Below are 111,694 nucleotides of genomic sequence, written 5' to 3'. Positions count from 1 at the left end.
CCGCATCCAGATCCTCGCCGGCCGGGCGGCGGCGGTAATCGACGCAGCGGTTCACCACCACCCGGTAGAGCCAGGTGGTGAAGCGGGCCCCCTCGTCGGTCCAATGGGCGCGCCGCTGCCAGACCTGCAACAGGGCGTCCTGCACGATGTCCTCGGCCTCGCTGTCGCTGCCGGACATGCGGCGCGCCAGCACGTAGGTGCGCCTGAGGTGGCGTTGCACGAGAACGCGGTAGGCCGCCCGGTCGCCGGCGCGGATGCGCGCCATCAGGACCTCGTCGGTCTCTTCCCCGGCAACGCCGCTGCTGCGGGAGTCCGGCGCCGTCGCATCGACGCACCCGGTCTCAGCCAAACATCCCTCCGCGCGCATGATCCATGGATCTCCCGATCCCGGATGCGTGCGGCCCTTTGGCCGGAGCCCCGGTGCTGGCGTTGGACCCGCCGCGTTCTGCGGCGATGGTCTGCCATGCCTTCGCCATGACGGCGAGCTGGCCGATGATGGCCTCGGTCGCGGCCACCGGATCCCGTCGGGCGGCGGCGATGCCGGCCTGCCGGATCAGGGATCGGTAGAAGTCCCGCAACGTCCGTGCAACGTCTCCACCTTTGACCGGATCCAGGATGGAATCAAGCCCCGCCAGAATGATGACGGCGCGATCGACGGCGTTGTGGTGGGCGTCGAAGCGGCCCTCGCGCGCGGCGTCGCGCGCCAGGTGGAAATGGGTCAATGCCCGTTCGTAGAGGCGCACGACGGCAACCAGCGGCGGGATGGCCGTGCTGTTGGCGGTGGCGTAGGCGGCGAGCGCCCGGGTCAGGGTCGCAGTGGGGTGCGTCATGGCGCTGGTCCTTCAATAACGGCATGACCCTGTCGGCCGATGCCACGGCATTGATCTGTCGGGTTTCACGGCCGCAAACCAATGGAACGGATCATGTCCCGGCCGTATCAGTCGTCGTTGCCGGTCTTGTAGGTGAGCTGTCTGAGCAACAGCGCCGCCTGTTCGGCCGCCGCTTCCAGACGGGCGTAGTAGGAGGTCAGATGGGCGCGGTAGGTCTCGGCGCTGCTGCGGATGGTGTCGGAGCGGGTCTGCATCGACGCGTTGTCGGTCTGCATCTGGCCGATCACCGTGGCGATGGTTCCGGTGCGCTCGTCGGCGTACCCGGCCAGCGCCGTGTAGAGGCGATCGGCGAGCCCCTGTGAGAACGAGAGGTCGACGCTGCCCCCGGTGCCGCTGTAGACCAGCACCAGGCCGGCGACGGCGGTGCCGTCGTTGCCGATGATGCGGTTGCCGCTGACGCGGAACAGGGAGTCGTCACCGTCGACCGTGGCCGAGGCGATCGTGCCGTCCTCGTTCATGGTGATGTCCAGGGTGAAGGCCGACCGGCCGAGGGCCTTGTCGTAGCGCAGCAGCCGGATGTCGGCGGAGGAGCCGGTCATCTCCAGCCCCAGCAGTTGGCGCACCCCGTCGATGTTGCCGGTCAGGGCGGCGTTGAGCGCGGTCTCGTCGATGGTCAGCGTGTTGTCGTTCCTGAACCGGATGCCGAGGCCGGCGAGCGAGAGCGCGCCGTCCGCGGTCGTCACGGAGGTGTTGAGGACGTCGTACACGGCGCTGTTGATCTGGCGCAGCAGGCTGTCGGAAAACAGGACGGCTTCGTCGCTGCGGGTGCCACGGGAGGTGGTTGCCTGCTGGGCGACGACGAAAGCGCGATAGTCGTTGTAGGCGTCGACGAAGCCGGTGATGGCGGCCTTGATCGACGCCAGGTCCTCCGACACCTCCACCGTGATCGTCTCGCCCGGCGTGGCGGCGTAGAGATCGATGGTGATCCCTTCCAGGGCATCGGTGATGGTGTTGGTGCTGCGCGTGACCTCCACCCCGTCGATGCGGATGACGGCATTCTGTGCCGCCGTCAGTTCGTCGGTGAACGTGCCGTCGTCGCCGATGAGGCCGAGGCCGGTGAGCACACCGCCGCCGCCATCGCTCGCCGCGATCGGCTTGCCGGAGTCGTTGGCGGTCAGGATCAGCCGGAATTCGTTCCCGGTGACGTTGACGATGCTGGCGGTGACGCCGGCGGTCCCCTTCTGCGCGTTGATGGCATCGCGCAGGTCGGTCAGCGACATGCCCGCATCGACCGTGATGGTCACCGCGGTGCCGCCCTCCACGCCCAGCGTGAACGGACCCGTCAGGCCCAGCGCATCGGTCCGGCTCGGCATCGCGGTGGCGGCGACCTTGTGGCGGGTAGCGAGCTGCACCACCTCCACCGCGTGGACCCCGGTCTCGGTGCCGGGCGCCACGGTCACCGCCATGGCCGACGTGTTCGACAGGTAGGCCGCGCGCAGGTCGAACAGATTGTTTGTGGCGCCGGAGGAGGCGGTGCGGTTGCGCAGCCCGTCGATCGCCCCGTTCATCGCCTGAAGTTTGGCCATCAGGTCGCTGTAGGCGGAGATCTTCGTCTCATTCGCCGTGATCCGGCTGTCGATGCGGTCGGCCGGCATCAGCCGCTTCGCCACCGCGGCTTCAATCAGCGCGGAATAGTCGATGCCGGTGCCCGAGTTCGACGCCGTCAGCGCCGACGTCCCGGTGGAAGCGGTGTAGTTGGTCGAGATCTCCGTCATGGTGCGACGCCCCCGGTCGGTGGGTGGCTCCCCCGGACATGGCCGGGGGAGGAAGCCGGCAGCGGATTACCGCAGCAGCGACAAAAGGTTCTGCGGCATCTCGTTGGCCTGGGAGAGGACGGCGATGGCCGCCTGGGTCAGCACCTTGGTGGACGCCAGCTTCGCCTGCTCCGCGGCGACGTCCACGTCCATGATCGCCGACTGCGCCGCCTCGGTGTTCTCGATGGTGGTGGCGAGCATGGCGCCGCGGAATTCGAAGCGCGAGATCAGGGCGCCCACCTGGGCCCGGGAGTTCGACAGGGTCTCCACCGCCGTGTCCAGGGCGGTCAGGGCGGCGCCGGCCGTGGCGGCGGTGGTGACGTCCAGCGCATTGATGGCGAGGCCGGTGGCGCTGACGTCGGCGATGGAGACGGTGATGACGTCGGTCGCCTCCGTTCCCACCCGGAAGTCGATGCCGGTCGCCCAGTTGCCGGTGCCGTCGAGCAGCGGGTCGTCGTTGAAGCGGGTGCCGCTGGCGATGCCGCTGATTTCTTCGATGAGCTGCTGGAACTCGGCGTTCAGATAGCCGCGCTCGGTGTCGGTCACCGCCCCCGACATGGCCTGGGTGGCGAGCGAACGCATGCGCTGCACGATGTCGGAGATCCGCGACATGCCGCCGTCGGCGGTCTGAAGGATCGAGGACCCGTGGGACGCGTTGGTTGCCGCCTGTTTCAGCACCGTCACGTCGGAGATCAGCGAGGTGCCGACCGCCAGGCCGGCCGCATCGTCCGACGCCTTGGTGATGCGCGAACCGCTGGCGATCTTCGACACCGAATTCGCCTGGTTCTCGGAATTGATGTTGAGATAGCGCAGGGCCGAATTGGCCGCCGTGTTGGTCGAGATGACGGGCATGATTTCAGTCTCCTGGATGGGCGGGCCGGCCGCGGGGCCGGCCCGGCGGCGGAAGGGTCGACGAAGCCGGCCCTTGCTGTTTCCACGGACGGACGGGGGAAAGCTGGCGCGGTTTTTTCCGGCCGTATCAGAGGTACTTCAGCAGATTCGTCGTCTCCAGGGTGCGGATCAGGCTCAGGGTTGCCTCAAGCGAGGTCCGGAGCTGCGACGCGCGGGTCGCCGCCTCGGCCAGGTCGATGGCGCGCACGTCGTCCACCCGGGTTTCCAGGACGAGCTGTTCCTCCAGATGACGGTCGATGGTGCGTTCCAGCGTCGCCGACGTGGCACCCAGGCGCGTCTGCACCACCGTCAGCGCGTCGGACGCCGCGTCCGCCAGCTCCGCCGCCTCGTTCACCCGGTCGGTGTCGATCGGGTCCGTCGGCATGGTGGCGAGCAGGTTGATGGCGCGCAGCGCCTTCTCGATGGCCGGGTTGTCGGCCGTTACCCCGTATTCGAGGATCAGGTCGTCGGAGGCGCGGAACAGGGCGATGGTGCCGTCGCCGGAGTAATAGCCGGTGTCGGGGCTCGACGGGCTGGGGGGCGGGGGATAGACGGTGCCGTTCACGCTGACCGGCGCGCGGTCGGTGACGGCACCGGCGAACAGGTAGCGGCCTTCCAGTTGGGTGTTGAGCAGGGCGGCGAACTCCTCCAGCAGGGCGGCCGCCTCACTGCGGATGCCCTCGGCCCCCTTGCCCGCGGCTCCTTGCAGGCTGGTGACCAGGGCCTCGACCCGGTTGGTGAGGTCGATCATGCCGCCGACCGCACTGTGCATGGCCTGGATGCGGCCGTTGACCACCTCGCCCTCGTCCACGTACCGTTCGGAACGGCGGTAATAGCTCTCCAGGTTGATCAGGCGGCCGCTGTCGTCGGCGATCCCCTTGTAATCGGTGGATTTCAGGCCCGTTGCCGCCTGCACCTGAGCGGTGGCGGTGTTGGCCTCCGCCTTCAGCATGTACCGGACGAGCTGGGACTGGTGATGGGCGGTGGCAACCCGTTCCATGGTGTCCTCCTATCGCACCGTGCCGAGCGCGGTGTCGAACATGTCCCGCACCGCCTGCATGACCGCCGCAGCGGCCTGGTAGGCCGTTTGCAGGGATTGGATGGCGGCAAGCTCCTCGTTGAGGTTGACGCCGCTTTGCGAGGCGAGCCGGCCGGCCAGCCCGTCGGTGTAGGCGCTCTGCGCCTCCAGGCTCGACGCGGCGCCGGCGGCGGCGGTGGCGATGCCCTGGACGATGGCGCCGGCGTAGCCGGCGAACCCGGTGGTGCGCGCCGGCAGGCCGCCGGCGGCGGGAAAATCGACGGTCCCGGAGAACGCCGCACTCAGCGCCTGCGCGATGGTGGCGTCACCCCTGGCGAGCGCGGTGCTCCCCGCCGTCAGGCCGGCGTCCGTGGACAGGGTACCCGCCGCCAGCCGGCTGCTGTCGGCGGCGATGGCGGCGGACACGTTCAGATCGCCGGCGCCGCTGCCGGCCAGCAGATCGTTCATCCCGAACCAGGCGGAGAATCCCTTGCCGCCGGGGCCGACCGCATCGTCGATCCCGGCGAGCGCCACCCCGTTCGCGGCGTCGTCGGCGGTGAGCACCAGCTTGCCGTCGGCCGACAGGGAGGCGGACAGGCCGGGCACCGCGTCGAGGGCGTCGATGGCGTCCTGCACGGTGGCGAAGCCGGACAGATCGAAGTCCTGCACGGACACGGCGGTGCCGTTGGCTCCGGTCACCGCGACGCGCAACGTGCCGGAGGCCGACAGGGCGTCGCCGGCGGTGACCGTGCGGGTGCCCGTCAGGGTCTGCGGCGCCGGCACCGCGGTTCCCCGGTTGTGGATGTCGTTGAGCGTGTCCTTCAGCGCCAGCGCCAGGGTGTCGAGGCTCGCCTGCTGTGCCGGCAGGGTCTCGTCCCGCAGGGTGATCAGCGCCCCCAGCGTGCCGGACCGGATCGCCGCGGTGGCGTCCTTGCCGTCGACGGTGATGGGGCTGAAGGTGGTTCCGGGGCCGACCGACGCCGCCGGCGTGTAGGACAGCCGGTGGACGGAGGAGTCCAGCAGCGCCGTTCCCGACGCGGTGGCGATGCGCACCTGTCCGTTGGCATCGGTCTGATAACGGATGTCCAGGTGGCCGGCGAGATCCTGCAGCGCCAGATTGCGCCTGTCTTCCAGGTCGGCGGTGTCCTTGCCCAGGGCTTTGGCTTTGACGATCCGGTCGTTGAGGTCGGCAATGGTGTCCAGGTTCCGGTTCACCGCCTCCACGGTGGTGGCGATCTCGTTGTCGACCTGATCGCGCATCGATTGGACCGTGGCCGAGGCGGAGCGCAGGGATGCCGCCACATTCGCCAGATCCTGAACGACCACCGCTTTGGCGCTGCCGCTTTCCGGCGAGGTGGCGAAGGTGGCGAGCGCGTTCGCCAGGGTGTCGATCATCGCCGCCGTCCCGGTGCCGGAATCGACGGTGCCGAGGGACGATTGCAGCCGGTCCAGCCACTCGCCGGTGGTCTGCGCGGCGCCGAGGCCGGTCCTGGCGGCCACCAGCGTCTTCATGAGCTGCAGGTCGATCGTGCTGCCGATGCCGGTGACGTCCACCGACGACACCCCGTTGCCCGTGCCGCGGGCGGCCACGGTGGCCGTCTTGCGGGTGTACCCCTCGGTGTCGACGTTGGCGACGTTCGCCGAGGCGACCGACAGGCCCACCTCGTTGGCCCGCAGCGCCGCGTTGGCGATGCTGCCGGCAATGCGCAGGGACATGGCGGTAATCCTTCCTTCAGACGGCCGGAAAAAGATCCGTTCCATTGGTTTCCGGCCGTGAGACCCGACAGATCAATGCTTTGCATTGATCGATAGGGTGATACCGACGGCATCATTCTGATGCCGTCGGTATCAGACGGTGATCCGCAGGGCGGACCGGGCCGGCGCCCGGGCACGCAACGCCTCGCCGATGGCGTCACGGTGCGCCTGCGCCACCCGCGCCGCGGCGGCGAGCGTGCACACCGACCGCGCGGTGCCGGCCAGCGGACCGGATGCGGCGGCCAGCGTGGCGGCCTGTACGGCGGCGCGCACGTCGGGCGGGACGCGGGCGCTGCGGCCGGCGCTCAGCGCCTCGCGCAGCGCGTCGCCCCGGGCGCGCAGCAGCATCTGCATGGAGCCCGCCGCCAGCAGGGCGTCGCGCGCCCGCCCCTCGGCCGCGGCGCGGGCGGCGCGCCCGGCGTCGTCGGCAAGGCGGGCGACGAAATCGGCGATCTCCGCGACGGGATCCGGGCGCAGGGTGTCGGGAATCCGGGGACGCAGCGTCGGTGCCATGGCGTGTCCTTTCCGTGGTTGGGGTATCAGCGCCGCAGGCTGCCGGTGCGGCCGTAGACGACGGCCGCGGCTCCGGCCGCGGCGGTGCGGCGCAGCCGCGCCCCCACCGCGCCGTGCTCGGCCAGCAGCCGGCCGCGCAGATCCAGCAGATCGTCGATCAGGGCCAGGCGCTCGGCCGGGGGCGCGGCGGTGCCGCGGAGGTGGCGGGCGACCCGGTCCTCCAGGCGCCGCAGCTCGCCCATCAGGCGCCGTTCGGCATCGGCAGGGTCGGCAGAGGGGGTGTCCATCGCCCGGACCTCACCGCTTCGTGGCGAGCAGGGTGTCGATCATCTCCTGGGAGGTCGTCACCACCTTGGAGGCGGCGGTGTAGGCCTGCTGGGCGACGATCATCCGGCTGAACTCGTCGGTCAGTTCGACCGTGGAGCTTTCCAGGGCGCTGGCGGTGATGGAGCCGGCCTTGCCGTCGCCGGCGGTGCGGAGCTGGTAGGCGCCGGCCTCGGCGGTGGCCTTGAAGAGGTTGCCGGTTTCGCTGTCCAGGCCGTTTGGATTGGGAAAGGTGGCGATGGGAATCTGATAGATCGCCCGGCTCTCGCCGTTGTCGAACACCGCCCGGACGATTCCGTTCTCGTCGATCCGGGTGCCGGAGAAGGTGCCGGGCTTGTAGCCGTTCTGCCGGTTCTCCAGGTCCAGCGCCGGCTTGGAGGCGCCCGACGCGTACTGGGTCAATCCATCGGCGCGTCCGGCGGTGCCGAGGTCGAGGGTGACGGTGCTGTCGCCGGCGCCGGTCGTCCATCCCGTCACCGTGATCGTCGGCGGGTCGGGATCCATGGTGGCGAGCGAACCGTCGGCGTTGAACGTGATGTCCACGGGGAAGCCGCCGATGGTGCCGGTGGTGACCGTGGAATCGGTGGGTTTGGTCGGGTCGTTGGCGCTCAGCGACCAGGAATTCTCCCCGGTCTTCGTCCAGGTCAGGGTGACCGCGTGGCTGTTGCCCAGCGAGTCGAACATCTCCACGTCGTAGGTGAAGCTGTCGCCGGCGTCGGCGTCGGACGGCAGATTGCCGTCGATCGCCATCTCGGTGGTCGCTTTGGGCGTTCCCGTGATGCCCGTGACCTTGACCGCCGTCAGGCTGTCGACCGACCCCTTGTTGCCGGCAATGACCTTGCCGTTTTCGTCCAGCGCCCAGCCGTAGAGATAGACGCCGTCGCTGTTGGTCAGATAGCCGTTGGCGTCGGGGGTGAAGGAGCCGTTGCGGGTGTACATCACCCCGCCGTTGGCGGAGGAGTTCGACACCACGAAGAATCCGTCGCCACTGATCGCCAGGTTCGAGGTGGTCGAACTCGACTGGATGTCGCCCTGACGGCCTATGTTGCGGTAGTTGGAGGCCAGGACGCCGCCGGTCTGGGTGTCGACCGACGTCGTCTTGTTGAGATAGGAGGTGAAGTTGGTGCCGGTGCCCTTGAAACCGACCGTCGAGGAGTTGGCGATGTTGCCGGAGATCGAGCTGAGCGCCTTGCCCTGGGCCATCAGGCCGGAGGTGGCGGTGTAGAGAGCGCTGGAAATGCTCATGGTCGCACCCGTTGCAGGCCGGAGGGATCAGGACAGCGAAACGACGTCGTCGATGCGGACATCGACGCCGCCGACGCTGAGCGTGGTGGCGGAGCCGGAAGTGTCGACCGAGGTCACGGTCCCCTTGATGCGGGTCTCGGTGCCGATCGTCGCTCCGGAGGCGTCGCGCGCCGTCACGGTCAGCGTGTAGGCTCCGGAGGAGTGTTTGGTGCCGTCGCTGCCGGTGCCGTCCCAGGTCAGCGTGTGGCTGCCCTGCGCGGTCTCCCCGTCGGCGCGGTAGACCACCGTCCCGTTCGCGTCGGTGACCGTCAGCGACACCGACGCGGCGGCGGAATCCAGCTCATAGACCCAGGTGGCGGAGCCGTTCTGCAGGGCGGTGGTGTCGCCTTTCGCTTCGATGGTGCGGCCGAGATAGCCGATGGCGGCGATGCCGGACCCGATCCGGGAGACCGCGGAGTTGAGGCTGTCGAGCTTCTTGCCGTTGGCGACGTCCTGTTCCAGGGATGCGAGCTGGACGAGTTGGCTGGTGTACTGGGAGGCGTCGACCGGGTTGGTGGGATCCTGGACCTCGAGCTGCTTGAGAAGCAGGGTCAGGAACGACTGATAGTTCTCGGCCAGGGACGCCGATGAGCTTTTCGTCGAGGACGCCGTCTGCGTCGTGGCGGTGTTGTTGTCGACCTGCATGGATGGTCTCCGGGGTGCAGCGTCCCGTTCGCGCAGGGCAGGGCCTGCGCGTCGCCGGGACGGTGTGTCGGCTGGCGGGGGGCTGCGGCTGCGCCTTTGCCCCATGTTCCGAAGCGTTTCACGCACCGGGCCGGAAAAGCTGGCGCACTTTTTTAACGGGGTGCGCGGGACATTTTCCGCGCCAGCTTTCGGGGTGCCGTCCGTGACACGGTGAGACACGCAACCGAAGGAACCGGATGATGGTGACCGACGACCACGAGGCGATGACCGGCAACATGCTGCTGCACGTCAACCTGCTGGCCCTGCGGGCGCTGCTGGTCAAGTTGATGGAAGAGCGGTTCCTCGCCACGGGCGACCCGGCCGGCAAGGCGGACGAGTGGCTGAGCCTGTTCGGAGCGGCGGCCGACCGCATGACCTTTCCGGACGCGACGCCGGAGTGGAGCGACCTGGCGGCGCAGGAGTTTCGCGACATCCTGGTGCAGATGATCGACCAGGCGCGCGCCCTGGCGATGCGCCGCCCCGCCACCGACCCCGCCGCCGCCGGCGTCCGCCGTCCCCGCGCCGCCTGAGGCGCGGGGGGCGTCCCGTCAGATGGACAGGCGCCTGGCGATGCGCGCGGGGACGGCGCGGATGATCGTCACGCGTCGGGGGCGGATTTCGGTGATGTCTCCCCCATGGTCTCAGGCAACGGGACCTCCGGGAATCCCGTGCGGTGGGCCTATCCGGAATTTCGTGCTCGGCGGGGCGGATTTCATTTTCAGGCGGTCATCGCCTTTGCGAACCGCTCGCCGAAGATGACGGCCATCTGTGCCTTGGCGGCCGTCCATTCCCGCGGCGGCATCTTCCAGTCTTTCTCGGCGCGGTTCAAGACGAGAAACAGGAGCTTCAGGGCGGCCTCGTCGTTGGGGAAATGCCCCCTGGCCCGCACCGCCCGACGCAGCTTGGAGTTCAAGGCCTCGATGGCGTTGGTGGTGTAGAGGATACGTCGAACCTCGCGGGGGAAGGCGAAGAAGGGGATGACCTCCTGCCACGCCCGGCGCCACGCCTTGCCGATGGCCGCGTATTTTTCGCCCCAGGGACCGTCTTCGAAGGCGCTCAGGGCCACCTCGGCGGCCTTGTCATCGACGGCGTCGTAGACCGTCTTCAGCGCGGCGGCGATGGCCTTGCGGTCCTTCCAGGACGCGAACTCCATGCTGTGGCGCAGCAGGTGGACGATGCAGGTTTGGACGATCGTCTCGGGATAGGCGGCGGCGATCGCTTCGGGAAAGCCCTTCAGCCCGTCGACCACGGCCAGCAGGATGTCCTCCACGCCCCGGTTCTTCAGCTCATTGAGAACGCGCAGCCAGAACTTGGCGCCTTCGTTCTGTTCGATCCACAGGCCCAGCACCTCCTTGGTGCCGTCGGCCCGCACGCCGATCGCCACATGGATGGCCTTGTTGCGCACCAGGCCCTCGTCCCGGATCTTGACCCGGATGGCATCCAGGAACACCAGCGGGTAGATCGCCTCCAGGGGCCGGTTCTGCCACGTCGTCACCTCCTCGATCACCGCGTCCGTCACCGTGGAGATCAGGTCGGCCGAGACCTCGATGCCATAGAGCTCCCGCAGGTGCCCCGTGATCTCCCGCGTCGACATACCCCGCGCGTACATCGAGATGATCTTCTCGTCGAAGCCGGGGAAGCGGCGCTGGTACTTGGCGATCAGCGCCGGATCGAACGTTCCCGTCCGGTCGCGTGGGATGGACAGGTCCATCGACCCGCCCTCGGTCAGCACCGTCTTGCGGCCGTAGCCGTTGCGACGGTTGCCGCTCTCGTCACCGGCCAGGTGATGATCCAGTTCCGCCTTCAGCGCCCGCTCCGTCAGCGCCTCCTTCAACTGGTCGAGCAAGCCGTTCTGCTCGAACGCCGTCTTGGCATCCGCCCCCGCCAGCAGTTGGTCGAGGATCGCGTCGGGGATAACCGGCTCTTTGCGTCGCGCCATTCTGGGTCTCCTTCTGCTTCAGGATAACCCCGCCGAGCACGAAATTCCGGATAGGCCCGGTGCGTTCACCGGAAGGCTGACGACGAAGCGGGCACCGCCATTGCGTGCATCCTCAGCCGTCAGGGAGCCGCCATTCGACTCGACCACCATTTTCGAGATCGCGAGACCGAGCCCCGAACCTCCGGTGTCGCGGCTGCGCGACGTTTCAAGCCGCACGAATGGTTCAAAGACACGCTCCCGCTCTTGGACAGGGATGCCCGGCCCGTTGTCCTCGATAATGATGAGTGCGCGGTCTTCGCTGCGTAGGAGCGTGATCCACGCCTGTCCCCCATAGCGTATCGCATTCTCAGCGATGTTGCGCACAGCCCTTTTCAGGCTGGCTTGCCGAGCTTCAACGATGACGTCATCCGTAATGGACGCGCTCGCATCGCCACCCGCCTCCCGCAATTCATCGACCAGGTGTCCGAGCATCCGACCGAGGTCCACACGAACCATCGGCTCTGCGGTCCCCGCCCCGCGTGCGAGAGCGAGAGCCGATTCAACGAGGGTCTGCATCTCATCCAGGCAGTTGCCCATGCGCTCCCGCGTTTCCTCCTCGTCGACCATTTCGAGTCTCAGGCGCATGGCGGTGATCGGAGAGCGAAGGTCATGGCCGAGTGCCGCCAGCATGGTTGCTCGCTCCGCAAGCAGCCTGGTCAGCCGGTCCGACATATCGTCGAAAGCCGTCGCGAGGCGCCGCACTTCGTCGGGTCCCGAGCCCCCCATCGGTTGAACCGCGCCGCCTCGCCCGAGGCGTTCAGCATTCTCAGCAAGCTGTTGCAGCGGGCGCGAAATGCGCCCGACGAGCACCCACACGACGGCGATCACTGCCGCGCCCGTCAGGAGCATCGAGGCAAGGGCCGGCCACGCCCATTGCAAAGGCGGTCCTCCGGTATCGATGCGCGCATTCAGCCATCGCCCGTCTCGCAGGGAGGCGGAAACAGCGAGCTGATAGGGGTCGTCATCCTCGTCGTGGCTCAAGCCGGTCGGCAGGGCCGCCATCGCTTCACCTTCAATCAGAGCCAGACGGACCGACCGCTGAGGCGAAGCCGCGAGGACGCTCCGGATGTGCGCCGACGGGAACGAGAGCGGGTCGGCGCCGGGGGCATCCGAAAGCGCACTGCGGTCGATGCTCAGCCGGAAATCGAGCGACTCCGCGGCTTGCATGATGGCGGAGTGCCTATCGCCCGGCGCTGCCTCGAGCGCATTGGCGACCGTCAGGACACGGCTGGTGCCGTCCTTGGCCAACGTTGCGAGAATCGAGTCGCTTCGTTCCTTGATGAACAGCCAGACGCTGAGACACTGCACGAGGGCCAATGCCAGGAGCAGAAGTGCGACAAGCTGGCCACGGATGGATCGCGGCCTTTCGAAACGGATTTTCACGTGTTCTCCGTGACGTCGACCATGAAACAGTACCCGCCGCCTCTGACCGTTGCGATCAGTTCGGGGCTTGTCACGTCCCGTTCGATTTTTCGCCGCAGGCGGCTCACCTGATTGTCGATTGCCCGATCGAATAGGGTCGCCTCGCGCCCGCTGGTCAGGTCAAGCAGCCGATCGCGTGATAAAACCATGCGGGGACGTTCGAGGAAGGCTACAAGAAGCTGATAGTCGCCCATTGTCAGGGCCACTTCCTTGTTATCCTCATCGATCAGGATACGGCGATCGACATCGAGCGTCCACCGGTCGAAGCGCAAGCGCTTGCCGCCATATGGCCCGCCGAGCGCCACCTGCGGGCGTTCCGTTCGGCGCAGGATCGCCTTGATGCGCGCAAGGACCTCTCTGGGATTGAAAGGTTTGGCGAGATAGTCGTCGGCGCCGAGTTCGAGGCCGATGATCCTGTCGGTGTCCTCACCGAGCGCGGTCAGCATCAACACGCCGACGTCACGTTCAACACGGAGACGGCGGCAGGCAGAGAGGCCATCTTCGCCAGGCATCATGATATCAAGCACGACGAGATCGAAACGGCTTTCGGCCATCGCTTTGTCCATTGCCTTCGTGCTCTCGACGGCGGTGGCGCGAAAACCGTTCCGCTCGAGATAGCGCTTCAGCGCGTCCCGGATCTCGCGATGGTCGTCCACGATCAGGATGTTCGGTGTCGTTGTCATGACGCAGAGATTACCTGAAACCACGCTCAAGACTTAGCCAACTTTTTGTAATCTGCTGTCGCAAATCGGAATTTTGCGACACTCGATTACATTTCCGCCGCCCGTCCGGCACACGGCCGCGACGCTGCCACACTACACTCAAGCCGTCACGACACGCCTTATGTTGTCGAAGCGCAATGAACAGGCTTGGAGAACAGACGAGTGGCAGACAGAGCTTCCGATCATCTTCCATCGTGCCTCCAGAAGTGCGCGCTGCGCTCGTCTGCATCCGGCATTGAGCAGGGCGAGGACCGCGCCGTCGGAGAGCCGGCGAACGGTGTCGCGGCGGACCTCGCGATCAGCCGCCGGACAACCCTGAAGGGGCCGGTTGCCGTGGCGGCGTTCGGAATACTTGTTGACGATCACGCCGTTGCGCAAGGCGACGGAGCAGCGCACGAACCGGTCGTACCCGAACCAAACAGGGCTATCCTCAGGACAAAGGTCAACGGACAGCCCGTCCATCTGACGATCGACGCGCGCGCATCACTTCTGGATGTCTTGCGGGATACCCTGGGGCTGACGGGAACGAAAAAAGGTTGCGGCCAGGGTCAATGCGGCGCCTGTACCGTGCATGTTGATGGTCAGAGAATCCTGTCCTGCCTGACCTTCGCTGCCTGGGCCGACGGTCGCGAGATCACCACCATCGAGGGGATTGGCAGCGGTGGCGAGTTGCATGTGATGCAGCAAGCCTTCATCGACCATGACGCTCTTCAATGCGGGTACTGCACACCCGGCCAGATCATGGCTGCCATAGCCTGCGTGAACGAGGGGCACGCGAATTCACCTGAAGAAATACGCGAATTCATGAGCGGGAACCTCTGCCGATGCGGGGCCTATCCGGGCATCGTCGCTGCGATCGCGGACGCGGCCGCAAAAATGAGGAGGGGCTGATGGAACCGATAGCCTACAGCGTCCCAACCAGTGCCGAGCAGGCAGTAAGCGAGCTTATGTCCGAAGCCGGTGCATGCTACGTTGCCGGCGGAACGTCACTTTTTGATCTCATGAAGCTCAGGGTGGAACGTCCCAGCCGGCTGATCGATATAACGCGCATTGGGTATGATGCGATCTCGACGTCGGGCTCCGAATTGCGCATCGGCGCGAATGCGACGATGAGCAATGTCGCGGAAAATCCGACCATTGCGCGCGACTACCCGATCCTGACGGAAGCCCTGCTGAAGGGTGCTTCGCAACAATTGCGCAACATGGCGACCGTAGGAGCGAACCTGCTCCAGCGGACGCGGTGCTCGTATTTCCGGCACGGAGCCGGCGCAATCGCCTCGGCAGGCAGCATCTATCCCTGCAACAAGCGCGAGCCGGGAAGCGGCTGCGCGGCCATCGGCGGTCTCGATCGTACCCAGGCGGTTCTCGGCGTCAGCGGCGCCTGTACGGCTGTTTCTCCGGGCGATTGGCCGGTCGCGCTGACCGCGCTTGATGCGCGCATCAATATCTTTGGGCCGAACGGTCGGCGCGACCTTCCCGTCTCGGGTCTCTACCGCCTGCCGGGAAACACTCCACACCTCGAGTTCGACCTCAAACGCGGCGAGTTGATCACCGAGATCATCATTCCCAAGACCGCTTCCGGCTTGCATTCAACGTACCACAAGGTCCGTGATCGGGAATCCTATGCCTTCGCCCTTGCATCCGCGGCAGTGGCGTTGGAGCTGAACGGGTGGAAGATCGAGCACGCGCATGTGGCGCTCGGCGGGGTTGCGACCCGGCCCTGGCGAGCCCCCGAGACGGAGCAATTCCTGATTGGCAAGACCATCCGTCGCGAAACAGCCCTGGAAGCAGCGCGGCTTGCTTTCGTCAACGCACAGCCCGGCCGCCACAATGGCTTCAAGGTCGAACTCGGCATCCGCACACTCGCGGATGCATTGATGATTGCTTCCGAAAGAACGAGGACAGTTTGATGTCCATCGAAAAACTGCCCGATCGCGAGCGGATTGATGCCTTCGACAAGGTGCGTGGCGCGACCAGGTACGCGGCGGATTTCCAAAGTCCGGGCATGCTCCATGCTGTGCTCGTCCCCTCTCCCATCGCCAAGGGAACGGTCGTCCGGATCAACGAGACCGATGCGCTGGCCGTCCCCGGCGTGCTGCGACTGCTTACGTCGAAGGATTTTCCGGAGCCGGATCCAGATTTCGAAGCCCCAACCGGCGAGGATGACGAAGACGAGGAGGAGGGCTTTTCTGCTCCTTCCACCGTCGTCGACGTGATTGCTTATCGTGGTCAACCGATCGCAGTGGTCATCGCGGAGACGCTCGAGGCCGCGATCGAGGGCGCGGAGAAAGTCACGGGTGAATACGAGGAAGAACCTTTCTCGGTTGTGATGGAGAGCCCGGGCGCTCGTCGTGAACCCATCGATGAAGAGATCACCTCGGGGAATGCGGCGGAAGCCTTCGGCCGCGCCTCTGTGGTCGTGGACGAAACCTATGTTTCACCAACCCAGCATCACAATCCGCTCGAGCTGCTGGGCGCGATGGCGGTGTTCGAGGACGGACGGCTGACCATCTACGACACGACGCAGCATACGATGGGCGTCAAGAACGCCATTGCCGCCTCGCTATGGATCGACCCGGCCAGAATCGACGTGAAGAGCACCTCGATCGGCGGCGGCTTCGGCCAAAAAGCCCACGCTTACGGCTACTCGGTGATCGCAGCGCATGCTGCCATCCTGACCGGCAGGCCGGTCAGGATTGTCATCCCGCGCGGCCATATCTTCCATATCGCGTCCTACCGGCCGAAAAGCGTGCATCATGTTCGCCTCGGCGCCGATTCCAGCGGCAGGATGATCGCGGTCCGGTATGTCGCCGAGCATGAGAATTCGCTCGCAGGCGGATTGTCTCCCGCCGAGTACCATGAGGGAACGCCCAGACTCTATGACATTGCGAACTACCATGGCGGCGGCATACAGGTTCGTCTGGACCGGCCGGATGCCGGGTTCATGCGATGCCCGTTCCCGCATCAGGCATGTTTCGCCTTCGAGAGCGCGGTCGATGAGCTCGCTCACAAGCTCGGGATGGATCCCGTCGCGCTTCGCCTGCAGAATGACGGACAAATTGATCCGATGTCCGGCAAGCCGTATTCCTCCCGGTTCGTCACCGAATGCATCACGGAGGGTGCGCGCCGTTTCGGCTGGTCACAGCGATCGCGCGCCCCCGGTTCGATGACCGCTCCCGACGGGACGCAAATCGGCTGGGGCATGGCGCTCGGCAACTATCCGTCTTCGATGTCGCCCGCAATCGCGACCTTGCGCATAACCGCGAATGGCAAGACACGCATTGCGATTTCCGGCCATGAAATGGGACAGGGCATCAAGACGACGATCGCCAACGTCCTGCTCGATGGGTTGGACATCGATCCGATGGGGCTGGAGGTCGTTGTCGGCGACACGAGCGCAGCACCGCAGCACCAGACGGCCGGCTCGTGGGGCACGGCCGGATGCGTGCCGGCGACCTTCAAGGCGGTCACGCACATGCAGGCAGCCCTGCGAGAGCTCCTGGATGGCAGGTCCGTGCCGGGCAGCATCCACCGGCAACTGGCCACCATCCGGCGCCCCTACCTGCAGGTTGAGGTTTCCGAAGTCGCACCGGGCCAGGCTCCGGAGGCGCTGGAGTATCTTCGGGTGAGTGGCGATGCGACGGCCGGACCGGAGTATCCCGATTTCACGTCGATGAGCTGGATTGCCCATTTCGTCGAAGTCCGCGTCGAACCGACCACCCGCCGCATCCGGATGCCGCGTTGCGTCAGCATCGTCGATTGCGGTCGCGTCATCAGCCCGCGCACGGCGCGAAGCCAGGTCCATGGCGGCGTGGTCTGGGCCTTCAGCGCAGCCTTGCGGGAAGCAACCGAGATCGATCCCCGCTACGGAGGCTATCTCAACAGCGATCTTGCCGAATACCTCGTCGCCGTAAACGCTGACATTGGCGAAATCGAGGTCGGTTTCGTCGACAAGCCGGACCCGTTGGCCAATTCCACCGGGCTCAAGAACCTTGGTGAGGTCGTGATGGCCGGAGCATCGGCAGCGATCGCGAACGCCATCTTCCATGCGACCGGCACGCGCCTGCGCTCGATGCCGTTTCGGATTGAGGATCTGCTATAGCAATCGCCGCAGAATCGCCGATAGGCCGTGTGCGGTCCGGTCCGAGCGTTCGATGGTCACGGTGGAAGAACCGTGCGGGCCGCGCATCGGTCACCGCCACGCCGGTGCGAAAGCAGCCGCAACCGCTGCGAATAGCCCGGATCGTGGATCTGGCATACACATAATGCGACGATTTCACCGCATGTCAGGCTTGAGCCGTTGATCACCTGGCCGCTCAGCACGGACCTTCACTGCCATCGGTCGAGACAAGAACATGAAACGACAGGCCGGACACCTCATCACCACGCTCCTTCTTGTGGCTGCCGCATTGGGATCGGCGATGATAGGAGGGTGCACCGTGCGAGGGGCCGCTGCGGAACTCATGGACAATTCCTCAGGTTTCCGGACCCATATCGAGACTGCCCGGGAACGGGTTCGGGCGCATCGCAATTTCCAGACGCAGAATCCGGACGGTGAAGTCGAGTGGAACATCCCATTCGAGCTTCGTCCGGCCACGCCAACCACCAAGGCTATCCTGCTGGTGCATGGATTGGGCGATTCGCCGTGGTCCTTCATCGATGTGGCGCACGATCTGGCCAATCGGGGCTATGTGGTGCGCACGCTGTTGCTGCCGGGACATGGCACCAAGCCTGCCGACCTGATCGGCATCCGGCTGGAGGACTGGCAACGGCTGGTCGGTGAACAAATCCGCCTGCTCCAGATGGAGTTCGCCGACGTCTGGCTCGGAGGCTTTTCGACCGGCGCCAACTTGGTGCTCGACCATGCGTTGGGCGACCCCCATATTCGTGGACTGGTGCTGTTCTCCCCGGCATTCCGCTCGAACGAGATCTTCGACTGGGCCACGCCGTGGCTCGTTCATGTGAAGCCCTGGCTGCTCTCTCCCGAGAGACATCCGCTGCAATCACCGCTGCGCTATCACATCGTGCCCACCAATGGCCTGGCCCAGTTCTACCGCAGCAGCGTGGCGGTCCGGAAGCACCTGAGGCATCGAACCTTCGATCGTCCCGCGATCCTCGTGCTCGCAGAGCACGATTCCGTCGTCGACGTCCACCATGTGCGGCACCTGTTCAAGTGCCGCTTCACCCATGCGGCCAGCCGGTTGATCTGGTATGGAAACATCCCGCCCGAGGCTACCCCTTCGTCGCGGATCCTGGTGCGCACCGATGCGCTTCCACAGCAGCGCATCAGCCAGTTCTCGCACATGGGCATCCTGTTCTCGCCGGACAACGCACTGTATGGGCGCCATGGCAGCGAACGCATCTGCTTCAACGGACAGACGGATGAGGCCACGGCGCGCTGCCAGTCGGGTGAACCCGTCTGGTACTCCGACTGGGACTATCGGGAGCCGGGCAAGGTTCATGCGCGCCTCACCTTTAATCCTTACTTCGATTGGCAGTCGCAGGTCATTCAGGATGTACTGAATTCGACTGAAGACGTTGCCGCAAGAATTCCGGCCGCTTTCGCGCCGGCGTGCCGGTGACAGCGGGGCTGTCGCAGACGGTCTCCTCCCGCGAGTCCGTACGCGAGCGGGAGGCCAAGCTCGCTCCTTCGTTCACGGACGCCCGGCGCCGTGCCGCCGCCTGAGGCGCGCGGGGGGGCGTCCCGTCAGATCGACAGGCGCTTGAAGATGCGCTCGGGGATGGCGCGGATGATCGTCATGATGCCCAGCCAGAACCAGGGGAAGTACAGGACCTCCCGCCCCCTTGCGGCGGCGTCCAGGCAGGCGCGGGCGCAGGCGTCCGGCGGGGCGGCGAGCGGCACCGGCAGGCCCCAGGTCATGGCGGTGTCGAGGAAGCCGGGCTTCACCGTGGTGACCGTCACTCCCTTGCGGTGCAGGCGCGCCCGCAGCCCCTGCGCATAAGCGTGCAGCCCGGCCTTAGCCGAGCCGTAGATGTGGTTGGGCAGACGGCCGCGGTCGCCGGCGACGGAGCCCAGCACGACCACGCGGCCCCGCCCCTGCGCCTCCAGCACCGGCGCCAGATGGGCCAGCACCGACACCGCGCCGAGGTAGGTCGTGCGGATGCACGCCAGCGCGAGCGCCACGTCCGTCTCCATGGCCGTCTGGTCGGGCATCAGGGCGAAGGCGAGGAAGACGTTGAGGGTGCCGGGCGTCGCCTGCCGGGCCGCGGCGACGAAGGCGGCATGGGAGTCCGTGTCGGCGGCGTCGAAGGGCAGCACGCCCGCCGGCGTGCCGAAGCGGGTGCGCAGGTCGGCGGCGGTGCGCGCCATGTCGTCGCCGTCGCGGCCGGCCAGCAGCACGGCGTCGCCGCGCTCCGCCGCGGCGCGGGCGAAGGCGCGGGCGACGGCGGAGGAGGCGCCGAGGATCAGCCAGGTCTCACCGGTCATGCCGCGTCCTCCCGGATGCGCAGGCGCCGCGCCATGTCGGAGGACAGGCGGCCGTCGGGGTCGAGACGGGACAGCACGGCGCGGAAGTCCCCGAGGCGCGGGTGCATGGCGGCGAATCCGTCGGCCGACAGGGCGGAGTCCTTGGCAAGGTAGATGCGCCCGCCATGGTCGAGGGTGATGCGCTCCAGCCGCGCCAGCAGATCGGGGATGCCGGAGCCGTGGGGCAGGTCGAGCGCCAGGGTGTAGCCGCGCATGGGGAACGACAGCATGCCGCGCCCCTCGCCCCCCAGCGTCTTCAGCACGGCCAGGAACGAGGCGGCGCGGGCGGCGGAGATGGCCTCCAGCAGGCGGCCCACGCCGGCGCGGGCGTCGGCGTCGGGGATCACGCACTGGAACTGGTGGAAGCCGCGGCGGCCGTAGATGCGGTTCCAGTCGAGCAGGGAATCGAGGGGGTAGAAGAACCGCTCCATGGGCACCGCGCGCTCGCGCCCGCCCTCCGGCACGCGGCGCCGGTAGACGGCGTTGAACAGGCCCACCGACAGGGGGGTCAGGGCGAAGCCGGGAAACTCCACCGGAACCCGCCGCGGCCGGGGCGGGACCGGCGGGGCGGGGTCGTGGTCGGCGATCTCCCCCGTCTCCAGGATGCCGCGGCCCATGGCGCCGCCCTGCGCCAGCGCGTCGATCCAGCCGACGGAATGGGTGGCGGTGTCGCGCGCCGCGACGAAGGCGGCGAAGAAGTCGTCGAGGTCGCGAATACGCCGTTCGGCCACGCGCATGGTGCGCGACGGCGTGCGCACCAGCCGCACCGCGACCTCCAGGATCACGCCGGTCAGGCCGCAGCCGCCGATGGTGGCGGCGAAGACGTCCGGGTTCTCGTCCGGTGCGGCGCGCAGCGTCTCGCCGGACGGGAGCAGCAGCCGCAGCCACGCGGTGTGGTCGCCGAAGCTGCCGACGCGGTCGTGGTTCTTGCCGTGCACGTCGTTGGCGACGGCGCCGCCCAGCGTGGCGAAGGCGGTGCCCGGCGTCACCGGGACCAGCCAGCCCTTCGGCAGGAACACGCGCATCAGGTCGGCGAAGGTCACCCCGGCCTCGCACACCGCAATGCCGGTACCCTCGTCGAAGGACAGGATGCGGTCGAGCCGCTCCATCAGGATCAGCCGCCCCGTGCCGTTGACCGCCTGGTCGCCATAGCTGCGCCCGCGCCCGCGGGCCAGCACGCCACCGGCCGCAGCGACGCCGTCGGCCACGGCGGCCCGCACCTCCGCCACCCGCTCCGGCCGGGCGGCGGTCTGAGGCGCGCGGTCGCGCCGGCCCCAGCCGGGCAGGGCGATGGTCTTCCAGCGGCTCATGCCGTGATGCTCCTCTCTCCCGGACGCCCGGCGGCCGGGCGCCCGGCGACGCGCAGGGCGGCCGGCAGCGCCAGGAAGCCCAGCAGCACGGCGAACCACAGGGTCGTCAGGCGGATGACGGCGGTGGCCGCCAGCGCCACGTCGGCGTCGACCCCCACGGCCAGCAGCAGCCCCATCATGGTCGCCTCGGTGCCGCCCAGGCCGCCCGGCAGCATGGACGCCGCCCCGACCAGCATGGCGAAGGCGAAGATGAACACGCTCTGCGCCGGCGCCACATCGGCGCCCAGCGTCGCGAGCAGCCAGTGGAACGCCAGGCTCTCCGCCGCCCAGCCGGCCATGCTGAGCACCAGGGCGGCGGCGAACAGGCGCGGCGCGTAGAGCAGCGCGTTGCGGCGCAGGGCGGTCCGCAGACCCGCGAACAGCCGCGCCCCCCGCCCGGCCAGTTGGAAGCCGAGGCCGATCGCCCGGTCGAACAGCGCCGGCTTCAGCAGCATGGCGTTGGCCACCACGAGCGCCGCCAGGAAGACGAGGCTGAGCCACGCGTAGGCGGCGAAGCCGACGAGGCTGAGCAGGCACAGGGCCATGACCGCGTTGGCGTCGCCGATGCGGTCGCCGATCAGCAGCGGGGCCGAGCGGGCGTAGGGGATGGCGTGGCGGCGCTCCAGCAGCCACAGGCGCAGCGCCTCGCCGACCTTGCCGGGGGTGGTGGTGAGCGCGAAGCCGGCGGTGAAGAACAGCGCACTGTGCCCCGGCGGCACGCGGATGCCCAGCCGCCCCTCGAACAGGCGCCAGCGCAGCGCGCGCGCGGCGTAGTTGGCCAGCGACAGGGCCAGCAGGCCGGCCACCACCGCCGCGTCCAGCCGCGCCAGGTGCGCCGTCACCTCGCGCCAGCCGGTGGCGACGCCGGCGGCGGCGAAGGCACCCAGCGTCAGCGCCACCGCAAGCACCGTCAGGTGTTCGGCGCGGCGCAGGGAGGAGCGGGAGAAGGCCGGCACGGCGGGGATGGTCCTCTCAGAGGTAGAGGAGGATGGCGAAGGTGGCGATCCAACCGGCAACGGCGCCGATCATGAAGCCGTCGGTCAGCACGATCCGTGTGGGCGAACCGGACCGTTCCTCGACGAAGATGATCTGCAGATAGCGCAGGATGCCGGCAGCGACGAAGGGGATGGTGAGGTACAGTCGCTCGCTGCCCAGGCGCGCCATCACGTCCGTGTCAGTGGTGTAGATGGCGTAGGAGACGAGCAGGGCCCCGGCCGTTGCGGTGAACGCGGAATCCAGGAAGGGCTTGGAATACCCGTTCAGCGCTTGGCGGTGGGTGGCGTCGAGCTGCTTGACCAGGTCGTCCCGCCGCTTGGCCAGGGCCAGGAACAGGGCCAGCAGGAAGGTGCAGACGATGATCCACACGCTGGGCACCACGCCGGCCAGGAGCGCCCCGGCCTCCACCCGCAGGACGAAGCCGATGGCGATGATCAGCACGTCGATGATCGCCCTGTGCTTCAGCCCCAGCGAATAGCCGACGTTGAGCAGCAGATAGCCCGCGGCGACCGCCATGAAGGCGGGCGACAGCAGGGCCGCCCCGGCCAGCCCGCCGGCTGCCAGCACCGCCATCATCACCATGGCCGCCCCCGGCGTGACCGTGCCCGCCGCCAGGGGGCGCCGGCACTTGGTCGGGTGACGGCGGTCGACCTCCCGGTCGAGCCGGTCGTTCAGGATGTAGACCGCGCTCGCCACCAGGCAGAAGCACAGGGTGCCCAGCAGCACCGTCGCCACGGTTGCGGCGCTGACCGCCGCGGGCGTGAAGAACAGCGGCGCCGGGATGAAGCCGTTCTTGATCCACTGGTGCGGCCGCATCAGCCGCACCATACCGTTCAACCGCTCTCCCGCCGACACCCGGCGGGGCGGTGTGTAGGGGGGCGGCTCCGTGTCGGGCCGGTGGGAACGGATGGCAGGATCGGCCATGGATGGGCGTCGTCCACTCTCGCCACGGATGGAGACCCGGCATACCGCAGAAGGGCGGCGGAGGTAAAGGCGCCAGGATGGGAGGACGTGTCGCACCTCCAACGTCGAACGGCGGCGATCGCGGCGTCAGCCCGTGGCGCCCCTACTCGGCGGCGGCCGGGGGGCGACCGGGGCGGCGGGGGCGCAGGAAGGCGGTGAGCAGCAGCGGGTCGCGGTCAATGGCGCGGGCCGCGATGGTCACGGCGCGAGGCACCGGGTTGGTGGCGCTGCGATAATTGGTCCAGGTGTTGACGTGCACTCCGAACAGGTCGGCGGCTTCACGGTTGGACAGGCTGTGACGGCTCTGCCAGGCGGCCAGAGCGGCCGCGTCGAAAGCGGCTTGCTGTTCAGCCAGCAACTCAAGGTGCACGCTGTCGATGGACAGGTTTTCATCCCCGGCCCACTGGACGGTGTCGCCATCCTCGCCGATCTCCGGCCTCAGGAAGATGCCGGGAACGCGCAGGGCGGCGACGTCGTGCAGGCTGATCCAGCCGGCCAGATCGACGCAGACGCCGCCGCCGCTTTGCCAGCGCACGGTCAGCATGGTACCCGGCCCGGCCTCGACCGCGGCGATCAGCGGCACGGGGCGGGGATCGATACCGGTAATGACGTCATCGCTCATGGCGCCTGCCTCTCAGCGGATGGGGCTTCGGGATTGCAGCGGGTCCACTCGGCGACCAGGGTGGCGCGATTGGCGACGGCCCAAGCGGCGATCTCGGCCCACAGGCCGGAGGGCACGGAGCCGCGAAGGACGGCGACGGGGTCGATGCGCACCAGGGCGTTGACGCCCGGTCCCTTGACGTGGAAGTGAGGCGGGTTGTGGTCGCGGCCCTGGACGATGATTCGCACCGTCCCGATCGTCGCCAGCTTGCCCATGGTGTTCCACGCCCTTGATCTCGCAAACGTATCACAATTGATGTGTCTACTGCAACACATCAATTGTGGGTCCGCTGGACGTGCTGAGCGTGGCGGAGGTTGGACAGGACCGGCTGGTCACGTTGTCCCTTTGCGGCCGTATCCGTCCACGGACGCAGCATGCGGAACCCATATCGAACAAATTTCGGAAATTTTTCGAACGCGGCAAGCCTGCATTAATGAAAACAATCCCTTAAAGTCAATGCACGGTGCACACCATGCAGGGGTCGAACGAGCGCACCACGTGCTGCACCGCCAGCGGGGTGGTTTCGCCGGGGTGGACGGGGGCGCCGACCAGGGCGGCCTCCAGCGGGCCGGGAACGCCGTTCAGGTCGCGGGGCGAGAAGTTCCAGGTGGTGGGGGCGATGATCTGATAGCCGGCGATGCGGCCGCGCTCGATCCGCAGCCAGTGGCCGAGCGCGCCGCGCGCCGCCTCGGTCAGGCCGACGGCGCGGGCGGTGTCGGGGAGGGCGCCTTCGCTGCACCAGGGGCCGGCGGGGTCGAGGGTGCGGGCCCAGCCCTCCATCGCCACGGTGGTGCGGGCCAGCTCCAGCAGGCGGGCGACGACGCGGGCGGTCACGCCGGCACCGTCGCGGGCCACCAGCGCGCGCACCAGCGGGTGGCCGTCCGTCATCTGGCGGGCGACGGCGCCGGTCTCGTAGGGGCGGCCGTCCAGGCGCGGCGCCTTGCACCAGGTGTAGCCGTCGTCGTCGGGGTCGCCGATCGGCTCGGTCGAGCCGGCGAAGGGCGGGTGCGGCCGGTCCTGCCCGGCCATGCGGCTGTAGCGGTGGTGCTCGGCCACCGCCGCGGGGTCGAAGGGGGCGGAGCGGCCGTCGGCCACGGTGCCGCGGGCGTAGAGATGGCCGCCGCCGGGCAGCGGGTAGGCGCCATGGCTGAGGAAGCGGTCGTAGGCACGCCCCAGCCGCTCCAGCCCCAGGTCGGCGGCGATCTCCATGAACAGGCGGAAGTCGCCGGGCGGGCCGGCGGTCCGCCAGCGCTCCAGATCGTCGGTCCCGGCCAGCTCAGCCACCGCTTCCAGGCGGGCGCCGAACAGGGAGGTTTCCAGGAAGCGGCGGAAGGCCGCGAGGATGGCCATCAGGCGCACGCGGTCCCGGCCGTCCAGCGCCCGCGCCACGCCGCCCGGCCGCAGCGTCAGGGTGTGCGGCCACTTGCCGCCCATCAGCCCCAGCACGTGGAACAGCTCCGCCCGGGCCGCGATGGCGGCGCGCACGGCGCTGCCGGTGGCCGCCTTGAAGCGCGCCTCGGCGGCGGCGAACCAGGGCCGGCCGGCGTAGGGTGCGCGCGCGAAGTCGGGCATGAAGAACAGGTGGAAGTGGGTGAGGTGGTCGGCCACGTTCTCGGTGGCGGTCATCAGGTTGGTGGCGAGCAGCCCGTTGACGGGCATTCCCGCCCCCGGCCCCTGCGCCGCCGCCAGCGCCAGGGCCGCTGCGTGGCTCTGGGAGACCGAGCAGATGCCGCAGATGCGCGGTGCCACCACCAGCGCGTCCCCGGGCGCGCGGCCCTCCAGGATGCGCTCGAAGCCGCGGAACAGGGGGGCGTTGACGTAGGCCGCGGCGACGGCGCCGTCGGCCACCTCCAGCCGCACCTCCAGGTCGCCCTCGACCCGGTTGAAGGGGCCGACGATCAGGCGCGTCGGGGCCCCGTCCTTCGCTTCCGCGTTCTTCGGTTCCACGCCTCAGCCCTTGTTGGTGCTGCGGATCGACGGCGGCACGACGATGCGGTCCGCGGCGGCGTTGCGGCGCACCCGTTCCGGCGTCGCCGCCTTGGCGAGCGAGGCCAGCGCCACGAACCACGCCTTGGGCATGTCGGTGGGCAGGCCGACGGGGATGCCGGCGAAGGTGGGGGTGCGCTCGAAGGGATGCCCCGGCTCCTCGAAGCCGGGGGCGGTGCAGTTGATGCAGGCGTAGCCGCCGCGGGTGCACGACCCCTCGCCGTTCCACGGGCGGGTGTTGCAGTCCGCGTGGGCCCGGGTGCCGAGACAGCCCATGTGTTCCATCATGCAGCCGAGGTCGGAGTGCTTCTCGGCGCTGGCCTTGTACTCGTAGTACTCGTTGCGGGTGCAGCCGTGGTGGACCAGGTGGTCGGCGTAGAAGCGCGGCCGCTGGAAGGCGTCCAGCCCGTCCGCCCCCAGGGCGTCCCCGGCCAGCAGCATCAGCGTCTCGGTCACCCAGTTGGGGTGGGTGGGGCAGCCCGCCACGTTGATCACCGGCAGCCCGGAGCGCGACCGGAAGTCCGCCGCCAGGGCGCCGCCGCGCCGCGTTCCCTCGTACTGCAGGCCGCAGGCGTCGGCCACGTTGAGCCCGCCGGCGGTGATGCCGCCGAAGGCGGCGCAGGTGCCCACCGCCACCACGTGCCGCGCCTGCCCGGCCAGCTCGCGCACCCAGTCGATGGTGGGGCGCCCGGTGCCGGCCAGCACGTGGAAGCGCCCGGTGCCGTTGGGGCCGCGCAGCAGCGAGCCCTCGACGCACAGCACGTCCAGGGGCTCCCGCCCCGTGCGCACGGCGTCCAGCAGGGCCAGCGCCTCCGCCCCCGTCTCCTCCGACAGGCTGGGGTGCCAGAGCAGGCGGATGCCGGCGATCTCCAGCAGGGTCGGCAGATCGGGCGACTGGGCGCACAGCATGGACATGGTGCAGCCGCCGCAGCCCCCCGACTGGAGCCACAGCACCGACAGCGGACGATGGGTCATGACCGGTCCTCCCGGTGTCCGGCGGCGGGCAGCGTCAGGGTGAACAGGGCGCCGCCGCCGGGGTGGTTGCCGGCGGCAAGCGTGCCGCCGTGCTCGCGCACGAGCTGGTAGCTGATCGACAGGCCGAGCCCGGTGCCCTTGCCCACCGGCTTGGTCGTGAAGAAGGGATCGAAGACGCGCGCCAGCACGTCGGCGGCGATGCCCGGCCCGGTGTCGCGGATGGTCACCGCCACCCGGTCGCCGTGGAGCCCGCCCGCCAGCTCCAGCCGCCGGGCGGGCACCTCCTGCATGGCGTCGATGGCGTTCTGCACCAGGTTCATGGCGACCTGGTGGAGATGGCCGGGGTGGCCGGTGACCTCCAGCCGCTCCGGCAGATCGAAGGTGACGGCGATGTCGGCCATCTGCGCCTTGGCCACCCAGTTGACGGCCGAGCGCAGCAGGGCGGTGAGGTCGACGCGCTCGGCCGCGTGCTTCTGTTCCGACGAGAAGCGCCGCAGCTCGGCGACGATGTCGCGCACCCGCTCGGTGCCCTCCAGCATGCCGTCCAGGGTGGCCGGCAGGTCGGCGCGCGCACGGTCGATGCGCAGCTCCGCCCGCCGGGCCGCCAGCGCCGCCGGGCCGTCCCCCGCCTCCACCCGGTCGAGATAGGCGGTCAGCCGGTCGACGTAGCGGCACAGGGCGTGGGCGTTGCCGTAGACGAAGGAAATGGGGTTGTTCAGTTCGTGCGCCACGCCGGCGACAAGGCGGCCGAGCGAGGCCATCTTCTCGGAATGGACGAGCTGCTGCTGGGTCTGCTTCAGCCCCTCGTGGGCGGCGGCGAGGTCGCGGTAGGCGCGCCGCAATTCACCCACCGGGCGGCCCACCAGCACCGCCCCGATGGCGCGGCCGCGCTGGTCGTAGCGCACGGTGGAGTTGACCGCCACCGGGAACGGCCCGGTGGGGGAACGCAGGCTCAGCTCCGCATCCGTGGCCTCCTCCCGCCGCAGGGCGGCGGCGCACAGGGCGGTGTAGGCGGCGCGGGAGGCGGGGTCGATGAAGTCCCGCAGGTTGCGCCCCGCCAGCTCCCGCCCGGGATAGCCCAGGGCGCGCTCCGCCGCCGCGTTGGTCTGCTCGATCCGCCCCTCGCGGTCGCAGGCGATCAGCACGTCGGTCATGGCACCCAGCACGCTGGCGATGAAGGCCTGTGCCTCCTCCAGTTCGGCGTTCTTGCGCTCCAGCTCCACTTGTTGCGAGACGAGGTTTGCGTAGGTCTCGTCCATCTTGCGGATGACGTCGATCCACGCGCTCTCCGCCTCGGCGTCGGAAAGCATGCCGGGGATCGGGTAGGACTGGGACAGCGCGGGCGCGTCGGTGTCGGGCGATGCCCCGCGGTCGCTCCGGTGGTTTCTGCCCATGGGCACGCGTTCCGCTGCAAGCCGTCGGGCGGGCAGCCTAGCACGCCCCGGCGCCGCGGGTCGACCGTGCCGCCGCAGGACGGATGTAGCGGCCGGAACGTGCAGCAGCTTACACTGTTCCCGTCACGCAACCGAACGGGTGAGGACAGCATGGGCCGATCCGCGCACCGCCGCAGCCACAGCCACAGCCGCCGCACGGCGGGGCGGGCGGCGTGAGCACCGGGCTGATCGCGCTGGTCGACGACGTCGTCGGCCTGGCGAAGGTCGCCGCCGCGTCCCTGGACGACGTGGCGGCGCAAGCGACCCGGGCGGGCGTCAAGGCGGCGGGGGTGGTGGTGGACGACGCGGCCGTCACGCCCCGCTACGTGGTCGGGTTCTCCGCCGACCGCGAGTTGCCGATCATCGCCCGCATCGCCATGGGCTCCCTGCGGAACAAGTTGCTGTTCCTGCTGCCGGCGGCCCTGCTGCTCAGCCTCGTCGCACCGTGGGCGATCACGCCCCTGCTGATGCTGGGCGGCGCCTATCTCTGCTACGAAGGGGCGGAGAAGGCGTACGAGGCGCTGTGGCCCCACGCGGAGCACCACGGCCCCGGCGGCGTCCTGCCGGCGACCGCCGTTGACGCCCGCCAACTGGAGGAGGAGAAGGTCCGCGGCGCCATCCGCACCGACCTGATCCTGTCGGCCGAGATCATGGCGATCACGCTGGCGGCCGTCGCCGCCGAGACCTCGTCGTTCTGGAACCGGGCGCTGATCCTGGCGGTGGTGGGCGTCGGCATCACATTGCTGGTATACGCCGCGGTGGCGGTGATCGTGAAGGCGGACGACGCGGGCGTGGTGCTGGCCGGCAACCGCCGGCCCGCCGTCCGGGCGCTGGGCCGCGGGCTGGTGCTGGGCATGCCCCCTTTCCTCAGGGTGCTCAGCGTCGTCGGCACCGCCGCCATGCTGTGGGTCGGCGGCGGCATCATCGTGCACGGGCTGGAGGAGTACGGGGTGACCGGCATCGGCCACGCCATCCACGACGCCGCGGCGGCCGTCGGCCATGCGGTCGCCGGCGCGGTGTCTCCCGGCCCGGCGGCGGCGGCGGAATGGCTGGTCGGCGCCGTGGGATCGGGCCTGTTCGGCCTGATCCCGGGGGTGCTGCTGATCCTCCTGGTCCACCGCGCCATCCTGCCGCTGGCCGCGGCGCGCAAGCGCTGAGGCGGCGGCGGCCGCGTCGCCCTCTGACCGGACTTATGGCACGGTCGCGATGACGACGCCCGTATCGACGCCCCGGACGGCATGATACCGTTCGCCATGGCAAGCCTGCTTTTCCGACGAAGCGGTCATTCGTGCCGGTTGTCGAACGGTATCATGCCGATGCGAATTCTAGGTCACAATTTCCTCGGGAATCCTTAAGTGGGACAAGATTTGCGCAAACGAGGAACGACAAGTTTCCGGTAAGGAAATTTATGATATCATACGAATTGTTGACTTTATGGATCGGATATGTGCCCTGAGCATTCAGAAAAGATAGAATTTATTCAGATTAGTAGGGCGTTTTCTGCTTTTTCTGTTATGGTATATCACATATTCTTTTTCTCCGTGTCGTACTACAGTAATATTTACCCTTATTGGTTTGAATCTGTATCGTCTGTGGGGTATATCGGTGTAGATTTTTTCTTCGTGATTTCTGGATTTGTTATTCTGAACGCGCACTATGATGATAAGTCTGGGGTTTCAAGCCTTGTTTCGTTTTCTTTTAAAAGAATAATTCGCATATACCCTCCATATCTGCCGATAGCAGCGACCGCTTTCTTTATTTATTACGTAAATCCTAACATAGGAAATTACCCAAAGGACAATATTGGAGCTCTGTCTACTTTTCTTCTGATCCCATCGCTATATCCGACATCATTGATTGTTGCGTGGACGCTGATCCACGAGATGGTGTTTTACTTGATATTTTTGACATATTTCATATCGAGGAGATTTTTCATAGCCGTCATTGGTGCTTGGGTGGTTGTCATAGCGGCAAACGCGGTTTTTTCCCCGGGTCTGACCGGGAACCTGATTTTCTACAGATTTCTCGCCACCATCAATTTGGAGTTCGCCTTTGGACTGATCTGCGCGTGTGTATGGCGGAGGTTAAACGTCGGCCCCGCTGTTGCGGCCTCCCTGCTTCTGGGGGGCGTGATCAGCCTTGCAATGATCCTATCGTACGATGTGGGCAAACACCGCTGGCTCTTCGCGATCCCCTTCTCTCTGATACTGTTGGGCGGCTGCTATCTGGAAAAAACGGGCGCTCTCAACGTACCGCGTCTGCTCCTGCTGCTCGGCGATGCAAGCTATGCCATCTACCTCATTCACCTGCCGCTGATTTCGGTGATGTTCCGGGCGGTTCCGGCCATCAACCGGCACACGGCCGGTTTCAACCCCACGACAGAATGGGCCATGACGGCTTCCGCTGTCATCATCACCGGCATCCTCGCAAGTGTGATGTACCACAAACTCTACGAGCGCCCCATCATCCACTTTCTGCATCGCAAGACTTCTTCATTCTCAGGATCATACCGACGGCATCGGAATGATGCCGTCGATCCGTCCCTCTCGATCAATGCAAAGCATTGATCTGTCGAGTCTTGCGGCCGGAAACCAATGGAACGGAACGTTTTCCGGCTGTATTGGAACCCAATCGGAAATTGAATTTGTCATAACAGAAGCTGGACCTGGCCACCGGGCGTCTGCCCCCGGGCGTGCCGGAGATCCGCCGTCGGTACCACCGGTTCGTCGCCCCGCGCTCTCGCGTGGTCGCATCGGCGAAGACGCCGTCAGCAGCGGGCGCGCCGCTCACATCGGAAACGACGCGCCCAAGCCGATAGAGACCGTCTGTCGTGTCGGCGCAACGCGCAGGCGGCACGACCCTGCGCCTATGGGAGGCGTTGCCCGGCGGCAAGGTCAGGCTCCCGCCCGCGGCAATCCCACGGACCCGGGAAACGGTCCCGGCCCGGTTCAGACCCACTGATCGACGGTCATCGACGGCACCCGCTTGTCACCGCACCGGCATGGCGGAAGGGCCGTCCACCACGTCACCTCACCCCGGCGCTCCGGCTCAGAATCCGATCACCCCGGTCATCCAGAGAAGAATGACGATAATGCCGGGGACGCCCAGCAGCCAGAGAAGAAGCGGCATGTCAACCTCCATTGTTCGATCAGGGAATCGTCGCCACATCCGTGTCATACGGTTTCCGCCTGAAGGCTTCACCCGTATGCCCCTTTCAATGAAGGCCTGCGGCCTTCATCTGTCGGGTTCGACGGCTTCCGGCAGATCCTACGGATCTGCCGGAAGCCGTATCACGCGCTGCGATGTGGCGTTCATTTCCTCAACCGCATGAAACGCGAATTGTCGCGCCCGAACGCGAGCACGCTGAATCCGGCGCAGAGGTGACGGAACGCTTGCGGGAGTCTATGCGGGGAGCAGTCGAGCGGCAGACCGCGGTGTCGAAGCGTGACGGAGGCGGACCGCGCCGCCTCCGCCGCGCCGGGCGATCAGGGCTTGGGGTAGGGCAGCGAGGAATGGTGGACGTTGATGCGCAGCGCCCCGTTGGCGTCGCGGATGTAGCCGAAGGTGTACTCAACCTTGGTTTCCGTGCCGGCCGTGTCGGTGAAGTAGTAGTTCCCCATGGCGACGGCGCCGTCACCGACCGTGGCGATCCCGTGGTTCTCGAAGCGCACCGCGGTCCACGGGGTGATGGCGAAGCCGGTGTCCTCGGTGCCGGCGGCGCCGATGAAGTAGTCGAGCGCCTGCTGCTTGGTCTCGCGGAACTGGTCAACCGCCGCCTTGGTCGGCTTGAACAGGACAGGGCCGGAATCGTAGGCGTAGAGGGTGTCGATGTGACGGATCGCGGCCGACTTGTAGTCCTGGCCGCCGGTGTGCGCCGCGCCGATGGCGACGATTCCCTCGGCCCAGATCTTCTGCGCCGCCGCGACCTCGTCCGCGGTGATGCCGGCGGCCGCGAGCGGGCCGGAGAGCGAAAGCGCCGCGGCGAACGCAGCGGCGAACAACGTCTTCTGCATCCTGTGTCTCCTCCTCCGGGTCATCGGGGATGGTTCTGTAGCCGCCGATACGACCGGTGCCCGCCCGTCCGGCGGCGGCAGGATACCCATTTCGATGATACCCGATAAGGCGACTCCCACCCGTCCGGCACCCGCAGGATTGATTGTCACAGTCTTCCGGCATCCAATCTTTCCGTGTGACCGATCCATGAACCGCCGGCGGATCGTCGCGGGGATGGTGCCGTGGCGCTTGATGCGCGTCACGCGATGCCGATTTCCCTGTTGGAAGCCATCGCATGCGGACCCGGCGGCCGGCGCCGGCCCGACGGAGACCGCCATGACCATGCCCGCCCCGACCCGCCCCGACCTCGACTGCCTGGAGGACCTGGAGCGCAAGGTGCTCTGGCTCGCCGCCTGGACCATCCATCATGCCAACCACGTCCGGCCCAACGCCGACGGGCTGAAGGTGGGCGGACACCAGGCGTCGTCGGCGTCGCTGGCGACGATCATGACGGCGCTCTATTTCGCCGTCCTGCGGCCGGAGGACCGGGTGGCGGTCAAGCCCCATGCCGCCCCCGTGTTCCACGCCATCCAGTATCTGCTGGGCAACCAGTCCCGGGACAAGCTGGAGGCGTTCCGCGGTTACAAAGGGGCCCAGTCCTACCCGTCGCGCACCAAGGACGGCGACGACGTGGATTTCTCCACCGGTTCGGTCGGGTTGGGTGTCGCGCAAACGCTGTTCGCCTCGCTCGTGCAGGACTACCTGAAGGCCAGAGGGTGGTCCGCCGGCCTGCCCGAGGGCCGCATGGTGGCGCTGGTCGGCGACGCCGAGATGGACGAAGGCAACATCTTCGAGGCGCTCCAGGAAGGGTGGAAGCACGGAGTGCGCAACACCTGGTGGATCGTCGACTACAACCGCCAGAGCCTGGACGCCGTCATCCGCGAAGGATTGTGGGAGCGGCTGGAGAACATCTTCCGTGCCTTCGGCTGGGATGTGGTGATCCTGAAGTACGGCACGCTCATGCAGGAGGCCTTCGCCGAACCGGGCGGCGAGGTGCTGAAGGCGTGGATCGACTCCTGTCCCAACCAGCTCTATTCGGCGCTGACCTACCGTGGCGGGGCGGCGTGGCGGCGCCGGCTGCTGGACGACCTCGGCGATCAGGGGCCGGTCTCCCGCCTGATCGAGCGGCGCAGCGACGCCGAACTGGCGGCGGTTATGGGCAACCTGGGCGGCCACGATCTGCCGTCCCTGCTCGACGCGTTCGAACGGGCGCGTGCTCACGACCGGCCCGTCTGCTTCATCGCCTACACGGTCAAGGGCGCCGGCCTGCCGCTGGCCGGCCACAAGGACAACCACGCGGGCCTGCTGACGCCCGAGCAAATGGAGAGTCTGCGGGCCGCGCACGGGGTGCGGCCCGGCCGCGAGTGGGAGCCGTTCGAGGGCTGCCGACTGCCGGCGGCGCGGCTGCGCGGGTTCCTGGAGCGCGTACCCTTCGCGCGCAAGGGGCGGCGGCGCTACACCGCCCCCGCCGTTCCGGTGCCGGCGGCGCTGCCGGCGCCGGGGCAGCGCATCCTGTCGACCCAGGCGGCGTTCGGCCTGATCCTGAACGATCTGGGCCGCGAGGACACTGAACTGGCTCGGCGCATCGTGACGACGGCGCCGGATGTGACCGTCTCCACCAACCTCGGCGCCTGGGTGAACCGCCGCGGCCTGTTTGCGAAGAGCGAGATGGCCGATCTCTTCCGGAAGGAGCGCATCCCTTCCACCTTCTCCTGGGAGTTCTCGCCCCGCGGCCAGCATCTGGAACTGGGAATCGCCGAATCGAACCTGTTCATCCTGCTCTCCGCCCTCGGCCTGTCCCACTCCCTGTTCGGGGAACGGCTGCTGCCGGTGGGCACCGTCTACGACCCGTTCATCCTGCGCGGTGCCGATCAGCTCAACTATGCCTGCTATCAGGACGCCCGCTTCATCCTGGTGGCGACGCCGTCGGGGGTGACCCTGGCTCCGGAGGGCGGCGCGCACCAGTCCATCGCCACACCCCTGGTGGGCATGGCCCAGGACGGGTTGGCCGCCTTCGAGCCGGCTTTCGCCGACGAGTTGGCGGTCATCCTGCGCTGGGCCTTCGACTACATGCAGCGGGACGGGGAGGATGTCCCCGACGAGCGGACCTGGCTGCGCGACGAGACGGGCGGTGCCGTCTATCTGCGCCTGTCCACCCGCGCGCTGGAGCAGCCGGTGCGCACCATGGATGAGACCCTGGCGCGCGACGTGGTGGACGGCGCCCATTGGCTGCGCCGGCCGGGGCCGAATGCGGAGGTGGTGGTCGCCTGCACCGGCGCCGTAACGCCCGAGGCCGTCGCCGCGGTGGGCATGCTGGGCGAGGACCGCCGCGACGTCGGCCTGCTGGCCGTCACCTCCGCCGACCGCCTGCACGCGGGCTGGAGCGCCGCACAGCGGGCGCGCGAGCGCGGCGCGGCGCACGCCCGGTCCCACGTGGAACGGCTGCTGGAGGGGGTGCCGCCCCACTGCGGGCTGGTCACCGTGGTCGACGGCCACCCCGCGGCGCTGGGCTGGCTCGGCTCAGTCGCCGGACACCGCACCCGCGCGCTGGGGGTGGAGCATTTCGGCCAGACCGGAACCATCGCCGACCTGTACCGCCATTACGGGATCGACGCCGGCGGCATCATCCGCGCCGCCGCGGCATTGGCGCCGGGCCGGCCGGTGCGGCACCTGCGGGCGGTGTGATCCCCGGAGCATCCGGAGGATGCTCCGGGGATGATCGGCGGCTACGCCGCCAGCCCCAGCAGTTTCGCGGCGTTGTCCTTGAGGATCAGAGGCCGCACCTCGTCCTTGATGGGCAGCTTTTCGAAGTCGGCGATCCAGCGGTCGGGCGTGATCAGCGGGAAGTCGGAGCCGAACAGCATCTTGTGCTTCAGCAGCGTGTTGGCGTACTGCACCAGGATCGGCGGGAAATACTTGGGCGACCAGCCCGACAGGTCGATGTAGACCTGCGGCTTGTGGGTGGCGACGGCCAGCGCCTCCTCCTGCCAGGGGAAGGAGGGGTGGGCCAGGATGATGGGCATGTCCGGGAAATCGGCGGCCACGTCGTCCAGGTGCATGGGGTTGGAGTATTTCAGGCGCAGGCCGGCGCCGCCGGGCATGCCGGCGCCGATGCCGGTCTGGCCGGTGTGGAACAGGGCCGGCAGCTTGTACTCCGCGATCACCTCATAGAGGGGATAGGCCATGCGGTCGTTGGGGAAGAAGCCCTGCATGGTCGGATGGAACTTGAAGCCGCGCACCCCGTACTGCTCGATCAGGCGGCGCGCCTCGCGCACGCCCACCTTGCCGCGCGCCGGGTCGATGCTGGCGAAGGGGATCATCACGTCGCGGTTCTGCGCCACCAGCTCCGCCACCTCGTCGTTGGGCACGCGGGGCAGGCCGGTGCAGCACTCCGCGTCCACGGGGAAGATGACGCAGGCCATCTTGCGCCGGCGGTAGTACTCGGCGATCTCCGGGATGCCGGGCTGGCCCAGGTCGTTGCGGAAGTACTGCGCCTTGGCCTTCTCCCACTCCAGCGCCTCTTCGACCAGCGGGGCGCGGCAGGACTTCTCGGCGTGGGTGTGGATGTCGATGGCGACGAGTTCGTCGAGGTTCATCGGGGGTCCCCGTTCTTCCAAGGGTGCGTTCGGATCAGGTGAGGAGGGCGGGGTCGACCCGCACGCTCGCGGCACCGTCGGTCACCGTGCGGGCCAGGCCCGGCGCGGCCATGGCCAGGTTCTCCGCGAAGAAGCGCGCCACCGCGATGCGGCCGTGCAGGGCCGGGTCGCCGGCCCCGGCGTCGAGCATGGCGCGCGCGGCCAGCGCGCCGCGGGCCAGCAGGGCACCGCCCGCCGCCAGCCCGAACAGGCGCAGGTAGGGCGACGCCCCGGCCAGGGCGTCGGCGGGGTCGCGCCCCTCGACCAGCAGCCAGGCGGTCGCCCGCTCCAGGGCGTCCAGCGCCTCGCCGACGCAGGGGGCCAGCGCGCCGAAGTCGGCGGCGTCGCGCCGGGCCGCCGCCGCCACGGTGGCGCGCCAGCCGGCGATCAGGGCGTCCAGCGCCTCGCCGCCGCCGCGCGGCAGCTTGCGGGTGACCAGGTCGATGGCCTGGATGCCGTTGGTGCCCTCGTAGATCGAGGTGATGCGCACGTCGCGCAGCAGTTGGGCGACGCCCGTCTCCTCCACATAGCCCATGCCGCCGTGGACCTGGATGGCGAGCTGCGCCGCCTCGATCCCCGCGTCGGTGCAGAACGCCTTGGTCACGGGGGTCAGCAGGTCGGCGCGGGCCTGCGCGGCGTCGTCGTCGCCGTGCTCGGCGCGGTCGATGGCCTCGGCCGTGGCGTAGGCGATGGCGCGGCCGGCGGCGGTGAGCGCGCGCATGGTCAGCAGCATGCGCCGGACGTCCGGATGCTCCACGATCGGGCCGGGGCCCGGACCGGAACCGCCGGGGGCGCGGCCCTGGCGGCGCTCGCGGGCGAAGGCGACGGACTGCTGGCAGGCGCGCTCCCCGATCGCAACCCCCTGCAGGCCGGTGGCGAGGCGGGCCCGGTTCATCATGGTGAACATGCAGGCGAGGCCGCGGTTCTCCTCCCCCACCAGCCAGCCGACGGCGCCGCCGCCGTGGTCGCCGGCTTCGCCGAACACCATGGTGCAGGTGGGGCTGGCGTGCAGGCCCAGCTTGTGCTCCACGCCGGCGCAGCGGACGTCGTTGGCAGGGCCGGGCAGGCCGTCGTCGCCGACCAGGCGCCTGGGCACCAGGAACAGGCTGATCCCCCGCGTCCCCGGCGGCGCGTCGGGCAGGCGCGCCAGCACCAGATGGATGATGTTGTCGGTCAGGTCGTGCTCGCCGCAGGTGATGAAGATCTTCTGGCCGGTGATGCGGTAGCTGCCGTCGCCCGCCGGCACGGCGCGGGTGCGCAGCAGCCCGAGGTCGGAGCCCGCCTGCGGCTCCGTCAGGTTCATGGTCGCCGTCCATTCCCCCGACACCAGCCGGGGCAGGTAGCGCGCCTGAAGCTCCGGTGCGGCGTGGGCCAGCAGGGTGTCGACGGCGCCCTGGGTCAGCACCGGACCCAGCCCGAAGGCCATGCAGGCGGAGGTGTGCATCTCCATGACCGCGGTGTTCAGCATCACCGGCAGGCCGGCCCCGCCGCGGGACTCCGGTGCCGCCACGCCGTTCCAGCCCGCCTCGGCCCAGCGCCGGTAGGCGTCGCGGAAGCCGGCCGGGGTGGTCACCGCGCCATCGACCCAGCGCACCCCTTCGCGGTCGCCGGGGCCGTTGAGCGGCGCCAGCACACCCTCGCCGAAGGCCCCGGCCTGGTCGAGCAGGGCCGCCGCCAGATCCCCGTCCACGGCGGGGAACAGGCCGTCGCGCAGCATCGCCTCCAGCCCCGCCACGTGGTTCAGGGTGAACAGGATCTCATCGACCGGCGCCCTGTAGCTCATGCCCGACACCCTCCCTTGCAGCACAGACAATTTGGTATCACGGATTATTGTAATGTTCCATAACAATAATGCGGCGTTCCGCACCGCGCCCCGCTCTGCTAGACTCCGGCCCCTGGACCCCGCCGGAAACCGACAGCCCCCGATGAGCGAAGCCCCCACCCCGCGGCGCCGGCGCGCGCCGGCCCCCGCCGTTACCCCCGCCGCCGCTGCCCCCGCTCCCGCTGCGGCTCCGGAACCGGCAGCCCCCGAGACCGCGGCCGGTGACGACGCGGTGGATCTCGGCATTCTGGCGGAATCGACGGGGTTCCTGCTGAAGCGGGCGCAGATGGCGGTCTTCCACGACTTCATCCGCACCTGCGCGGTGGAGGACGTGCGGCCGGCGCAGTTCTCCGTGCTGATCATCATCGACCGCAACCCCGGCCTGAAGCAGTCCCAGGTCAGCCGGGCGCTGTCCATCAAGCGCACCAACTTCGTGCCCCTGCTGGACGGGCTGGAGGAGCGCGGCCTGGTGCGGCGCAAGCCGGCGCCCAACGACCGGCGCTCCTACGCCCTGCACCTGACCGCCAAGGGGCGCGCCCTGACGGATCGCCTGAAGGCGCTGTGGACGGAGCACGAGACCCGCATGCGCGAGCGCATCGGCGAACCCGGCTGCACCGCCCTGTTCGCCATGCTGAACGGCCTGGTCGGTCCGGGCGATCCGGCCGCGGGCGACGACGCCGACGCGGCCGAGGAGTTCACCGCGGCGGCAGCCGCAAAGCCCCGTCGAGGCGGATCACCTCGCCGTTGAGCGACCGGTTGGTCACGCAGGTCAGCACCAGGTCGGCGAACTCGTCCGGGTCGCCGAGGCGCCGCGGGAAGGGGATGGAGGCGGCCAGACCGGCCTGCACCTCCTCGGGCAGGGTGCGCATCATGGGCGTCAGGAACAGGCCCGGCGCGATGGCCATGACGCGGATGCCGAACTGCGCCAGCTCGCGCGCCGCCGGCAGGGTCATCGACGCGATGCCGCCCTTGGACGCGGCGTAGGCCGCCTGACCCACCTGCCCCTCGAACGCCGCGACGGAGGCGGTGGAGACGACCACGCCGCGCTCCCCGTCGGCCAGCGGTTCCAGACCCGCCATGGCCGCCGCCGCGAGGCGCAGCATGTTGAAGCTGCCCAGCAGGTTGACGCGCAGGACACGGTCGAAGGCGTCGAGCGGCATCGGCCCGTCGCGGCCGAGGATGCGGCGCGCCACACCGATGCCGGCGCAGTTGACCAGCACCCGCGCCGCGCCGTGGGCGTCGGCGGCGCGGGCCAGCGCCGCGGCCGCGGACTCCGCGTCGGCGACGTCGCAGGCGACGCCGATCCCCTCCACCTCCCGCGCCACCGCCTGCGCGGCGTCGGCGTTGAGGTCCAGCACGGCGACGCGCGCCCCGGCGGCGGCCAGCCGCCGCGCCGTCGCCGCCCCCAGCCCCGACCCGCCGCCGGTCACGACGGCGGCACAGCCCCTGATGTCCATGTGGTTCACTCCCCCTCGGTTTCGCCCGGCCGCCAACGTCACGATCTCCTCCCCCGCCGGGGGCGGGGGAGAGCCTGCGGGTGCCTACGCCATCACCCGTTCGGCCACCAGCACGTGGGGCGGCGGCGGGTCGGCGTAGAGGTCCTCCACCAGGGCCGCGCGGCGGGCGAGCATGGCGCGCTGGTTGAGCGAGCCCTTGTCGGTGATCTCCCCGGCGTCGAGCAGGGGGCGCTCCTCCAGCACGATGGCGCGCTCGATGCGGTTGGAACTGCCGGTGGCGGTGCGCGCCAGGGCGTCCAGCATCTCCTGGAAGCGCCGGCGCACCTCCGGCCGGTGCAGCACCGCCGCGTCGGCCTCGCCGCGGGCGAAGTCGGCGCACAGGTCGCGGCAGGACGGCAGGTCGGGCACGATCAGCACCGCCACGAAGTCGCGGTCGTGGCCGGCGACGACCACGTCGCTGACCAGCGGCGCGAAGTGGCGCAGCATGGCGCCGCGCAGGGTGCTGACGCTGACCCAGGTGCCGGTGGCCAGCTTGAAGTCCTCGGAGATGCGGCCGTCGAAGATGAACCCCAGCTCCGGCCGGTCGGGATCGACGAAGCGCACCGCGTCGCCCATGCGGTAGAATCCCTCCTCGTCGAAGGCGGCGGCGGTGGTGTCGTCCTGGCGCCAGTAGCCGGGGGTGATGGTCGGGCCGCTGAGGCGCAGCTCCAGCTTTTCCGCCGCCGGCACCAGCTTCATGGCGATGCCCGGGGCCGGCACCCCGATGATGCCGGGCTGGTCGACCGGCCGGTTGCAGATCAGCGCCGCCGGCGCGGTCTCGGTGGAGCCCAGGCTGGAGACGAAGACCACCCGTTCGCCGCAGGCGTCCTCGGCCAGTTCCTCCAGGCTCTCCCAGATGTGGGGGGACAGGCCGGCGCCGGCGTAGAACAGGGCGTTCAGCCGGCTGAAGAACCGCCGGCGCAGGGCCGGGTCGGCGCGCAGGTGCGGCACCAGCGCCTCGTAGCCCTTGGGCACGTTGAAGTACATGGTCGGCGCGATCTCGCGCAGGTTGGCCACCGTCGGCAGCACGCCGTCGGCCATCGGCCGCCCCTCGTCGATGTAGTAGGAGCCGCCGTTGTACAGCGCCATGTTGAAGTTGTGGTTGCCGCCGAAGGTATGGTTCCACGGCAGCCAGTCCACCAGCACCGGCGGCTCGTCCTCCAGGAAGGCGAAGACCTGGCGCAGCATCTGCTGGTTGGCGCACTGCATGCGCTGGGTGTTGATGACGCCCTTGGGCACGCCGGTGGAGCCCGACGTGAACAGCAGCTTGGCCACCGTGTCGGGGCCCACCGCGGCGTGGGCGGCGTCGACGACGTCGGTGGGGTCCGCGACCAGATCGGCGAAGGCGGTGACGGCGCGGCCGTCCGGCGGCGCGTCGGTCACCACCACCTCCACCCCCTCGGGCACGGCGGCGGCGAGGGCGCGGCCGTAACGGTGGCCGTCGGCGGCGAACACCAGGCCCGGCGTGGCCAGCCCCAGCACGTGGCGCAGCTTGCCGAAATCGGTGCTGACCAGGGAATAGGCGGTGGACACCGGCGCGTAGGGGATGCCGGCGTACTGGGCGGCCAGGCCGAGCAGCGCGTGCTCCAGGTCGTTGCCCGACAGGATGGCGACGCCGCGGTCCGGCGACAGGCCGCGCGCCAGCAGGGCGGCGGCGATGCGGCGCACCCGGTCCAGGGTGGCGGCGTAGGACAGGGTGCGCCAGGCGCCGTGACGGTCGCGCTGCGCCAGGAAGATCCGGTCGGGCGCGGTGCGCGCGTGGTGCTCCAGGCACAGGGTCAGCTTGTCCGGATGGGGCCCGAGCGGCGTCCCGGCCCGCACCACGAGGGAGCCGTCGGGGCGGCGTTCGACGCCCACCTCGACCGAGCCCAGACGCACCTGTCGCATGGCTTTGCTCATGTGTTCCTCCCAAGGGGGGGCGGCGCCGGCGTTGGCCCCGGCGCGATTCTTGGTCCGCCCGTGATCCGCGTTATGGCCGGTCCGGCGGCATCAGAATTCCGTCACCTTTTTGGCGCGCTTCTCCAGGAAGGCGCGCAGGCGGTCCTTGGCCTCGTCGCTGCCCTGGGCGACGGCGGACATCAGCGCCTCCATCATGAAGCCCTGGCGGGGGTCCGCCTCGGCGATGCGGGGCAGGGCGTGGATGACCGCGAAGTTGGTGACGGGGGCGTTGGCGGCGACGCGCGCGGCCAGACCCATCGCGGTGTCGGGGCCGGCGCCGGGCTCCACCAGGTATTGGGACAGGCCCATGGCCTGGCCCGCCTCGGCGTCGTGGACGCGGCCGGTCAGCATCATGTCGGCCATGCGCGCCGTGCCGATCAGCCGCGGCACCCGCACCGAGGCGCCGCCGCCCACGAAGATGCCGCGCTGCCCCTCGGGCAGGGCGTAGTAGGCGCTGCGCTCCGCCACCCGGATGTGGGCGGCGCAGGCCAGCTCCAGCCCGCCGCCGACCACGGCGCCCTTGAGCACGGCGATCACCGGGACGCGCCCGAACTCGATCCGCTCGAAGGCGCGGTGCCACATCATGGAATGGGCGATGCCCTCCACCGTGTTGCGCTCGGTGATCTCCGACAGGTCGAGGCCGGCGGAGAAGTTCTCGCCGGCGGCGGTGATCACCACCGCCTTCGCCTCCGCCGGCAGGGCGGAAAAGAACGCCTCGATGCCGAGCACGGTTTCGTCGTTGAGGGCGTTGCGCTTCTCCGGCCGGTTCAGGGTCAGCACGGCGATGTCGCCGGCCAGTTCCGCGCGCAGGGACGAGGGCAGGGTCCGTTCCAGAATTCGTTCACCGGTGGGCATCGTCGTACCTTTCCGTCGCCGGGCGCGACTGGGATTTCATATGATTGTTATGAAGTATAACAGTCTGGCGCGGCCCGTCAATGGGACATCAGGACCGGCAGCGTCATGTGCGCCAGGATGTGGCGGGTGCCGTCGCCCCGGTAGAGGAAGGGGAAGCCGATGTGGCCGTGCGCCCCCAGGACCAGCAGGTCGGCGTCCAGGTCGGCGGCGCGGTTCAGCATCATGTCCATGACGCCGACGCCTTCGGGCACCAGCACCTCCACGTCGGCGGCGATGCCGTGGGCCTCCAGGTGGCGGCGGCAGTCGCGGGCGGCGGCGCGCTCCTCGTCGGGGCGGACGGCGACGCTCAGCACCACGGCGCGGGTGCAGCCGGCGATCAGGGGCAGGGCGTCGTTCAGGGCGCGCGCCGATTCCCGGCTGTGGTTCCAGGCGATCAGCGGGCGCCGGCCGATGGTCTCCACCGTCCCGGCGCAGGGCAGCACCAGCCCCGGCCGGCCGGCGTGCAGCAGCACCTGCTCGACCAGGTCCGGCGGCACCGTGCCGTCGCCGCCGTCCTGGCCCAGGATGACCAGGTCGACGTGGTGCGCCGCCTCGATCAGGGCATGGGTCACCTCGCGGGTGCCGCCGCGGTAGGCGTCGCGCCATTGGGCGTCCGGCAGGCCGCGGGTGGCGGCGGCGAAGGCGTCGCGGTCCGCCGCGGCGGCGGCGGCGTAGGCGGGGCTCGGCCACTGGGTGACGATGCCGACGGTGCGCGGCGCGGCGCAGCGGGCGAACAGGCCGGTCAGCCGGGCGCCGTGCCGGCGCGCCAGATCGACCGCCACCGCCAGCCGCTCCGCCGAGCGCGGCCCGCCGTCGCGATGGACCAGAAGGTTCTTCAGCGTCATGGGGGTCCTCCTAGGCCGCGCTTTCGGCGGCGCCCAGATAGCTTTCGATGACCCGCGGGTCGTTGGCCAGGGCGGCGGCGGGCCCCTGCAGGGTCACCGTGCCGGTCTCCATGACGTAGCCGTAGTCGGCGATGCGCAGGGCGGCGCGGGCGTTCTGCTCCACCAGCAGGATGGCGACGCCGGTGGCGCGCAGCTCCGCCACCAGGTGCAGGATCTCGCGGACGATGCGCGGGGCCAGGCCCAGGCTGGGCTCGTCCAGCATCAGCACCGCGGGCTTCGCCATCAGCGCCCGGCCCATGGCCAGCATCTGCCGCTCGCCCCCCGACAGGGTGCCGGCGGCCTGGCCGCGGCGCTCCTTCAGGCGGGGGAACAGGGTGTAGACCTGATCCAGCGTGTCGCCCGGCCGCTCGCCGCGCGGCCGGGTGTAGGCGCCGAGCCGCAGGTTGTCCTCCACGCTCATGGTGCCGAACAGCTCGCGCTTCTCGGCCACCAGCGACAGGCCGGCGGTGACGCGCGCCTCGATGGGGTCGTCGGCGATGGAGCGGCCGCGGAACAGCATGGAGCCCGACGCCGGCAGAACCCCCATGGCGGCGTTCAGCAGCGTCGTCTTGCCCGCACCGTTGGCGCCGACGACGGTGACGATGCGCCCGGCGTCCACCTCCAGCGAGACGCCCCGCACCGCCTCGATCTTGCCGTAGGACACGCAGACGTCCCGCAGGGCCAGGGTCGGTCCGCTCATTCGATCCCTCCGAGATAGGCTTCCAGCACGGCCGGGTCGCGGCGCACGCCGGCCGGCAGCCCGTCGGCGATCTTCGCGCCGAACTCCATGACCACCAGGCGGTCGACCAGCCCCATGACGAAGTCCATGTCGTGCTCCACCAGCAGGATGGTGGTGCCCTCGTCGCGCAGCCGGTCCAGCAGGCCGGCGAGGTCCCGCTTCTCGGCGTGGCGCAGGCCGGCGGCCGGCTCGTCCAGCAGCAGCAGCAGCGGGTCGAGGCAGAGCGCCCGGGCGATCTCGACAATGCGGCTCTGTCCCAGCGCCAGGGTGCCGGCCGGCCGGTGCAGGCTGTCGCCCAGCCCGCAGCGCTCCAACTGGCGCACGGCTTCGGCGCGCAGCCGGTCCTCCTCGGCGCGGTCCAGGCGCAGCACCGCGTCCAGGACGCCGGCGCGGCCGCGCAGGTGGGCGCCGAGCATGACGTTGTCCAGCACGCTCATCCCCGGCAGCAGCTTGACGTGCTGGAAGGTGCGGGCGACGCCGCGCCGGGCCACGGCGCGCGACGGCTGGCCGTCGATGCGCTCCCCCAGCAGCCGCACGGTGCCGGCGGACGGGCGCTGGACGCCGGTGATCAGGTTGAAGGTGGTGCTCTTGCCGGCACCGTTGGGGCCGATCAGCCCGACGATGGCGCCGGCCGGCACGGTGAAGGCGATGTCGCGCACCGCCACCAGCCCGCCGAAGGTCTTCTGCAGGCCCTCCACGTCGAGCATCGGCCCGCCGCGCCGGGGCGGCGGCCGGCGCGGCAGCGCCGGGGCGTCGGGGCGGATGGCGGGCGGTGCCGGCGGCGGCAGCAGGCGGGCGACCGCCGGCCACAGCCCGTCGCGGGCGTAGTGCAGCAGCAGCACCAGCATGGCGCCGAAGACGATGGCCTCGTAGTTGCCGGCGCCGCCGAACAGGCGCGGCAGCACCGCCTGGAGCTGGTCCTTCAGCACCGTCACCAGCCCCGCCCCCAGCACCGCCCCCCAGACGTGGCCGGCGCCGCCGACCACCGCCATGAACAGGTACTCGATGCCGGCGTTCAGCCCGAACGGGGTGGGGTTGACGGCGCGCTGCACGTGGGCGAACAGCCAGCCGGACACGGCCGCCAGCAGGGCGGCGTAGACGAAGGCGATCAGCTTGGCCCGGCCGGTGTCGACGCCGAACGCCTCTGCCGCGGTGACGCCGCCGCGCAGGGCGCGGATGGCCCGGCCGATGCGGCTGTCCAGGAGGCGGGTGGTGGCGAGCGCCGCCAGCAGGACGAAGCCCCAGATGACGTAGAACACGGCGCGCCCGCCGTAGAGGTCGACGCCGGCGACGTTGAGCGGCGGAATGCCGGAGATGCCGTCGTGGCGCCCCAGCGCCTCCATGTTGCCGAACAGGTAATAGAGGCTGATCCCCCACGCCAGCGTGCCCAGCGGCAGGTAATGGCCGGACAGGCGCACCGTCAGCAGCCCCAGCACCAGCGCCGCCGCACCGGTCAGCACCAGGGCGGCCGGCAGGGTCAGCCAGGGCGACACGCCGTAGGCGGTGGTCAGCACCGCCGTGGTGTAGGCGCCGAAGCCGCAGAACGCCGCCTGCCCGAAGGAGGTCATGCCGCCGACACCGGTCAGCACCACCAGCCCCATGACCACCAGGGCGGCCAGGCCGATGTAGTTCAGCAGCGTGATCCAGAACTCCGGCGTCGCCGGGACCAGCGGCAGGGCGGCAAAGGCCGCCAGCAGCGCCGGCGCGAGATAGCGGGTGTGGCGGGTCATTCCTCGTCCTCCGCGTGGGGGGAGCGCAGGGAGCGCCACAGCAGCACGGGGATGATGATCGTGAACACGATCACCTCCTTGAAGGTGCTGGCGAAGAAAGACGCGAACGCCTCCACCAGCCCGACCAGGATGGCGGCGGCGGCGCCCAGGGGGTAGCTGATCAGGCCGCCGATGATGGCGGCGACGAAGCCCTTGAGGCCGGTCACGAAGCCGGTGTCGTAGAACACCGTGGTCACCGGCGCGATCAGCACCCCCGACAGGGCGCCCAGCAGCGCCGCCAGCCCCAGCGCCATGGCGCCCGCCGCCGACGTGGGGATGCCGACCAGGCGCGCGCCCAGGCGGTTGACCGCCGTGGCGCGCAGCGCCTTGCCCGTCAGCGTGTGGCCGAAGAAGCCCCAGAGCGCCAGGATCAGGCCGCCGGTCACGCCCATCACCACGACGCTCTGCCCCGTCACCAGCGCCGGCCCCACCGTCCAGTTGGCGTCGAGCAGGGGGGCGGTGCGGTGCCCCTCGGCCCCGAAGAACAGCAGCCCCAGCCCCACCAGGGCCAGGTGCACGCCGACCGCGGCGATCAGCAGCACCAGCACCGGCGATTCCGCCAGCGGCCGGAACACCAGCCGGTAGATGTAGGGGCCGAGCACGGCGACGATGGCCAGGGTCAGCGGCACCTCCACCAGCGGCCCGAGGTGCCGCGGTGCGGCGTGCCATGCCGCCGCCAGCAGGGCCAGCGGCAGCAGCACGTCCAGCGCCAGCCCGCGCAGCGCGCGCCGCGGCGTGCGGGCGGCACGGTCGCGGGCGAGGTCGACGGTGAAGGCCGCCGTCCCGAGGATCAGCGCCAGCCAGGCCGTTCCGGGGAAGGTGCCCGTCTCGAACGCGGCCAGGGTCAGGGCGCCGTAGGCGACGAACTCCCCTTGCGGGATGAAGATCACGCGGGTGATCGTGAACACCAGCACCAGCGACAGGGCGAGCAGCGCGTAGATCGCGCCGTTCGTCACGCCGTCCTGCGCCAGGAACAGGGCGATGGTCGGGTCCAAGGTTTCCTCCGGTGGGCGACGGGCGGACGCCGGGCGACGGTTACTTCACCAGCTTCCAGGCGCCCTTCTCGACGGTCAGCAGCACGTAGCCGCGGTGGTCGAGGCCGAAATGGTCGTTCGCGGAGAAGGCGTAGACGCCCTGGGACGCGGGGATCTCGCCGGCGGTCTCCAGCGCGTCGCGCAGCGCCTTGCGGAACTCCGGCGTGCCGGGGCGGGCGGTCTTCAGCGCGATGGGCACCGCCTGTTCCAGCACCGTGGCGGCGTCCACGGTGTGGGCGGCGAACTGGTTGCGGGTGTTGGCGCCGTACTTGCCCTCGTAGGCGGTCACGAACTCCAGCGCCTTTGCCCGCACCGGGCTGTCGTCCGGCAACTGTTCGGCCACGATGACCGGGCCGGAGGCGAGGATGGCACCCTCCACGGCGGCCCCGCCGATGCGGATGAAGTCGTGGGTGACGGCGCCGTGGGTCTGGTAGATCGGGCCCTTGTAGCCGCGTTCGCGCAGGGTGATGTGGGGCAGCGCCGCGGCGGTGCCCGACGCGCCGACGATCACCGCGTCGGGGCGGGCGGCCAGCAGCTTCAGCACCTGGCCGGTGACCGAGGTGTCGGCGCGGGCGTAGCGCTCCTCCGCCACCAGCCGGTAGCCGGCGTCGCCGGCCAGCGCCTTGACGTCGCGCGCCCAGAAATCGCCCCAGGCGTCGGAGAAGCCGATGAAGCCCACCGTCTTCACGCCGTTGGCCTTCATGTGGTCGACGACGGCCCTTGCCATCAGCGTCACGTTCTGCGGCATGCGGAAGGTCCAGGTGTCCTGGCCGGCCGGCAGGTCGATGGGCGCCAGGGCGATGTGCGGGACGGCGCTTTCGCGCGTCACGCCGGCCACCGCGATGGCCGCACCGGTCATCACCGACCCGATGATGACGTCCGCCTTCTCCTCGGTGATGAGGCGGCGCGCCTGGGTGGTGGCCATGGTGGGGTCGGAGGCGTCGTCGGCGACGATCAGCCGCACCCGCTCACCGCCCAGGGTCTCGGGGAACAGGGCGGCGGCGTTGCGGGCGGGGATGCCCAGCGCCGCGGTGGAGCCGGTGGCCGGCACGATCAGGCCGACGGTGATGTCGGCCAGCGCCGCGCCGGGCAGCAGCATGGCGGCCGCGGCGGCGGCGAGCAGGGCGCCGCGCAGGCCGCGGCGGGCGGGGGAACGGGGATCGGGCATGTTTCCTCCGGGGTCGGTCTCGTTGGACACGGGTGGGCCTTCGCGCCACGGATCACCGTGACGGCGGGCGCCGCCGGTTGGGTTGGTGCAACAACTATTATTCTTTATAACAGTTCTGTTTGGTGCGAACAAGCCCGCCGGAGCGTCGCGGACGGCCCCCGGCGCAGGGGCACGGCCCGGCTCGGTCATGGTTTCCGTCATCTGTGAATCCGGTTCACAGGCGGTTTGCTTACTCTCCCAATAGTCCGCAAAGCGACGTTTCGCCACAGTTCGGGGACGCCGGACACGCGCGGTCTTTCCCGATCGCCGCCGGCCGAACGGCGAGGGTGCCGGCCGCGCGACGGCGACGTCCCGGCCCAACACCCCCGCCACACGTCGACGGGAGGAGAGAACCATGACGACGAAGAACCGCGTCCGCCGATGCATCCTGTGGACCGCCGCCGCAGTTGCACTGTCCGCCGCCCTGCCGGCCGCGGCGTCGGACACCCACATGCCGGAGTGCTACACGCCGGCGGCCGGCAGCGAACGGGTGATCCGCGTCGAACCGCGCCGGGGGCCATACCGCATCGCCGTCGCCAACGGCCATACGGGCATTCCCTGGCGCATGCAGATGATCCGCTCGGTCAAGGCGTGGGCGGCCAAGCCGGAGAACGCCGCCGACATCGCGGAGCTGAAGATCGTCAGCACGGGTGCCGACGTCGCCGCGCAGATCGCCGCCATCGACAACTTCATCCAGGCGGGCTACGACGCCGTGGCCTTCATTGCCGTCAACCCCAAAGCCTTCGACGCCGTCATCCGGCGCGCCCGCACGGCCGGCACGGTCCTGGTGTCCTTCGACAACCCGGTCGACAACCCGGACGTCGTGCGCATCACGCCGGAGTGGATGGAGTTCGAAGGGGCCATCAAGACCCGGGCCGTCCTGGACCAGATGCCGCGCAAGGCCGGCACCGTTCTGGAGGTGCGGGGCATCCCCGGCAACTCCACCGACCGCGACCGCCACGCCGGATTCCGGCAGGTGATCGACGAGCATCCGGAGATCCGCGTCGTCGAGGTGGTCGGCAACTGGGACACCGGCACGGTCCAGAAGGTGGTGTCGGACGCGCTGGCGGTGCACGGCCGATTCGACGCGGTGGTGTGCCAGCACGGCTGCCGCGGCGTGACCAACGCCCTGCTGGCGGCCGGCCACCCGAAGGTTCCGGTGGGCGGCGACGCGGAGAACGGCTTCGTGCGCGCGCTGGCGGAGAACGGCATCCCCGGCATCTCGGTGTCGACCTCGCCCGGCCAGGGGCCGGTGGCCGTGCGCGCCGCCATCGCGCTGCTGAAGGGCGAGAGCCTGCCCGCCCTGGTCAATCTGCCGACGCCGCACGTCCGCACCGCCGACATGAAGCCGGGCGTCAACTACTTCCCGGACATGCCCGACACCTACGAGACCGTTTCCGGCTATGCGGCGTGCGGCCCGGACATGGTCTTCACCCCGGACGAGCTGATGCGCCAGTCCGCCGACGGCAACTGACCGCCCTCCGGACCAGGGGAGAACACCATGCCGAACGATCCCGCGTTCCTGGCCCTCGCCGGCGTCGCCAAACGCTACGGCGGCGCCGTCGCCCTCCGGGACGTCTCCTTTTCCGCCGGCCGCGGCTCCATCCACGCCATCCTCGGCGAGAACGGGGCGGGCAAGAGCACCCTGATGAAGATCCTCGCCGGCGCGGTCGCCGCCGACTGCGGGTCGGTGACCCTGGACGGCCGGCCGCTCCGCCTCGACGGGCCCGCGGCGGCGCTGCGCGAGGGAATCGTCTGCATCTTCCAGGAGCTGTCGATCATCCCCGACCTGACGGTGGCGGAGAACATCTGCCTCGCCGACCCGCCGCGCCGGCGGATCGGCACCATCGACCGGGGGGCGCAGCGCCGCCGCGCCCGCGCCGTCCTCGACGCGCTGGGCTGCGGCAGCGGACTCGACGTGCGCGCCCGTTGCGCCGACCTGCCGCTGGCCAAGCGGCAGATCGTCGAGATCGCCAAGGCGCTGGCCCGCCGGCCGCGCGTCCTGATCCTCGACGAGGCGACGTCGGCGCTGAGCGCCGAGGACGCGGAGCGGGTGATGCGGCACCTGCGCCGCCTGCGCGAGGAGGGCGTCTGCGTCCTCTTCATCTCCCACCGCATGCACGAGGTGGACGCGCTGGCCGACACCTGCTCCGTCTTCCGCAACGGTGAGCACGTTGCGACCTTCCCGGCCGGCAGCCGCACCCACGACGAGATCGTGCGGCTGATGATCGGCCGGTCCATTGCCCACGTCTACCCGCCCAAACCCGAGCGGCCGCCTCCGGCCGAACCCTATCTGCGGGTTCGCGGGCTGGCCCGGGACGGGGTGCTGAAGGGCATCGACCTGGACGTCCGGCCGGGCGAGATCGTCGGGCTCGGCGGCCTCGACGGGCAGGGCCAGCGGGAGCTGCTGCTGGCGCTGGCCGGCGTGCTGCGCGGCACGACGGGGGACGTGCGCATCGGCACGGCCGCGGGCCTGCCCTCCGGTCCGCGCGCCGCCGGCGGGCCCGGCCGCCGCATCGCCCTGATCCCGGAGGACCGCAAGACCGAGGGCCTGTTCCTCGGCCTGTCCGTGGCCGCCAACCTGAGCTTCGCGGCGCTGGACCGCCTGTCCCGCTGCGGGATCGTCGACACGGACGCCGAGCGGGCGCTGGTCGCCGGCCTGGCCGGGCGGCTGGCGGTGAAGGCCCCCGACCGCGACGCCCCGGTGGCGACGCTCTCGGGCGGCAACCAGCAGAAGGTGGTGCTCGGCAAATGGCTGGCGACCGAGCCGAAGCTGCTGCTGCTGATGGACCCGACGCGCGGCATCGACGTCGGCACCAAGCAGGAGATCTACCGGCTGATGCGCGACCTCGCCGCCGCCGGGGTGGCGATCCTCTTCCACTCCACCGACTACGACGAACTGATCGGGCTGTGCGACCGCGTCCTCGTTCTCTACGACGGGCGGGTGGCGGCGCGGCTCAGCGGGGCGGAGATCACCGAAGAGGCGATCGTCGCGTCGGCCCTCAACCTGCGCCCCGCGGCGTCGGCCGCCGGTTCCCGGCGCCCGCACCGGGAGGCTCTGGCATGATCCCCGCGCTGCGACTTCTGGTCCGCCACAACGACCGGGCATTGGCCGCCTGGGCGCTGCTGCTGGCGCTGCTGCTGCTCTTCCTGTCGATCCACCCCCGCGGGGCCTCCGGCGGCGTGCTGGCGGCCTGGGCCAACCAGGGGGTGGCGCTGGCCTTCGTCGCGGTCGGCCAGACCATCGTGGTGCTGACCCGCGGCATCGACCTGTCGGCCGGCGCCATCCTGGCGCTGTGCAACTGCGCCGCCTCGGCCCTGGTCCGGGGCGATCCGGCGGAGGTGGCGCTCGGCATCGCCGCGGTGTGCCTGATCGGCGCCGCGTGCGGCGCGCTGAACGGACTCATCGTGGTCAGGGGACGCATCCAGCCGATCGTCGCCACGCTGGCGACCGGCGCGATCCTCTCCGGCGTCGCGCTGCTGGTGCGGCCGACGCCGGGTGGCAGCGTCGACGACCGCCTTGCCGACGCGCTGACCGGCACGGTCGGCGGCGTCGTTCCGGTGTCGCTGCTGCTGCTGGCGGTGCTGGTCGCCGCCATCTGGGGCCCGGTGCGCGCCAGCCTCACGGGACGCACCATCCTGGCGGTCGGCTCGGCCGAACCGGCGGCCTACATGTCGGGCCTGCCGGTCGACCGGGCCAAGGTGGCGGCCTATGCCCTGGCCGGGCTGTTCGCCGCCTTCGGCGGGCTGTTCCTCGGCTTCCAGACGCTGAGCGGCGACCCGTCGGTCGGCGCCTCCTACACCCTGAACTCGGTCGCCGCCGTGGTGCTGGGCGGCACGGCGCTGGCCGGCGGGGCCGGCAGCGTCGCCGGCTCCATCGCCGGGGCGCTGGTGCTGCGCACGGTGGGCAGCCTGATCTTCTTCACCGGCCTCGACCCGATGGCGCAGCCGCTGTTCGAAGGCGCGGTTCTCCTCGTCGCGGTGGCGCTCGGCGCCGGCCGCCTGCTCAGGATACGCAACCGGCTGGAGGTGTTCCGATGATCCCCCTCGTCCGGGCCCTTCCGCGCCCCGTCGCCGCACCCGGCCCGGCCGGGGTGATCGCTCTGGCCCTCGTGGTCCTGCTGCTGGCCGGGGGTCTGGCCGATCCCCGGTTCTTCTCCCCCGCCTATCTTCTCCAGCAGCTCCACACCGGCGCCTTCCTGGGGGTGATCGCCATCGGCGCCATGGTGGTGATCCTGACCGGCCACATCGACCTGTCGGTCCCCTGGACGCTGTCGGCCGCCGCCACCTTCTCCACCGCCTTCGTCGGCGCGGCCGGCGAGGGGGCCCAGGGGGAGCTGGGCCTCCTCGTCGGACTGGCGGTCGGTGCCGGCATCGGGCTGGTCAACGGCATCGGCGTCGCCTACCTGCGCCTCCCGTCGATGATCTGGACGCTGGCCGTCAACATGGTGGTGCTGGGCGTCTGCGTCCTCCACGCCGGCCTGTACGCCTCCGGCAGCCGGCCGTCCGCGGTGATGGCCACGCTCGGCGGCGGGTGGATCGGGTCCCTGGTGCCCAACGCGGTCGTCGTCTGGATGGTGCTGTCGGCCGCCGCGGTGTTCCTGCTGCGCCGCACGGTGGCGGGGCGCTGTCTCTACGCCGTCGGCACCCGCGAGAGCGCCGCCTGGCTGTCGGGCATCGACACGCGCCGGGTGCTGCTGGGCGCCTTCGTGATCTCCGGCCTGTGCAGCGCCGTGGCCGGCATGCTGCTGGCCGGCTACGCCAACCAGGCGTACCAGCGCATGGGCGACCCCTACCTGCTGCCGGGAATCGCCGCCGTGGTGCTGGGCGGCACCAGCATCCTCGGCGGGCGCGGCTCCTACGGCGGGTGCGTCGCCGGGGTGCTGCTCATCACGCTGATCACCAGCATGCTCTCGCTGCTCCAGGTGCCCGAAGCCTTCAAGCAGATCGCCTACGGCGGGGTGATCATCCTGATGGTCGGCTACTACAGCCGCCGCGCCGCCGCCGAGCGCGCCTGACCGCAAACGCCTTCTCCCATCCCCTTGTCGCCGGCCCGCATGCCGGCCGCCGGCCCCCCTTTGCCATCGAGAGGACCCTTTCATGCACGACAAACGCGCCCTGATCGTCGGCGTCACCGGCATCGTCGGCAACAACCTGGCCCGTCACCTCGTCCGGAGCGGGGACTGGAGCGTCCACGGCATCGCCCGCACCGCACCGCGCGGCCTGTCCGGGGTCGAACCCGTGTGCGTCGACGTGCTCGACGCCGCGGCGACGTCCCGCGCCCTGGCGGCGCTGGCGCCCAGCCACGTCTTCCTGTGCACCTGGACGCGGATGCCGACCGAGGCGGAGAACTGCCGCGTCAACGGCGCCATGGTGCGCCATGTGCTGGACGCCGTCGGACCGTCGGGGGCCGTGCGCCACGTGGCACTGGTCACCGGCACCAAGACCTACCTCGGCCCCTTCGAGATGTACGCGCGGAACCGGCCGGAGACGCCGTTCCGCGAGGACCAGCCGCGCCTGCCCATCGAGAACTTCTATTACGTGCAGGAGGACGCCGTCTTCGAGGCGGCGGAGCGCTACGGCTTCGGCTGGAGCGTCCACCGGCCGCACACCATCGTCGGCTACGCCGTGGGCAACGCCATGAACATCGGCGTGACGCTGGCGGTGTACGCGTCGATCTGCAAGGAGACGGGCCGTCCGTTCCTGTTCCCCGGCTCCCCCGTGCAGCACACGGCGCTGGCCGACGTCACCGATGCCCGCCTGCTGGCCCGCCATCTCGCCTGGGCGGCGACGGCGCCGGCGGCGCGCAACGAAGCCTTCAACGTCGCCAACGGCGACGTCTTCCGCTGGGCCCGGCTGTGGGGCGTGATCGCCCGTTATTTCGGGCTGGAGCCGGCACCCTATCCGGGCGAAGCCGTCCCGCTGCAACAGCAGATGCGCGACGACGGGCCGGTGTGGGACCGCATGGTCGCCCGCTACGGGCTGCAGCCCAACCCGCTCGACCGGCTCGCTTCGGCCTGGCACACCGACGCCGACCTCGGCCGCCCGATCGAGTGCGTCAACGACCTGTCGAAAAGCCGGCGCCTCGGCTTCCTCGATCATCAGGACACCGAACGCTCCTTCCTCGATCTGTTCGACCAGCTCCGCCAGGAGCGGGTGATCCCCTGACCCCCGGCAGCAGCAGGAGGACCGACCATGGAACTCGCCCTTGAAGACCGCGTGGCGATCGTCACCGGTGCGGGCGCCGGCATCGGGTTGGAGACGGTGCGGCGGCTGGTGCGGGAGGGCGCCTGCGTCGTCGGCGGCGACCTCGACCCCGGTGCGCTGGCCGACGCCGGCCCGCCGGCGCGGATCGCCGCCGTCGCGGTCGACCTGCGCGACCCCGGTGCCGGCGAGGCGCTGGTGCGCACGGCGATCGCGCGGTTCGGCGGCGTCGACATCCTGTTCAACAACGCCGCCGCGGCGCCGGCGCGCGACGACTTCCTGGCGGTCTCCGACGCGGACTGGGCTGCCACGCTCGACCTCAACCTCATGGGCTACGTGCGCACGACCCGCGCCGTCCTGCCGCACATGCTGAAGCGGGGCCGGGGCGTGCTGATCCATTGCGGGTCCGAAGCCGGGCGGATGCCCCATCCCCTGCTGCCCGACTACAGCGTGTCCAAGGCGGCGGTGCTGATGCTCTCCAAGTGCCTGTCGCGGGCGTACACGTCGCGGGGCGTACGCTCCAACGTCGTCGCCCCGGCGCACATACGCACGGCCCTGTGGGACCGCCCCGGCGGCTTCCTCGACGCCCTGGCCGCCCGCTACGGCTGCGGCCGGGACGAGGCGGTCAGCCGCTTCCTCGCACACTCCGGCCTGCCGGCCGGACGCCTCGGGCGGCCGGAGGAGGTGGCGTCCCTCGTCGCCTTCCTGGCGTCCGACCACGCCGCCTTCATCAGCGGCGAACAGTTCGGCATCGACGGCGGCGTCGTCCCCGTCGTCTGATACCGGCGGCATCTGAAGGATGGCGCCGGTATCACCCTCTCGATCAATGCCCGGGCATTGATCTGCCGGGTTTTACGGTCGGCAATTGATGGAGGTGATCAATTGCCGACCGTCTGACCATCCCCCTCTTTCCCCGACCAAGGAGAGTTCCCGATGTCCATCCCCCCGGCCCACCGTCCCGTCGCCGCCCCGGCGGACTGGGACGACGCCACCCGTGCGGAGTTCGCCGTGAACCAGGCCAACGGCTGCGTCGGCCACGTGCTGGTGTCGGAGACGCCGCGCGTCCGCGTGTGGTCGCTGCACCTGAAGCCCGGCGAGCGCATCGGCTTCCACCGCCACGTGCTCGACTATTTCTGGACCGCCGTGACGCCGGGCCGCGGCCGCTCCCGCCACCACGACGGACGGGTGGTGGAGACCGTCTACGAACCGGGCCTGACCCGCCACCTCTGCTTCGCGCCGGGTGAGTTCATGGTGCACGATCTGGCCAACGTGGGCGACGGCGACCTGGTGTTCACCACGGTGGAGTTCCTGGATTCCGGCAATCCCCCGCTTCCCGTTCCCGCCCACGTGCATCGCGACCGGCCGGCCGTCGGCCGGGAAGAGCCGGTGCTGCTGTGAGGACGCCCGCCATGACCTCCGCCGCAACGACCCGCTGGCCCGCGCTGTTCACGCCGCACCGCCTGGGGCCGCTCACCCTTCCCAACCGCCTCGTCATGGCACCGATGACGCGCTCGCGCACCGCCTGGCCCGGCGACGTGCCGACCGAACTCAACGCCCGCTACTACGCCCAGCGGGCCGGCGCCGGGCTGATCGTGACGGAAGCGACGCAGATCTCCCGCGAGGGGCAGGGCTACGCCCGCACGCCTGGCATCCACACCGCCGCCCAGCGCGACGGCTGGCGGCTGGTGACCGAGGCGGTGCACGCCGCGGGCGGCCGCATCTTTCTCCAACTCTGGCACGTCGGGCGCGTGTCCCATCCCGTCCTGCAGGAGGGCGGCCGCGCCCCGGTGGCCCCCTCGGCCGTGCGTGCGCGGGGCGTGCGCGTGTACGTCATCGATCCGGCGGACGGTACGCCGTGCTTCCTCGACTGCGAGACGCCGCGCGCCCTGGAGGAGGGCGAGATCCCCCGGGTGGTCGACGACTACCGCCGCGCCGCGGCGCGCGCCATGGAGGCGGGGTTCGACGGGGTGGAGCTGCACGGCGCGAACGGCTACCTCATCGACCAGTTCCTGCGCTCCACCACCAACCGGCGCACCGACCGCTACGGTGGCTCGCCGGAGAACCGCATCCGCTTCCTGCGGGAGGTGGTCGGAGCGGTCGCCGGCGAGACGGGGGCGGGGCGCGTCGGGGTGCGCCTGTCGCCGCACGTGACCTTGCAGGACATGGCCGACCCCGAGATGGTGGAGACCAGCCTGCTGGCGGCCGCGGCGCTGCACGACGCCGGCGTCGCCTACCTCCACCTGGCCGAGGCGGACTGGGACGACGCGCCGGAGGTTCCGGAGGATTACCGCCGGGCCCTGCGCGACCGCTTTCCCGGCACGATCATCGTCGCCGGCCGCTACACGCCGGAACGGGGGACGGCCATGCTCGCCGCCGGCCACGCCGATCTGGTCACCTTCGGCCGGCCCTTCCTCGCCAACCCCGACCTGCCGCGGCGGATCGCCGAGGGGCTGCCGCTGAACCCGCCCGACCCCGCGACCTTCTTCGGCGGGGGAGCGGCGGGGTACATCGACTATCCCGCGTACGGCGAGACCGCACCCGTCACGGCGTAGGGCCGGCGGCCGGCGCCCCGGGCCGGGACAGGGACGTCGCGAGGAAGTCCAGGAAGGCCCGGATGCGGCCGGCAAGGTGCTCGTGGCCGATGTAGACCGCGTGCACCGGTTCGCGGTCGCCGGGGTTGAAGGCATCGAGGACGCACGCCAGGCGGCCGGCGGCGACGTCGGGTCCGACGTGCCATTCCGACAGGCGGGCGATGCCCAGACCGGCCAGCGCCAACTGGCGCATCGTCTCGCCATTGTTCGCCTTCATGTTGCCGGTGACGGCGATCGTCCGCACGCCGCCGCCGTCGCGGAAGGGCCACTCGTCGAGCCGGCGGCGGAAGTTGAAGTTCAGGCAATTGTGCCGGGCGAGGTCGTCCGGCACCGCCGGCACGCCGTGCCGGGCGAAGTACGCCGGCGCCCCCACGACCAGGCGCCGGCTTTCGATCAGCTTGCGCGCCTTGAGGCTGGAGTCGCGCATCGCACCGGTCCGGATGGCGACGTCGGTGCGCTCCCCCACCAGATCGACCATGAAATCGGTCAGGGTGAGGTCGAGCACGACGCCGGGGTGGCGCAGCAGGAAGTCCGGGATCAGCGGGATCACGCAATGGGTGCCGAAGGGGATGTTGGCGTTGACGCGCAACGGCCCGCGCGGCTCCCCGGCGCCCGACGACACGGCGCGCTCGGCCTCCTCGATCTCGGCGACGATGCGCGAGGCCCGGTCGAAATAGGATTCCCCCTCGGGCGTCAGTTGCAGGCTGCGGGTGGAGCGCAGGACGAGGCGCACGCCCAGCCGGTCCTCGATCCGGGCGATCAACCGGCTCACCGCCGATGGCGTCAGGCGCAGGGCGCGGGCCGCGGCGGAGAAGCTGCCCAGCTCCACCGCCCGCACGAACACCTCCATCTCACCGGCCCGGTTGTCCATGGCACGCCCATCCTGATGACCGTCCCGGTCATGCTGCCATCTTTGATCAAGAATCACAAATGTTGTGCGTCGTCCGTGAATTCACGGAACAGCCCGGTGGGAGCCAGGATGGCGTCCGCTGTGATTCCCCAACCGGAGAACGATACCGATGATGCACCGCCGGTTCCTCGCGCTCGCGGCCGTCACCGTCCTGGCGATGGGCTCGGCCCGGGCCGCCGAATGGGTGCCGTCCTGGACGGCCAGCCCGCAGCCGCTGTGGGACGACTCCTTTCCGTTGCCGGTTCTCGTCCCCGGTGACCCGGGGGACCGCACGGTGCGCCAGGTCCTGCGGGTCAGCCTCGGCGGGCCGCGCCTGCGCATCGAGGTGTCCAACGCCTACGGCGCGGCACCGCTGGCGATCGGCGCCGCCGCGGTGGCGCTCGCCGGCGACGCACCCCCCGGTGCGGTCGTGCCCGGTTCGGTCCGCCCGGTCACCGTCTCCGGCCGGCGCTCCTTCACGGTCCCGCCGGGGGCATCGGCGCTGAGCGATCCCGTCGATCTGGCCGTCGATCCGCTCGGCTCCATTGCCGTCAGCCTCTACCTTCCGCAACCGGGGCCGGTCACGACCTTCCATTGGGACGGGTTGCAGACCGCCGCCATCGCGCCGGGCAACCAGGTCGACCGGGACGCGGTGACGGACGCCGTGCCGACGACCACGCGCCCCTATCTCAGCCGGGTCATCGTCGAGGCGGCGGAGGGCGCGCGCACCGTGGTGGCGTTCGGCGATTCCATCACCGACGGCGCCGCGTCCACCCTCGACGCCAACCGACGCTGGCCGGATTTCCTGGCGGCGCGTCTGGCGCCGCACAACATCGCCGTGCTGAACGCCGGCATCTCCGGTGCCCGCCTCCTGCACGACGGCATGGGACGGAACGCCCTGGCCCGCTTCGACCGCGACGTCCTCGCGCAGGGCGACGTCGCCGCCGTCGTGGTGCTGATCGGGATCAACGACATCGCCTGGCCAGGCCACCCCTTCGCCCCCGACCTGCCGCCGCCGGCCGTCGACGACCTGATCGCCGGCTACCGTCAACTGATCGCCCGGGCGCGGGTGGCCGGCGTGCCCATCGTCGGCGCGACGCTGACGCCGTTCCGCGGGGCTCTCGCCGGCACGCCCTTCGAAGGGTACCACACGCCGGAGAAGGACCGGCTGCGGCACGAGGTGAACGCCTGGATCCGCGAGTCCGGAGCGTTCGACGCCGTGCTCGATCTCGACGCCGTACTGCGCGATCCGGACGATCCCTCGCGTCTGCGGCCGGACTACGACTCCGGTGACCATCTGCACGCCTCCGACGCGGGGAACAAGGCCATCGCCGACGCCGTGGCCCCGACACTCATTCGTCCGGCGGGCGGGTCCGCTTCAGCAGGTCGAGGAAGCGGTCCAGCACCGGGTTCGGCTGGCCGTCCCGGCGGGTGATGGCGTGGAATTCCACGTCGAAGCGGTGGGTGTCGGGCAGCAGCGGGCGCATCATCCCGCGCTCCACCCACTGGCGGGCGTAGTGGGTCGGCAGGAAGCCGATGTAGCAGCCGGTCAGGATCAGGAACGCCACGCCTTCCCGGTCGGTGGCGGTGGCGGTGGTGTTCAGGGCGTGCTGCAGGCGGGCCGCGTCAGGGGCCTGGCGGGCGTGGGTCGGCGCCACCGCGTCGGCCGCCTCCACCGCCGCGCGCGACACCCCGGCCGGGGCGTCGTCGAACAGGGGATGGCCGCGGCAGCAGTAGAGGCAGGCGTGCTCCCGGTACAGCGGGATGCGGGCGACGCCGGGCAACGGCCGCCCGGCCGGCACCACGCCCACATGCAGCCGGCCGTCCAGCACGCCGCGTTCCGCCTCGTTGGGCGGGATCATGCGGATGTTCACGCGCACGTCCGGCCCCTGCTCCTTCAGGCCCCGCAGCGCGTCGGTCACCCGCATGTGGGGCAGCGTCACCAGGTTGTCGGTGATGCCGATGGTCAACTCGCCGCGCAGGCGGCCGTGGGCGGCGTTGATCGCGCTGCGGAAGCGGTCCAGGTCGGCCATCAGGCGCAGGGTAGCCTCGTAGGCCGCCCGCCCCTCGTCGGTCAGGCGGAACCCGGCGCGGCCGCGCCGGCACAGGCGCAGGCCGAGGCGCCGTTCGAGATCGGCCATGTGCAGGCTGATAGCGGCGCGGCTGATGTTCAGCTCCACCTCCGCGGCGGAGAAGCCGCCGCACTCCACCACCGTGCGGAAGACGCGCAGCAGCCGGATGTCGACGTCGGAGACCGCCGCCAGCGGGCGGGGCGTTGCGGGCGGGGCGGGGGGCATTCAGGTAAGCGTTTGCTTGCGTGAGGTTTGGGTTGTTTGGATTTAACCGCAACCGAACGCCGGTGCACACTGCCTTTCGCCCAAGCCCCCCAATCCGGAGGAGACCGGAGCATGCCCCCCCTGGACAGCCCCCCGGTGCACGGCACCGACCGCGCCGCCGGCGTGACCCGCGCCGAACTGGACGCCCACTGGATGCCGTTCACCGCCAACCGGGAGTTCAAGGCCGATCCGCGCATGATCGTGCGCGGCGAGGGGGCGTGGTACATCGACGGCGAGGGCCGGCGCGTCTACGACAGCCTGTCCGGCCTGTGGTGCTGCGGCGCCGGCCACGGCCGGCGCGAGATCGTCGACGCGGTGTCGCGCCAGATCGCCGAGCTGGACTACAGCCCCGCCTTCCAGTACGGGCACCCCGCCGCCTTCCGGCTGGCGCACCGCCTGGCATCCATGGCCCCGGCCGGCCTCGACCACGTGTTCTTCGTCAGCTCCGGGTCGGAGGCGGCGGACACCGCCCTGAAGATGGCGCGCGCCTACTGGCGCCTGAAGGGCGAGCCGACGCGGACCAAGCTGATCGGCCGCGCCCGCGGCTACCACGGCGTCAACTTCGGCGGCACCGGCGTGGGCGGCATCGGGGCGAACCGCAAGCTGTTCGGCGCCGGTATCGACGCCGACCACCTGCCCCACACGGTGCTGCCGCAGAACGCCTTCTCCCGGGGGATGCCGGAGGAGGGCGCCCATCTGGCCGACGCCCTGGAAGAGCTGGTGGCCCTGCACGACGCCTCCAACATCGCCGCGGTGATGGTGGAACCCCTGTCGGGCTCCGCCGGGGTGTTGCCGCCGCCGCGCGGCTATCTGCAACGGCTGCGCGCGCTGTGCGACCGCTACGGCATCCTGCTGATCTTCGACGAGGTGATCACCGGCTTTGGCCGCATGGGCGCGCCGTTCGGCGCCGACGCCTTCGGCGTGGTGCCCGACATCATGACCGTCGCCAAGGGGCTGACCAACGGCACCGTGCCCATGGGTGCCGTCATCGCGTCGCGCGACATCCACCGCACCTTCATGGAGAACGGCGGTCCGGAGCACATGGTGGAGTTCCCGCACGGCTACACCTATTCCGCCCACCCCGTGGCCTGCGCCGCCGGCCTGGCGGCACTGGAGCTGTTCGAGCGGGAAGACCTGGCCGGCCGCGCCGCCGCCCTGGCGCCCCATTTCGAATCCGTGCTGCACGGGCTGAAGGGTCTGCCCCGCGTTACCGACATCCGCAACTACGGGCTGGCCGGCGCGGTGCAGATTGCCGGCGACCCCGCGGCGCCGGGACGGCGGCTGTACGAGATCGCCATGGCCTGCTGGAAGGCCGGCTGCTACGTCCGCCACGGCGGCGACACGCTCCAGTTCGCCCCCCACTTCCACAGCGAACCGGCCGACCTGGACCGCCTGATGGACGTGGTGGCCGACGCCATCCGCCGGGCGGGTTGATGCGGCAGGCATACGATTGACGATCAGGATGATGGGGCAGCCTGCATATCAACACAATGCGAGCTGCTCCGGCCGGGCTGCGGGAGAAGGGTCGTCAAGCAAACGTGCCGGGATGCCTCGGTCGCGGCATTCAACGTCGTGGCAATCTCGTTGAGAACGTCGACGTAGCGGATGCGGATCGGTCCGCCGGGTTCCTTATCAGCACCGGAATGGGGTCCGGTTCTTCGGTTGCCTCGACGCTGTCGTCCCGGACCGACCGAAGTCCAACAGGTCGGAGAACCGGTAGAGATTCCGGAGCGAACAGGTCCGGCGCTTCACGATCTTCCCGGCATCGACGTTATGACCGCCCGCTTGCGCCCTGCCGGGTGAGTCATCGGCAATCTTGGCCTTGGCCGGAGAGCGATGTCGACCGAACACCGTTCCCGGCCGCCGTGGACCAACTCCCGGGCCGGGCCACCCGCCACCGATCCACGTCGCCGCTCCCCTCCTCCCGCCGGCGGCGGGGGAGGGGAGCGGTGGCGCTTATGGATGGCCGGGCCGCGCGCGGTTCAGGCGGCCGACAGGCCGGTGCCGCCGTAGAGCCATTGCAGGCCGTTGTAGAAGTCGTCGGGGGACTTGGCGCCCATCACCGCGTTGCGGATTTTCCGCTCCACACCCTCGGCGTGGTAGAGCTTGCCCAGCATGCGCGACGACAGGACGACGCGGTAGGCGCGCACGATGCGCTCCTCCTGGTAGGCGTGGAAGGCCGCCCCGAGATCGCCCTCGCACCGGCGCAGCTTGTCCGCCAGGCACACCGAGTCCTCCAGCGCCATGCAGGCGCCCTGGGCGAAGTACTGGTGGGTGGGGTGGGCGGCGTCGCCCAGCAGGGTGACGTTGCCGTCGGTCCAGTTCTCGATGGGCTCGCGGTCACCCAGCACCCAGCGGCGCCATTCCGTCGGCTTCTCCAGCAGCTTGCGCGCCTTGGGCACGATGGCGCCGAAGCGGCCGAGGACCTCCTCGCGCGTGCCGGGCTCGTTGGTGCCGACCTCGGACACGTCGGTCTGGAACGTGGCGACCAGGTTGAAGGTCTTCCAGCCCTGCAAGGGGTAGTGGACCATGTGGCACTTCGGACCGGCCCACAGGGTGGCGGCGTTCCAGCGCAGGTCCTCGGGCATCTGCTCGATGGGCAGCACCGCGCGGTAGGCCACGTGCCCGGACAGGCGCAGCGCGTCGCCGCCGGTCAGTTGCTCGCGGATCTTCGAGCGCACGCCGTCGGCGCCGATGACGGCGTCGCCGGCGAAGGTGTCGCCCGTCTCGGTGCGCACCAGCGCGCCCGACGCGGTGTTCTCATAGGCGACGACGCGCTGGTTGTTGACCAGGGTGATGGCGTCCCGGGCGCGGCAGGCGTCCAGCAGCACGCCGTGCAGGTCGGCGCGGTGCACCACGGCGTAGGGATTGCCGAAGCGCGTGCGGAACGGCGCGTCCACCGGCATCTCGGCGATGAGGTCGCCGGTCAGCCCGTCCATCATGATCAGCTTGTCGATGTAGACCGCCTTGGCGCGTGCGGCGTCGCCCACCCCCAGATAGTCGAAGGCGTGGAAGGCGTTGGGGCCGATCTGGATGCCGGCGCCGATCTCGCCGAACTGCGCCGCCTGTTCCAGCACCGTCACCCGGCAGCCGATGTTGGCGAGGCCGAGTGCCGCCGACAGGCCGCCGATGCCGCCGCCGGCGACGACCATGGTGCGATTGACTGTGTCCGTCATGGGGTTTCTCCCGGAGGTTCGTTGATCATTACAAGATCGAGACAATCAGTATACTGTCTATCTGCCGCCGAACCGCCCCCCGGTACGGGGTCGCGGCCGGCCGTATCAGGGCCGGGCGCCCTCCTTCAGGGGGGCGCGGCTGGCCTCGTTGTTCTCGTCGACGATCCGTTCGAGCAGGGCCGTGAAGATGGCCCGCTCCTCGGGCGTCAGGGGGGCGAGGATGCGGGCCTGGCTGCGCTCCACCGCGGGTTCCACGGCTTCCAGCACCCGCAGCCCCTCCTCGGTCAGGGACAGCAGCTTCTGCCGGCGGTCCTCGACGCCCGGTACCCGGCGCAGCCAGCCCTTCTCCTCCAGCCGTTCCGCCAGTCCACCGATGGTCGAGCGGTCCAGCGCCGCCCGGTGCGCCAGGGAGATCTGGTCCAGGTCCGGCGTCGAGCGCAGCACCGCCAGCACCGCGTACTGCATGGGCGTGATGTCGTACTCCCGGCATTCGTCGAGGAAGATTGACACCGAGATCTGCTGGGCACGCCGGATGAGGTGGCCGGGTTTGAGGTGCAGGTTGCCGGGCAGCATGAGGTTCCTCGTGGACGGTGTGAGGGAAGGCCGCCCCGGTAACACGGACGGGCTGCCGGCGGCCATGCGCCGGGTTGTCCCCGCGGCCTTCCCCACGGTCATTCCGCGGGGCCGATGGTGAAGGTGATTGACCCCACGCCGGCGATGGCCCCCTCCAGCCGGTCACCCGCCACCACGGCGCCCACACCCTCGGGCGTGCCGGTGTAGATCAGGTCGCCGGGGCCGAGGTGGAAGTAGCGCGACAGGTGGGCGACCACCTCCGGCACGCTCCAGATCAGCTTGGACAGGTCGGAGTTCTGCTTCTCCACGCCGTTCACCGACAGGGTGATCGCCCCCGACGACGGGTGGCCGATGTCGGCCGCCGGCACGAGATCGCCGATCACCGCCGACTCCTCGAAGCCCTTGCCCAGGTCCCAGGGCCGGCCCATCTCGCGGGCCTTGATCTGCAGATCGCGCCGCGTCATGTCGAGGCCGCAGGCGTAGCCCCACACGGCGTCGAGGGCCTGCTCCGGCGCCACCCGGAAGGCGGGGCGGCCGATGGCGATCACCAGCTCCATCTCGTAATGGTAGTTGGCGGTCTCCGGCGGGTAGGCGACGGTGGAGCCGGAGGCGACCAGCGCGTTGGCCGGCTTCATGAAGTAGAACGGCGGCTCGCGGTCGGGGTCGAAGCCCATCTCGCGGGCGTGGGCGGCGTAGTTGCGGCCGACGCAGAAGATGCGGGACACGGGGTAGAGCGCCCCGCTGCCGCGCACCGGGACGGCGGGGACGGGCGGAACGGGAAAGGCGTACGCGGTCATCGGATCAGAACTCCTCGTAGATGCCGATCTTGCGGTGCAGCGGCGCGTCGTCGACGTGGAAGACGAAGGCGGGTGCTGCGGGGTCGGCGCGGTGGCGGACGGTGGCGTGGGTGGGGACGGCGATGGTGTCGCCCTCCTCCCAGGTCAGGGTGACACCGTCGATCTCGGACTGGCCGCGGCCCTCGATGACGTGCAGCACGCTGGATGCCGAGCGGCGGCGCGGCGCCACCTCCTCGCCGGCCCGGATCATCTGCGCGGAGAAGCCCAGGATCGGCAGGCACTCCGCCCCGGTCTCGGGGTTGACGTAGGCGAGGTGCACGGCCTCGCCGGGGCCGACGGCGGTGGACAGGTCGCGCAGGTTCTGCCGCACCTCCGTCCACGGGAAGCGGATCAGCGGGTAGTCGGCGCGCCGGGCGTTCAGCGCGGCGTAGGGCACCAGGCCGGCGCGGCGGTAGGTGGTCTGCGAGCGGTCGGCGGCGTTGCGGATGGTCTGCGGCTCGCCCTCCAGGCAATAGGACGCCTCCATGCCGTAGATCAGCGGCAGGTCCAGGGCGTCCAGCCACACCACCGGACCGCTGCCGGCGTGCCCGTGCTCGTGCCACAGGCCCGACGGGGTGAGGATCAGGTCGCCCTTCTCCATCGGGCACTTCTCCCCGTCGACCGAGGTGAAGCCGCCCTGACCCTCCACCACGAAGCGCACGGCGCTGGGGGAGTGGCGGTGGTTGGGGGCGGTCTCGCCGGGCAGGATGAGCTGAAGGCCGAGATAGATGGTGGGGGTGGCCATCATCCGCTCCAGCCCGAGGCCGGGGTTGGCGAGCACCAGCACGCGGCGCTCCGCCTTCTCGATGGGCGTCAGCTCGCCGGCGCGCAGCAGGTGGGGGCGGATGTCGGCGTAGCGCCAGGCGAAGGGCCGGGTGGCGCGGCTGGGTATGCCGTAGGGCAGCACGGCGCGCAGGGACGGCCACAGCGGCGTGACGCTCATGGCCGCCAGGGCGTCCACATAGTCGGCCGGCAGGTCGGCCAGCGTCCCCAGTTGGGTGGACATGACGGTTCCTCCTCTCGGGCTGGGTTGTTCCGGGCGGCCGCGGGTCAGGCGGCGTCCGGCTGGTTTTCGGGCAGGGCGCGCTCGAAGGCGGGCAGGGCGGCGCAGGCGTCGACGATCCGGCGGATCGTCGGGTACGGCTCCATGTCCACGGCGAAGCGGCGGTTGTTGACGGCCTGGGAGAACAGGCAGACGTCGGCCAGCGTCGGCGCGTCGCCGTGGCAGAAGTGCCCGGTGTCGGGGCTGCCGGCCAGCATGGTCTCCAGGGGGCCGAAGCTCTCGGCCACCCAGTGGCGGAACCATTCGGCCACCGCCGCCTCGTCGGCGCCGAAGCGGGTCTCCAGGTACAGCAGGATGCGCAGGTTGTTGACGGGATGGATGTCGCAGGCGACGGCGCTCGCCAGGGCGCGCACGCGGGCCCGCGCCGTGGCCCCCCGCGGCAGCAGCGGCGGCTCGGGGTGGGTTTCCTCCAGGTACTCCAGGATGGCGGGGCTCTGGGGGATCACCGTGCCGTCGGGCAGCTCCAGCGCCGGCACGAGACCCTGCGGGTTGAGCGCCCGGTAGGCGGGGGCGCGGTGGTCGCCCCGGCGCAGGGCGTAGGTGCGCTGCTCGTACGCCACACCCTTGAGGTTGAGGGCGGCGCGCACCCGGATGGAGGTGGAGCTGCGGAAGAAGTTGTGCAGGATCAGGGGCGCGGTCATGGCGGAGGGCTCCGGACGGGAACGGGCGTCAGCGCAGGGCGGTGGTGAGGGCGGGCAGGAAGACGACGGCCAGGATCACCGCGCAGGTCACGGCGATGAACGGCAGGATGGCGCGGGCCAGACGCCCCAGTGCCGCACCGCTCATGGCCGCGGCGACGTAGAGGCCGGCCCCCACGGGCGGCGTCAGCAGCCCCAGGGTCAGGGTCAGGCAGGTCATCACCCCGAAATGCACGGGGTCGATGCCGTAGGTCTTCTGGGCGATCGGCAGCAGGATCGGCACCAGCACGATCAGGGCGGCGATGCCGTCCAGCACCATGCCGACGATCATCAGGAAGACGAACACCAGCACCATGAAGACCGTGGGGTCCGAGGTCATGGCCTGGAGCAGGGCGGCGGCGGACTGCGGCACCTGGTTGAAGGTGAGCACCCAGCCGAACACCTTGGCGGCGGCGATCAGGAACAGCACGGTCGCCGTGTTGCGCGCCGTGCGCTCCAGCGCCGGGGACAGGTGGGCCCACTTCAGCTCGCGGAACACCACGCCGCCGATGATGGCGGCCAGCAGCGTCGCCACGGCGGCGGATTCCGTGGGCGTGACGATGCCGAAGGCGATGCCGCCGACGATCACCGCGGGGATGGACAGGGTCAGCAGGGCGCCGCCCGTGGCCTTCCACAGGTCCGGCCGCTCGGCGCGGGCGGTGCGGCCGTCGTGGGCGCGGGCGGCGCCGAAGGCGATGACGGCGCACAGCAGGGCCGCCAGCAGCAGGCCCGGCAGGATGCCACCGATGAACATGTCCTTGATCGACACCTGGCCGACCACCCCGTAGATGATAAAGATCATCGACGGCGGGATGATCGGGCCGAGCAGCCCGGCCGAGGCGGTCAGCGCCGCGGCGAAGGTGCGGCTGTAGCCGTCGCGCTCCATCTCCGGCACCATGACGCGGCTCATGACGGCGATCTGCGCCGTGGCGGAGCCCATGATGGAGGCCAGCAGCAGGTTGGCCGACAGGGACACGTAGGCCATGCTGTGCGGTACCCAGCCCAGCCAGGCGCGCGCCGCCAGCACGATGCGCCGGGTGATGCCGCCCTCGTTCATCAGCTCGCCCAGCAGGATGAACAGGGGGATGGCCAGCAGGTCGAACACCTCGATGGAGTTGAACAGGATCTGCGGCAGCGATTCCAGCAGGCGCAGGTTGCCGGTGGCCCCCACGAAGGCGAAGGTCGCGGCGATCAGCACGAAGGCGACGGGCAGGCCCAGCGCCAGCAGCAGGGCGAAGGCGACGACGACGGTCATGACGGCTCCGTGGCGGGGTCCGGCACGACGCCGGCGGCCTCGGCGATCGCGCGCAGCAGGTGGGCCAGCACGTGGCAGAGGGCGGCGGCGCTGAACAGCGGGATGATCAGGAAGAACGGCCACTTCGGCCAGCCCAGGGTCACCGCCATGTCGAACGAAGCGAACGGCGACAGGATCCAGTGGACCGAGTGGTAGAGGATCGCCGCCAGCATCAGCGCGGCCACCGTCTCGGTCACGATGAACAGGGTGCGGCGCCGGGTGTAGGTCAGGCGGTCGCTGAACAGTGTCATGCGCACCTGGACGTTCTCGTGGATGGTCACCGAGATCGCCAGGAAGGCCATCCAGATCAGGATGTAGATCGCCAGCTCCTCGGCGTAGAAGAGCGGCGCGTTGAACAGGTAGCGCAGGCCGACGTTGACGATCAGCAGGGCGGTGAACACGACGATCAGCGCCTTGCAGACGAACATCTCGGCGCGCGCCAGCAGCCGGCTCCAGCCGGCGGCGAGCCGGGCCGTGGTACGCAGCATGACGGGTGTCTCCGGGTGGTGTCCGGGTCGGGGGACGCCCGCGGCGGGCGTCCCCCGATGCCTCAGCGGGCCTCGGCCTGCTCGCGGAACGCCTTGACCAGCGGCTGGCCGCCGAACTGAGCGGCGAAGGCATCGTTGGCCCGGGCGAAGCGCTCCCTGGCGTCGGCCAGCGTCTCGATGCGCAGCGCCCCCTGAAGGCTTTCCAGGTTCCGGCGCTCCGCCTCGATCTGGGCGGTGTTGGCCCACTCCAGCGTCTCTGCCATGGTTTCGCGGATCAGCTCCCGGCGCTCGGGCGTCATCGTCTGCCAGCGGGCACCGCTGTAGACGGCGATGGCGGGGAACGCCATGTGGCTGGTGACCGTCAGCCCCTTGGCCACGTCCTGGAAGCGGGAGCCGACCAGCGCGTCCAGGTCGATGTCCACGCCGTCCAGCAGGCCGTTCTGCAGGCTCTGGTAGATCTCGGGCAGATGGACCGGCGTCGGCACCGCGCCCGCCGCTTCCCACCAGACCTTCATGGCGGGGAAGGGCACGATGCGGATCTTCTTGCCCTTCAGGTCGTCCAGCGACTGCGCCGGGGCATCGCGCATGAGGATGTGACGCATGCCCGCGAAGGTGTAGCCGAGCCCCTGGAGCCCGACGCCCTTCAGGTTGTCCAGCATCTGCCCGGCGGCGGGGGTGCGGGTGGCGGCGACCGCCTCGCCCACGTCGGCGAACAGGAAGGGGGTGAACCAGGCGGTGATGCTGGGCTCGCGCAGGCTGGTGATCGACGCGGTCATGATGCCCATGTCGAGCAGACCGGTCTGCATCTGCTGGAACATCTCCGGCTCGTTGCCGAGCTGCCCGCCGGGGAAGATCGCCGCGGTGAGCGCGCCGCCGCTCTTTTCCTTCAGGCGGTCGGCGAAGTGCTGGGCGGCCCGGGTCCACACATGCTGCGGCGGGGTGATCAGGCCGATCTTGATCTCCTCGGCCGCGGCCGGTGCCGCGGTGCCGACGAGCGGGGCGAGCACGGCGCCGAGCGCGGCGACGGCAGTCAGGATCCTCATGGGGTCTCTCTCTCCGGTTGGACGACGTCGGCCGTTCGGGGCTCTTGTCCGTTGCGGCACGTGACCGTCCGCTATCCCTACCAAACAGTCAGTGTGCTGTCAATCAGTATGCTGTCTAATACGATGGGATGCGCCCGTCAGCCCGCCAGGTGCAGCACCAGCATGCAGGCGGCGGTGCCGGAGCCGACGGACAGCAGCAGGTTGCGCCATCCCAGGTGGGCGGCGACGGTCACCGCCGCTCCCGCCGCCTGCGCCATCTGCGCCGGTGCGTCGGCGTCGCCGAGGCCGCGGGCCATGTAGACCAGCAGCACCGCCAGCACGGCGGGCGGGAACAGTTCGGCGAACAGGCGGCGCAGGGCCGGTCCGGCCAGCCGCGCACCGGCCAGGAAGGGCAGGAAGCGGGCGGCCGCCGTCGCCAGCCCCATCAGCACCGCGGTGAGGATCAGGGTGCCGCTCATGGACGGTGCCTCCAGCGGTCCACGGCGACCGCTGCCGCCAGGGCGGCGGCCAGTGCCGGCAGCAGGGTGCCGGCCGGTCCGGCGGCCAGGAAGACCGCCGCCGCCGCGGCGGCGGCGACCAGCGCCGCCGTGCCCTTGCGGGCGGTGCGCACCTGTTCCAGCAGCAGCACGATGAACAGCGCCGTCAGGGCGAATTCCAATCCGCCGGCTTGGCCCGGCAGCAGGCCGCCCAGCAGCGCCCCCAGCGCGCTGCCGGCCACCCAGTAGGACTGGTTCAGCAGCGCCACCCGCCACAGCAGCCCATCGCCGGCGGGGCCGTGCGTCTCCTCCGGCGGGACGGCGGCCAGCACGGCGTAGGTCTCGTCGGTCAGGGCGAAGGCGAAATAGGCCCCGGCGGCGCTCCACCCGCTGCGGAAGCGGTCGAGAAAGGCCAGGCCGTAGACGGCATGGCGGGCGTTCAGCACCAGCGTCGCCAGGGCCACCTCCGCCGGCCCCTGGCCGGCCGCCAGCATGCCCGCCGCCATGAACTGCGACGCGCCGGCGTAGACCACCAGGCTGAGCAGGACGGCGCCGGCCGGCGGCAAGCCCTGCTGCACCCACAGCACGCCGAAGGCGACGCCGATGGCGACGTAGCCCACCAGGATCGGCAGGCTGAGCACCAGGGCGCGCCGCCACGCGCCATGGACCGGAGCGGCGGCGGGATCGGTGGCGGGTTCGGCAGCGGGATCTCCGGCGGGCATCGGCGTCGGCGGTGGTGGCGCGGGGGGCGGATCAAAGTCCATTCGGCACTGCGCCGCAACCCCCGAACACACGGGTCGGGGCTGCACCCCGTCAGAGCGAACTGCCCAAAAAACAGGCAATTCCCCGGGCCGCTTGCCGCCTGCGGCGATTCACGGGATCGTCCCGGAGTCTCCCACAGACTTATCCGCACCTTCTGGGGATTATCCACCGAACGGGTAGGAGGGTCTTACCAATGGGGAGGCGTCGGCGTTCTCAGGCCGCCGACACCGTGCGCAGCGGCCGGGTCAGGCGCATGGACTCGGCGCAGTGATAATGCCAGGGGCGGCCTTCGGGGTCGCCGGCCCAATGGGGCCGGGCGGGCTCGATGGGCTGGCCGCAGTGGCAGCAGATCGGCGGCGCGGGCGGGGTGAAGCCCGCCTTCTTGTCGGCCGAGGTCATCATGGGATTCCGGAACCGGTTGCGGGCGGGGAGCGCGGCGGCTGCCGCAGCGAGGCCGGGGTCTTACGATAGGATGCGCCGGTCCCGCCACGGCGAGGACGGGGTAGGCTACCACTTCCGATCGGGTGCGCTCCGCCCGGACAGCGCCGTGATGCCGTGCCCGTCATTCCCGTGATGGCGGCGGAGCCGGACACGCGATGCCCGCGCCCGATGGCCCATTACAGGGCTCGCGCGGCAGCGGCGGCGGTGTAGACTGGCGGGCCACCGGTCGGGCGGCGGACGAGGACGAACATGGGCGGCGGGCACACCCACGGGGGCCATTCGCATGGCGATCATTCCCACGGCGGTCATTCCCATAGCGGTCATTCCCATGGCGGCCACGCCGCACCGGTGACGGCGGGCAGCGAGCGGCGGGTCTTTCAGGTGATGCTGCTGACCGGCGCCTTCATGCTGGCGGAGGTGGCGGGGGGCGTGATCTCCGGCTCCCTGGCCCTGCTGGCCGACGCCGGGCACATGCTGACCGACTTCGCGGCCCTGGCGCTGGCCTGGACAGCCTTCCGGATGGGGCGGCGCCCGGCCGACGCGCTTCGCTCCTACGGGTGGTTCCGGTTCGAGGTGCTGGCGGCCTTCGTCAACGGCCTCGCCCTGTTCGTCATCGCCGGCTGGATCATGGTCGAGGCGGCGGCCCGCCTGATGGAGCCGTCGCCGGTGCTCGCCGGCCCGATGCTGGCCGTCGCGGTGCTGGGCCTGCTGGTCAACGCCGTCGCCCTGTGGGTGCTGCACCGCAGCGGCGGTGGCGACAATCTGAACGTGCGGGGTGCGGCCCTGCACGTGCTGGGCGACCTGTTGGGCTCGGTCGGTGCCATCGCGGCGGCGCTGATCATCCTGTGGACGGGCTGGACGCCGATCGACCCGCTGCTGTCGGTGGTGGTGGCGCTGCTGGTGCTGCGCAGCGCCCTGAGCCTGGTGCGCGAGTCCGCCCACATCCTGCTGGAGGGCACGCCCCCCGGGATCGACGCCGCCCGCGTCGGGGCGGCCGTGCGCGCCGTGCCGGGCGTGGTGGACGTCCACCACGTCCACGCCTGGGCGCTGACCGGCGAGCGTCCGCTGATGACCCTGCACGCGGTCGTCGAAGACGCCGCCGATTCCGACACCGTGCTGGCGGCGGTCAGCGGCGTCCTGCGCGACCGTTTCGGAGTCGTCCACGCAACCATCCAGATCGAACGCGGCGCCTGCCCCCACGGGACCGCCCTGTGCGGGTGACGCCCCGCTACTCGTCCGACCAGAGCTTGCCGGCCGAGGCCCAGTCGCTCTTGCTGACGTCGCGGAAGATGATGTCGACCGCGTCGGGGGAGCATTTCAGCACCTCCACCGTGGCGTCGGTCAGCGCCTTGGCGTAGGCGCGCTTCTGTTCGACGGTGCGGCCCTCGAAGAGCTGGACGGTGATCAGCGGCATGGGGGTCTCCTGTTCAATCCTTGTAGTCGGGGTGAAGGCGGTCCAGCCGACGCAGGAGCGCCGGCCATTCCGCCTCGCCTTCCGGCTCCGGGTCGGCCGTGAGCTGGCGGAAGGTCTTCTCGCACACCTCGGGCGGCACCACCACCAGGGGGGCTCCGGTGGCCTGCGCCGCCAGTTGCATGCGGCAGGCCTTGTCCAGCATGTCCATCAGGACGAACGCCTCGGCCACCGTGCGCCCGGCCACCAGGCTGCCGTGGTTGTGCAGCAGCATGGCGCGGCGCGAGCCCAGCGCCGCCACCATCCGATGCTGCTCGTCACGGTCGAGGGCCAGCCCCTCGTAGCGGTGGCGGGCGAGGTCGCCGTAGAAGCGCAACGCGTGCTGGGACAGCGGCAGCAGCCCGCAGTCCAGCATGGACACGGCGATCACGGCCTCGTTGTGCAGGTGCATGACGCACCGCGCGTCCGGGCGGGCCGCGTGCACCGCGGCGTGGATGGCGAAGCCGGTGACGTTCACCTCGTAAGGGCTGTCGCCGACGATGGCGCCGTCGAGGCCGATCTTGACCAGGTTGGACGCGGTCACCTCGTCGAAGGTCAGGCCGAACGGGTTGATGAGGAACCGCCCCGGCTCGTCCGGGACGGCCAGCGAAATGTGGGTGTAGATCAGGTCGTCCCAGCCGCGCTCCGCCACCAGCCGGTAGGCGGCGGCCAGATCGACCCGCGCCCGACGCTCGGCCGCGCCGATGGCGCCGCCGGCGGTGCGGGAGGCGGCGTGGGTGAAGGAGGGAGGCGGGGTGTCCATGGGCGCGTCCTCGCGGTGGCGGGCCGGGATGATGGCACGCCGGCATTGGGTATGCCAGCGCGCGCCGTCCCCATCGTTTCCATCGTCCCGGTATCCCCTTCATCCACGCCAACAGCCCTCTTGCATGGACCGCGGCGGATGTGATCCGATAGTTTGCTCAGCAAACCAATAATACACATTTCGGGATGGGGAAGGACCATGATCTCACGCACCGCGCTTGCCGTCGGGCCCGTATCACCGCACCGAACGGCCCTGCCGGGCGGTGGGCCCGACGGCATCGACAGCCGATGAGCGCCGCACCGGCGGGTTCCGCCCCGGCGTTGTCACGGGATTGCTCCGGCAATCAAGCGCATTTTACCTTCCGTTGACGACTTATTAAACGGCACCCGCGTAGGTTTCGCGATCGGCCGCGAGGAGCGAAGATCTCGGGCCGGCATTCGAAGTGTCCCAGAAGAACAAGCATCTATCCTATGGAGAGCGGGGAATGAGCGGCACCTCCACCAGTGCGGGCGGCGAAGGAGCGCGCGCGCGCAGCCGGTTCGGCATCGGTCGCAAACTCCTGGTGTCGGTTGGCGCCATCTCGGCGATCGCCGTGCTGGGGGCGGGCGTCGGGTGGCTGTCCTTCGGCACCGTCGACACGGCATTGACCGCGGTCACCGAAGAAAGCATGCCAAGTCTGTCCGCGGCGCATGGCTTGGCGGAGGAGAGCGCGCGCATCGTCGCCATGGCCCCGTCCCTGGCGGCTGCCGACTCCCAGACCCGCCGCGCCGCCCTGCAGCGGGAGCTGATGAACAAGCAGACGCTGCTCACCGGCCTGATCGCCGACGCCGAGACCCTGGGCGCCTCGCCCGCCATCATCGCCGGGTTGCGCAGCGAAGCGGACTCCATGTTCGCCAACCTGACCAGCCTGGATTCCACGGTGCAGTCGCGCATCCGGGCCGCCGAGGGCGGTGCCGGCGTGCTGGGCGGCATCAACGACGCGCACCGCGCCCTCCTCGGCGTCATCGAGCCGCTGGTGGCGGCCAGGACCGCGACGCTGGAATCCTCGGCGACGCGGCTCAGCGAGGTCATCACCACCACCGCCGACCGCCTGGACAACGAGCAGAGCGCCGACCTGATCGCCGCCTTCGAGATGCGCGTCGCCATCGGCGCCATGGCCGAGGCCCTGCGCGCCCTGCCGGCGGTTCGCGACGCGGCCGGTGTGAACGAGCTGGTGTCCAACTTCTCCATGAACGCGCCCAAGGCGATGGTCGGTGCGCGCCGCTTCGGCGAAGGGCAGCGCTGGTCCGGCTTCGCCGAGCAGGTAGACGAGCTGCTGAAGCTGGGCATCGCGCCGACCGACGCGTTCGCGTGGAAGCGCGAGGCGCTGGACCCCGACACGCCCTACGCCGAAGCCGCCGCCCTCACCGCCCGGGTGGAGCAGAACGTCGCCCGGGCCGCGGAGCTGGAGCGGAGCCTGACGGGCGCGCTGGAATCGATCATCGGCATGACCCGCGGGTCTTTCCGGCTGGCCACCATCGACCTGAAGACGGAATCGACCGATCGCCTGGCCGTGGTGTCGCGCGACCTGGTGGCGGTGCGCACGCTGCTGGAACTGACGGCCTACGCCAACCTGCTGGCCGGACAGATGAACCAGGCGGGAACCGCGCCGACCATCGGCGCCCTGGGCGACCTGGAAGCCCTCTTCGAAGACACCCGGGCCGAGTACGTCAAGCGGGTGGAGTCCCTGGCGACCATCCGCGACGCCGGTGACCTGGCGGAGCGGGCCCGCGCGCTCGTCGCCTTCGGCGAGGGGGAGGAGAGCATCTTCGCCCACCGCTCCGACGGCCTGCGGGCCGAGGCGGAAGGTGCGGCGCTGCTGATGGCCAACGCCCAGTCGGCCGAGCGCCTGTCCGGCGCGGCGGCGACGCTGGTGCGGTCCGCCGGGGACCTGGCCGCCGACGCCTCGGCCGCCGCCGACCGGGCGGTGAACCAGGGGCGGGTGTGGCTGACCGCGCTGGCGCTGGTCAGCATCGCCGCTTCGGTGCTGGTGGTGTGGCTGGTGGTCGGGCGTCACATCGTGGCGCGGCTGGTCGCCCTGGCCGAGGCCATGCGCGCCGTCGCCGCCGGGCATCTGGACCACCCGATCCGCGCCGACGGCAAGGACGAGATCGCCGACATGGCCAACGCCCTCGTCGTTTTCCGTGACACGGCCCGCGAGGTGGAGGCCGCCAACGCCCGCACCGAGGCGGAGCGCGCCAAGGCCGCCGCCGACCGGCGCGCCGCCATGATCGCGGTGGCCGATGACCTGGAGCGGTCGATCAAGGCGGTGGTCGGCACCCTGTCGTCGCGCGCCGACGAGATGCACTCCATGGCCGGCAAGATGGCCGGTGCGGCGGAGCAGAACCGCAGCGAGGCGTCCGACGCCGCCGTCACCGCCGGGCAGACGCGGGCCAACGTGGAAACCATCGCGGCCGCCGCGCAGGAGCTTTCGGCCTCCATCGGCGAGATCAGCCGGCAGGTCACCGAGTCCGCCCGCTTCGCCGGCCAGGCCGCCAGCGAGGCGCAGCGCACCGATCAGACCGTGCAGACCCTGCAATCCTCGGCCGAGGAGATCGGCAAGGTGGTGGAGCTGATCAGCGCCATCGCCAGCCAGACCAACCTGCTGGCGCTCAACGCCACCATCGAGGCGGCGCGCGCCGGCGAGGCCGGCAAGGGCTTCGCGGTCGTGGCGTCGGAGGTGAAGAACCTGGCCAACCAGACGGCCGGCGCCACCGAACAGATCGCCCAGCAGATCGCCGCGATCCAGTCGGTGACCATGGAGGCCGCCGGCGCGATCCGCCGCATCGTGGAGACCATCGCCACCATCAACGACATCTCCACCGGCATCGCCGCTGCCGTGGAGGAGCAGGAGGCCGGCACCCGCGAGATCGCCCGCAACGTGGAGCAGGCGGCCGCCGGCACCACCGCCCTGTCGCGCAGCATGGAAACCGTGTCCACCGCCGCCGCCGGCGCCGGTGCCGCGGCGACCCAGGTGCTGAGCGCCTCGGCCGAGGTGTCGCAGCAGGCGGTCACCCTGCGCAACGACATCGAGCAGGTGCTGCACCAGATCCGCGCGGCGTAACCACGCGTCGTGATGCAGTGCGCGGCCGGCGGTATCAGGATGTCCCGATGCCGCCGGCCGCGTCCGTTTCCGCCCCGGCGGTTTCCAGCAACCACTCCCTGAACCCCCGCATGGCCGGAGTCGGGCGGCGGGATTTCAGCCGCGTCAGCCAGTAGGCGCCCATCGACACGCCGATGGCAAAGGGCCGGCGCACCACTCCGGCGTCGAGCTGGCGGGTGAACATCCGCGGCGGCGCCAGGGCGATGCCGGCGCCCTGCGTCGCCGCCTCCAGCATCGCCACCGACGAATCGAAGACGACCCCCTTCACCAGCGGTCCCGGCGCGGCGACGCCCGCGGCGGCGAACCAGGCCGGCCACTCGTCGGCGCGGTAGGAGCGCAGCAGGGTGTGGCGCAGCAGGTCCGCCGGTTCGCGCAGGGTGTCGGCGATGGCGGGGATGCACAGGGGCGATAGGGGGGCCTCGAACAGCCGCTCCGCCTCCGTGCCGTGCCAGGCGCCGTCGCCGAACCGGATGGCGAGGTCCAGCCCTTCCGCCGCCGCGTCCACCCGGTTGTTGTTGGTGGACAGGCGCAGGTCGATGAAGGGGTGGCGCGCCGCGAAGGCGGGCAGGCGGGGCAGCAGCCAGCCCACCGCAAAGGTGCCGACCGCGCCGACTGTCAGCACCTGGCGCACCTGGCCGCCCTCGAACCGCTCCAGCATCTCCGCCATGCGGTCGAAGGAGTCGCGCACCACCGGCAGCAGGGCCTCCCCTTCCGCGGTGATCATCAGGCCACGGGGCAGGCGCTTGAACAGGGTGACCTTCAGGCGTTGCTCCAGGACCTTCACCTGGTGGCTGACCGCCGCCTGGGTGACGCACAGCTCCACCGCCGCGCGGGTGAAGCTGAGATGGCGCGCCGACGCCTCGAAGGCGCGCAGAGCGTTCAGCGGCAGGTGTGGCCGGACCATGGAGACCCAAATTCAATTTGTGGTTCGGCCCGGATATCATGGTTTGTCCGGGTGGTCCAATCCCCCCTATCCTGTGCCTGCCGGTGACGACGGGATGTCCGCCGGCTTCCGCCACAAAAACAGTTCGGCCTCGGGCCCCAAGGGGCGGCCCGCGGACGGGCGTGCGCAACCGCGCTCAACGGAGGGTTCCATGACCATGATTCTGAACCGCCGCGCCTTCACGGCGCTGCTCGGCGCCGCAGCGGCGGCGGGTGCCGCGGTGCACCCCGGCATCGCCCGGGCGGCCGCCGGCACCGGCACCGTCGGGGGCGACGGCCCGGGGGCGGCGCTGGCCGATGTCGAACGCCGGCTGGACGCCCGACTGGGCGCCGCCATCCTCGACACGCAGACCGGGCGGCGGTGGTCGCACCGGGCGGACGAGCGGTTTCCCATGTGCAGCACCTTCAAGGCGCTGGCGTGCGCCGCCCTGCTGGTGCGGGTGGACGCCGGCCGCGAGGATCTCGGGCAGCGCGTCCGCTTCACCGCCGCCGACCTGGTGACCTGGTCGCCGGTCACCAGGGAGCGGGCCGGCGGCGACGGCATGACGCTGGACGAACTGTGCGTCGCCACCATGACGCAGAGCGACAACACCGCCGCCAACCTGATCCTGACGCGCCTGGGCGGCCCGTCGGCGGTGACCGACTTTGCCCGCACGCTGGGCGACGGCGTCACCCGGCTCGACCGCATGGAGACGGACCTCAACTCCGCCATCCCCGGCGACCCGCGCGACACCACCACGCCCGCCGCCATGCTGGCCAATCTGCAGGCGCTGGTGACGGGCGATGCGCTGTCGGGTCCGTCGCGGGAGCGCTTCACCGACTGGCTCGTCGCCAACCGCACCGGCGAGGCCCGGCTGCGCGCCGGCCTGCCCGGCGGCTGGCGCACCGGCGACCGGACCGGCGCCGGGGCCAACGGCACCAACAACGTGGTGGCCGTGATCTGGCCGCCGGGCCGCGCCCCGGTGTTCGCCACCGTCTACATCACCCGGACCAAGGCGACCTTCGAGACGACCAACGCCGCCATGGCCGACATCGGCCGCGCCCTGGCGCGCGCCGTGGCGGGCTGACGTCGGCCATCGGATCACTCGCCGTAGGCCCACTCCGCCGGGACGAAGCGGAACGCGTCGCCGTCGCGGGCGACATGGCCGAAGCCGGGGAAGGGCAAGTGCATGCCGGCGACCATGACGCGCTCGGCGGCGGCGCGGTCCAGCGCCCGGGTCCGGGTGGCGGCGGCCGCGTCCGGGTCCACGTCGAAGACGACGCTCCAGTCCGGGCGGGCGAACTGGTAGGCCGCGTGGTGGACGGCGTCGCCCATGATGAACAGGGCGGCGCCGTCGGAATCCACCAGGACGCCGCAGTGGCCGGGGGTGTGGCCGGGCAGCGCCGCGGTGCGCAGCGGCCCGTCGACCGCGGCGTCGCCGCCGATCAGTGTCAGGCGGCGGGCATAGGCGGCGGTGACGGAACGGGCGGTCCGGAAGAGCGGCCGGACCGTCTCGGGCGCCCGGTTCAGCGCCCCGTCGTCGTGCCAGTGGGCGTGCTCCGTTTCGGGGACGATCAGTTCGGCGTTGGCGAAGGCGGCCTCGCCCTGCGGGGTCAGCAGGCCGGCGACGTGGTCGGGGTGCAGGTGGGTGACCAGCACCGCGTCGATCCGCTCCGGCGCGACCCCCGCGGCCGCCAGGGCGGCGGGGAGCCGGCCGAGCGTCGGCCCGATGGCCCCGGCGCCGCCGGCGTCGATCAGGATGGTGCGCGCGCCGGTTTCCACCAGATAGGCGTTGACCGGGCTGAGCCGCGGCTGCGCCGGCTGGAACGCGGCGGCGGCAAGGGACGCGGCGTCGTCGGGATCGGCGGCGGGAAACAGCTCCGGCGGCAGGGTGATGAAGCCGTCCAGCAGGGCGGTGACCGTGACCGCCCCGATGCGCCGGCGCACGGCACCGGGAAGCGGCTCCCGCCCGGCCGGCGGCGGTGGCGCGGCCGTCGCGGCGGTGGCGGCGGACGGACGCGCCGAAACGGTGGTGACGGCCGCCGCAGCGGCCCCGGCGAGGATGTGGCGTCGGGACGGGAACATGGGAAGCCTCCGCGTGGATCGCGGCCCCGTGGCCGCACGCCAACCGTAGTCCATAACGCTGTCTTCCGGTTCCCTGCGAAATCCTCTAATACCTATAAGCAGCGATGATCAATGGACGGGTTACGGCCGATGGATCGTCTGGCCATGCTGACCAGCTTCGTGAGTGTGTGCGAGCGCGGCGGCTTTTCGGCCGCCGCTGCGGCGCTGGGCCGGACGCAGCCGGCGGTGAGCCAGCAGGTGCGGGCGCTGGAGGACCGGTTGGGTGTGCGCCTGCTGGACCGGACCACCCGGGCGGTGACGCCGACCGAGGCGGGGGCGCGCTACCTGGAGCATGCGCGCGCCGTTCTCGACCGGCTGGAGGAGGCGGACCGCAGCGTCGGCCGGGCGGACGCGGCGATGACCGGCCGGCTGGCGGTCGGCGCCCCGGTCGGCTTCGGCACCAGCGTGCTCGCCGCCCATCTCCTGGCGTTCAAGCGGGCCCACCCGGACCTGCTGCTGGACGTGTCGCTGTCCGACCGGTTCGTCGATGTGGTGGCCGAGCGGCTGGACGTGGCGATCCGCATGGGCGCGCTGAGCGACGAACGGCTGGTGGTGCGGCGCATCGGCACCCTGGAGCGCGGCCTGGCGGCGACGCCCGCCTATCTCGACCGCGCGGGCCGGCCGCGCCATCCCGCCGACCTGGCGGGCCACGCCTACATCCTGCACGCCGAGGTGCGGGACGGCGAGACCGTGCAGCTCACCCACCGCTCGGGCGAGACGGCGCGGGTGGCGGTGCGCCCGGTGCTGCGCTCCGACAGTTCGGCCCTGACCGGCGAGGCCATCGCCGCCGGTCTCGGCATCGGCCTGATCCACGGGATCCACCTCGCCCCGCGGGTGGCGGCGGGGGAGCTGGAGCCCGTCCTGCCCGACTGGCGATTCGCGCCCCACGCGGTGCACGCGGTCTACCCGTCCAACCGCCACATCCCGGCGAAGGTCCGCGTCTTCGTCGACGGCCTAGCCGCCCACCTGCGCACCCTCGGCGCCACGGCGGAACCGGGCTGACCGTCCGGGAGGGCGTATCAGCCCAACGCTTCCAGTCCCGTGCGCATGACAGTCACCTCTCCGACTCATAGTATTCATGCAAATGAATTCTTATGTATGTGATTTCTGCCGCGCAAATGCGATAATCCGAAGAATGTTTCTTCGGGATTGACGGCATATATAAAAATATCAATACAATGGATCAGCATTATGAATATTGATGTATTGGGGGATATGCATGGGCCTGCGTGGTTCTATCACTGGGAGAATGGGTGTTTTTGCGAAGCAAGCAGCGATTGCGTCCGCGGTCCTGCTTCCGACCCTCGGCCCATCCGGTGTGCAGGCGAAGGACCTGTTCCGCCTGGAAGCTTCAGTGCCGCTGCCGGGAGGGGTGGGAACCACCGCTGGCACCGAGATCGATGGCGGCGTGGGCCCTCGCATGCCCGATGCCGGTGCCCCGTTGATCACCAGCTACGTGTCCGGCGGCGCTCAGCACGCGGTGGTGTCCTTCCGGGACATCAGTTCGCTGGCCAACAGCCTGACGAACGCGAATCTGCAATCCTATCTCAGCGTCTACACACCGACATCGGCGGCGTCGGCGGCGCTGTACATCCGCGGTCTCGCCGCCACCGCGTCCTATGCGGCCAACGAGACGGCCCTGCGGTTCGGCGTTCCGTCCATCGGCATCGACCTCACCTTCGACGGCGGCACGCGCAACGCCAGTCAGCGCCAGTTCAGGGACTTCCTGCTCAAGAACGGCGATGACATCATGTCGCGCCTGCTGCGTGAACTGGCGGCGACGTCACCGGTCGACCCGGTGGCCGGCAACCCCAACAGCCTGCAGGCGCAGATGAGCGCCTCCTCCTTCACCACGGCCACCGGCATCGGCACCCTCGACAGTGTGCCGCCGCGGCGGGCGGACGATTCGGGCCGTCCGGTCATGCCCAACCAGTTCACGGCCGGTGGTGACCTGGGCATGGCGTACTCGGGCGGCTACACCAGTCTGGCGGTCCATCTGCCGTTCAAATACGCGTACCACTTCGCCGATCCCGGCTACGCGCTGATCTTCGACCTGCCGCTCACCTACGTGCGCACGGAAGAGGCGCATTCGGGCATCGCGTCGTTCGGCACCGCCCTGCGCGTTCCCGTCATCCCCGACACCTGGTTCCTGACGCCCTCGGTGCGCGTCGGTGCCGCCGGCTCGGTGGAACTGGGGTCCGCGGCGCTGATGTACTCCGCCGATCTGACGAGCCTTTACCGCTTCCATGTCGGCTCCCTGGAGATCGGGATCGGCAACGGCATCGGATACTACCGCTCGGGCAGCTTTTCCGTGCAGGGCTATTCGTTCGACTATCAGCTCCGCAATGTGGTCCTGAAGAACGGCATCAGCGTGGAGGGGCCGCTTGACCTCGTGCTGTTCGAGCGTCCCATGCGATGGCAGGCCTACGTGACCGACACCGAAACGTTCGGCGACCGGCTCTACGTGCGGCGCTACAACGAGATCGGCCTGGTGGCCGGGACCCGGCAGACCGATGACGGCCAGCAATGGGATTCCTTCCGGCTCGGCCTGACCTACACCGTGGGCAACAATTTCAACGCGTTCAAGGCCAATGTCGGATACCGCTTCTGAACCCGGCGGCCCGCGGCGGGGCGAGCGCCGGCGTGTCCCGGCGTGGCGTCGCGCGACGGCCGTCCTGCTTACCGTTGCCCTGACCGGCTGCGGCTCCGCGCTGTTTGTCGTCGACCGTTCGATCGGCGAGCGGCAGCAGGAAGCGCAGGGCATCGACGCCGGCGTGCGGCAGGCCATCGCCGACGGCGCTCTGGCACCGTTGCGGCAGCGACTGGCCGCGCGGCCAACCGGCGCTCTCTCGCTCGCCGAGCTGAACCTGCTGTGCGACCTGCATCTGAAGGCGCAGGCGTTCAAGCCGGCGGAGGACTGCAACGAGCACTACCGCCGGCAGGCCGAGCAGGCGGGCGATCAAACGGCCGCCGCCGCCGCCCGCCGCCGCGGCGCCCTGCTGTTTCTCGCCCAGGGCCGGTTCGAGGCGGCTCGTGACCAGCTCCGCCCCGACGCCGGCGTTCATGACGCCTTTCTCCACGCGCTGGCCATAGCCCGCTACAATGCCCGGACCGGCGAACCAACGGCGTCGACAGCGGTGGCCGACAGCCTCGCCCGGCATCAGAAGCCGGAGCCCGTGTACTTCGCCGCATCGCTCTATGCCGAATATGGCGACTGCGCCAACGCGTTGCGGCTGCTTCGCGACCCGAACCGGCGCCTTCTCGACGAGTACGGCCTGGGCGACCTGACCTCCGGCCGCCGGACCACGTTCCGGCTGGACCTTGTGGGGGGATTCGAGATCGGGTACCTGGGCACCCATTCCCACGCCCCGGCTGCAAACGTTCATGTGGAGTTCCTGGCGGCGCGCTGCCTTTTTGCGCTGGGTCACACCACCGAAGCGTCTCGTTATCTGGACCGCTTGCGCACCTTCCCCCACATCGCCGCCTACGCCGGGGTTCATTGGCAGGTCCTCCATCTCTCCGGCCGGCTTGAGCAGAACGCCGGACACCCGGCAGCCGCGGCGGAGCGGTACCGGGCGGCCATCGCGGTGATCGAGCAGAGCCGGTCCGCCATAGCCGGTGACCCGGCGCTGGCGGCGTTCGAGGCGGACACCGGGGAGGTCTACGGCGACCTGTTCGAGCTGCAGATCGCACAGCGTGACACGGAAGGGGCGCTGGAAACCATCGAGCGGGCGAAAGGCCGCCTCCTGGTGGAGCGGCTGGCCAACGTAGCGGTCCTGGTGCCGCACGACACCACCCCCGACCGGGCAGCGGACCTCCTGGCCGCCCGCCGCAACGCCGACCAGATTCTGCGCCTTCAGACCTCCGCACCGGGGGTCGCCGACGCGCTCCGGGAGCAGCGCGCGGTGTTGGCGCGCATCGAACGGAACTCACCCGTTCTGGCCCGGATGACCGGAGCGCAGCCGAGACGCTGGCGCGAACTGCTGCCGCCTCTACAGCCCGGGCAGGCGGCGATCGTGTACGTCGCCGTGCGGAACCACTGGCACGCCCTGGTCATCGAAGGTGATCGCATCACCGCCCATCGTGCCCCGGGGCCGGCACCGGTCGGGCTGGAGGTGTTCCTTGAATCCCTTCAGACTTCGGAGGGCACCGGGTATGAGCGGTTGGCACGGCGGCTGTATGATCATTTGATCCGGCCGGTGCTCGCGGTAACCGACGCCAGGGATCTTCTGGTGGTGCCGTTCGGCAGCCTGTTCGCCATACCGCTGGGGGCGCTGCACGACGGGGAGCGCCCCCTGGCGGCGACCCACCGCCTGCGCGTCGTCCCGAGCCTGAGCGCTCTGGCTGCTCTGCGCCCCGACGACGGTGCCCGCCGGCCCCCGCGGGGGTTGGTCCTCGCCAATCCGCTGCGGCAAGACCCCGGGAAGGACTGGTCGCTGCCCCATGCCGAGGAGGAGGCGGACGCCATCCGGCGGATCTTTCCTCAGACCACACCCTACATCCGCGCCGATGCGACGGTAGACCGCCTGGCCGCCGGGGTGCGCGGCAAATCGTTCCTGCACATCGCCGCGCACGGAACCTTCAACCGCAACGATCCGATGAAGAGCCGCCTGTTGCTGGCCGGCACACCCGCCGACGGGGACCTGACGGTGGAGCAGATCCACGCCCTGCACCTTCCGGTCGCCATGGCGGTGTTGAGCGCGTGCGAGTCCGCACTCCGGGAGAGGGCGACCGGCGATGACCTTCTTAGCCTGGCCGAGAGCTTCCTGGCTGCCGGGGCACGAACGGTGGTGGGAAGCCACTGGAAGGTGGACGACAGCGCCAGCGCCCGTCTCATGGCGCATTTCTACGAAGCGCTCCGGCGCGGGGAGCCGGCGGCGGAGGCCATGAGCACCGCCCGGGTGGCGATGATGCGGGAGAAACCACACCCCTACTTCTGGGCGGGATTCTCGGTCATCGGAGCGGATGGGAGGATGTGATACGGCCGGAAAAAGATCCGTACCATTGGTTTCCGGCCGTGAATCCCGACAGATCAATGCTTTGCATTGATCGATATGAGTCCGGGTGTTTGAACCGTTAATGGTCCGATGGAGTTTCGCATGACGGGACAACAGGATACCGGGGAGGGGGAGGCTACGCGGAGCGGCTCCGCGGGGGGGCGCCGGTTCGGGGCCGCGATCCGGTCCGATGCCGGGAGAATCGTCGTGCTGACGTTCCTCGGAGTCGTCACCGCTCTGGTGGTGTCGACCGTCGTCGGGCTGATGCAGGGAACGGCGTTCAAATACAGGGTGGATCGGTTCTTCTTCGATTACTCCGCCATGATCTGGCAGAACGTTCCGCCCGTTAAGGCACCCGTCGCGGGCTTTTTCATCCTGGAGAACGATGAGGAGACGTATCAACTCTGGAGGAAGGCCGACAGCAGGGCGGAATCGCGCGCACCGCACGATCGGCTTGCCCGCCTGGTGCGTTTCGCGGTGGAGGGCGGGGCCGCAGCGGTCCTCCTCGACTACCGGATCGCCGGGGTTGCGGAACCGGACCGGGAGCTTCAGGGCGTTCTGGCGTCCCTGCAGGATCCGCGGGGGGTTCCGGTCTTTCTGGTGCGCGAGTTCAACCACGCCGGGGCTCGTGCGGACTGCACCCCGTCCCTACCGACCCCCTATGACGGAGTCGTTGCGGCCAGCCCTCAGGTCCACTGGGTCAGTACCATCATGTCGGCTTCGAAGAGCGACGGGCTGTTGGTCCGGCCGTCGCCCTGGGAACGGGACTGCCGCTCCGATCGCGGGGAGGCCGGACTCGTGCCGTCGGCCGCCCTGGCCGTGGCCGCCGTCGTCCCGCGTCCGTCCGACGGATGGATCACCGCTGCGATGGCGGATCTGGACCGCACTCTTGCGTTGGCGGCGGCGGGCTGCACCGGGATCGATCCCGTGCCCTGCCCGGGTGCGGGCCGGGACCTCATCGCAGGAACCTTGCTCAACGGGCGAACCGTCGCAATGGACCCGCGGGCCGACCGGATCGAAACTCTGACCATGTTCACGTTGCCCCGGGACGTTCCTTCGGACCGGAGCCGGGCGATCGTGGAACGACTTCCGGCCCGGCTCGTGACGGAAAACGGGGTGTTGCCGGGGCCGGACGCGGTGCGCGGCCGCATCGTGCTCATCGGCAGCGTCCATCGCGACTCCGGCGATTGGCCGGTGACGCCGCTGGGGCAAATGCCCGGCGTGTACGTTCTGGCCAACGCCCTCAACACCGTCGTCAATCTGACGCCGCCGAAACCGCTGAGCAAGCTCGGAGTCATTCTGACGGTCGAGCTTCCGATCAGTGCCGTGGCTGCGGTCCTGATCGTTGTTCTGACCCGGTGGCGGCTTCCGGTGGCCCCGGCGGCTCTGCTTCCGGCGGCTTCGTGCCTGGTCGTCGTTCCCGCCTTCGGGGTGTATCTGTGGGGTGCCGGGTTCTGGGTCGATGCGACGGTTCCGGCCATCAGCGCCTATGTCCATCACAAGATTCTTCACCGGGTCATGCACGCGCGGCATGGACGGACCGAAGCCGCGCCACCGGCCCGGGCTCCACTTCCCCCGATCTCCGCGCCGGATGGGTTGCCCGCGTCGGCCCCGCCGTCCGCCGCCACCCGTCCCGTTGAACCCGTGGAGTAACCGACATGACGATCCTGCGCCTGGTCCTGGCCATCCTCGTGCTGGTCGTTGCCGCCCCGCCCCCGGCGGTGGCCTTTGCGACGGCGGGGCATGCCTTGTGCTACACCGAAAGCGTCGGTGTGGAGGTCCGTCGCAAGGGCCGGCCTGACATCGCCGAGACCATTCCTCCGGGACAACTTTTCCGCGTCGGCGAGGAGGATGTGATCTCCGCCGCCGCTGCCGCGACGATCGAGATGGCACCGGCGGGAGGGGCATTCCGGACCATTCACGTGGGCCCTGATCGTCCCCACACGGTTGCTGCGCGCGGTCCGGACTCTTCGCTTCCGGACAATCTGTTCAATTGGCTCAATAGGCTGTTCGGGCCTGCCGATGGCTCTGAAAAGAGGCATGTCATCAGTGTGCGCACCGCCGCACTGTCCGTGCCGCTGCAAAGGGACAAGGGCAACCGGATCGTCGCCACGGGCGACCGCCTGCCGATCGCCTGGGTCGGCGGGCAAGGCGGGGTCTCCATTACCCTCGAAGCCGATTCGCAGGCGCTTATTGAATTGACCGGTCTGCAGAATGAGGGCCGGGCCGATATCGTTCTGCCGAAAGGGAGCTTCACGCCGGGGTCTTACCGCATCACGCTCACGGACAGCATGAACACCGTGAAGATCAACGTTCAGGCTTTTGCTCCGTCCTCCGTGCCGGTGTCCGCTCTTGCCGCAACGGCCGGCGCCGATCCGGCGCTCGGCCCGCTGCTGGACGCGGCGGAACTGGCCACTGTCGACAACGGTGCCTGGCGCATGGAAGCCTACCGGCGCCTCATCGCCGATGGCTCTCTCCCGGCGCTCCGCCTGGCTGCGCGGTTGGCCGAAGGCCGGTTTCCTTTGGAGGTGCCATGATGCCGGGTTCCGGAACCGGGCATCGACGGGGCGGCGGTCCGGAGCCGCCGCCCCCGCGCCTTACGTCTTCAGCACCACCTTCATGCACTCGTCACGCTTGTTGAGGAACATCTCGTAGCCGCGCGGCGCGTCGTCCAGGGACAGCGTGTGGGTGATGACGAAGGTCGGGTCGATCTTCCCCTCGCGGATGAGGTTGAGCAGCGGTTTCATGTACCGCTGCACGTGCGCCTGCCCGGCCTTGATGGTCAGGGAGCGGTTCATCAGCGAGCCGATGGGGAACTTGTCGACGAAGCCGCCGTAGACGCCGATGATCGACACGGTGCCGCCGTTGCGGCAGGACTGGATCGCCTCGCGCAACGCGATGGGGCGGTCGGTTTCCAGCATCATCGCCTGCTTCGCCCGATCCAGGGCATAGCCCAGCCCGTGCGCCTCCATCCCCACCGCGTCGATGCAGGCGTCGGGGCCGCGCCCGCCGGTCATCTCGCGCAGGGCTTCCAGGACGCTGTGCACGTCCTCATAGTCCAGCGGCTCCGCACCCGCCTGTTCCGCCATGCGCAGACGGTAGGCGAAGCGGTCGATGGCGATCACCCGCTCCGCACCCAGCAGGAAGGCGCTGCGGATGGCGAACTGGCCCACCGGACCGCAGCCCCACACCGCGATGGTGTCACCCGGTTTGATGCCGCACAGTTCGGCGCCCATGTAGCCGGTGGGGAAGATGTCGGACAGGAACAGGGCCTGTTCATCCGTCATGCCGTCGGGCACCTTCAGGGGCCCCACGTCGGCGTAGGGCACGCGGGCGTACTCCGCCTGGCCGCCGGCATAGCCGCCGGTGAGGTGGGAATAGCCGAAGATCCCCGAGGGCGAGTAGCCCCACAGGCCCTCCGCCATGGCCGCGTTGGGGTTGGAGTTCTCGCACACCGAATAGAGCTGGCTCTCGCAGCTCAGGCAATGGCCGCAGGCAATGGGGAAGGGCACAACCACCCGGTCGCCGACCTTCAGCGTCTTCACCTCCCGCCCGGTCTCCACGATCTCGCCCATGAACTCGTGGCCGAGGATGTCGCCGCGCTCCATGGTCGGCACGAAGCCGTTGTAGAGGTGCAGGTCCGACCCGCAGATGGCGGTGGAGGTGATGCGGACGATGGCGTCGTGGGGCGACAGGATCTGCGGGTCGGGGACGCGCTCGACGCGGACGTCGCGCTTGCCCATCCAGCACGTGGCTTTCATACGGGTCTCCCGTGGTCGGAGGTGTGGGGCACCGGGCGGGGGTCCGGCTGCGCCGGGTGGCGGACACGACCCAGCATGGCGTCGGACATGGTGACCTCGCCCGTCTCCAGGATCTGTTTGAGCGCGCGCAGGTCGTCGCGCATCTCCGCGCCGGGCTCGCGGCCGAACAGGTAGGCCAGCGCCATCCCCGCGCGGCCGTAGGGCGGGGTGTAGCGCAGATCGACCCGCACCACCGTGCCGCGCCCGCCGGTGGCCCGCTCGAAGCGCACCTCCCCGGCGTTGTCCACGTCGGCGCCGGGCAGGGAGCGCCAGGCGAGGCGCTCGTTCGGCCGGTCTTCGGTGATCTCCGCCTCCCAGGCGTAGGTGGTGTTCATGGGGCCGCGGGCGCGCCAGCGCGAGCGCGTGGCGTCCACGGGCTCGACCGCCTCCAGGTGGCTCATGAAGCGGGGCAGGGTGTCGAGCTGACGCCAGAACCGGTACACCTCTTCGCGCGGGCGGTTGATGGTGACGGCGCCGCGGGCGTGCACCGGACCGTCCTCGCGGGCGGCGGGGTGGCCGTCGTGCGCCGCGCTTTCCTGCCGGGCGGACAGCCAGTCCAGCGCCAGCACCCCCAGCACCGCCGCGCCGGCCATGGCCAGCCGCTCCGGCCGCGCCCCGCGGGACGAGGAGGCGCCGGCGAGGATGGCCAGGTCCATGACGTCGCCGCCGACCCGCGTCCACATCCAGCCGGCCGGCCGGTCCTGTGTCAGGATGCCGATGCCCGTGGCGATCTCGCGCAGGCCGACGGCGCGCATGGTCTGCGCCTCGCGGCGGCCGCCGCCGGCCCCCACCAGGCGGGTCATCGCCTCCGGCGCCGCCACCTGGGCCAGACCCAGGCCGAGGCTGAACCAGCCGAGCGCGGGCGTCAGCGCGCCGCCCCCCTGCGGCTGATCGCGGCGGGATTCACGGGCGGCGGTGCGGTCGCGGGCTGCGTTCTGCGTGAAGGTCATCGTCGGCGGCCTCCCTCCGGGCTGACACGGTCGGACCAACAGGACGCGGGCCCGACGTGCGCCGGCCGCAGGCGCGGTAACCCGGACGGGAGAGGAGGTGCGGCGACTGCCGTCAGGGCGAGCGGGCCGACAGGTCCAGCCGGCGCGTCACGCCGAGGGCGTCGAGGAACGCCTCGTCGTGGCTGACCACCAGCAGGGCGCCGTCATAGGCGCGCAGCCCGGCCTCCACCGCCGTGACGGAGTCGATGTCCAGGTGGTTGGTCGGCTCGTCGAGGAGGAGGATGTCCGGGGCGGCGAAGACCACCGCCGCCAGGGAGGCCCTCGTGCGCTGGCCGCCGGACAGGGCGGACAGGGGCGTGTCGGGGCCGGCGTCCAGCCCGACCGCGGCGAGTGCGGCGTGGATGCGCTCCTCCAGCGTCCAGTCGGCGTCGGCGAGGTCCGCGGCGTCGGCGCGGCCCTCCTCGGCCCGGCGCAGCCGCGCCAACCCCTCGGTCACGCCGAAGCGGTCGGCGATGGTGGCGCCGGGTTCGGCGCCGATGGCCCGGTGCAGGACGCCCAACCGGCCGCTGACGGTGACGCTGCCGGCCCGCGGCGTGCGCTCGCCCGCCATCAGGGCGAGCAGCGTGGTCTTGCCGACCCCGTTGCGGCCGACCAGTCCGACCCGTTCGGGGCCGAACGTCAGGGTGATGCCGGAGAGGAGGGGGTGGCCGTCAGGCGTGGACCACGCGACGTCGGACAGGGTGATGGAAGCGGGCATGGATTCGGATGTCCCCTGTGGCAAAGCGGATGGGCGTTGCGGCGGGGTGGAAATCCATGGCGCGAGGTCCCGGTGATGAAAGACGGAGGGACGGACCCTATCACGTTCCGATGCGCAGGCGTTGCAGAAGTTCGATCAGTCCCTGCTCGGACACCAGCAGCGCCGCCTGGGAGGGGCGCATCCAGCGCCGTTCGCGTTCCTGTTTTTCCGGCCAGTCGTCCAGTTCCTCTTCCACATGCAGGGGAAAGACGTCGACGACACAGGGCACCGAACGCTTGAGAGACAGGCGCTTGACGTATTCGTAGGTGCCGATCGGCGTTTCGGCCACGGTGCCGCGCAGGCCGGCCTCTTCGAAGGCTTCGCGCGCCGCCATCTCGTGGGGGCGCACCCCCTTCTCGGCCCAGCCCTTGGGGATGATCCAGCGCCGCGTCTCGCGCGAGGTGATCAGCATCACCCGCAGGCCGTCGTCGATGGCAAAGGGCAGTGCGGCGTATTGGCGGTGTGGCTTCTTGCGTCTCATGGATAGTGAACGCCCGAAAGGGGGAGCGGGTCCGTGGCGGCGCGGTACGGTTCCCGGTGCGACCTGTGATTGAAGCAGAAAAAAGGCCGCCGGGGAATCCCCGGCGGCCCGAAGTCTTGGGAGGAAACGCAGGAATGCGTCTGCGTTGAAGAATATTGCGGTGCAAAGAGCACGGACAACGGGCGGCACACGATGGGAGCCATGCAGTTTTCGCATAATCTCGCCACGTTGATACTCAGGCGGGCATTGTGCGCCCACCATTTCGGCACAATGCCCGTGGCGTGTGCGCTCCTGTCACATCAGGGAGGGCAGCAGCAGCGTCAATGCCGGAAAGGCGATGATCAGGGCCAGGCGCACGAAGTCCGACACGACGAACGGCAGCACACCCCGGAAGATGGTGGCCAGCGGCACGTCGGTCAGCACGCCGCGCAGCACGAAGACGTTCATGCCGATGGGCGGGCTGATGAGGCTGATTTCCGTCGCCACCACGACGATGACGGCGAACCACACGAGCACCAGCTCCGGGTCGGCCAGGCCGAAGTCCAGTTCCATGACGATGGGATAGAAGATCGGCACCGTCAGCAGGATCATCGACAGGCTCTCCAGCACGCAGCCGAGCACCAGGTAGATCGCCACGATCGCCAGCATCACCACGATGGCCGACACGTCGAGATCGAGGATCCAGTCGCGCAGGGCGTCGGCGAAGCCGGCGAAGGTGACGAAGTTGGCGAACAGCAGCGCGCCGATGATCACCACGAACAGCATCGCCGTGGTGCGCGCGCTGTCCACCAGCAGGTCGAGGAACACCGGGACGGTCAGCCGGCCGCGCACCAGCGCCATGACGAAGGCGGCGAAGGCGCCGACGCCGGCGGCCTCGGTGGGCGTAAACAGGCCGCCGTAGATGCCGCCCATGATGACGGTGAACAGGATCAGCATGCCGGCCACGCCGCGCAGCGCGCGCAGCCGTTTGCCCCATGGCATCCGCTCCCCCGGCGGCCCCTGGCGAGGGTCGATGCGGGTGACCACGGCGATGGCGGCGACGTAGAGCAGCACGCCCAGCAGCCCCGGCACGATGCCGGCGATGAACAGCTTGCCGATGTCGGACTGGGTGAGCAGCCCGTAGATGACCATGATGACGCTGGGCGGGATCAGGATGCCCAGCGTTCCGCCGGCGGCGATGGAGCCGGCGGCCAGGCTGTCGGCGTAGCCGAAGGAGCGCATGGGCGGCATCGCCACCTTCGACATGGTCGCCGCGGTGGCCAGCGAGGAGCCGCACACGGCGGAGAACCCGCCGCACGCCACCACCGACGCCATGGCCAGCCCGCCGCGGCGGTGCCCGAGGAAGGCGTGGGCGGCCTGGTACAGCTCGGTCGAGATGCCGGCGCGCGTCACCAGGTTGCCCATCAGGATGAACAGCGGCAGCACCGACAGGGAATAGGAGAAGCCGGCGTCGAAGGTGTTCTGGCGCAGCATCGCCAGCGCCGGCCCCCAGTCCACCATCAGCGCGAAGCCGACGGTGCCGACCAGCGCCATGGCAAAGCCGATGGGCATGCGCAGGAAGATCAGGGTGAACAGCGCGCCGAACCCGACCAGGGATTCCGTCATGATGCGTCCGTATCGTGAAGTCCGGGCGGGGAGGGAGGGGAAGGGGGAGGTGGCGTTCGCTACCGCCCCCGCAGCCCCGCCAGCGTGCGGGCCGCCTGGACGGCGGCGGAGAGGCCGGTGGTCGCGGCGGCCAGATAGGCGACGGGGGCCAGCGGCAGGCGCAGGATGTTGGTGACCGCACCCTCCTCGCCGAGGCCGGCGCCGCGCACCGCGAGCTGCCAGGCGAGCACCGCCAGGACCACGGTGCTGAGCAGGCCGGCCACCGCGGCCATCACCCGCACCCAGCGCGTCGGCAGCACATGGTCCGCCAGATCCACCGCCACATGCTCGTCCCGCTCGGTCGTCAGCGGCAGGCCGACAAAGATCAGCGCCGCCAGCATCATCGACGTCAGCTCGTACGAGCCGGGAACGCCGTACCCCAGCAGGGCGCGGCCCGCCACGTCGGCGGTGGTCATGACCGCCATGCCGAACAGCAGGACCGCCGCCAGGACGCCGAGCGCGCGCGAGAGGAGGCGGTGCAACCGCTCCCCCTCGCCGCCCGCCGCGCGAGCGTCCGGCACGCCGTGGTGCGCCTCCACCGTCATGTGGGCGGCAGGGTGATGCCGGTGGCGGCGCGCACCGCGGCCAGCGCCGCCCTGCCATCGACACCCCGCTTGGCCTGCGCCTCGTCGGCCCAGGCGGCCTCCAGCGCGGTGGCGTGCCCGGCCAGTGCCGAGACGAAGGCGGGCTCGGCGTCGATCACCGCGATGCCGGCGGCCTTGATCCGATCCATCGCCGCGATGTCCGCGTCGATCCACGCCTTCCCGACGCGCCGGGCGAACGCCTCGCCCGACAGGGTGGTGATGGCCTCCTTGTCGCGGTCCTCCAGGCCGTTCCACTTCGCCTGGTTCATCACGAAGAACCAGGAGGTGTTGTAGATGCCGCCGGGCACGGTCGTGGAGTGCTTGAGGTGATCGGTCAGCTTGAAGGCGGTCAGCGCCTCCAGCGTGAAGGTAACCCCGTCGATGACGCCGTTGGACAGCATCTCGTACACTTCGGGCGAGGGAGCGAGCAGGGGCGTGGCCCCCATGCGGCCCATCAGGTCGCTGACGTAGCCGCCGGGCACGCGCAGCTTCAGCCCCTTCACGTCATCGGGCACACGCACCGGCCGCACGCGGTTGTGCAGCACGCCGGGGCCGTGGGCGAAGACACCCAGGGTGTGGACCCCCGCATGCTCCCCGGCCGCGGCGAAGCGCTCCGTGTACTGGTTCCAGTAGGCCACCGACAGCTCGGCCGCGTCGTTGCCGAGGAACGAGAACTCGGCCAGGCGGCTGAGCAGGAAACGGTCGCCCGGCGTGAAGCTGTGCAGGCCGTAGGTGATGTCGGCCACGCCGTCGCGGGCCATGTCGAAGTGCAGCGGCGCGCCGCCCAGGGGCTTGGGCAGGATGCGCACCCGCACGCGGCCGTCCGTGGCCGTCTTCACGTCCTCGGCCCAGGGCTCGAAGGCGTTGACAACGATCGGGTGCTTGGGCGGCAACCAGGACGAGAAGGTCAGAGTCGTTGCAGCGCGCGCCGGGCGCGGCATGGCAAGGCTGACGCCCGCAGCGGCGAGTGCGGCGCCGGCGCCGATGCCGCGCACGAGACTGCGGCGGGACACGCTGGTGGTCATGGATGTATCTCTCCCCGATGGATACGTTGTTATGGTAGCGCAGCCCGCGGGCGGGGCATAGCCCGTCCCGCCGCCGGTCCGGCGCTGTTTCGTTTCAGATGAAACGAGTTTGCCGGGCCGATGTCAACATGATCGTTGGGTTCGCCGATTGCAGCGGCGCCATGCGGTTGCCCCGGGCCCCCTATTCCGCCTCGAAAGAGACGACCCGCATCTGCCGGCCGTCCAGCAGGGTGCGGGCATAGCCGCCGCAGGCGGGGCAGGGTGATGTGCGGTTGCCGGGGGTGAACTCCGCCCCGCAGCCGTGGCACAGCGCCGTCACGGGAACGCGGGTGATCACCAGGGCGGCGCCGGCCGCCGCGGTGTCCTCGGCCACCACGGGGAAGCAGAACAGCAGCGCGTCAGGATCGACCGCCGCGGCGTCGCCGATCTCCACGGTGACGCTGAGAATCCGCCGCACACCTTCCTCTGCCGCGGCGCCGACGACCAGGTCGACGATGCTCCGGCACAGCGACAGTTCATGCACGGGCGGTCTCCGTCACGGGGTCCGGGCGGGGCGGTTGATCCACATCATACAACCGGACATCGCGCCGTGATACCCAAACCGGGGCGGGAATCCATGATCGGCGCGCCCTGCGGCCCCCGGGCCCGCCGCGGATGCTGCGACACAAGGACGCGTAGAGATTGCGACACACCGGCGCCGGCCGGTGCCGTCGGCGCAAGCGCCGAAATCTGTCCGTCGCGGCGCTTTTTTGTTCGCAGGCATGCACCAAAGCGACATGAAGTTAGGAAAACCACCCGAAAATACCCGGATTTCCTGCGAACGGCTCGCGTTATGGTCGACAACGCATAACCAAAATACTGTGCCGTTTCTTTTGAAACGACTGTCCTGTCCTTGACCTTGTCTGACATTAATTGATAGCATTGGGCTTGTCCATCTGACCGGCCAGCCGGCGCCCGCCCGATGACAGTGCATCCACTGTTCGGCGCCCGACGCTTGCTCCCGTCTCTGATCCGATTGGCTGCGCTCTCCCGTGCGCGACGCGTGCCCACGACCGGCGGACCCGTGCGTCACGGCTTCGAGGAGGTCACCCACGATGGGTATGATGCTGATGATCCATCCGGACCGATGCACCGGATGCCGCAACTGTGAACTCGCCTGCGTCATGGAGCACGAGGGGGCCTTCCGCCCCAAGGCGTCGCGCGTCCATGTCTACACCTGGGAGCGCGAGGGATTCTCGGTTCCCATGATGTGCCAGCAGTGCAAGGACGCCGCCTGCACCACCGTGTGCATGCCCAAGGCGATGACCCGCAACCGGGAGACCGGGCAGGTCGAGCTGGACCAGTCCCTGTGCATCGGCTGCAAGATGTGCGTGCAGGCATGCCCCTTCGGCTGCGTCGCCTGGGACCTGGCGACGGCGAAGATCCTGAAGTGCGACACCTGCGGCGGCGATCCCTCCTGTGCGGAGATCTGTCCGACCGCGGCCCTGGAATGGGTCGAGGACACCCTGTCGACCCGGACGCGCAAGCAGACCTTCGCGGCCAAGCTCAAGAACGCCTTTGCGGAGGTTTGACCATGCACGGCTGGACCGGAAAAATCCTGCGGGTGGACCTGACGTCCGGGACCGTCCGCACCGAGGCGCTGAACCCCGCGACCGCCCGCGCCTTCATCGGCGCCCGCGGGCTCGGCACCAAGATCATGTACGACGAGGTGGATCCGACCGTGGATCCGCTGTCGCCCGCCAACAAGCTGATCTTCGCCGCCGGTCCCCTGACCGGCACCTTCGCGCCGTCCATGGGGCGGTTCGACGTGGTGACCAAGGGGCCGCTGACCGGCGCCATCGCCGCCTCCAACTCGGGCGGGGCGTGGGGGCCGGAGCTGAAGTACGCCGGCTATGACCTGCTGATCGTCGAAGGCCGCGCCGCGAAGCCCGTCTACCTGTGGATCGAGGACGACGCGGTGGCCATCCGCGACGCCGCCCATCTCTGGGGCAAGGACGTGCCGGAGACGACGGAACGGCTGAACGAGGAGACGGCGGCCGACGCCAAGGTCGCCTGCATCGGGCCGGCGGGCGAGCGGATGGCCCTGATCGCCTCGATCATGAACGACATGCAGCGGGCGGCCGGACGCAGCGGCGTCGGCGCCGTCATGGGCTCCAAGAACCTGAAGGCGGTGGTGGTGCGCGGCACCGGTGCCGTCACCGTGGCCGACCGCGAGGCGTTCGTCGGTGCCGTCACCCGCGCGGCGACCAAAATCAAGGAGCATCCGGTGGGCGGCACCGGGCTGCGCCTTTACGGCACCAACGTGCTGGTCAACATCCTGAACTCCGTGGGCGGCCTGCCCACCGGCAATTTTCAGGAGGCGCGGTTCGAAACCGCCGACAAGGTCGGCGGCGAGTCGCTGGCCGCACACCAGTTGCAGCGGCCCAAGGGCTGCTTCGCCTGCATCATCTCGTGCGGGCGCGCCACCAAGGTCACCAACCCGAAGTACAAGGGCCGGGGCGAAGGGCCGGAATACGAGACCGCCTGGGGCTTCGGCCCGGACTGCCGGATCGATGATCTCGACGCGGTGACCAAGGCCAACTACCTGTGCAACGAGTACGGGATGGACACCATCTCCATGGGCGGCACCATCGCCTGCGCCATGGAGCTGTTCAGCCGCGGCCTGCTCACCCGTGAGGACACCGCGGGCCTGGAGCTGGACTTCGGCAACGCCGAGGCGATGGTCGAGGCGGTGCGCCTCACCGGGACCGGCGAGGGCGTGGGCGTACTGCTGGCCGAGGGGTCGTACCGGCTGGCCAGCCGCTTCGGCCACCCCGAACTCTCCATGACCGTCAAGAAGCAGGAGATGCCGGCCTACGACCCGCGCGCTGTGCAGGGGATCGGGCTGAACTACGCCACCAACAACCGCGGCGGCTGTCATGTGCGCGGCTACACCATCAGTCCGGAAATCCTGGGCGTGCCCGTGAAGGCCGACAAGGACGCCATCGACGGCAAGCCGGAGCTGGTCGTGCTGTTCCAGAACCTGACGGCGGCGCTGGACTCCACGGGCGGCTGCCTGTTCACGACCTTCGGCATCGGCGCCGACGAGTTCGCGGAGCTGATGACCACCGCCACCGGTGTCCCCTACACCGCCGACCGCTTCATCCGGGCGGGCGAGCGCATCTGGAACCTGGAGCGGCTGTGGAACCTGAAGGCCGGCCTGTCGGCCGTGGATGACACCCTGCCGCCGCGCATGACCGGGGAGCCGATCCCGGCCGGGCCGTCCAAAGGCGCCGTCAGCCGGGTGCCGGAGATGATGCCGCTCTACTACGCCGTGCGCGGCTGGGACGGCGAGGGCGTGCCGACGCGCGAGACGCTCGACGTCCTCGAACTCGCCTGACCCCGCCCCCCGCCGGACCCCGGTGGTCCGGCGGGGGCGGCCTTCCCCGGAGACGCGTTCTCCATGCAGATCCACTATTTCGCGCTGCTGCGCACCGCCACCCGCAGATCCCGGGAGAACCGGGACCCCCCGCCGCCCACGGTCGGCCACCTGCTGCGCGACCTGGCCGCGGAGTACGGGCCGGAGTTCGCCCGCTGGGTGCTGCGGGACGGCGCGCTCTCCAACCTCGCCATCATCCTGGTCGACGGCCGCGACGTGCGCGGGCTGCAGGGGCTCGACACCCCGCTGACCGCCGACTGCGAGGTCTCCATCTTTCCCCCGCTGGCCGGGGGGTGAGAAAGGGCCGGGCCCATGCACCCGATCACGTCTCCCATCCTGGCCCTGCTCGCCGGGGTCGTGCTGCAGCTCCTCCTCGCTCGCACGCTGACGCCCGCGGGCAAGGGCATCCTGGCCACCGCCGCGGCGGGCACCGCCTTCGCGGCGTCGCTGCTGCTGGTCCCCGGTGCCATGGACGGGACGGTGCTGCACGCCGTCCTGCTGGCGGCCGGTGACGGCGGGGTGGCCCTGCGCCTGCGGGTCGACGGCCTCGGCGTCCTTTTCATGGTGATGGGGACCGGCACCGGAGCGGCGATCCTGCTGTTCTCGATCCGCTACATGGAGCACGAGGCGCAGGGCGTCACGCGGTTCTACGCGATCATGCTGGTGTTCATCGCCGGGCTGCTGGTGCTGGCGGGTGCCGCCGACATGCTCGGCGCCTACGTCGCGTGGGAGGTCATCGGGCTGTGCTCCTACAGCCTCGTGGGCTTCTGGTACCGGCGCCGCGAGGCGGCCGACGGCGCGCGCAAGGTGCTGCTGATCACCCACCTTGCGGGGTACGGGTTCCTCGTCGGGCTGGTGCTGGTCTACGCCCGCGCCGGCGGCACGGAATGGACCGACCCGGCGGTCGCCGATGCCTTCACCACCGGGGTGGTGGCGCTGTTCCTCGTCGCCGCCATGGCCAAGTCGGTGATGTTCCCCCTGCACACCTGGATTCCCGAGGCGATGAACGCCCCGACGCCGGTGTCGGCGCTGCTGCATTCCGCCTGCTACGTCAAGGCCGGCGTCTATCTGGTGGCCCGCCTCTACACGGTGGGCGACGGGCAGTGGCAGGCCGCCATGGGCATGCCGCTGGCCGCCGTCGGCTGCGTCACCATCCTGGTGGGCGTGGTGTTCGCCATGGCGCAGACCGACCTGAAGCGCCTGCTGGCCTTCCACACCGTCAGCCAGCTCGGCTACATCATCGTGGCCCTGTCGCTGGGGTCCGGGTTGGGGCTGGCGGCGGGCCTGTTCTACTGCCTCAGCCACGCCCTGTTCAAAGGCACCCTGTTCATGTGCGCCGGCGCCGTCCAGCACGCCACCGGGACGCGCGACCTGCGCGACCTCGGCGGGCTGGCCGCGGCCATGCCGTGGACGGCGCGGATCTGGATCATCGCCGCCGCCTCCATCGCCGGCGTGCCGCTGACCAACGGATTCGTGGCCAAATGGCTGGTGTTCGGCGCCGCCCTGGACCAGGGGCTGATGGCCATCGTGATGGTGGCCTGGATCGGCAGCATCCTCACCGCCTTCTCCTTCCTCAAGGCCACCGTCAACACCTTCTACGGTGCACCGTCGGCCGCGCTGGCCGGGCGCCGGGTGCACGAGGCGCCGCCCTCCATGCTCGCGGGCATGGGGGTGATGGCGGCGCTCTGCCTGGTGTTCGGCGTCGCCCCGCAACTGCTGCTGGTGCCGGTGGTGGCGCCGGCGGTGGCCGGGCTGGGCGTCGCCTGGCCGCTGGAGGCGGGCTGGCTGGGCCTGCTGACCGGGCGCGGCGCCCTCGCCCTGACCACCGCCGGCGGTGCGGTTCTGGCGTCGGTGGCGCTCGGCTACGCCGTCTACCGCTTCGCCGGGGCGCCCGTGGCCGGACCCGTGTCGGTCTATTCCGGCGGCGAACCGCTGCCCGCCGGCGACCGGCCGGGGGCGGGCGACTTCGCCGGGATGGCGGAGGACGCGTTCCACCCCGTCTACGCCCTCGACCCGGATCCCGTCTACCGCGCGGGCTGGCGGCGCCTGACCCGTCTGGCCGCGGCGGCCGCGTCCGTCGCCCGGGCGGTGCCGGAGCGCCGTCCGGTCCTCACCGTCGCCCTGACGGCGGCGGCCCTGGCGGCCGGCGTCTGGCTCGTCTGAGTTCCGCGATCCTTCGGAGGTCCCCATCCATGGACACCGTGCTGCTTCCACTCTTCGCCGGGATCGCGGCGGGCGTCTGGCTCTACGCCCGGTCCATTCCGCAGGGGGGCCGGTCCTGGTGGCCCCTGGTCGCGGCGACCATCGCCCTGGTGGCGGTATCCCGGCTGGCCGGTCACGGCTGGGGGGCGATGCTGTTGGCGTTCGCCGCCGAACTCGTGGCGGCCGCGCTGATCCTCAGCCGGGGAACGCCCGCCGCCGCGGCGGCGGCGCGCCTCTTCCTGGGGGCGATGGTCGCCGGCACGGCGGCCATCGCCACCGCCCTGGCGCTGACCGGCTTCGGCACGATGCAGCCGGCGGCCCCCCTGGACAAGGTGGCGGTGGCGCTGCTGATGCTGGGCTTCGCCCTGAAGCTGGGGCTGGTCCCGGTCTATTTCTGGCTGCCGGCGGTGGCGCGCGCCTCGTCGGTGATGACCACGGCGGTGATCGTGGCGGTGGTCGACGTGGCCGGCTTCTGCGAGCTGCTGGCCCTGCGCGAGGCGATGCCGTGGGTGTTCGAGGGGTACGCGGCGGTGTGGATCGCGCTGGCCCTGGCGTCGCTGCTGGGGGCCGGGCTGCTGGCGCTGGCGCAGAGCGAGCTGAAGCCGATGCTGGCCTTCTCCACCATCCACGACATGGGCTACCTGCTGCTGGGCGTGGTGCTGGGCGGGCCGGAGGGCATGGCCGGGGCGTGGTTCGCCATCCTCGGCCACGCGCTGGGCAAGCTGGTGATGTTCGGCGCCGTGGGGGCGGCGGAATGGCACCTCGGCGCGCCGCCGACTCTGGACACCCGCGGCCTGTCGTCGTCCCTGCCGGTGGCCGGCGCCGCCTTCATGCTGGGCGCGCTCGCGTTCGTCGGCATCCCGCCCACCGTGGGCTTCCTCGGGCACTGGCGCCTCTATCTGGCGGGGGCGGAGCTGGGCGGGCCGGTCCTGCTGGCGGCCCTGTTCGCCGGATCGGCCATGGGGATCCTGTGCTACGTCCGGGCGATCCACCGCACCTGGCTGGGGCCGGCCGGCGGGACCGCCGGCGGGCCGGCGCTGCCGCGCGCGGCGGCCGCGGTGCTGCTGGCCTTCGCCATCACTCCGGTGGTCCTGGGGCTGGTCCCCGGCGCGGTCGGCGTCGCCGCGCCCGAAGCCGCGGTGCATGCCACCGCCCCCGACGTCCCGCCGGCCGCCGTCGCGGCGTCCCTGAACACCGCCGCAAGCGTGGCGGGAGGTGTGAAATGAACCTCCTGGAGCGGGTCGTCGCCATCGGGCGCCGCCGGTCCCCCTGGGTGTGCCGGCTGAACGCCGGGTCGTGCAACGGCTGCGACATCGAGATCACGCCCCTGCTGAGCCCGCGCTACGATGCGGAACAGGTCGGCGTCCAACTGCACGGCACGCCCAAGCACGCGGACATCGTGCTGATTTCCGGGACGCTGACGCTGCGCTCCCGCCGCGCCATCCTCGACCTCTACGCCCAGGTGCCGGCGCCCAAGGCGGTGGTGGCGCTCGGCTCCTGCCCGGCGTCGGGCAACGTCTTCGCCGACAGCCCGCTGGTGCTGGGCGAATCCCTCGACACCGTGGTGCCCGTCGACGTCTGGGTGCCGGGCTGCCCGCCGCGTCCGCAGGCCATCCTGGACGGCATCCTGCGCGCCGCCCGGCTGCTGGAGGAGGGCGCCACCCGCAGCCAGCAGGGGGAGAGCGTGTCATGAGCGAGGTCTGGCGCTATCTGGTCGCCTTCGCGGTGTGGCCCGGCCTGCTGGGCGCCGTGCCCCTGGGCTGGCTGATGCTGTGGTTCATGCGCAAGCTGACGGCGCGCCTGCAGGGCCGGCGGGGGCCGCCCTTCCTTCAGCCCTTCTACGACGTGGCGAAGCTGCTGGGGAAGGCGACGGTGGTTCCCGCCGGCGTGCGCCGCGGCCTGTTCCTCGCCCTGCCGGTGGTGTCGCTGGCGGCGGTGACGGCGGCGCTGGCCATCCTGCCGCTGCCGGGCAACCCGGTTCCCGCCCTGCCGGGCGACGTGGTGCTGCTGCTCTACCTGCTGGAGGTGCCGGTGCTGTGCGAGGTGCTGGCGGGCTACGTCAGCCGCTCGGTCTACGGGCAGGTGTCGGCGATGCGCGAGGCGCTGCTGTCCCTGGCCTACAACCTGCCGTTCCTGGTGTCCATCATCGCCATGGCGCAGTACGTCGGCAGCTTCGAGATGCAGGCGTTGCAGGCGGCACCCTACGGCCCGGTCCATGCGGTGGCCGCCGCCGCCTTCCTGATGGCCCTGCCGGCGCGGCTGAAGCTCAACCCCTTCTCCATCGCCAACGCCGAGCACGAGATCGTCGCCGACGCCCACATCGAGTACGGCGGCCCGCCGCTGGCCCTGTTCAAGCTGGCCCACGCGCTGGAGATCGTCCTGCTGGTCGGGCTGTTCGCCGTGGTGTTCGTGCCGGTGACGCCGTGGCCGGCGCTGACCGCCGTGGTCTACGCGGCGGCCGGGGTCGCCCTGCTGGCGGGCATCACCGCCCTGGCCGCGGTCACGGCGCGGCTGCGGCTGGCGCAGGCGTTCCGCTTCTACTGGGTGTGGGGCGGCTGCGCCTCGGCCCTCACGGTCGCCGCCGTGCTGGTGTTGTAAGGGGGATCGCCACCATGGGCATGCTGAAGACCGTCCTGGCCAACCTGCTGCGGCCGCCGCGCACCCTGGCTCCCGCCGAACGGCCGCCGGAGCCGCCGGCCCTGCGCGGGGTGCCCGTGCACGACGCCGGCCTGTGCACCGCCTGCGGCACCTGCCGCCACGTCTGCGCCCCCAAGGCGATCGCGTTCACCACGGTGCCCGGCCGTTCGGTGTCCTGGCGGCTGTCGGTCGGACGCTGCTCGTTCTGCGGGCTGTGCGCCTTGAACTGCCCGACCGGGGCGATCCGTCTGCCGGCGGACATGCCGGCGGCGGGCGGCGTCGGCCCGGAGCGGGAGAGCGTCGTCCCCCTGATCGCGTGCCCGCGGTGCGGCACGTCCCATGTGCCGCTGCCGGCGGCCCTGGCCGACCGGCTGTGGGGGGACCGGGCGGAGCGCGACCTCTGCCCCGCGTGCCGCCGCCGGTCGGCGGGCGCGCGGCTGCACGCCGCCCTGGTGCCGGAGGAGGGTGCGGGCCATGAGTGAGAATCCCACGAGCGCTGACCTGATCGCACGGCTGACGGCCGTACCCGGGGTCGACTCGGTGAGTGTGGACGGCGACGCCCTGTGGGCGGAGGCGCCGCGGCTGGACGTGGCGGCCCTGGCCGCGGCGATGGCGGAGCTGGGCCTGCGCTTCGTCACCACCACCGCGACGCCGCTGGGGCCGGACGGCGAAACCACGGTGATCCACCACTGGGTGAGCGAGCCGACGCTGGTCAACGTGCGCACGCGCACGCGCAACGGCCGTCTGGACTCGCTGGCCGCCGCGGTCCCCGCCGCCTCCTGGGCCGAGCGGGAGATCACCGACCTGCTGGGCGTCGCGTTCGCCGGCCACCCCGACCCGACACCGCTGCTGCTCCCCGCCGGGGCCGCGCCGGGGCTGCTGCGCGCCGCCATGGCGGAACCGCGCACGGCCGCACCGGCACCGGTCTCCCCCCTGGCCCGCCCATAGGAGTCCCGGCCATGCCCTACACCTTCCCGCTCGGCCCCTACCACCCGGCCCTGGAGGAGCCCTTCAAGGTCAACGTCCGCTGCTCCGGCGAGGTCATCGAGTCCGCCACCGTGGAGGTCGGCTTCAGCTTCCGCGGCATAGAGCTGCTGGCGCAGAAGCGCAACTGGGTCGAGGTCATCACCCTGATCGAGCGGGTGTGCGGCATCTGCTCCAACACCCACGCCATGACCTTCTGCATGGCGGCCGAGCGCATCGCCGGCATCGCGGCGCCGCCGCGCGCGGTGCACATCCGCACCGTCATCGCCGAGCTGGAGCGCCTGCACTCCCACCTCCTGTGGGCGGGGATCGGCGCCGAGGACATCGGCTTCCACTCCCTGTTCATGGAGATCTTCACCCTGCGCGAAAGGGTGATGGACACGCTGGAGGCCATCAGCGGCAACCGCGTCAACTACGGCATGAACCGCATCGGCGGCGTCCACCGCGACATCCCCGACCCGGCCGCCCACGGGCCGGCCCTGGACGCGCTGGAGCGCGGGCTGGCCGAGGTGGTGGTCCCCGCCTTCACGGCCAACCCCACGGCGCTGGCGCGCACCCGCGGCGTCGGCCGCCTGAGCCGGGAGGAGGCGGTGCGCCGCGGCGTCGTCGGCCCGGTGGCGCGCGCCTCCGGCCTCGACATGGACGTGCGCAAGGACCATCCCTACCTGGCCTACGCCGACCTGGGGTTCCGCAGCGTCACGCGCACCGCCGGCGACGTGCTGGCGCGGGTGGAGGTGCGGGCGGCGGAGATGCTGGAAAGCGTGCGGCTGGTGCGCGCGGCCCTGGCCGGCCTGCCGCCGGGCCCGCTGGCGGCGGTGGAGGGGGTGCCGGTGATCCCGCCCGGCGAGGCCACCGTGCGCACCGAGGCGCCGCGCGGCGAGGCGTTCTATTACGTGGAATCCGACGGCGGGCCGACGCCGGCCCGCGTCAAGATCCGCACCCCCTCGTTCGTCAACATCCCCGCCATCGAGCCGATGGTGATCGGCCAGCCGCTGGCCGACCTGTCGATCATCCAGGCGTCCGTCGATCCCTGCATCTCCTGCACCGACCGGTAGTATCAGTCGACCCCGTCCGCCGCGTCGCCGGGGGCGAGCGCCTCGGCCCGGCCCTGCAGCTTGGTGAGCAGGCGGTCGAGCTGCGCCACCTCCTCCGCCGTCAGGGCCTCGGTGACGTCGCGTTCGATGGCGCGGGCCAGGGGCACGATCTCGCGGTAGATGGACCGGCCGCGCGGCGCCAGGGTCAGCACGTTGCGGCGGTGGTCGCTGGCGTTCTCGGCGCGGTCCACCAGACCGGCGGCGACGAGCCGCGACACGGCGCGGCTGACCTTCGCCTTGTCCATGGCGGTGCGCCGCGAGATGTCCTGCGAGGAGACGGGGGCGTAGCGCCCCAGCACCGCCATCACCCGCCATTCCGGGATCGACAGGCCGAACGCCGTCTCGTAGCGCCGCGCGAACGCCTTGCTGACCAGGTTGCTGACCACCGACAGGCGGTAGGGCAGGAAGCGTTCCAGCTCCAGCGGCTCGCCGGAGTCGGGGAGGAGGTCGGCCGGCGGAGTCGGATCGTCGGAAGGATGCATGGCAGGGCTTTCGTCAAGGGACTTGCAATTCGTTTCGTTTGAAACAATTCTACCCCCCAACGCCACGCCGTCAACCGCCGGGGGTCTCGCGGCCCTTCCGGCAGCGCCGGCACCAAGGCGAGGGAAGGGTTGAGCGATGAAACACTACATCACATTCCCGAGGGTAGAAGGCACGGCGTCGCGCCAGGCCCACGCCGACCTGCCCCCCGGCACCTTCGAGCGCGAACTGGGCAAGGAAGGCTTCTTCGGCCCTGCCACCCACATGTACCACCGCCACCCGCCGACGGGATGGACCGCCTGGGACGGGCCGCTGAAGCCGCGGGCCTTCGATCTGGCGGCGCTGCCGGGCGAGCACCCGTCGCCCTGGGACGCCGGGCCGGTGCTGCACAACGCGGCGGTGAGCATCCGCCTGTGGAAGGCGCCGCGCACCATGGACCATCTGGCGCGCAACGGCGACGGCGACGAGCTGCTGTTCATCCACGCCGGGCGCGGCGACCTGTTCTGCGACTATGGCCACCTGGCGTTCCGGCCCGGCGACTACATCGTGCTGCCGCGCTCCACCATGTGGCGGATCGACTGCGGCGAGCCGGTGACGGCCCTGCTGGTGGAGGCGACGAACGGCACCTACCGCCTGCCCGACAAGGGGATGCTGGGGCCTCACGCCATCTTCGACCCGGCGATGCTGGAGGTGCCCGCCCTCGACGACGCGTTCCGGGCGCAGCAGGACGAGCGGGAGTGGCGGGTGCGCATCAAGCGCCGCGGCGCCGTCAGCACCGTGACCTATCCCTTCAACCCGCTGGACGCGGTGGGCTGGAAGGGTGATCTGGCGCCGGTGAAGGTGAACGTGGCGGACATCCGGCCGCTGATGAGCCACCGCTACCACCTGCCGCCCAGCGCCCACACCACCTTCGTCGCCGACCGCTTCGTCGTCTGCACCTTCGCGCCGCGCCCCTTCGAGAGCGACCCGGACGCCCTGAAGGTGCCGTTCTTCCACAACAACGACGACTATGACGAGGTGCTGTTCTATCACGCGGGCGACTTCTTCTCGCGCGACAACATCCACCCGGGGATGATGACCTTCCATCCCTGCGGCTTCACCCACGGCCCCCACCCCAAGGCGCTGAACAACGCCTTCACGCCGAAGAAGCCGGCCACCGACGAATACGCCGTGATGATCGACGCCCGCGACGCCCTGGAGGTCGGCGCCGCCGCCCGCAGCGTGGAGTGGGAGGGCTACGTCGACAGTTGGAAAACGCCGGCCCCGCCGAAGGCGGCAGAATAGGCCCCGCCGAAGGCGGCAGAATAGGGAGACACCGCTACCGATGAAGCTCGCGACCCTGAAGGAGGGCGGCCGGGACGGCACGCTCGTCGTCGTCTCGCGCGACCTTGCCCGCGCCGTGCGGGTGCCCGACGTCGCACCCACCCTGCAGGCCGCCCTGGACGACTGGGCCGCCGCGGAGCCGAAGCTGCGCGCCGCGGCCGAGCGGCTGGAGCGCGGCGCGGCCGACGGCGCCTTCGCCTTCGATCCCCGCGCCTGCGCCGCCCCGCTGCCGCGCGCCTACCAGTGGTGCGACGGATCGGCCTACGTGAACCACGTGGAGCTGGTGCGCAAGGCGCGCGGCGCGGAGATGCCGCCCAGCTTCTGGACGGATCCCCTGATGTACCAGGGCGGCTCCGACCGCTTCATCGGGCCCTGCGACCCCGTCGAAGCGATCTCCGAGGCGCACGGCATCGACCTGGAGGCGGAGGTCGCGGTCATCACCGACGACGTCCCCATGGCGGTGACGCCGGAGGCGGCGGCCGGCCACATCAAGCTGCTGATGCTGGTCAACGACGTGTCGCTGCGCGGCCTGATCCCGGCGGAGCTGGCCAAGGGCTTCGGCTTCTTCCACTCCAAGCCGGCGTCGAGCTTCTCCCCGGTGGCGGTGACGCCGGACGAGCTGGGCGGCGCCTGGCGCGACGGCAAGGTGCACCGGCCGCTGCTGTCCTTCATCAACGGCGAGCCGTTCGGACGGCCCGATGCCGGCGTCGACATGACCTTCGACTTTCCCCGCCTGGTGGCCCACGCCGCGGCGACCCGGCACCTGGGCGCCGGCACCATCGTCGGTTCGGGCACCGTGTCCAACAAGCTGGACGGCGGCCCCGGCAAGCCGATCGGGGAGGGCGGGGTCGGCTATTCCTGCCTGGCCGAGGTGCGGACGGTGGAGACCATCCTGCACGGCCAGCCGCGGACCGGCTTCCTGCGGTTCGGCGACCGCGTGCGCATCGAGATGCCGGACGAATCGGGGGCCAGCATCTTCGGCGCCATCGACCAGGAGATCGTCCGCTACGGCGGCCGGTGACCCCGCATCAAGAGTTTTCAGGGAGGATCACGCACCATGGCCACGGCATTCGCGTCGCAGGCTGACCTAGAGGAAAAGAAAGAAACCTTCAGCGAACTGGCGGAAGGCGTCTATTGCCTGACGGCGGAGGGGGATCCCAACTCCGGCGTCATCGTCGGCGACGACGGCGTCATGGTGATCGACGCCCGCGCCACCCCGGCCATGGCGGAAGACCTGGTGCGCCACATCCGCACCGTCACCGACAAGCCGATCCGCCACGTGATGCTGACCCATTACCACGCGGTGCGCGTGCTGGGCGCGTCGGGCTATCACGCGGACACGGTGATCGCGTCGGACGAGACGTGGGAGCTGATCAGGGAGCGCGGCCGGCAGGACATGGATTCGGAGATCCAGCGCTTCCCCCGCCTGTTCCGCGACGTGTCCACCATCCCCGGCCTGACCTGGCCGACACTGGTGTTCCACGACCGCATGATCCTGTGGATGGGCAGCCGCGAGGTCCACATCATCCACGCCGGGCGCGGCCACACCAAGGGCGACTCCGTGGTGTGGCTGCCGAAGGAGAAGGTGCTGTTCGCCGGCGACCTGGTGGAATACGGCGCCACCCCCTATTGCGGCGACGCCTACTTCACGGACTGGCCCGGCACGCTGGACCGGCTGGCCACCTTCGGGGCGGACAAGATGGTGCCGGGGCGCGGCGAGGCGCTGACCGACCCCGCCCGCGTGTCGGAAGGGCTGGCCCACACCCGCGGCTTCCTCACCGACCTGACCGCGGTGGTGCAGGAGGGGGTGGCGGCCGGCCACGGCCTGAAGCGGGTCTATCAGACCGCCCTGGCGCGGCTGGAGCCGAAATACGGCCACTGGGTCATCTTCCGGCACTGCATGCCGTTCAACGTGACCCGCTGCTTCGACGAGATGAGCGGCATCCGCGATCCCCGCATCTGGACCGCCGAGCGCGATCTGGCCATGTGGGCCGAACTGAACGACTGACCCGGCGGGGGACCATCGGCATGGACGGCGACGATACGACCGACGAACGCGCGGTCAACATGGGGCGGATGATGCGCACCGTGGGCGTGGATCCCGAGGCGGCCTTCGCCGCCGGCCTCGGCCTGCCGATGGCCCGCGCCGTGCGCAAATGCAGCCGCTGCCGCACGGTGGCGGAGTGCAGCCATTGGCTGGCCGACCCCGACCATGCCGATGGCGACCGGCACGGCTTCTGCCCCAACGCCGACCTGTTCGACCGGCTGCGGCGGGGGTGAGGGCCGCGGGCCGGCCCTCCGCTCCGCCGTCCTTCCCTTACGCCGCGACCGGCATCACGGCCATCAGGCCGCGACCGGCTCGGCCGCCGGGAAATAGCCGTCGTGCTGCTCCGCCAGGGTGACCAGCAGGTCCCTCAGGCTCTCCTCGACGAAGGGATTGCCGCGGTTCTCCTCCAGGCGGTCCTTGACGAGCGCCATGAACTCCTCCAGCAGTTCGCGGTGGACCTGCGAGGCGGTGGCCACGGAGCGGGAGGCGACGACGGCGGCGGCAGCGGCGGCGAGGGTGGTCATGGCGTGATCTCCTGTTCGTTTCCGGTGGCCGTTTGTTCGGCCGGTGCCGGTGGTGTCCCTGTGCTGACTCCGATCAAGCCATCCCGCCGGTTAACGGGAGATTAATTTCCCCATCCGGGACTTGGGAGCGTGCAGGGTAATACTTCCATTTACCCCGGATGGGCCGGATCTCTCTTTAAGAGATCCAATCGGACGAAGTAAATCCTTCGGGGGAGGTATCGGGACGTGGGCATCCTGCGGCGTTATCTGCTTCTGCTGCTGGCGGCGGTCGCCGCGGCGTTCCTGGTGTTCGGCGGCGACGCCCCGCCCGAGGTGGGGGCGCCCGATTCCCGCGCCTTCGTGCGCGCCTGCGAACAGGGGCCGTATGTTGCCGCCACCGCCGCCGCTCCGGTGGAGGCGGCGCGGCTGTGCGCCTGCCTGCTCGCCTGGCACCTGCAGGAAGGGGGCGGGCGGCTGCCCGTGGCGGCCTACACCGCCGGTCCCGAACCCGCCGGCGAGACCGACCGGCGCGCCCGCGCCGCCTGCCTGCCGGGCCGCCCGGCGCGCTGAAACGCCGGGACGGCAAAGAAAGCTGGTATTGCGCCGCACAACCCCCTATATCAGACAAGCTTTCGTCGGGGGCGTGTTCGTCGTCCGAGCGAGGTTCGACAGCTCGGCCGGCGGTCTCCCGGACCGTCGGGCAGCCGACGGCCGGGAAGGACTGTCCCGGCACCCACGCGCCTCCTCTCCTCCGGCCCACAAGCATCCAGGACCGATCCGCGGCTTCACGACGGGCCGGGGGTCCGTCGCTTTGCCTCTGGTAGGTCCCTTTTGTCCTTTTCCGATCTCGCTCTGCATTCCGATCTCCTGCGCGCGCTGGAGCTGGCCGGCCACACCTCGCCCACCCCGGTGCAGGCTGCCGCCATTCCCGTGGCCGTCGAGGGGCGCGACGTGCTTGCCACCGCCGACACCGGCACCGGCAAGACCGGCGCCTTCCTGCTGCCCTCGCTGCATCGCCTGATGGTGGCCGATGACGCCGCCGCCGCGGCGACCGGCGACGGGCGCCCGGTACGCCCCTTCGGCCCGCGCGTCCTGGTGCTGGCCCCGACGCGGGAACTGGCTCGCCAGGTCACCCAGGCCGCCCGCACCTACGTGAAGTTCCGCCGCCTGTTCGTCGCCGACGTGCTGGGCGGCGTCCCCTACCGCCAGCAGCTCCGCGACCTGTCGCGGCGCAACGACGTTGTGGTGGCGACGCCGGGCCGTCTGCTCGACCATGTGCGCCGGGGCACGGCGCGGCTGAACGAGGTCGAGGTGCTGATCCTCGACGAGGCCGACCGCATGCTCGATCTCGGATTCGCCGAGGACATCCAGGCCATCGCCTCCGCCTGCCCGGCGGAGCGCCAGACGCTGCTGTTCACCGCGACGCTCGACCGCCGCATGGAGGGCATCGCCCGCGGCCTGCTGCGCGACCCCGCCCGGGTGGCGGTGGAGAGCACGCCGGCCAGCGCGCCGAAGATCGAGCAGCGCCTGCTGTTCGCCGACGACCTGGACCACAAGCGCCGCCTGCTGCAGCACTTCGCCGGTCTCGACGAGGTGGGCAAGGCGATCGTCTTCGCCGCCACCAAGCGCGACGCCGACATGCTGGCCGAGACGCTGAGCGCCGACGGCCATTCCGCCGCCGCCCTGCACGGCGACATGCGCCAGGAGGCGCGCACCCGCACCCTCAGCCGTCTGCGCGACGGCCGGGTGCGCCTGCTGGTGGCCACCGACGTGGCGGCCCGCGGCATCGACGTGCGGGACATCACCCACGTCATCAACTTCGACCTGCCGCGCAACCCCGAGGACTATGTCCACCGCATCGGCCGCACCGGCCGGGCCGGGGCGGAGGGGATCGCCATCTCCTTCGCCACCCGCGGTGATCACGGGGTGCTGCGGGGCATCGAGCGGCTGATCGGCGATGCCGTGCCGGTCCACCGGGTGCCCGGCCTGGAGCCGTCGGCCCGTGCCGAGTCGGCGCCTCGCGCCAAGCGGCCGGGCGGTCATCGTGCCGGCGGCCCGCCCCGCGGCGGCCGTACGTTCGGGCCGAAGGGCCGCGACTCGGGCACGCGTACGGCCCATGCGGCCCCGGCGTACGGTCGCGGACGTTGAATCGCCATTTGCAGGATTCACCCCGGATGCGAAACGCGCTATATGTCGATCCATGTCGACCGAGCGCTGCTACATCCGGTGTGCTCCTGCCCAATGGCCTGACCTGAGCCGCTTCGTCCGCTTCGAGCGGGCGCAGGGCCGGTGTGAGTGCTGCGGCCGTCCCCATGGGCAGCGGGTGCGCTGCCTGCCGGACGGCCGCTGGTTCGACCCCGACCGCGACACCTGGCGCGACGGTCGGGGGCGGACGGCGGCCTGGCCCGACATCATCGACTACACGTCGGTGCGGACCACCCGTGTGATCCTTGCCGCCTGCCGGCACGATGTGGACCACGGGGCGGCCCGGAGCGCGGCCGTTGCGGCGGATGATTCGGTCCTGCCATCGGCGGGACACCTGCTGGCGCTCTGCCAGCGGTGCCGGATGATCCGCCTGCGTGCGGAACATCGGCAGCGTTCGCGCATTACCATCCTGCTCAGACGGGCTCTCGGCGATCTGTTCCTGGGAGCCTACCGCGACTCAACGACGACAGAGACACCATGCATCTCCGCATCGACGACCGGTCCGGCCGCCGCCGGCAGCCCCGTGGCGCCGCGGACCCGATCGCCCGGGCGCTTGACCTGCTCGCCCATCCCCGCCACGGCGAGGCCGTGACGCGCGCGGTCGAGGCTTGCGTCAGCGCCGATCTCGAAGAGCGCAAGTACTTCGCGGCCGCCGCCGGCAAGGTCAAGGGCCTGTCCGGGTCGGAGGCCATCCGTCAGGCCGTGCGCAACTATCTCCTTGGCCTGCGCCACGGCGTCGTCTCCGACCGCGCGACGACGCTCGCCCGCATCGCCGAGGCGATGGAGCGGATCACCGGCACCCCGTCGTCCGCCGGCGGCGCGCAAACGGATCCCTTTGCCGCCGCGGAGGCGCTGTTCCGCCGTCCGGCGTAACGCCGACGGGCACCCCGTTGCTGCCCCGCAGGGGGCGGCGGATACCAAGGGCACGCGGACGTTCAGGGCTGCATGGCGCATCGCCGGGCCCGGCGTCCCCCGTGCCCTTCGCCGTTCCGGCCGCGGCGCCGGCGCCGGGAGTCACGGTGCTGTCAAAAAACCCCTGGACAGGGCCCCGGGGCATCCCATATAAGCCTGCCTCCCCCGCCGGTACCATCGAGCATCGGCAACCGGGGACAGCTTTCTTGAACATGCCGAGCTGGAGCGCTGCCATCGACCTCGGTCGGTCGCAAGCAACGCCCATGGTGTGTCCAAGTATTTTCGGAGTGCCGGGTCAGCCTTTATTGGTTGTCGTGGCGCACCATCCGGGGTTCGATTGAGCATCCCGGACGGACATCCGAAAAAAAGCGAACGGGTGCGAATTTGGTCTTGACCGGGCCGGCGCCTCCGACTAAATATCCGGTCATCGGGCGGCGATGAGCCGCCGGGCGAACCCCTCGGGGAGCGCCGGGGTCTTTGAGAATTGAAGAGTGTTTCGAGACAGGATGCGCAGGCGGATGGGCACTGTGGTCCGGTTCACGGGAGTGGATTGGATTGTCGGGTCGTTCGCAAGTCGCATCTTGAAGGTAAGTTCAGAATCGAGCTTAGGTTTGAGGTGTGTCGCTTGAGGGCGGCCCCGAACGAGCGGTTGGGTTACGGCCCGACCGACTTGAACCTGAGAGTTTGATCCTGGCTCAGAACGAACGCTGGCGGCATGCCTAACACATGCAAGTCGAACGAAGGCTTCGGCCTTAGTGGCGCACGGGTGAGTAACACGTGGGAACCTGCCTTTCGGTTCGGAATAA

104 protein-coding genes and 1 rRNA gene (1 of these 105 cut by a window edge) are annotated in these 111,694 nt (G+C 70.4%); 45 read left to right on the top strand and 60 right to left on the bottom strand.

Going from position 1 to position 111,694, the window contains the following annotated elements; translation table 11 throughout:
- The 10 genes from G472_RS33690 to G472_RS0116555 form a co-directional block, all read right to left on the bottom strand.
- Positions 1-349, bottom strand: partial view of a sigma-70 family RNA polymerase sigma factor gene (locus G472_RS33690; RefSeq protein WP_245593512.1) — the 5' portion only. 278 nt of this gene lie to the left of the window's left edge; the window shows 349 of its 627 coding nt (coding positions 1-349); the start codon lies at positions 347-349; the stop codon falls past the left edge of the window.
- The gene (locus G472_RS0116595; RefSeq protein WP_029009302.1) at positions 342-830 is read right to left on the bottom strand and encodes a flagellar export chaperone FliS; all 489 of its coding nucleotides are present in this window, start codon (positions 828-830) and stop codon (positions 342-344) included. The genes G472_RS33690 and G472_RS0116595 overlap by 8 nt, the downstream gene beginning before the upstream one ends.
- A 107-nt stretch (positions 831-937) precedes the next feature.
- Positions 938-2,605 carry a flagellar filament capping protein FliD gene (fliD, locus tag G472_RS0116590; RefSeq protein WP_029009301.1) on the bottom strand — a complete coding sequence of 556 codons (1,668 nt, stop codon included), beginning with the start codon at positions 2,603-2,605 and terminating at the stop codon, positions 938-940.
- A gap of 66 nt (positions 2,606-2,671) precedes the next feature.
- Positions 2,672-3,496 carry a flagellin gene (locus G472_RS0116585; RefSeq protein WP_029009300.1) on the bottom strand — a complete coding sequence of 275 codons (825 nt, stop codon included), beginning with the start codon at positions 3,494-3,496 and terminating at the stop codon, positions 2,672-2,674.
- Positions 3,497-3,623: 127 nt separating this feature from the next.
- Positions 3,624-4,535: a flagellin gene (locus tag G472_RS0116580; protein WP_029009299.1), complete on the bottom strand. Its 912-nt coding sequence runs from the start codon at positions 4,533-4,535 to the stop codon at positions 3,624-3,626.
- Between the two features lie 9 nt (positions 4,536-4,544).
- The gene (gene flgK, locus G472_RS0116575) at positions 4,545-6,269 is read right to left on the bottom strand and encodes a flagellar hook-associated protein FlgK (protein ID WP_029009298.1); all 1,725 of its coding nucleotides are present in this window, start codon (positions 6,267-6,269) and stop codon (positions 4,545-4,547) included.
- Between the two features lie 132 nt (positions 6,270-6,401).
- Positions 6,402-6,821, bottom strand: coding sequence for a hypothetical protein (locus G472_RS0116570; RefSeq protein ID WP_029009297.1), 420 nt, complete (start codon positions 6,819-6,821; stop codon positions 6,402-6,404).
- Between the two features lie 26 nt (positions 6,822-6,847).
- On the bottom strand, positions 6,848-7,108 hold the full coding sequence (locus G472_RS0116565) for a hypothetical protein (protein WP_029009296.1): 261 nt from the start codon (positions 7,106-7,108) through the stop codon (positions 6,848-6,850).
- Positions 7,109-7,118: 10 nt separating this feature from the next.
- Positions 7,119-8,390 (bottom strand): flagellar hook protein FlgE, encoded by a 1,272-nt coding sequence (gene flgE, locus G472_RS0116560; RefSeq protein WP_029009295.1) that lies wholly within the window; start codon positions 8,388-8,390, stop codon positions 7,119-7,121.
- Positions 8,391-8,417: 27 nt separating this feature from the next.
- Positions 8,418-9,074 (bottom strand): flagellar hook assembly protein FlgD, encoded by a 657-nt coding sequence (locus G472_RS0116555; protein WP_029009294.1) that lies wholly within the window; start codon positions 9,072-9,074, stop codon positions 8,418-8,420.
- Positions 9,075-9,313: 239 nt separating this feature from the next.
- On the opposite strand from G472_RS0116555, the gene G472_RS0116550 reads away from it, so the two are divergent.
- Complete coding sequence (locus G472_RS0116550) at positions 9,314-9,643, top strand: hypothetical protein (RefSeq protein ID WP_084536707.1); 330 nt, start codon at positions 9,314-9,316, stop codon at positions 9,641-9,643.
- A gap of 188 nt (positions 9,644-9,831) precedes the next feature.
- On the opposite strand, the gene G472_RS0116545 is transcribed toward G472_RS0116550, so the two are convergent.
- The 3 genes from G472_RS0116545 to G472_RS0116535 are packed head-to-tail and all read right to left on the bottom strand — an operon-like array spanning position 9,832 to position 13,196.
- Positions 9,832-11,052, bottom strand: a complete 1,221-nt coding sequence (locus G472_RS0116545) for an IS256 family transposase (RefSeq protein WP_029009292.1) — start codon at positions 11,050-11,052, stop codon at positions 9,832-9,834.
- 18 nt (positions 11,053-11,070) lie between these two features.
- A complete protein-coding gene (locus G472_RS33685) occupies positions 11,071-12,474 on the bottom strand; it encodes a sensor histidine kinase (protein ID WP_051340913.1) in 1,404 nt (467 codons plus the stop codon).
- A complete protein-coding gene (locus tag G472_RS0116535) occupies positions 12,471-13,196 on the bottom strand; it encodes a response regulator (RefSeq protein ID WP_029009291.1) in 726 nt (241 codons plus the stop codon). Before G472_RS0116535 ends, G472_RS33685 begins: the two co-directional genes overlap by 4 nt.
- A gap of 201 nt (positions 13,197-13,397) precedes the next feature.
- On the opposite strand from G472_RS0116535, the gene G472_RS40805 reads away from it, so the two are divergent.
- The 4 genes from G472_RS40805 to G472_RS33680 all read left to right on the top strand — a co-directional run bounded on the left by G472_RS40805 (position 13,398) and on the right by G472_RS33680 (position 18,817).
- Positions 13,398-14,126: a (2Fe-2S)-binding protein gene (locus G472_RS40805; protein WP_425387989.1), complete on the top strand. Its 729-nt coding sequence runs from the start codon at positions 13,398-13,400 to the stop codon at positions 14,124-14,126.
- Complete coding sequence (locus G472_RS0116525; RefSeq protein ID WP_029009289.1) at positions 14,126-15,145, top strand: FAD binding domain-containing protein; 1,020 nt, start codon at positions 14,126-14,128, stop codon at positions 15,143-15,145. The genes G472_RS40805 and G472_RS0116525 overlap by 1 nt, the downstream gene beginning before the upstream one ends.
- Positions 15,145-17,337 (top strand): xanthine dehydrogenase family protein molybdopterin-binding subunit, encoded by a 2,193-nt coding sequence (locus tag G472_RS0116520; protein WP_029009288.1) that lies wholly within the window; start codon positions 15,145-15,147, stop codon positions 17,335-17,337. Before G472_RS0116525 ends, G472_RS0116520 begins: the two co-directional genes overlap by 1 nt.
- Positions 17,338-17,590: 253 nt before the next feature.
- Positions 17,591-18,817, top strand: coding sequence for an alpha/beta hydrolase (locus tag G472_RS33680; protein ID WP_084536701.1), 1,227 nt, complete (start codon positions 17,591-17,593; stop codon positions 18,815-18,817).
- A 125-nt stretch (positions 18,818-18,942) separates the two neighbouring features.
- Here the strand turns inward: G472_RS33680 and G472_RS0116510 are convergent, their stop codons facing one another.
- The 9 genes from G472_RS0116510 to G472_RS0116470 all read right to left on the bottom strand — a co-directional run bounded on the left by G472_RS0116510 (position 18,943) and on the right by G472_RS0116470 (position 28,046).
- A complete protein-coding gene (locus G472_RS0116510) occupies positions 18,943-19,683 on the bottom strand; it encodes an SDR family NAD(P)-dependent oxidoreductase (protein ID WP_029009287.1) in 741 nt (246 codons plus the stop codon).
- Positions 19,680-21,032, bottom strand: coding sequence for an FAD-binding oxidoreductase (locus G472_RS0116505; protein ID WP_029009286.1), 1,353 nt, complete (start codon positions 21,030-21,032; stop codon positions 19,680-19,682). The genes G472_RS0116510 and G472_RS0116505 overlap by 4 nt, the downstream gene beginning before the upstream one ends.
- Positions 21,029-22,027, bottom strand: a complete 999-nt coding sequence (locus G472_RS33675; RefSeq protein ID WP_051340911.1) for a lysylphosphatidylglycerol synthase transmembrane domain-containing protein — start codon at positions 22,025-22,027, stop codon at positions 21,029-21,031. The genes G472_RS0116505 and G472_RS33675 overlap by 4 nt, the downstream gene beginning before the upstream one ends.
- Positions 22,028-22,043: 16 nt before the next feature.
- Positions 22,044-22,991 (bottom strand): decaprenyl-phosphate phosphoribosyltransferase, encoded by a 948-nt coding sequence (locus G472_RS0116495; RefSeq protein WP_084536699.1) that lies wholly within the window; start codon positions 22,989-22,991, stop codon positions 22,044-22,046.
- A 142-nt stretch (positions 22,992-23,133) separates the two neighbouring features.
- Positions 23,134-23,652 carry a hypothetical protein gene (locus G472_RS0116490; protein ID WP_051340910.1) on the bottom strand — a complete coding sequence of 173 codons (519 nt, stop codon included), beginning with the start codon at positions 23,650-23,652 and terminating at the stop codon, positions 23,134-23,136.
- The gene (locus G472_RS0116485; RefSeq protein ID WP_029009283.1) at positions 23,649-23,906 is read right to left on the bottom strand and encodes a DUF4160 domain-containing protein; all 258 of its coding nucleotides are present in this window, start codon (positions 23,904-23,906) and stop codon (positions 23,649-23,651) included. The genes G472_RS0116490 and G472_RS0116485 overlap by 4 nt, the downstream gene beginning before the upstream one ends.
- Positions 23,907-24,144: 238 nt before the next feature.
- A complete protein-coding gene (locus G472_RS0116480) occupies positions 24,145-25,638 on the bottom strand; it encodes a nickel-dependent hydrogenase large subunit (protein WP_245593511.1) in 1,494 nt (497 codons plus the stop codon).
- 3 nt (positions 25,639-25,641) lie between these two features.
- Positions 25,642-26,652, bottom strand: coding sequence for an NADH-quinone oxidoreductase subunit B family protein (locus G472_RS0116475; RefSeq protein WP_029009281.1), 1,011 nt, complete (start codon positions 26,650-26,652; stop codon positions 25,642-25,644).
- Positions 26,649-28,046, bottom strand: a complete 1,398-nt coding sequence (locus G472_RS0116470; RefSeq protein ID WP_084536698.1) for a sensor histidine kinase — start codon at positions 28,044-28,046, stop codon at positions 26,649-26,651. The genes G472_RS0116475 and G472_RS0116470 overlap by 4 nt, the downstream gene beginning before the upstream one ends.
- A gap of 212 nt (positions 28,047-28,258) precedes the next feature.
- Here G472_RS0116470 and G472_RS0116465 point away from each other — a divergent pair, with 212 nt between their 5' ends.
- Both G472_RS0116465 and G472_RS38160 read left to right on the top strand, forming a co-directional pair.
- Positions 28,259-29,242 (top strand): DUF808 domain-containing protein, encoded by a 984-nt coding sequence (locus tag G472_RS0116465; RefSeq protein WP_029009279.1) that lies wholly within the window; start codon positions 28,259-28,261, stop codon positions 29,240-29,242.
- A 288-nt stretch (positions 29,243-29,530) separates the two neighbouring features.
- Complete coding sequence (locus tag G472_RS38160; RefSeq protein ID WP_084536697.1) at positions 29,531-30,652, top strand: acyltransferase family protein; 1,122 nt, start codon at positions 29,531-29,533, stop codon at positions 30,650-30,652.
- Positions 30,653-31,570: 918 nt separating this feature from the next.
- On the opposite strand, the gene G472_RS0116450 is transcribed toward G472_RS38160, so the two are convergent.
- Positions 31,571-32,098, bottom strand: coding sequence for a hypothetical protein (locus G472_RS0116450; protein WP_029009277.1), 528 nt, complete (start codon positions 32,096-32,098; stop codon positions 31,571-31,573).
- 316 nt (positions 32,099-32,414) lie between these two features.
- On the opposite strand from G472_RS0116450, the gene G472_RS0116445 reads away from it, so the two are divergent.
- Positions 32,415-34,823: a transketolase gene (locus G472_RS0116445; protein ID WP_029009276.1), complete on the top strand. Its 2,409-nt coding sequence runs from the start codon at positions 32,415-32,417 to the stop codon at positions 34,821-34,823.
- Between the two features lie 41 nt (positions 34,824-34,864).
- On the opposite strand, the gene G472_RS0116440 is transcribed toward G472_RS0116445, so the two are convergent.
- Entirely contained in the window at positions 34,865-35,734 is an 870-nt protein-coding gene (locus G472_RS0116440) for an amidohydrolase family protein (protein ID WP_029009275.1), read from the bottom strand.
- A gap of 34 nt (positions 35,735-35,768) precedes the next feature.
- Entirely contained in the window at positions 35,769-37,556 is a 1,788-nt protein-coding gene (locus tag G472_RS0116435; RefSeq protein WP_029009274.1) for an acyl-CoA dehydrogenase, read from the bottom strand.
- 142 nt (positions 37,557-37,698) lie between these two features.
- On the opposite strand from G472_RS0116435, the gene G472_RS33670 reads away from it, so the two are divergent.
- Entirely contained in the window at positions 37,699-38,343 is a 645-nt protein-coding gene (locus G472_RS33670; protein WP_051340909.1) for a MarR family winged helix-turn-helix transcriptional regulator, read from the top strand.
- Here the strand turns inward: G472_RS33670 and G472_RS0116425 are convergent.
- The 8 genes from G472_RS0116425 to G472_RS0116390 form a co-directional block, all read right to left on the bottom strand.
- A complete protein-coding gene (locus tag G472_RS0116425; protein WP_029009273.1) occupies positions 38,291-39,052 on the bottom strand; it encodes an SDR family NAD(P)-dependent oxidoreductase in 762 nt (253 codons plus the stop codon). The two genes, G472_RS33670 and G472_RS0116425, sit on opposite strands and share 53 nt — an antisense overlap.
- An 84-nt stretch (positions 39,053-39,136) precedes the next feature.
- Positions 39,137-40,990 (bottom strand): feruloyl-CoA synthase, encoded by a 1,854-nt coding sequence (locus G472_RS0116420; RefSeq protein ID WP_029009272.1) that lies wholly within the window; start codon positions 40,988-40,990, stop codon positions 39,137-39,139.
- Between the two features lie 90 nt (positions 40,991-41,080).
- On the bottom strand, positions 41,081-41,884 hold the full coding sequence (locus G472_RS0116415; protein ID WP_051340908.1) for a crotonase/enoyl-CoA hydratase family protein: 804 nt from the start codon (positions 41,882-41,884) through the stop codon (positions 41,081-41,083).
- 77 nt (positions 41,885-41,961) lie between these two features.
- On the bottom strand, positions 41,962-42,768 hold the full coding sequence (locus G472_RS0116410) for a universal stress protein (RefSeq protein ID WP_029009270.1): 807 nt from the start codon (positions 42,766-42,768) through the stop codon (positions 41,962-41,964).
- Between the two features lie 10 nt (positions 42,769-42,778).
- Positions 42,779-43,507 (bottom strand): ABC transporter ATP-binding protein, encoded by a 729-nt coding sequence (locus G472_RS0116405; protein WP_029009269.1) that lies wholly within the window; start codon positions 43,505-43,507, stop codon positions 42,779-42,781.
- Positions 43,504-45,276 (bottom strand): branched-chain amino acid ABC transporter ATP-binding protein/permease, encoded by a 1,773-nt coding sequence (locus tag G472_RS33665; RefSeq protein WP_051340907.1) that lies wholly within the window; start codon positions 45,274-45,276, stop codon positions 43,504-43,506. The genes G472_RS0116405 and G472_RS33665 overlap by 4 nt, the downstream gene beginning before the upstream one ends.
- Positions 45,273-46,310, bottom strand: a complete 1,038-nt coding sequence (locus G472_RS0116395; protein ID WP_029009268.1) for a branched-chain amino acid ABC transporter permease — start codon at positions 46,308-46,310, stop codon at positions 45,273-45,275. The genes G472_RS33665 and G472_RS0116395 overlap by 4 nt, the downstream gene beginning before the upstream one ends.
- Positions 46,311-46,350: 40 nt before the next feature.
- Positions 46,351-47,517 (bottom strand): ABC transporter substrate-binding protein, encoded by a 1,167-nt coding sequence (locus tag G472_RS0116390; protein ID WP_051340906.1) that lies wholly within the window; start codon positions 47,515-47,517, stop codon positions 46,351-46,353.
- A 394-nt stretch (positions 47,518-47,911) separates the two neighbouring features.
- Here G472_RS0116390 and G472_RS0116385 point away from each other — a divergent pair, with 394 nt between their 5' ends.
- The 8 genes from G472_RS0116385 (at position 47,912) to G472_RS0116350 (ending at position 56,312) form a co-directional block, all read left to right on the top strand.
- A complete protein-coding gene (locus G472_RS0116385) occupies positions 47,912-49,030 on the top strand; it encodes a sugar ABC transporter substrate-binding protein (RefSeq protein WP_029009266.1) in 1,119 nt (372 codons plus the stop codon).
- Positions 49,031-49,057: 27 nt separating this feature from the next.
- Positions 49,058-50,623 carry a sugar ABC transporter ATP-binding protein gene (locus G472_RS0116380; RefSeq protein WP_029009265.1) on the top strand — a complete coding sequence of 522 codons (1,566 nt, stop codon included), beginning with the start codon at positions 49,058-49,060 and terminating at the stop codon, positions 50,621-50,623.
- Complete coding sequence (locus G472_RS0116375) at positions 50,620-51,597, top strand: ABC transporter permease (protein ID WP_051340905.1); 978 nt, start codon at positions 50,620-50,622, stop codon at positions 51,595-51,597. The genes G472_RS0116380 and G472_RS0116375 overlap by 4 nt, the downstream gene beginning before the upstream one ends.
- Complete coding sequence (locus tag G472_RS0116370; protein WP_029009263.1) at positions 51,594-52,574, top strand: ABC transporter permease; 981 nt, start codon at positions 51,594-51,596, stop codon at positions 52,572-52,574. Before G472_RS0116375 ends, G472_RS0116370 begins: the two co-directional genes overlap by 4 nt.
- An 82-nt stretch (positions 52,575-52,656) precedes the next feature.
- Positions 52,657-53,724 (top strand): SDR family oxidoreductase, encoded by a 1,068-nt coding sequence (locus G472_RS0116365; protein WP_029009262.1) that lies wholly within the window; start codon positions 52,657-52,659, stop codon positions 53,722-53,724.
- 27 nt (positions 53,725-53,751) lie between these two features.
- The gene (locus G472_RS0116360) at positions 53,752-54,540 is read left to right on the top strand and encodes an SDR family NAD(P)-dependent oxidoreductase (protein ID WP_029009261.1); all 789 of its coding nucleotides are present in this window, start codon (positions 53,752-53,754) and stop codon (positions 54,538-54,540) included.
- Positions 54,541-54,693: 153 nt separating this feature from the next.
- The gene (locus G472_RS0116355; RefSeq protein WP_029009260.1) at positions 54,694-55,158 is read left to right on the top strand and encodes a cupin domain-containing protein; all 465 of its coding nucleotides are present in this window, start codon (positions 54,694-54,696) and stop codon (positions 55,156-55,158) included.
- A gap of 11 nt (positions 55,159-55,169) precedes the next feature.
- Positions 55,170-56,312, top strand: coding sequence for an alkene reductase (locus G472_RS0116350; protein WP_029009259.1), 1,143 nt, complete (start codon positions 55,170-55,172; stop codon positions 56,310-56,312).
- Here G472_RS0116350 and G472_RS0116345 read toward each other — a convergent pair.
- Positions 56,302-57,222 carry a LysR family transcriptional regulator gene (locus tag G472_RS0116345; RefSeq protein ID WP_029009258.1) on the bottom strand — a complete coding sequence of 307 codons (921 nt, stop codon included), beginning with the start codon at positions 57,220-57,222 and terminating at the stop codon, positions 56,302-56,304. The two genes, G472_RS0116350 and G472_RS0116345, sit on opposite strands and share 11 nt — an antisense overlap.
- Positions 57,223-57,370: 148 nt before the next feature.
- Here G472_RS0116345 and G472_RS33660 point away from each other — a divergent pair, with 148 nt between their 5' ends.
- Entirely contained in the window at positions 57,371-58,675 is a 1,305-nt protein-coding gene (locus G472_RS33660) for an SGNH/GDSL hydrolase family protein (RefSeq protein WP_211100204.1), read from the top strand.
- Here G472_RS33660 and G472_RS0116335 read toward each other — a convergent pair.
- Positions 58,593-59,537, bottom strand: coding sequence for a LysR family transcriptional regulator (locus G472_RS0116335; RefSeq protein ID WP_035692708.1), 945 nt, complete (start codon positions 59,535-59,537; stop codon positions 58,593-58,595). The two genes, G472_RS33660 and G472_RS0116335, sit on opposite strands and share 83 nt — an antisense overlap.
- A 111-nt stretch (positions 59,538-59,648) precedes the next feature.
- Here G472_RS0116335 and aptA point away from each other — a divergent pair, with 111 nt between their 5' ends.
- Complete coding sequence (gene aptA / locus G472_RS0116330) at positions 59,649-61,010, top strand: omega-aminotransferase AptA (RefSeq protein WP_051340904.1); 1,362 nt, start codon at positions 59,649-59,651, stop codon at positions 61,008-61,010.
- 548 nt (positions 61,011-61,558) lie between these two features.
- Here the strand turns inward: aptA and G472_RS0116325 are convergent.
- From G472_RS0116325 to G472_RS0116275, 11 genes are all read right to left on the bottom strand, one after another.
- On the bottom strand, positions 61,559-62,752 hold the full coding sequence (locus G472_RS0116325) for a 3-hydroxybenzoate 6-monooxygenase (RefSeq protein WP_029009255.1): 1,194 nt from the start codon (positions 62,750-62,752) through the stop codon (positions 61,559-61,561).
- A 105-nt stretch (positions 62,753-62,857) separates the two neighbouring features.
- Positions 62,858-63,325: a MarR family winged helix-turn-helix transcriptional regulator gene (locus G472_RS0116320; protein ID WP_029009254.1), complete on the bottom strand. Its 468-nt coding sequence runs from the start codon at positions 63,323-63,325 to the stop codon at positions 62,858-62,860.
- A gap of 98 nt (positions 63,326-63,423) precedes the next feature.
- A complete protein-coding gene (locus G472_RS0116315) occupies positions 63,424-64,122 on the bottom strand; it encodes a fumarylacetoacetate hydrolase family protein (protein ID WP_029009253.1) in 699 nt (232 codons plus the stop codon).
- A 4-nt stretch (positions 64,123-64,126) separates the two neighbouring features.
- Positions 64,127-65,167 (bottom strand): cupin domain-containing protein, encoded by a 1,041-nt coding sequence (locus G472_RS0116310; protein ID WP_029009252.1) that lies wholly within the window; start codon positions 65,165-65,167, stop codon positions 64,127-64,129.
- A 44-nt stretch (positions 65,168-65,211) separates the two neighbouring features.
- Entirely contained in the window at positions 65,212-65,865 is a 654-nt protein-coding gene (maiA, locus tag G472_RS0116305) for a maleylacetoacetate isomerase (protein WP_029009251.1), read from the bottom strand.
- Positions 65,866-65,893: 28 nt separating this feature from the next.
- The gene (locus G472_RS0116300) at positions 65,894-67,156 is read right to left on the bottom strand and encodes a TRAP transporter large permease (RefSeq protein WP_029009250.1); all 1,263 of its coding nucleotides are present in this window, start codon (positions 67,154-67,156) and stop codon (positions 65,894-65,896) included.
- Positions 67,153-67,683, bottom strand: coding sequence for a TRAP transporter small permease (locus tag G472_RS0116295; protein ID WP_029009249.1), 531 nt, complete (start codon positions 67,681-67,683; stop codon positions 67,153-67,155). Before G472_RS0116295 ends, G472_RS0116300 begins: the two co-directional genes overlap by 4 nt.
- 62 nt (positions 67,684-67,745) lie before the next feature.
- The gene (locus tag G472_RS33655; RefSeq protein ID WP_035692707.1) at positions 67,746-68,726 is read right to left on the bottom strand and encodes a TRAP transporter substrate-binding protein; all 981 of its coding nucleotides are present in this window, start codon (positions 68,724-68,726) and stop codon (positions 67,746-67,748) included.
- A gap of 137 nt (positions 68,727-68,863) precedes the next feature.
- Positions 68,864-69,184 carry an AzlD domain-containing protein gene (locus tag G472_RS37285; protein WP_051340903.1) on the bottom strand — a complete coding sequence of 107 codons (321 nt, stop codon included), beginning with the start codon at positions 69,182-69,184 and terminating at the stop codon, positions 68,864-68,866.
- Positions 69,181-69,966 carry an AzlC family ABC transporter permease gene (locus G472_RS33645; protein ID WP_084536696.1) on the bottom strand — a complete coding sequence of 262 codons (786 nt, stop codon included), beginning with the start codon at positions 69,964-69,966 and terminating at the stop codon, positions 69,181-69,183. Before G472_RS33645 ends, G472_RS37285 begins: the two co-directional genes overlap by 4 nt.
- A 211-nt stretch (positions 69,967-70,177) precedes the next feature.
- Entirely contained in the window at positions 70,178-70,363 is a 186-nt protein-coding gene (locus G472_RS0116275) for a hypothetical protein (RefSeq protein ID WP_211100203.1), read from the bottom strand.
- Between the two features lie 291 nt (positions 70,364-70,654).
- On the opposite strand from G472_RS0116275, the gene G472_RS0116270 reads away from it, so the two are divergent.
- Positions 70,655-71,626: a cation diffusion facilitator family transporter gene (locus tag G472_RS0116270; RefSeq protein WP_029009247.1), complete on the top strand. Its 972-nt coding sequence runs from the start codon at positions 70,655-70,657 to the stop codon at positions 71,624-71,626.
- Positions 71,627-71,633: 7 nt separating this feature from the next.
- Here the strand turns inward: G472_RS0116270 and G472_RS0116265 are convergent, their stop codons facing one another.
- Positions 71,634-71,819, bottom strand: a complete 186-nt coding sequence (locus tag G472_RS0116265; protein ID WP_029009246.1) for a 4-oxalocrotonate tautomerase — start codon at positions 71,817-71,819, stop codon at positions 71,634-71,636.
- 13 nt (positions 71,820-71,832) lie between these two features.
- Entirely contained in the window at positions 71,833-72,618 is a 786-nt protein-coding gene (locus tag G472_RS0116260; RefSeq protein WP_029009245.1) for a class II aldolase/adducin family protein, read from the bottom strand.
- Positions 72,619-73,102: 484 nt separating this feature from the next.
- On the opposite strand from G472_RS0116260, the gene G472_RS37280 reads away from it, so the two are divergent.
- Positions 73,103-75,721, top strand: coding sequence for a methyl-accepting chemotaxis protein (locus G472_RS37280; protein WP_051340901.1), 2,619 nt, complete (start codon positions 73,103-73,105; stop codon positions 75,719-75,721).
- Positions 75,722-75,755: 34 nt separating this feature from the next.
- On the opposite strand, the gene G472_RS0116250 is transcribed toward G472_RS37280, so the two are convergent.
- Positions 75,756-76,664 carry a LysR family transcriptional regulator gene (locus tag G472_RS0116250; protein WP_029009244.1) on the bottom strand — a complete coding sequence of 303 codons (909 nt, stop codon included), beginning with the start codon at positions 76,662-76,664 and terminating at the stop codon, positions 75,756-75,758.
- A 190-nt stretch (positions 76,665-76,854) separates the two neighbouring features.
- On the opposite strand from G472_RS0116250, the gene bla reads away from it, so the two are divergent.
- Positions 76,855-77,769, top strand: coding sequence for a class A beta-lactamase (gene bla, locus G472_RS0116245; RefSeq protein WP_035692706.1), 915 nt, complete (start codon positions 76,855-76,857; stop codon positions 77,767-77,769).
- Positions 77,770-77,783: 14 nt separating this feature from the next.
- Here bla and G472_RS0116240 read toward each other — a convergent pair whose 3' ends face one another.
- Positions 77,784-78,767, bottom strand: a complete 984-nt coding sequence (locus tag G472_RS0116240) for an MBL fold metallo-hydrolase (RefSeq protein ID WP_029009242.1) — start codon at positions 78,765-78,767, stop codon at positions 77,784-77,786.
- Between the two features lie 129 nt (positions 78,768-78,896).
- Here G472_RS0116240 and G472_RS0116235 point away from each other — a divergent pair, with 129 nt between their 5' ends.
- The 5 genes from G472_RS0116235 to G472_RS0116215 all read left to right on the top strand — a co-directional run bounded on the left by G472_RS0116235 (position 78,897) and on the right by G472_RS0116215 (position 86,340).
- Entirely contained in the window at positions 78,897-79,808 is a 912-nt protein-coding gene (locus G472_RS0116235; RefSeq protein ID WP_029009241.1) for a LysR family transcriptional regulator, read from the top strand.
- Between the two features lie 418 nt (positions 79,809-80,226).
- Positions 80,227-81,417 carry a hypothetical protein gene (locus G472_RS0116230; protein WP_029009240.1) on the top strand — a complete coding sequence of 397 codons (1,191 nt, stop codon included), beginning with the start codon at positions 80,227-80,229 and terminating at the stop codon, positions 81,415-81,417.
- The gene (locus tag G472_RS0116225; protein ID WP_029009239.1) at positions 81,398-83,785 is read left to right on the top strand and encodes a CHAT domain-containing protein; all 2,388 of its coding nucleotides are present in this window, start codon (positions 81,398-81,400) and stop codon (positions 83,783-83,785) included. Before G472_RS0116230 ends, G472_RS0116225 begins: the two co-directional genes overlap by 20 nt.
- Before the next feature lie 225 nt (positions 83,786-84,010).
- A complete protein-coding gene (locus G472_RS0116220) occupies positions 84,011-85,456 on the top strand; it encodes a CHASE2 domain-containing protein (RefSeq protein WP_169732821.1) in 1,446 nt (481 codons plus the stop codon).
- Positions 85,457-85,461: 5 nt separating this feature from the next.
- On the top strand, positions 85,462-86,340 hold the full coding sequence (locus tag G472_RS0116215; protein ID WP_029009237.1) for a hypothetical protein: 879 nt from the start codon (positions 85,462-85,464) through the stop codon (positions 86,338-86,340).
- Positions 86,341-86,400: 60 nt separating this feature from the next.
- On the opposite strand, the gene G472_RS0116210 is transcribed toward G472_RS0116215, so the two are convergent.
- From G472_RS0116210 to hypA, 8 genes are all read right to left on the bottom strand, one after another.
- Complete coding sequence (locus tag G472_RS0116210; RefSeq protein WP_029009236.1) at positions 86,401-87,564, bottom strand: zinc-dependent alcohol dehydrogenase; 1,164 nt, start codon at positions 87,562-87,564, stop codon at positions 86,401-86,403.
- Positions 87,561-88,553, bottom strand: a complete 993-nt coding sequence (locus G472_RS33635; RefSeq protein WP_051340900.1) for an SRPBCC family protein — start codon at positions 88,551-88,553, stop codon at positions 87,561-87,563. Before G472_RS33635 ends, G472_RS0116210 begins: the two co-directional genes overlap by 4 nt.
- Before the next feature lie 112 nt (positions 88,554-88,665).
- Positions 88,666-89,310, bottom strand: a complete 645-nt coding sequence (locus G472_RS0116200; RefSeq protein WP_029009235.1) for an ATP-binding cassette domain-containing protein — start codon at positions 89,308-89,310, stop codon at positions 88,666-88,668.
- Positions 89,311-89,410: 100 nt separating this feature from the next.
- Complete coding sequence (locus tag G472_RS0116195) at positions 89,411-89,830, bottom strand: NUDIX hydrolase (protein ID WP_029009234.1); 420 nt, start codon at positions 89,828-89,830, stop codon at positions 89,411-89,413.
- A 294-nt stretch (positions 89,831-90,124) separates the two neighbouring features.
- On the bottom strand, positions 90,125-91,435 hold the full coding sequence (locus tag G472_RS0116190) for a TRAP transporter large permease (RefSeq protein ID WP_029009233.1): 1,311 nt from the start codon (positions 91,433-91,435) through the stop codon (positions 90,125-90,127).
- Between the two features lie 59 nt (positions 91,436-91,494).
- Positions 91,495-91,995 (bottom strand): TRAP transporter small permease, encoded by a 501-nt coding sequence (locus tag G472_RS33630; RefSeq protein WP_169732820.1) that lies wholly within the window; start codon positions 91,993-91,995, stop codon positions 91,495-91,497.
- Positions 91,996-92,015: 20 nt separating this feature from the next.
- Complete coding sequence (locus G472_RS0116180) at positions 92,016-93,083, bottom strand: TRAP transporter substrate-binding protein (RefSeq protein WP_035692705.1); 1,068 nt, start codon at positions 93,081-93,083, stop codon at positions 92,016-92,018.
- Between the two features lie 181 nt (positions 93,084-93,264).
- The gene (gene hypA / locus G472_RS0116175; protein ID WP_029009231.1) at positions 93,265-93,606 is read right to left on the bottom strand and encodes a hydrogenase maturation nickel metallochaperone HypA; all 342 of its coding nucleotides are present in this window, start codon (positions 93,604-93,606) and stop codon (positions 93,265-93,267) included.
- A 571-nt stretch (positions 93,607-94,177) separates the two neighbouring features.
- Here hypA and G472_RS0116170 point away from each other — a divergent pair.
- The 10 genes from G472_RS0116170 (at position 94,178) to G472_RS0116125 (ending at position 103,379) form a co-directional block, all read left to right on the top strand.
- Positions 94,178-94,654: a 4Fe-4S dicluster domain-containing protein gene (locus G472_RS0116170; RefSeq protein ID WP_029009230.1), complete on the top strand. Its 477-nt coding sequence runs from the start codon at positions 94,178-94,180 to the stop codon at positions 94,652-94,654.
- Positions 94,655-94,656: 2 nt separating this feature from the next.
- Positions 94,657-96,462 carry an aldehyde ferredoxin oxidoreductase family protein gene (locus tag G472_RS0116165; RefSeq protein ID WP_029009229.1) on the top strand — a complete coding sequence of 602 codons (1,806 nt, stop codon included), beginning with the start codon at positions 94,657-94,659 and terminating at the stop codon, positions 96,460-96,462.
- A gap of 63 nt (positions 96,463-96,525) precedes the next feature.
- Positions 96,526-96,798: a MoaD/ThiS family protein gene (locus tag G472_RS0116160; RefSeq protein ID WP_029009228.1), complete on the top strand. Its 273-nt coding sequence runs from the start codon at positions 96,526-96,528 to the stop codon at positions 96,796-96,798.
- A 15-nt stretch (positions 96,799-96,813) separates the two neighbouring features.
- Positions 96,814-98,664 carry an NADH-quinone oxidoreductase subunit 5 family protein gene (locus G472_RS0116155; protein ID WP_029009227.1) on the top strand — a complete coding sequence of 617 codons (1,851 nt, stop codon included), beginning with the start codon at positions 96,814-96,816 and terminating at the stop codon, positions 98,662-98,664.
- A gap of 29 nt (positions 98,665-98,693) precedes the next feature.
- Positions 98,694-99,929 (top strand): proton-conducting transporter transmembrane domain-containing protein, encoded by a 1,236-nt coding sequence (locus G472_RS0116150; RefSeq protein WP_029009226.1) that lies wholly within the window; start codon positions 98,694-98,696, stop codon positions 99,927-99,929.
- Positions 99,926-100,396, top strand: coding sequence for an NADH-quinone oxidoreductase subunit B family protein (locus tag G472_RS0116145; protein ID WP_029009225.1), 471 nt, complete (start codon positions 99,926-99,928; stop codon positions 100,394-100,396). Before G472_RS0116150 ends, G472_RS0116145 begins: the two co-directional genes overlap by 4 nt.
- Positions 100,393-101,301, top strand: a complete 909-nt coding sequence (locus G472_RS0116140) for a respiratory chain complex I subunit 1 family protein (RefSeq protein ID WP_029009224.1) — start codon at positions 100,393-100,395, stop codon at positions 101,299-101,301. The genes G472_RS0116145 and G472_RS0116140 overlap by 4 nt, the downstream gene beginning before the upstream one ends.
- 14 nt (positions 101,302-101,315) lie before the next feature.
- Positions 101,316-101,822, top strand: a complete 507-nt coding sequence (locus G472_RS0116135) for a 4Fe-4S dicluster domain-containing protein (protein ID WP_029009223.1) — start codon at positions 101,316-101,318, stop codon at positions 101,820-101,822.
- Positions 101,815-102,288 (top strand): NADH-quinone oxidoreductase subunit C, encoded by a 474-nt coding sequence (locus tag G472_RS0116130; RefSeq protein WP_029009222.1) that lies wholly within the window; start codon positions 101,815-101,817, stop codon positions 102,286-102,288. The genes G472_RS0116135 and G472_RS0116130 overlap by 8 nt, the downstream gene beginning before the upstream one ends.
- An 11-nt stretch (positions 102,289-102,299) precedes the next feature.
- Positions 102,300-103,379 (top strand): hydrogenase large subunit, encoded by a 1,080-nt coding sequence (locus G472_RS0116125; RefSeq protein ID WP_029009221.1) that lies wholly within the window; start codon positions 102,300-102,302, stop codon positions 103,377-103,379.
- Between the two features lie 2 nt (positions 103,380-103,381).
- Here the strand turns inward: G472_RS0116125 and G472_RS0116120 are convergent, their stop codons facing one another.
- Entirely contained in the window at positions 103,382-103,900 is a 519-nt protein-coding gene (locus tag G472_RS0116120) for a MarR family winged helix-turn-helix transcriptional regulator (RefSeq protein WP_029009220.1), read from the bottom strand.
- Between the two features lie 136 nt (positions 103,901-104,036).
- Here G472_RS0116120 and G472_RS0116115 point away from each other — a divergent pair, with 136 nt between their 5' ends.
- From G472_RS0116115 to G472_RS33625, 4 genes are read left to right on the top strand one after another with little or no spacing between them, the layout of a single operon-like run.
- Positions 104,037-105,182, top strand: coding sequence for a homogentisate 1,2-dioxygenase (locus G472_RS0116115; RefSeq protein WP_029009219.1), 1,146 nt, complete (start codon positions 104,037-104,039; stop codon positions 105,180-105,182).
- A 40-nt stretch (positions 105,183-105,222) separates the two neighbouring features.
- Positions 105,223-106,242 (top strand): fumarylacetoacetate hydrolase family protein, encoded by a 1,020-nt coding sequence (locus tag G472_RS0116110; protein ID WP_029009218.1) that lies wholly within the window; start codon positions 105,223-105,225, stop codon positions 106,240-106,242.
- 36 nt (positions 106,243-106,278) lie between these two features.
- Positions 106,279-107,229 carry an MBL fold metallo-hydrolase gene (locus G472_RS0116105; protein ID WP_029009217.1) on the top strand — a complete coding sequence of 317 codons (951 nt, stop codon included), beginning with the start codon at positions 106,279-106,281 and terminating at the stop codon, positions 107,227-107,229.
- A 20-nt stretch (positions 107,230-107,249) separates the two neighbouring features.
- Positions 107,250-107,501 carry a DUF6455 family protein gene (locus tag G472_RS33625; protein ID WP_035692703.1) on the top strand — a complete coding sequence of 84 codons (252 nt, stop codon included), beginning with the start codon at positions 107,250-107,252 and terminating at the stop codon, positions 107,499-107,501.
- Between the two features lie 63 nt (positions 107,502-107,564).
- On the opposite strand, the gene G472_RS0116095 is transcribed toward G472_RS33625, so the two are convergent.
- The gene (locus G472_RS0116095) at positions 107,565-107,792 is read right to left on the bottom strand and encodes a hypothetical protein (RefSeq protein WP_029009216.1); all 228 of its coding nucleotides are present in this window, start codon (positions 107,790-107,792) and stop codon (positions 107,565-107,567) included.
- 225 nt (positions 107,793-108,017) lie between these two features.
- Here G472_RS0116095 and G472_RS0116090 point away from each other — a divergent pair, with 225 nt between their 5' ends.
- From G472_RS0116090 to G472_RS0116075, 4 genes are all read left to right on the top strand, one after another.
- Positions 108,018-108,341: a hypothetical protein gene (locus tag G472_RS0116090; RefSeq protein ID WP_029009215.1), complete on the top strand. Its 324-nt coding sequence runs from the start codon at positions 108,018-108,020 to the stop codon at positions 108,339-108,341.
- 261 nt (positions 108,342-108,602) lie between these two features.
- Positions 108,603-109,919 (top strand): DEAD/DEAH box helicase, encoded by a 1,317-nt coding sequence (locus G472_RS0116085; RefSeq protein ID WP_029009214.1) that lies wholly within the window; start codon positions 108,603-108,605, stop codon positions 109,917-109,919.
- A gap of 534 nt (positions 109,920-110,453) precedes the next feature.
- A complete protein-coding gene (locus G472_RS0116080) occupies positions 110,454-110,849 on the top strand; it encodes a hypothetical protein (protein ID WP_029009213.1) in 396 nt (131 codons plus the stop codon).
- 711 nt (positions 110,850-111,560) lie between these two features.
- Positions 111,561-111,694: ribosomal RNA gene (locus tag G472_RS0116075) — 16S ribosomal RNA — on the top strand; the annotation flags it as partial.

Source organism: Azospirillum halopraeferens DSM 3675 (assembly GCF_000429625.1).
GTDB classification, from domain to species: domain Bacteria; phylum Pseudomonadota; class Alphaproteobacteria; order Azospirillales; family Azospirillaceae; genus Azospirillum; species Azospirillum halopraeferens.
The sequence above is the reverse complement of the archived record's forward strand: the minus strand, read 5'-3'. Positions and strand labels throughout refer to the sequence as shown.

Excerpts from the sequence above, each read along its gene's own strand:
- G472_RS0116595 (WP_029009302.1), bottom strand. The coding sequence starts at position 830 with ATGACGCACCCCACTGCGACCCTGACCCGGGCGCTCGCCGCCTACGCC.
- fliD (WP_029009301.1), bottom strand. The coding sequence starts at position 2,605 with ATGACGGAGATCTCGACCAACTACACCGCTTCCACCGGGACGTCGGCG.
- G472_RS0116585 (WP_029009300.1), bottom strand. The coding sequence starts at position 3,496 with ATGCCCGTCATCTCGACCAACACGGCGGCCAATTCGGCCCTGCGCTAT.
- G472_RS0116580 (WP_029009299.1), bottom strand. The coding sequence starts at position 4,535 with ATGGAACGGGTTGCCACCGCCCATCACCAGTCCCAGCTCGTCCGGTAC.
- flgK (WP_029009298.1), bottom strand. The coding sequence starts at position 6,269 with ATGTCCCTGCGCATTGCCGGCAGCATCGCCAACGCGGCGCTGCGGGCC.
- G472_RS0116570 (WP_029009297.1), bottom strand. The coding sequence starts at position 6,821 with ATGGCACCGACGCTGCGTCCCCGGATTCCCGACACCCTGCGCCCGGAT.
- G472_RS0116565 (WP_029009296.1), bottom strand. The coding sequence starts at position 7,108 with ATGGACACCCCCTCTGCCGACCCTGCCGATGCCGAACGGCGCCTGATG.
- flgE (WP_029009295.1), bottom strand. The coding sequence starts at position 8,390 with ATGAGCATTTCCAGCGCTCTCTACACCGCCACCTCCGGCCTGATGGCC.
- G472_RS0116555 (WP_029009294.1), bottom strand. The coding sequence starts at position 9,074 with ATGCAGGTCGACAACAACACCGCCACGACGCAGACGGCGTCCTCGACG.
- G472_RS0116550 (WP_084536707.1), top strand. The coding sequence starts at position 9,314 with ATGGTGACCGACGACCACGAGGCGATGACCGGCAACATGCTGCTGCAC.
- G472_RS0116545 (WP_029009292.1), bottom strand. The coding sequence starts at position 11,052 with ATGGCGCGACGCAAAGAGCCGGTTATCCCCGACGCGATCCTCGACCAA.
- G472_RS0116535 (WP_029009291.1), bottom strand. The coding sequence starts at position 13,196 with ATGACAACGACACCGAACATCCTGATCGTGGACGACCATCGCGAGATC.
- G472_RS0116525 (WP_029009289.1), top strand. The coding sequence starts at position 14,126 with ATGGAACCGATAGCCTACAGCGTCCCAACCAGTGCCGAGCAGGCAGTA.
- G472_RS0116520 (WP_029009288.1), top strand. The coding sequence starts at position 15,145 with ATGTCCATCGAAAAACTGCCCGATCGCGAGCGGATTGATGCCTTCGAC.
- G472_RS33680 (WP_084536701.1), top strand. The coding sequence starts at position 17,591 with ATGAAACGACAGGCCGGACACCTCATCACCACGCTCCTTCTTGTGGCT.
- G472_RS0116510 (WP_029009287.1), bottom strand. The coding sequence starts at position 19,683 with ATGACCGGTGAGACCTGGCTGATCCTCGGCGCCTCCTCCGCCGTCGCC.
- G472_RS0116505 (WP_029009286.1), bottom strand. The coding sequence starts at position 21,032 with ATGAGCCGCTGGAAGACCATCGCCCTGCCCGGCTGGGGCCGGCGCGAC.
- G472_RS0116495 (WP_084536699.1), bottom strand. The coding sequence starts at position 22,991 with ATGGCCGATCCTGCCATCCGTTCCCACCGGCCCGACACGGAGCCGCCC.
- G472_RS0116490 (WP_051340910.1), bottom strand. The coding sequence starts at position 23,652 with ATGAGCGATGACGTCATTACCGGTATCGATCCCCGCCCCGTGCCGCTG.
- G472_RS0116485 (WP_029009283.1), bottom strand. The coding sequence starts at position 23,906 with ATGGGCAAGCTGGCGACGATCGGGACGGTGCGAATCATCGTCCAGGGC.
- G472_RS0116475 (WP_029009281.1), bottom strand. The coding sequence starts at position 26,652 with ATGACCCATCGTCCGCTGTCGGTGCTGTGGCTCCAGTCGGGGGGCTGC.
- G472_RS0116470 (WP_084536698.1), bottom strand. The coding sequence starts at position 28,046 with ATGGGCAGAAACCACCGGAGCGACCGCGGGGCATCGCCCGACACCGAC.
- G472_RS38160 (WP_084536697.1), top strand. The coding sequence starts at position 29,531 with ATGTGCCCTGAGCATTCAGAAAAGATAGAATTTATTCAGATTAGTAGG.
- G472_RS0116450 (WP_029009277.1), bottom strand. The coding sequence starts at position 32,098 with ATGCAGAAGACGTTGTTCGCCGCTGCGTTCGCCGCGGCGCTTTCGCTC.
- G472_RS0116445 (WP_029009276.1), top strand. The coding sequence starts at position 32,415 with ATGACCATGCCCGCCCCGACCCGCCCCGACCTCGACTGCCTGGAGGAC.
- G472_RS0116440 (WP_029009275.1), bottom strand. The coding sequence starts at position 35,734 with ATGAACCTCGACGAACTCGTCGCCATCGACATCCACACCCACGCCGAG.
- G472_RS0116435 (WP_029009274.1), bottom strand. The coding sequence starts at position 37,556 with ATGAGCTACAGGGCGCCGGTCGATGAGATCCTGTTCACCCTGAACCAC.
- G472_RS33670 (WP_051340909.1), top strand. The coding sequence starts at position 37,699 with ATGAGCGAAGCCCCCACCCCGCGGCGCCGGCGCGCGCCGGCCCCCGCC.
- G472_RS0116425 (WP_029009273.1), bottom strand. The coding sequence starts at position 39,052 with ATGGACATCAGGGGCTGTGCCGCCGTCGTGACCGGCGGCGGGTCGGGG.
- G472_RS0116420 (WP_029009272.1), bottom strand. The coding sequence starts at position 40,990 with ATGAGCAAAGCCATGCGACAGGTGCGTCTGGGCTCGGTCGAGGTGGGC.
- G472_RS0116415 (WP_051340908.1), bottom strand. The coding sequence starts at position 41,884 with ATGCCCACCGGTGAACGAATTCTGGAACGGACCCTGCCCTCGTCCCTG.
- G472_RS0116410 (WP_029009270.1), bottom strand. The coding sequence starts at position 42,768 with ATGACGCTGAAGAACCTTCTGGTCCATCGCGACGGCGGGCCGCGCTCG.
- G472_RS0116405 (WP_029009269.1), bottom strand. The coding sequence starts at position 43,507 with ATGAGCGGACCGACCCTGGCCCTGCGGGACGTCTGCGTGTCCTACGGC.
- G472_RS33665 (WP_051340907.1), bottom strand. The coding sequence starts at position 45,276 with ATGACCCGCCACACCCGCTATCTCGCGCCGGCGCTGCTGGCGGCCTTT.
- G472_RS0116390 (WP_051340906.1), bottom strand. The coding sequence starts at position 47,517 with ATGCCCGATCCCCGTTCCCCCGCCCGCCGCGGCCTGCGCGGCGCCCTG.
- G472_RS0116385 (WP_029009266.1), top strand. The coding sequence starts at position 47,912 with ATGACGACGAAGAACCGCGTCCGCCGATGCATCCTGTGGACCGCCGCC.
- G472_RS0116380 (WP_029009265.1), top strand. The coding sequence starts at position 49,058 with ATGCCGAACGATCCCGCGTTCCTGGCCCTCGCCGGCGTCGCCAAACGC.
- G472_RS0116375 (WP_051340905.1), top strand. The coding sequence starts at position 50,620 with ATGATCCCCGCGCTGCGACTTCTGGTCCGCCACAACGACCGGGCATTG.
- G472_RS0116370 (WP_029009263.1), top strand. The coding sequence starts at position 51,594 with ATGATCCCCCTCGTCCGGGCCCTTCCGCGCCCCGTCGCCGCACCCGGC.
- G472_RS0116365 (WP_029009262.1), top strand. The coding sequence starts at position 52,657 with ATGCACGACAAACGCGCCCTGATCGTCGGCGTCACCGGCATCGTCGGC.
- G472_RS0116360 (WP_029009261.1), top strand. The coding sequence starts at position 53,752 with ATGGAACTCGCCCTTGAAGACCGCGTGGCGATCGTCACCGGTGCGGGC.
- G472_RS0116355 (WP_029009260.1), top strand. The coding sequence starts at position 54,694 with ATGTCCATCCCCCCGGCCCACCGTCCCGTCGCCGCCCCGGCGGACTGG.
- G472_RS0116350 (WP_029009259.1), top strand. The coding sequence starts at position 55,170 with ATGACCTCCGCCGCAACGACCCGCTGGCCCGCGCTGTTCACGCCGCAC.
- G472_RS0116345 (WP_029009258.1), bottom strand. The coding sequence starts at position 57,222 with ATGGACAACCGGGCCGGTGAGATGGAGGTGTTCGTGCGGGCGGTGGAG.
- G472_RS33660 (WP_211100204.1), top strand. The coding sequence starts at position 57,371 with ATGATGCACCGCCGGTTCCTCGCGCTCGCGGCCGTCACCGTCCTGGCG.
- G472_RS0116335 (WP_035692708.1), bottom strand. The coding sequence starts at position 59,537 with ATGCCCCCCGCCCCGCCCGCAACGCCCCGCCCGCTGGCGGCGGTCTCC.
- aptA (WP_051340904.1), top strand. The coding sequence starts at position 59,649 with ATGCCCCCCCTGGACAGCCCCCCGGTGCACGGCACCGACCGCGCCGCC.
- G472_RS0116325 (WP_029009255.1), bottom strand. The coding sequence starts at position 62,752 with ATGACGGACACAGTCAATCGCACCATGGTCGTCGCCGGCGGCGGCATC.
- G472_RS0116320 (WP_029009254.1), bottom strand. The coding sequence starts at position 63,325 with ATGCTGCCCGGCAACCTGCACCTCAAACCCGGCCACCTCATCCGGCGT.
- G472_RS0116315 (WP_029009253.1), bottom strand. The coding sequence starts at position 64,122 with ATGACCGCGTACGCCTTTCCCGTTCCGCCCGTCCCCGCCGTCCCGGTG.
- G472_RS0116310 (WP_029009252.1), bottom strand. The coding sequence starts at position 65,167 with ATGTCCACCCAACTGGGGACGCTGGCCGACCTGCCGGCCGACTATGTG.
- maiA (WP_029009251.1), bottom strand. The coding sequence starts at position 65,865 with ATGACCGCGCCCCTGATCCTGCACAACTTCTTCCGCAGCTCCACCTCC.
- G472_RS0116300 (WP_029009250.1), bottom strand. The coding sequence starts at position 67,156 with ATGACCGTCGTCGTCGCCTTCGCCCTGCTGCTGGCGCTGGGCCTGCCC.
- G472_RS0116295 (WP_029009249.1), bottom strand. The coding sequence starts at position 67,683 with ATGCTGCGTACCACGGCCCGGCTCGCCGCCGGCTGGAGCCGGCTGCTG.
- G472_RS33655 (WP_035692707.1), bottom strand. The coding sequence starts at position 68,726 with ATGAGGATCCTGACTGCCGTCGCCGCGCTCGGCGCCGTGCTCGCCCCG.
- G472_RS37285 (WP_051340903.1), bottom strand. The coding sequence starts at position 69,184 with ATGAGCGGCACCCTGATCCTCACCGCGGTGCTGATGGGGCTGGCGACG.
- G472_RS33645 (WP_084536696.1), bottom strand. The coding sequence starts at position 69,966 with ATGGACTTTGATCCGCCCCCCGCGCCACCACCGCCGACGCCGATGCCC.
- G472_RS0116275 (WP_211100203.1), bottom strand. The coding sequence starts at position 70,363 with ATGACCTCGGCCGACAAGAAGGCGGGCTTCACCCCGCCCGCGCCGCCG.
- G472_RS0116270 (WP_029009247.1), top strand. The coding sequence starts at position 70,655 with ATGGGCGGCGGGCACACCCACGGGGGCCATTCGCATGGCGATCATTCC.
- G472_RS0116265 (WP_029009246.1), bottom strand. The coding sequence starts at position 71,819 with ATGCCGCTGATCACCGTCCAGCTCTTCGAGGGCCGCACCGTCGAACAG.
- G472_RS0116260 (WP_029009245.1), bottom strand. The coding sequence starts at position 72,618 with ATGGACACCCCGCCTCCCTCCTTCACCCACGCCGCCTCCCGCACCGCC.
- G472_RS37280 (WP_051340901.1), top strand. The coding sequence starts at position 73,103 with ATGAGCGGCACCTCCACCAGTGCGGGCGGCGAAGGAGCGCGCGCGCGC.
- G472_RS0116250 (WP_029009244.1), bottom strand. The coding sequence starts at position 76,664 with ATGGTCCGGCCACACCTGCCGCTGAACGCTCTGCGCGCCTTCGAGGCG.
- bla (WP_035692706.1), top strand. The coding sequence starts at position 76,855 with ATGACCATGATTCTGAACCGCCGCGCCTTCACGGCGCTGCTCGGCGCC.
- G472_RS0116240 (WP_029009242.1), bottom strand. The coding sequence starts at position 78,767 with ATGTTCCCGTCCCGACGCCACATCCTCGCCGGGGCCGCTGCGGCGGCC.
- G472_RS0116235 (WP_029009241.1), top strand. The coding sequence starts at position 78,897 with ATGGATCGTCTGGCCATGCTGACCAGCTTCGTGAGTGTGTGCGAGCGC.
- G472_RS0116230 (WP_029009240.1), top strand. The coding sequence starts at position 80,227 with ATGCCCGATGCCGGTGCCCCGTTGATCACCAGCTACGTGTCCGGCGGC.
- G472_RS0116225 (WP_029009239.1), top strand. The coding sequence starts at position 81,398 with ATGTCGGATACCGCTTCTGAACCCGGCGGCCCGCGGCGGGGCGAGCGC.
- G472_RS0116215 (WP_029009237.1), top strand. The coding sequence starts at position 85,462 with ATGACGATCCTGCGCCTGGTCCTGGCCATCCTCGTGCTGGTCGTTGCC.
- G472_RS0116210 (WP_029009236.1), bottom strand. The coding sequence starts at position 87,564 with ATGAAAGCCACGTGCTGGATGGGCAAGCGCGACGTCCGCGTCGAGCGC.
- G472_RS33635 (WP_051340900.1), bottom strand. The coding sequence starts at position 88,553 with ATGACCTTCACGCAGAACGCAGCCCGCGACCGCACCGCCGCCCGTGAA.
- G472_RS0116200 (WP_029009235.1), bottom strand. The coding sequence starts at position 89,310 with ATGCCCGCTTCCATCACCCTGTCCGACGTCGCGTGGTCCACGCCTGAC.
- G472_RS0116195 (WP_029009234.1), bottom strand. The coding sequence starts at position 89,830 with ATGAGACGCAAGAAGCCACACCGCCAATACGCCGCACTGCCCTTTGCC.
- G472_RS0116190 (WP_029009233.1), bottom strand. The coding sequence starts at position 91,435 with ATGACGGAATCCCTGGTCGGGTTCGGCGCGCTGTTCACCCTGATCTTC.
- G472_RS0116180 (WP_035692705.1), bottom strand. The coding sequence starts at position 93,083 with ATGACCACCAGCGTGTCCCGCCGCAGTCTCGTGCGCGGCATCGGCGCC.
- G472_RS0116170 (WP_029009230.1), top strand. The coding sequence starts at position 94,178 with ATGGGTATGATGCTGATGATCCATCCGGACCGATGCACCGGATGCCGC.
- G472_RS0116165 (WP_029009229.1), top strand. The coding sequence starts at position 94,657 with ATGCACGGCTGGACCGGAAAAATCCTGCGGGTGGACCTGACGTCCGGG.
- G472_RS0116160 (WP_029009228.1), top strand. The coding sequence starts at position 96,526 with ATGCAGATCCACTATTTCGCGCTGCTGCGCACCGCCACCCGCAGATCC.
- G472_RS0116155 (WP_029009227.1), top strand. The coding sequence starts at position 96,814 with ATGCACCCGATCACGTCTCCCATCCTGGCCCTGCTCGCCGGGGTCGTG.
- G472_RS0116150 (WP_029009226.1), top strand. The coding sequence starts at position 98,694 with ATGGACACCGTGCTGCTTCCACTCTTCGCCGGGATCGCGGCGGGCGTC.
- G472_RS0116145 (WP_029009225.1), top strand. The coding sequence starts at position 99,926 with ATGAACCTCCTGGAGCGGGTCGTCGCCATCGGGCGCCGCCGGTCCCCC.
- G472_RS0116140 (WP_029009224.1), top strand. The coding sequence starts at position 100,393 with ATGAGCGAGGTCTGGCGCTATCTGGTCGCCTTCGCGGTGTGGCCCGGC.
- G472_RS0116135 (WP_029009223.1), top strand. The coding sequence starts at position 101,316 with ATGGGCATGCTGAAGACCGTCCTGGCCAACCTGCTGCGGCCGCCGCGC.
- G472_RS0116130 (WP_029009222.1), top strand. The coding sequence starts at position 101,815 with ATGAGTGAGAATCCCACGAGCGCTGACCTGATCGCACGGCTGACGGCC.
- G472_RS0116125 (WP_029009221.1), top strand. The coding sequence starts at position 102,300 with ATGCCCTACACCTTCCCGCTCGGCCCCTACCACCCGGCCCTGGAGGAG.
- G472_RS0116120 (WP_029009220.1), bottom strand. The coding sequence starts at position 103,900 with ATGCATCCTTCCGACGATCCGACTCCGCCGGCCGACCTCCTCCCCGAC.
- G472_RS0116115 (WP_029009219.1), top strand. The coding sequence starts at position 104,037 with ATGAAACACTACATCACATTCCCGAGGGTAGAAGGCACGGCGTCGCGC.
- G472_RS0116110 (WP_029009218.1), top strand. The coding sequence starts at position 105,223 with ATGAAGCTCGCGACCCTGAAGGAGGGCGGCCGGGACGGCACGCTCGTC.
- G472_RS0116105 (WP_029009217.1), top strand. The coding sequence starts at position 106,279 with ATGGCCACGGCATTCGCGTCGCAGGCTGACCTAGAGGAAAAGAAAGAA.
- G472_RS33625 (WP_035692703.1), top strand. The coding sequence starts at position 107,250 with ATGGACGGCGACGATACGACCGACGAACGCGCGGTCAACATGGGGCGG.
- G472_RS0116095 (WP_029009216.1), bottom strand. The coding sequence starts at position 107,792 with ATGACCACCCTCGCCGCCGCTGCCGCCGCCGTCGTCGCCTCCCGCTCC.
- G472_RS0116080 (WP_029009213.1), top strand. The coding sequence starts at position 110,454 with ATGCATCTCCGCATCGACGACCGGTCCGGCCGCCGCCGGCAGCCCCGT.